General features: G+C 72.5%; 89 protein-coding genes and 1 tRNA gene (1 of these 90 only partly in view). 35 read left to right on the forward strand and 55 right to left on the reverse strand.

All coding sequences use genetic code 11. The annotated features are described in order from the left end of the window. The first annotated feature begins 10 nt into the window (after window positions 1-10). The 4 genes from mxcG to WMF42_RS19615 are packed head-to-tail and all read left to right on the forward strand — an operon-like array spanning window position 11 to window position 9,091. Complete coding sequence (gene mxcG, locus WMF42_RS19600; RefSeq protein ID WP_437693485.1) at window positions 11-4,420, forward strand: myxochelin non-ribosomal peptide synthetase MxcG; 4,410 nt, start codon at window positions 11-13, stop codon at window positions 4,418-4,420. Window positions 4,421-4,464: 44 nt separating this feature from the next. Further along, window positions 4,465-5,787 carry an aspartate aminotransferase family protein gene (locus tag WMF42_RS19605; RefSeq protein ID WP_434048264.1) on the forward strand — a complete coding sequence of 441 codons (1,323 nt, stop codon included), beginning with the start codon at window positions 4,465-4,467 and terminating at the stop codon, window positions 5,785-5,787. 10 nt (window positions 5,788-5,797) lie between these two features. Next, window positions 5,798-7,045 (forward strand): MFS transporter, encoded by a 1,248-nt coding sequence (locus WMF42_RS19610; protein ID WP_437693487.1) that lies wholly within the window; start codon window positions 5,798-5,800, stop codon window positions 7,043-7,045. A gap of 51 nt (window positions 7,046-7,096) precedes the next feature. After that, window positions 7,097-9,091: an SUMF1/EgtB/PvdO family nonheme iron enzyme gene (locus WMF42_RS19615; RefSeq protein ID WP_437693489.1), complete on the forward strand. Its 1,995-nt coding sequence runs from the start codon at window positions 7,097-7,099 to the stop codon at window positions 9,089-9,091. A gap of 173 nt (window positions 9,092-9,264) precedes the next feature. Here WMF42_RS19615 and WMF42_RS19620 read toward each other — a convergent pair whose 3' ends face one another. The 8 genes from WMF42_RS19620 to WMF42_RS19655 form a co-directional block, all read right to left on the reverse strand. Then, the gene (locus WMF42_RS19620) at window positions 9,265-10,359 is read right to left on the reverse strand and encodes a hypothetical protein (protein ID WP_437693491.1); all 1,095 of its coding nucleotides are present in this window, start codon (window positions 10,357-10,359) and stop codon (window positions 9,265-9,267) included. A gap of 87 nt (window positions 10,360-10,446) precedes the next feature. Further along, a complete protein-coding gene (locus tag WMF42_RS19625) occupies window positions 10,447-10,590 on the reverse strand; it encodes a hypothetical protein (RefSeq protein ID WP_437693493.1) in 144 nt (47 codons plus the stop codon). A 14-nt stretch (window positions 10,591-10,604) separates the two neighbouring features. Then, the gene (locus WMF42_RS19630; RefSeq protein WP_437693495.1) at window positions 10,605-12,005 is read right to left on the reverse strand and encodes a family 2B encapsulin nanocompartment shell protein; all 1,401 of its coding nucleotides are present in this window, start codon (window positions 12,003-12,005) and stop codon (window positions 10,605-10,607) included. 96 nt (window positions 12,006-12,101) lie between these two features. Then, window positions 12,102-13,508 carry a family 2B encapsulin nanocompartment shell protein gene (locus tag WMF42_RS19635; protein WP_061610910.1) on the reverse strand — a complete coding sequence of 469 codons (1,407 nt, stop codon included), beginning with the start codon at window positions 13,506-13,508 and terminating at the stop codon, window positions 12,102-12,104. A gap of 21 nt (window positions 13,509-13,529) precedes the next feature. Next, window positions 13,530-15,845, reverse strand: coding sequence for a family 2 encapsulin nanocompartment cargo protein terpene cyclase (locus tag WMF42_RS19640; protein ID WP_437693498.1), 2,316 nt, complete (start codon window positions 15,843-15,845; stop codon window positions 13,530-13,532). Between the two features lie 468 nt (window positions 15,846-16,313). Next, window positions 16,314-17,594: a sigma 54-interacting transcriptional regulator gene (locus WMF42_RS19645; RefSeq protein ID WP_437693500.1), complete on the reverse strand. Its 1,281-nt coding sequence runs from the start codon at window positions 17,592-17,594 to the stop codon at window positions 16,314-16,316. Window positions 17,595-17,692: 98 nt separating this feature from the next. After that, complete coding sequence (locus tag WMF42_RS19650) at window positions 17,693-18,700, reverse strand: hypothetical protein (protein WP_437693502.1); 1,008 nt, start codon at window positions 18,698-18,700, stop codon at window positions 17,693-17,695. Window positions 18,701-18,942: 242 nt separating this feature from the next. Then, a complete protein-coding gene (locus WMF42_RS19655; protein WP_437693504.1) occupies window positions 18,943-20,019 on the reverse strand; it encodes a hypothetical protein in 1,077 nt (358 codons plus the stop codon). 1,345 nt (window positions 20,020-21,364) lie between these two features. Here WMF42_RS19655 and WMF42_RS19660 point away from each other — a divergent pair. The 4 genes from WMF42_RS19660 to hflC all read left to right on the forward strand — a co-directional run bounded on the left by WMF42_RS19660 (window position 21,365) and on the right by hflC (window position 26,367). Next, the gene (locus WMF42_RS19660) at window positions 21,365-22,570 is read left to right on the forward strand and encodes a sterol desaturase family protein (RefSeq protein WP_233561168.1); all 1,206 of its coding nucleotides are present in this window, start codon (window positions 21,365-21,367) and stop codon (window positions 22,568-22,570) included. A gap of 187 nt (window positions 22,571-22,757) precedes the next feature. Further along, window positions 22,758-24,452 carry an MFS transporter gene (locus WMF42_RS19665; RefSeq protein WP_437693506.1) on the forward strand — a complete coding sequence of 565 codons (1,695 nt, stop codon included), beginning with the start codon at window positions 22,758-22,760 and terminating at the stop codon, window positions 24,450-24,452. Continuing rightward, window positions 24,449-25,417 carry an FtsH protease activity modulator HflK gene (gene hflK, locus WMF42_RS19670; protein ID WP_233561167.1) on the forward strand — a complete coding sequence of 323 codons (969 nt, stop codon included), beginning with the start codon at window positions 24,449-24,451 and terminating at the stop codon, window positions 25,415-25,417. The genes WMF42_RS19665 and hflK overlap by 4 nt, the downstream gene beginning before the upstream one ends. Next, window positions 25,417-26,367: a protease modulator HflC gene (hflC, locus tag WMF42_RS19675; RefSeq protein WP_061606503.1), complete on the forward strand. Its 951-nt coding sequence runs from the start codon at window positions 25,417-25,419 to the stop codon at window positions 26,365-26,367. The genes hflK and hflC overlap by 1 nt, the downstream gene beginning before the upstream one ends. On the opposite strand, the gene WMF42_RS19680 is transcribed toward hflC, so the two are convergent. The 4 genes from WMF42_RS19680 to WMF42_RS19695 form a co-directional block, all read right to left on the reverse strand. Next, window positions 26,368-27,162: an SDR family NAD(P)-dependent oxidoreductase gene (locus WMF42_RS19680; RefSeq protein ID WP_061606502.1), complete on the reverse strand. Its 795-nt coding sequence runs from the start codon at window positions 27,160-27,162 to the stop codon at window positions 26,368-26,370. An 87-nt stretch (window positions 27,163-27,249) separates the two neighbouring features. Next, the gene (locus WMF42_RS19685; protein WP_063815715.1) at window positions 27,250-28,080 is read right to left on the reverse strand and encodes a glycoside hydrolase family 16 protein; all 831 of its coding nucleotides are present in this window, start codon (window positions 28,078-28,080) and stop codon (window positions 27,250-27,252) included. Between the two features lie 125 nt (window positions 28,081-28,205). Beyond that, on the reverse strand, window positions 28,206-29,591 hold the full coding sequence (locus tag WMF42_RS19690; protein ID WP_437693509.1) for an OmpP1/FadL family transporter: 1,386 nt from the start codon (window positions 29,589-29,591) through the stop codon (window positions 28,206-28,208). Further along, window positions 29,591-30,907 (reverse strand): OmpP1/FadL family transporter, encoded by a 1,317-nt coding sequence (locus WMF42_RS19695; RefSeq protein ID WP_437693511.1) that lies wholly within the window; start codon window positions 30,905-30,907, stop codon window positions 29,591-29,593. Before WMF42_RS19695 ends, WMF42_RS19690 begins: the two co-directional genes overlap by 1 nt. A gap of 105 nt (window positions 30,908-31,012) precedes the next feature. Here WMF42_RS19695 and rlmN point away from each other — a divergent pair, with 105 nt between their 5' ends. From rlmN to tatC, 3 genes are read left to right on the forward strand one after another with little or no spacing between them, the layout of a single operon-like run. Continuing rightward, window positions 31,013-32,272 carry a 23S rRNA (adenine(2503)-C(2))-methyltransferase RlmN gene (rlmN, locus tag WMF42_RS19700; protein ID WP_437693513.1) on the forward strand — a complete coding sequence of 420 codons (1,260 nt, stop codon included), beginning with the start codon at window positions 31,013-31,015 and terminating at the stop codon, window positions 32,270-32,272. Window positions 32,273-32,316: 44 nt separating this feature from the next. Then, window positions 32,317-32,961 (forward strand): Sec-independent protein translocase protein TatB, encoded by a 645-nt coding sequence (tatB, locus tag WMF42_RS19705; protein ID WP_437693515.1) that lies wholly within the window; start codon window positions 32,317-32,319, stop codon window positions 32,959-32,961. Then, window positions 32,958-33,845, forward strand: coding sequence for a twin-arginine translocase subunit TatC (gene tatC / locus WMF42_RS19710; protein WP_061606498.1), 888 nt, complete (start codon window positions 32,958-32,960; stop codon window positions 33,843-33,845). The genes tatB and tatC overlap by 4 nt, the downstream gene beginning before the upstream one ends. A gap of 204 nt (window positions 33,846-34,049) precedes the next feature. On the opposite strand, the gene WMF42_RS19715 is transcribed toward tatC, so the two are convergent. The 5 genes from WMF42_RS19715 to WMF42_RS19735 form a co-directional block, all read right to left on the reverse strand. Beyond that, window positions 34,050-34,988 carry a prolipoprotein diacylglyceryl transferase gene (locus tag WMF42_RS19715; RefSeq protein ID WP_061606497.1) on the reverse strand — a complete coding sequence of 313 codons (939 nt, stop codon included), beginning with the start codon at window positions 34,986-34,988 and terminating at the stop codon, window positions 34,050-34,052. Between the two features lie 2 nt (window positions 34,989-34,990). Continuing rightward, window positions 34,991-35,755, reverse strand: coding sequence for a signal peptidase II (gene lspA, locus WMF42_RS19720; protein ID WP_061606496.1), 765 nt, complete (start codon window positions 35,753-35,755; stop codon window positions 34,991-34,993). A gap of 205 nt (window positions 35,756-35,960) precedes the next feature. After that, window positions 35,961-36,632 carry a signal peptidase II gene (gene lspA / locus WMF42_RS19725; RefSeq protein WP_233561165.1) on the reverse strand — a complete coding sequence of 224 codons (672 nt, stop codon included), beginning with the start codon at window positions 36,630-36,632 and terminating at the stop codon, window positions 35,961-35,963. A gap of 188 nt (window positions 36,633-36,820) precedes the next feature. Continuing rightward, a complete protein-coding gene (locus WMF42_RS19730; RefSeq protein WP_061606494.1) occupies window positions 36,821-37,297 on the reverse strand; it encodes a DUF4398 domain-containing protein in 477 nt (158 codons plus the stop codon). Window positions 37,298-37,321: 24 nt separating this feature from the next. Further along, window positions 37,322-37,675 (reverse strand): DUF4398 domain-containing protein, encoded by a 354-nt coding sequence (locus WMF42_RS19735; protein WP_061606493.1) that lies wholly within the window; start codon window positions 37,673-37,675, stop codon window positions 37,322-37,324. Between the two features lie 602 nt (window positions 37,676-38,277). Between WMF42_RS19735 and WMF42_RS19740 the strand changes: the two genes are divergently transcribed. Next, window positions 38,278-40,686: a DEAD/DEAH box helicase gene (locus WMF42_RS19740; protein WP_437693518.1), complete on the forward strand. Its 2,409-nt coding sequence runs from the start codon at window positions 38,278-38,280 to the stop codon at window positions 40,684-40,686. A gap of 181 nt (window positions 40,687-40,867) precedes the next feature. Here WMF42_RS19740 and WMF42_RS19745 read toward each other — a convergent pair whose 3' ends face one another. Continuing rightward, window positions 40,868-41,683, reverse strand: a complete 816-nt coding sequence (locus tag WMF42_RS19745) for an SDR family oxidoreductase (RefSeq protein WP_437693520.1) — start codon at window positions 41,681-41,683, stop codon at window positions 40,868-40,870. Between the two features lie 320 nt (window positions 41,684-42,003). Between WMF42_RS19745 and WMF42_RS19750 the strand changes: the two genes are divergently transcribed. Together WMF42_RS19750 and WMF42_RS19755 are read left to right on the forward strand one after the other, a co-directional pair. After that, the gene (locus tag WMF42_RS19750; RefSeq protein ID WP_437693522.1) at window positions 42,004-43,725 is read left to right on the forward strand and encodes a serine/threonine protein kinase; all 1,722 of its coding nucleotides are present in this window, start codon (window positions 42,004-42,006) and stop codon (window positions 43,723-43,725) included. 68 nt (window positions 43,726-43,793) lie between these two features. Continuing rightward, on the forward strand, window positions 43,794-44,666 hold the full coding sequence (locus WMF42_RS19755) for a class I SAM-dependent methyltransferase (protein WP_437693523.1): 873 nt from the start codon (window positions 43,794-43,796) through the stop codon (window positions 44,664-44,666). A gap of 117 nt (window positions 44,667-44,783) precedes the next feature. On the opposite strand, the gene WMF42_RS19760 is transcribed toward WMF42_RS19755, so the two are convergent. Continuing rightward, window positions 44,784-45,932, reverse strand: a complete 1,149-nt coding sequence (locus WMF42_RS19760) for a DUF1566 domain-containing protein (protein WP_437693525.1) — start codon at window positions 45,930-45,932, stop codon at window positions 44,784-44,786. Window positions 45,933-46,214: 282 nt separating this feature from the next. On the opposite strand from WMF42_RS19760, the gene WMF42_RS19765 reads away from it, so the two are divergent. Beyond that, entirely contained in the window at window positions 46,215-47,000 is a 786-nt protein-coding gene (locus WMF42_RS19765) for a hypothetical protein (RefSeq protein WP_155798423.1), read from the forward strand. Window positions 47,001-47,174: 174 nt separating this feature from the next. Here the strand turns inward: WMF42_RS19765 and WMF42_RS19770 are convergent, their stop codons facing one another. Then, window positions 47,175-48,743, reverse strand: coding sequence for a pre-peptidase C-terminal domain-containing protein (locus WMF42_RS19770; RefSeq protein ID WP_437693527.1), 1,569 nt, complete (start codon window positions 48,741-48,743; stop codon window positions 47,175-47,177). Between the two features lie 110 nt (window positions 48,744-48,853). After that, entirely contained in the window at window positions 48,854-49,252 is a 399-nt protein-coding gene (locus tag WMF42_RS19775) for a hypothetical protein (RefSeq protein WP_437693529.1), read from the reverse strand. 318 nt (window positions 49,253-49,570) lie between these two features. Between WMF42_RS19775 and WMF42_RS19780 the strand changes: the two genes are divergently transcribed. Next, a complete protein-coding gene (locus WMF42_RS19780; protein ID WP_437693531.1) occupies window positions 49,571-49,885 on the forward strand; it encodes a hypothetical protein in 315 nt (104 codons plus the stop codon). Here WMF42_RS19780 and WMF42_RS19785 read toward each other — a convergent pair. Continuing rightward, window positions 49,857-51,485 (reverse strand): hypothetical protein, encoded by a 1,629-nt coding sequence (locus WMF42_RS19785; RefSeq protein ID WP_437693533.1) that lies wholly within the window; start codon window positions 51,483-51,485, stop codon window positions 49,857-49,859. The genes WMF42_RS19780 and WMF42_RS19785 overlap by 29 nt on opposite strands. A 295-nt stretch (window positions 51,486-51,780) precedes the next feature. Then, complete coding sequence (locus WMF42_RS19790; protein ID WP_061608507.1) at window positions 51,781-52,080, reverse strand: FtsB family cell division protein; 300 nt, start codon at window positions 52,078-52,080, stop codon at window positions 51,781-51,783. Between the two features lie 322 nt (window positions 52,081-52,402). Between WMF42_RS19790 and WMF42_RS19795 the strand changes: the two genes are divergently transcribed. After that, entirely contained in the window at window positions 52,403-57,688 is a 5,286-nt protein-coding gene (locus WMF42_RS19795) for a protein kinase domain-containing protein (protein ID WP_437693535.1), read from the forward strand. Here the strand turns inward: WMF42_RS19795 and WMF42_RS19800 are convergent. Next, window positions 57,625-58,674 (reverse strand): hypothetical protein, encoded by a 1,050-nt coding sequence (locus tag WMF42_RS19800; protein WP_437693537.1) that lies wholly within the window; start codon window positions 58,672-58,674, stop codon window positions 57,625-57,627. The two genes, WMF42_RS19795 and WMF42_RS19800, sit on opposite strands and share 64 nt — an antisense overlap. Here WMF42_RS19800 and WMF42_RS19805 point away from each other — a divergent pair. The 3 genes from WMF42_RS19805 (at window position 58,634) to WMF42_RS19815 (ending at window position 61,263) form a co-directional block, all read left to right on the forward strand. Continuing rightward, complete coding sequence (locus tag WMF42_RS19805; protein WP_437693539.1) at window positions 58,634-59,950, forward strand: Fic family protein; 1,317 nt, start codon at window positions 58,634-58,636, stop codon at window positions 59,948-59,950. The genes WMF42_RS19800 and WMF42_RS19805 overlap by 41 nt on opposite strands. Further along, on the forward strand, window positions 59,913-60,815 hold the full coding sequence (gene nth / locus WMF42_RS19810; protein WP_437693541.1) for an endonuclease III: 903 nt from the start codon (window positions 59,913-59,915) through the stop codon (window positions 60,813-60,815). Before WMF42_RS19805 ends, nth begins: the two co-directional genes overlap by 38 nt. A 154-nt stretch (window positions 60,816-60,969) precedes the next feature. Then, window positions 60,970-61,263, forward strand: coding sequence for a hypothetical protein (locus tag WMF42_RS19815; RefSeq protein WP_061605427.1), 294 nt, complete (start codon window positions 60,970-60,972; stop codon window positions 61,261-61,263). A 166-nt stretch (window positions 61,264-61,429) separates the two neighbouring features. Here WMF42_RS19815 and meaB read toward each other — a convergent pair whose 3' ends face one another. The 3 genes from meaB to WMF42_RS19830 form a co-directional block, all read right to left on the reverse strand. Further along, window positions 61,430-62,485 (reverse strand): methylmalonyl Co-A mutase-associated GTPase MeaB, encoded by a 1,056-nt coding sequence (gene meaB, locus WMF42_RS19820; RefSeq protein WP_061605426.1) that lies wholly within the window; start codon window positions 62,483-62,485, stop codon window positions 61,430-61,432. 60 nt (window positions 62,486-62,545) lie between these two features. After that, the gene (locus WMF42_RS19825; protein ID WP_437693543.1) at window positions 62,546-62,746 is read right to left on the reverse strand and encodes a hypothetical protein; all 201 of its coding nucleotides are present in this window, start codon (window positions 62,744-62,746) and stop codon (window positions 62,546-62,548) included. 134 nt (window positions 62,747-62,880) lie between these two features. Beyond that, window positions 62,881-63,633, reverse strand: a complete 753-nt coding sequence (locus WMF42_RS19830) for an arginyltransferase (protein WP_233560960.1) — start codon at window positions 63,631-63,633, stop codon at window positions 62,881-62,883. Window positions 63,634-64,067: 434 nt separating this feature from the next. Here WMF42_RS19830 and yhbY point away from each other — a divergent pair, with 434 nt between their 5' ends. Beyond that, complete coding sequence (yhbY, locus tag WMF42_RS19835) at window positions 64,068-64,370, forward strand: ribosome assembly RNA-binding protein YhbY (RefSeq protein WP_061605424.1); 303 nt, start codon at window positions 64,068-64,070, stop codon at window positions 64,368-64,370. Between the two features lie 105 nt (window positions 64,371-64,475). Here yhbY and WMF42_RS19840 read toward each other — a convergent pair whose 3' ends face one another. The 5 genes from WMF42_RS19840 to WMF42_RS19860 form a co-directional block, all read right to left on the reverse strand. Continuing rightward, window positions 64,476-68,306, reverse strand: coding sequence for an FAD-dependent oxidoreductase (locus tag WMF42_RS19840; RefSeq protein WP_437693545.1), 3,831 nt, complete (start codon window positions 68,304-68,306; stop codon window positions 64,476-64,478). Between the two features lie 320 nt (window positions 68,307-68,626). After that, window positions 68,627-69,973, reverse strand: a complete 1,347-nt coding sequence (gene accC / locus WMF42_RS19845) for an acetyl-CoA carboxylase biotin carboxylase subunit (protein ID WP_061610758.1) — start codon at window positions 69,971-69,973, stop codon at window positions 68,627-68,629. Window positions 69,974-69,994: 21 nt separating this feature from the next. Beyond that, window positions 69,995-70,525 carry an acetyl-CoA carboxylase biotin carboxyl carrier protein gene (gene accB, locus WMF42_RS19850; protein WP_437693547.1) on the reverse strand — a complete coding sequence of 177 codons (531 nt, stop codon included), beginning with the start codon at window positions 70,523-70,525 and terminating at the stop codon, window positions 69,995-69,997. Between the two features lie 39 nt (window positions 70,526-70,564). Next, window positions 70,565-71,032 carry a type II 3-dehydroquinate dehydratase gene (locus WMF42_RS19855; RefSeq protein WP_061613075.1) on the reverse strand — a complete coding sequence of 156 codons (468 nt, stop codon included), beginning with the start codon at window positions 71,030-71,032 and terminating at the stop codon, window positions 70,565-70,567. Continuing rightward, window positions 71,029-71,388 (reverse strand): roadblock/LC7 domain-containing protein, encoded by a 360-nt coding sequence (locus tag WMF42_RS19860; RefSeq protein WP_061613073.1) that lies wholly within the window; start codon window positions 71,386-71,388, stop codon window positions 71,029-71,031. Before WMF42_RS19860 ends, WMF42_RS19855 begins: the two co-directional genes overlap by 4 nt. A gap of 461 nt (window positions 71,389-71,849) precedes the next feature. On the opposite strand from WMF42_RS19860, the gene WMF42_RS19865 reads away from it, so the two are divergent. After that, the gene (locus WMF42_RS19865) at window positions 71,850-73,733 is read left to right on the forward strand and encodes an aconitase family protein (RefSeq protein ID WP_061613074.1); all 1,884 of its coding nucleotides are present in this window, start codon (window positions 71,850-71,852) and stop codon (window positions 73,731-73,733) included. A gap of 98 nt (window positions 73,734-73,831) precedes the next feature. On the opposite strand, the gene WMF42_RS19870 is transcribed toward WMF42_RS19865, so the two are convergent. Together WMF42_RS19870 and WMF42_RS19875 are read right to left on the reverse strand one after the other, a co-directional pair. Next, a complete protein-coding gene (locus WMF42_RS19870) occupies window positions 73,832-75,901 on the reverse strand; it encodes a hypothetical protein (RefSeq protein ID WP_437693549.1) in 2,070 nt (689 codons plus the stop codon). A gap of 75 nt (window positions 75,902-75,976) precedes the next feature. Beyond that, window positions 75,977-77,014 carry a hypothetical protein gene (locus tag WMF42_RS19875; RefSeq protein ID WP_437693551.1) on the reverse strand — a complete coding sequence of 346 codons (1,038 nt, stop codon included), beginning with the start codon at window positions 77,012-77,014 and terminating at the stop codon, window positions 75,977-75,979. Window positions 77,015-77,162: 148 nt separating this feature from the next. On the opposite strand from WMF42_RS19875, the gene WMF42_RS19880 reads away from it, so the two are divergent. Further along, on the forward strand, window positions 77,163-78,653 hold the full coding sequence (locus WMF42_RS19880; protein ID WP_434048310.1) for a sulfatase: 1,491 nt from the start codon (window positions 77,163-77,165) through the stop codon (window positions 78,651-78,653). A 28-nt stretch (window positions 78,654-78,681) separates the two neighbouring features. Here WMF42_RS19880 and WMF42_RS19885 read toward each other — a convergent pair whose 3' ends face one another. The 3 genes from WMF42_RS19885 to WMF42_RS19895 are packed head-to-tail and all read right to left on the reverse strand — an operon-like array spanning window position 78,682 to window position 80,800. After that, entirely contained in the window at window positions 78,682-79,716 is a 1,035-nt protein-coding gene (locus WMF42_RS19885; RefSeq protein WP_437693553.1) for a hypothetical protein, read from the reverse strand. Beyond that, window positions 79,713-80,126, reverse strand: coding sequence for a hypothetical protein (locus WMF42_RS19890; protein ID WP_061609950.1), 414 nt, complete (start codon window positions 80,124-80,126; stop codon window positions 79,713-79,715). The genes WMF42_RS19885 and WMF42_RS19890 overlap by 4 nt, the downstream gene beginning before the upstream one ends. Continuing rightward, on the reverse strand, window positions 80,123-80,800 hold the full coding sequence (locus tag WMF42_RS19895) for a hypothetical protein (RefSeq protein WP_061609949.1): 678 nt from the start codon (window positions 80,798-80,800) through the stop codon (window positions 80,123-80,125). The genes WMF42_RS19890 and WMF42_RS19895 overlap by 4 nt, the downstream gene beginning before the upstream one ends. A 273-nt stretch (window positions 80,801-81,073) precedes the next feature. Between WMF42_RS19895 and WMF42_RS19900 the strand changes: the two genes are divergently transcribed. Then, complete coding sequence (locus tag WMF42_RS19900; protein ID WP_061609948.1) at window positions 81,074-81,646, forward strand: hypothetical protein; 573 nt, start codon at window positions 81,074-81,076, stop codon at window positions 81,644-81,646. An 89-nt stretch (window positions 81,647-81,735) separates the two neighbouring features. On the opposite strand, the gene WMF42_RS19905 is transcribed toward WMF42_RS19900, so the two are convergent. Then, the gene (locus WMF42_RS19905) at window positions 81,736-81,882 is read right to left on the reverse strand and encodes a hypothetical protein (protein ID WP_434048315.1); all 147 of its coding nucleotides are present in this window, start codon (window positions 81,880-81,882) and stop codon (window positions 81,736-81,738) included. A 393-nt stretch (window positions 81,883-82,275) separates the two neighbouring features. After that, entirely contained in the window at window positions 82,276-83,496 is a 1,221-nt protein-coding gene (gene mutY, locus WMF42_RS19910) for an A/G-specific adenine glycosylase (RefSeq protein WP_061609946.1), read from the reverse strand. 162 nt (window positions 83,497-83,658) lie between these two features. Between mutY and WMF42_RS19915 the strand changes: the two genes are divergently transcribed. From WMF42_RS19915 to WMF42_RS19930, 4 genes are all read left to right on the forward strand, one after another. Next, window positions 83,659-84,417, forward strand: coding sequence for a hypothetical protein (locus WMF42_RS19915; RefSeq protein WP_437693556.1), 759 nt, complete (start codon window positions 83,659-83,661; stop codon window positions 84,415-84,417). A gap of 242 nt (window positions 84,418-84,659) precedes the next feature. Beyond that, complete coding sequence (locus WMF42_RS19920) at window positions 84,660-85,166, forward strand: hypothetical protein (RefSeq protein WP_061609944.1); 507 nt, start codon at window positions 84,660-84,662, stop codon at window positions 85,164-85,166. Continuing rightward, window positions 85,163-85,651 carry a hypothetical protein gene (locus WMF42_RS19925; protein ID WP_061609943.1) on the forward strand — a complete coding sequence of 163 codons (489 nt, stop codon included), beginning with the start codon at window positions 85,163-85,165 and terminating at the stop codon, window positions 85,649-85,651. The genes WMF42_RS19920 and WMF42_RS19925 overlap by 4 nt, the downstream gene beginning before the upstream one ends. Before the next feature lie 89 nt (window positions 85,652-85,740). After that, complete coding sequence (locus WMF42_RS19930; RefSeq protein WP_233561951.1) at window positions 85,741-86,955, forward strand: phosphodiester glycosidase family protein; 1,215 nt, start codon at window positions 85,741-85,743, stop codon at window positions 86,953-86,955. 63 nt (window positions 86,956-87,018) lie between these two features. On the opposite strand, the gene WMF42_RS19935 is transcribed toward WMF42_RS19930, so the two are convergent. Both WMF42_RS19935 and WMF42_RS19940 read right to left on the reverse strand, forming a co-directional pair. Further along, complete coding sequence (locus tag WMF42_RS19935; RefSeq protein ID WP_437693559.1) at window positions 87,019-88,770, reverse strand: ATP-binding protein; 1,752 nt, start codon at window positions 88,768-88,770, stop codon at window positions 87,019-87,021. A gap of 4 nt (window positions 88,771-88,774) precedes the next feature. Then, entirely contained in the window at window positions 88,775-91,249 is a 2,475-nt protein-coding gene (locus WMF42_RS19940; protein WP_437693561.1) for a hypothetical protein, read from the reverse strand. Window positions 91,250-91,481: 232 nt separating this feature from the next. On the opposite strand from WMF42_RS19940, the gene WMF42_RS19945 reads away from it, so the two are divergent. Next, complete coding sequence (locus WMF42_RS19945) at window positions 91,482-93,026, forward strand: serine/threonine-protein kinase (RefSeq protein WP_437693563.1); 1,545 nt, start codon at window positions 91,482-91,484, stop codon at window positions 93,024-93,026. A gap of 78 nt (window positions 93,027-93,104) precedes the next feature. On the opposite strand, the gene WMF42_RS19950 is transcribed toward WMF42_RS19945, so the two are convergent. Beyond that, window positions 93,105-94,187, reverse strand: coding sequence for a tetratricopeptide repeat protein (locus WMF42_RS19950; RefSeq protein ID WP_061609952.1), 1,083 nt, complete (start codon window positions 94,185-94,187; stop codon window positions 93,105-93,107). A gap of 350 nt (window positions 94,188-94,537) precedes the next feature. Here WMF42_RS19950 and WMF42_RS19955 point away from each other — a divergent pair, with 350 nt between their 5' ends. Together WMF42_RS19955 and WMF42_RS19960 are read left to right on the forward strand one after the other, a co-directional pair. Beyond that, entirely contained in the window at window positions 94,538-96,349 is a 1,812-nt protein-coding gene (locus WMF42_RS19955) for a protein kinase domain-containing protein (RefSeq protein ID WP_437693565.1), read from the forward strand. Window positions 96,350-96,743: 394 nt separating this feature from the next. Then, a complete protein-coding gene (locus tag WMF42_RS19960) occupies window positions 96,744-97,004 on the forward strand; it encodes a GlsB/YeaQ/YmgE family stress response membrane protein (protein ID WP_061606774.1) in 261 nt (86 codons plus the stop codon). On the opposite strand, the gene WMF42_RS19965 is transcribed toward WMF42_RS19960, so the two are convergent. The 5 genes from WMF42_RS19965 to WMF42_RS19985 all read right to left on the reverse strand — a co-directional run bounded on the left by WMF42_RS19965 (window position 96,968) and on the right by WMF42_RS19985 (window position 102,185). After that, window positions 96,968-97,753, reverse strand: a complete 786-nt coding sequence (locus tag WMF42_RS19965) for a hypothetical protein (RefSeq protein ID WP_437693567.1) — start codon at window positions 97,751-97,753, stop codon at window positions 96,968-96,970. The genes WMF42_RS19960 and WMF42_RS19965 overlap by 37 nt on opposite strands. A gap of 69 nt (window positions 97,754-97,822) precedes the next feature. Beyond that, a complete protein-coding gene (locus WMF42_RS19970) occupies window positions 97,823-99,364 on the reverse strand; it encodes a protein kinase domain-containing protein (RefSeq protein WP_437693569.1) in 1,542 nt (513 codons plus the stop codon). A gap of 425 nt (window positions 99,365-99,789) precedes the next feature. Next, window positions 99,790-101,238: a flippase gene (locus tag WMF42_RS19975; protein WP_437693571.1), complete on the reverse strand. Its 1,449-nt coding sequence runs from the start codon at window positions 101,236-101,238 to the stop codon at window positions 99,790-99,792. Between the two features lie 247 nt (window positions 101,239-101,485). Beyond that, window positions 101,486-101,558, reverse strand: a tRNA-Gly gene (locus WMF42_RS19980). Window positions 101,559-101,648: 90 nt separating this feature from the next. After that, a complete protein-coding gene (locus tag WMF42_RS19985; protein WP_061606770.1) occupies window positions 101,649-102,185 on the reverse strand; it encodes a hypothetical protein in 537 nt (178 codons plus the stop codon). Between the two features lie 226 nt (window positions 102,186-102,411). Between WMF42_RS19985 and WMF42_RS19990 the strand changes: the two genes are divergently transcribed. Beyond that, window positions 102,412-102,723 (forward strand): hypothetical protein, encoded by a 312-nt coding sequence (locus WMF42_RS19990; RefSeq protein ID WP_061606769.1) that lies wholly within the window; start codon window positions 102,412-102,414, stop codon window positions 102,721-102,723. A gap of 346 nt (window positions 102,724-103,069) precedes the next feature. Here WMF42_RS19990 and WMF42_RS19995 read toward each other — a convergent pair whose 3' ends face one another. The 7 genes from WMF42_RS19995 to WMF42_RS20025 form a co-directional block, all read right to left on the reverse strand. Continuing rightward, complete coding sequence (locus WMF42_RS19995; RefSeq protein ID WP_061605304.1) at window positions 103,070-103,708, reverse strand: sterol desaturase family protein; 639 nt, start codon at window positions 103,706-103,708, stop codon at window positions 103,070-103,072. Between the two features lie 246 nt (window positions 103,709-103,954). Beyond that, window positions 103,955-105,109 carry an iron-containing alcohol dehydrogenase gene (locus WMF42_RS20000; protein WP_199693987.1) on the reverse strand — a complete coding sequence of 385 codons (1,155 nt, stop codon included), beginning with the start codon at window positions 105,107-105,109 and terminating at the stop codon, window positions 103,955-103,957. Beyond that, complete coding sequence (locus WMF42_RS20005) at window positions 105,106-106,467, reverse strand: glutamine synthetase family protein (protein ID WP_437693574.1); 1,362 nt, start codon at window positions 106,465-106,467, stop codon at window positions 105,106-105,108. Before WMF42_RS20005 ends, WMF42_RS20000 begins: the two co-directional genes overlap by 4 nt. Window positions 106,468-106,570: 103 nt before the next feature. Next, window positions 106,571-107,185 (reverse strand): hypothetical protein, encoded by a 615-nt coding sequence (locus tag WMF42_RS20010; protein ID WP_061610900.1) that lies wholly within the window; start codon window positions 107,183-107,185, stop codon window positions 106,571-106,573. After that, complete coding sequence (locus WMF42_RS20015; protein WP_061610890.1) at window positions 107,178-108,908, reverse strand: serine/threonine protein kinase; 1,731 nt, start codon at window positions 108,906-108,908, stop codon at window positions 107,178-107,180. The genes WMF42_RS20010 and WMF42_RS20015 overlap by 8 nt, the downstream gene beginning before the upstream one ends. 201 nt (window positions 108,909-109,109) lie before the next feature. Next, entirely contained in the window at window positions 109,110-109,337 is a 228-nt protein-coding gene (locus tag WMF42_RS20020; RefSeq protein WP_061610891.1) for a hypothetical protein, read from the reverse strand. A gap of 828 nt (window positions 109,338-110,165) precedes the next feature. Then, window positions 110,166-110,471 carry an addiction module protein gene (locus tag WMF42_RS20025; protein ID WP_437693578.1) on the reverse strand — a complete coding sequence of 102 codons (306 nt, stop codon included), beginning with the start codon at window positions 110,469-110,471 and terminating at the stop codon, window positions 110,166-110,168. A 119-nt stretch (window positions 110,472-110,590) separates the two neighbouring features. Here WMF42_RS20025 and WMF42_RS20030 point away from each other — a divergent pair, with 119 nt between their 5' ends. From WMF42_RS20030 to WMF42_RS20040, 3 genes are all read left to right on the forward strand, one after another. Continuing rightward, complete coding sequence (locus WMF42_RS20030; protein WP_061610892.1) at window positions 110,591-111,838, forward strand: alpha/beta fold hydrolase; 1,248 nt, start codon at window positions 110,591-110,593, stop codon at window positions 111,836-111,838. Window positions 111,839-112,002: 164 nt separating this feature from the next. Continuing rightward, a complete protein-coding gene (locus WMF42_RS20035) occupies window positions 112,003-113,601 on the forward strand; it encodes a hypothetical protein (protein ID WP_061610893.1) in 1,599 nt (532 codons plus the stop codon). 89 nt (window positions 113,602-113,690) lie between these two features. Beyond that, on the forward strand, window positions 113,691-114,467 hold the full coding sequence (locus WMF42_RS20040) for an ABC transporter ATP-binding protein (RefSeq protein WP_233562115.1): 777 nt from the start codon (window positions 113,691-113,693) through the stop codon (window positions 114,465-114,467). Window positions 114,468-114,484: 17 nt separating this feature from the next. Here WMF42_RS20040 and WMF42_RS20045 read toward each other — a convergent pair whose 3' ends face one another. Beyond that, on the reverse strand, window positions 114,485-115,343 hold the 3' portion of the coding sequence (locus WMF42_RS20045) for a lysophospholipid acyltransferase family protein (protein WP_081426818.1). Its footprint extends 62 nt past the window's final position; 859 of the gene's 921 nt are visible here — the last part of the coding sequence; its start codon lies off the right edge, out of view; the stop codon is at window positions 114,485-114,487.

The raw sequence follows: 115,343 nt of genomic DNA on the forward strand, positions 1-115,343 counted from the left end.
GCTTGTCGCAATGGTTGCTCGTCAGGATGATCGCTGGCCCCTGTCGGCCGCGCAGCACGGTATCTGGCTGGGCCAGCAGCTCGCGCCGGAGAGCCCGGTGTACAACGCGGGCGAGTGCATCGAGATCCCCGGGCGCCTCGATCTCGCGGTCTTCGAGGCCGCCGTGCGTCAGGCCGTCTCCGAGGCCGAGGCGCTGCACATGCGCTTCTCGAGCGAGGCGGACGGCCCGCGGCAGCGGCTCGACCCCTCCCCTGACTGGCCATTTCACCACGTCGACGTCAGCGCGGCGCAGGACCCGTGGTCCGCGGCCCAGGCGTGGATGCGCGAGGATCTCGGCAGCCCCGCGGACCTCGCCCGCGGGCCGCTCTTCACCGAGGCGCTGTTCACGGCGGCCGCCGACCGGTTCTTCTGGTACCAGCGCGCCCACCACATCGCGCTGGACGGCTTCGGCTTCTCGCTCGTCGCGCGGAGGGTGGCAGAGGTCTACACCGCCCGGATCGAGGGCCGCCCGAGCGCCGGCGGCGCCTTCGGCTCGCTGCGCCAGGTCGTCGAGGAAGATCTCGCCTACAGCGCCTCCCCGGAGCTCGAGCGCGATCGCGCCTTCTGGTCACGGCGCTTCGCCGACCGGCCCGAGCCGGTGAGCCTGAGCGACAGGCCGTCGCTCATGTCGCCCGACTCCCTGCGGCAGACGGCCTTCCTCGCGCCGTCCAGCGTCGAGCGGATGCAGGCGGCGGCGCGCGGCGCGAAGGCGACATGGCCCGACGTCGTCGTGGCCGCGACGGCGGCGTACATGCACCGGCTCACGGGCGCGCCGGAGGTCGTCCTCGGGCTGCCGGTGATGGGGCGCCTCGGCTCGGTGTCGCTGCGCGTCCCGGGCATGGTGATGAACATCGTGCCGCTGCGCGTGCCGGTCCGCCCGGGCGCGAGCCTCTCCGATCTCGCCCGGCAGGTAGCGGAGGAGCTGCGGACCCTCCGGCCCCACCTGCGCTACCGCTACGAGCAGCTCCGCCGGGATCTCAGGCTGATCGGCGGCGATCGGCGGCTGTTCGGCCCCGTGGTCAACATCATGCCGTTCGACTACGACCTGCGCTTCGCCGGGCAGCGCGCCGTCGCCCACAACATCTCCGCCGGCCCTGTCGAGGACCTGTCGATCGGCGTGTACGCCAGGTCCGACGGGCGCGGGCCGCGGCTCGACTTCGACGCCAACCCGGCCTGCTACGGCGCCGACGAGCTCGCGGCGCACCAGCGGCGCTTCCTCGGGTTCCTGGAGGCGCTCGCCGCCGCCCCCGAGCAGGCGATCGATCGCGCCGAGCTCGATCTCCCGCGAGCCACGGCCCGGCGCGCCGCGGCCCCGCGCGGCGAGCCGAGGCAGGGCGCGGTGCTCGACGGGGGGCCGCTGCCCGCGCCGGCGCGCCCCGTTGTCGCGCAGATCGTCGAGCACGCGCGCGAGCAGCCGGACGCGATCGCCCTGGAGCACGGCCCCGAGCGCGTGAGCTACGGCGCGCTGGAGGGCGCCGCCCGGCGGCTCGCGGCCCGGCTCGCGGCGCTCGGCGCGGGGCCGGACGCGCTCGTCGCGGTGCTCCTGCCGCGCGGCGTGCAGGCCGTCACAGCGATCCTGGGCGCGCTCTTCGCCGGCGCCGGCTACCTCCCGCTGGATCCGGGCGGGCCGAGCTCGAGGACGGCGGCGATCCTCGACGACGCCAGGCCGGCGCTCGTTGTCACGACGTCCGAGCACGCCGGGCTCCTGGCGGGCGATCGCGCGACGCGCGTCGTGCTCCTCGAGGAGGTGACCTCCGACGCCCCGGCGGCGGCGCCGGTCCCGACAGCGGACGAGCACCTAGCCTACGTGATCTACACGTCCGGCTCCACCGGCCGTCCGAACGGCGTCATGATCGACAGCGGCGCGCTGGCCCATTTCGTCGCCGCCGCGACGCATAGGTACGGCGTCGGCCGCGACGACCGGGTGATGCAGTTCGCGCCGCTCCACTTCGACGCGAGCGTCGAGGAGATCTTCGTGACCCTGTGCGCGGGCGCCACCCTGGTGCTGCGCACCGAGGAGATGCTCCAGTCCGTGCCGCGGCTGCTCGACGCGTGCGCCGAGCGCGGGATCACCGTCCTCGACCTGCCCACGGCGTTCTGGCACGAGCTCGCCTACAGCCTCTCGACCGGCGCGGCGTCCCTCCCGCCCGGCGTCCGCACGGTCATCATCGGCGGCGAGGCCGCCCTGCCGGAGCGCGTCGCGCGCTGGCGCCGCGCTGTCGGCCCGCGCGCGCGGCTGCTCAACACGTACGGCCCCACCGAGGCGACCGTCGTCGCGGCCGCCGCCACGCTGAGCGGCGACGGCGCGGCGGGCGGCGACGACGACGACGACGAGGTGCCGATCGGGGCGCCGCTGCCCGGCGTGCGCGCGGCCATCCTCGACGCGCAGGGCCGGCTCTCGCCGGTGGGCGACGTGGGCGAGCTGCACCTGATCGGCCCCGGGCTCGCGCGGGGGTACCTGGGGCGCCCGGAGCTCACCGCCGCGCGCTTCGTCGTCCTCGACTCGGTCGAGGGCCGCCCGCGCGCCTACCGCACCGGCGATCTCGTCCGCCAGCGCGACGACGGGCAGATGCTGTTCGTCGGCCGCGTCGACGACGAGCTCAAGATCAGCGGCCACCGCGTCGATCCGCTCGAGATCGAGGCAGCGCTCCTCCGCCACCCGTCCGTGCGCGAGGCGGCCGTCGTCGGGCACACCCAGGCGGACGGCGGAAAGCGCCTGTCCGCGTTCGTCGTCGCCGATGCCCCTGCCCCGACCGCGGCCGAGCTGCGCCGGCACGCGCAGTCGCTGCTCCCCGCGGCCGCGATCCCGTCGACCTTCGCGCTCACGGACCGGCTGCCGCGGACGAGCTCGGGGAAGATCGACCGCAAGGCGCTGCGCGAGGCGCGCGAGGCGACGATCGCCGCGGCGGTCGAGCCGCGCTCGGCCGCCGCGTCGGCGATCGAGCAGCGGGTGCTGCGGGTCTGGGAGCAGGTGCTCGGCGTGAGCGGCCTGTCGGCGGACGACGACTTCTTCGAGCGCGGCGGTCAATCGCTGCAGACGATCCAGGTCGCCAACCGGCTCGGCATCGACCTCGGGCGCGAGATCCCCGTCGCCATGGTGTTCCGCCACCCGACCGCCGCGGCGCTCGCGCGCGCGCTGGAGCAGGCGCAGGGCCCCGCGCAGGCGAGCGGCGGGCACCCCGCCGCCATGCTGGCCGACGCCGAGCTCCCCGACGACGTCGTGCCGCTGTCGCTCGCGTCGGCCGTCCCGCGCCGCCGCCCGCGGCAGGTCGTGCTCACCGGCGCCAGCGGGTTCGTCGGCGCGCACCTGCTGCACGAGCTCCTGACGCGGACGGAGGCGCAGGTTGTCTGCCTTGTGCGCGCCGAGAGCGCGGCGCACGCCGACGAGCGGCTCCGGCGCGCGCTGCTGAGCCAGCGGCTGCCCCTCGCGGGGTTCGACGCGCGGGTGCTCCCCGTGCCCGCGGACCTGGCGCAGCCTCGCCTCGGCCTGAGCGCCGATCGGTTCAACCAGCTCGCCGCGGAGTCCGACGCCATCTACCACAACGCCGCGGTGGTCAGCGTGATGCGCGACTACCGGAGCCTGCGCGCGGCCAACGCGCTCGGGACGCGCGAGATGCTCCGGCTGGCCGCGACGGCGCGCCCGAAGCCGCTGCACCACGTCTCGACGCTGGCCGTGGCCCCGCCCGTCTCCGCGAGCCCGGAGGTCCCCGAGGCGTTCGTGCCGCCGCACCCCGGCCTGCGCGACGGCTACCAGCAGAGCAAGTGGATCGCCGAGCGCCTGGTGCAGCAGGCCGGCGAGCGCGGTCTCCCGGTCGCCGTGTACAGGCTCGGCCGCGTCGTCGGCGCGCCCGGCACGGGCCTCGTCAACGAGCAGGACCTCGTCTTCCGGCTGCTGCGGGCCGGCATCCCGGCCGGCCTCCTGCCCGATCTCGACGTGCGGGAGGTGTGGACGCCTGTCGACTACGTTGCGCGCGCGATCGTGCGGCTCTCCCTCGGCGATCGGCCGCCGCTCGCCGTGTACAACGTCGCGCCCGCGCCCGAGGTCCGGCTGACCGAGCTCTTCGACTGGGCGCGCGACTACGGCTATGCGGTCGAGCGGTGCCCGGTCCCGGCGTGGCGCGCGCGGCTGAAGGGCGGCGCCGACGCCGCGGACAGCGCCACGCTGGCCTTCTTCGATCTGCAGCCGGGCGCCGAGGGCGAGGCGCCCTTCGGCCTCGGGCGCGTGCGCTGCGACAACGTGGCGCGCGGCCTCGCCGGCAGCGGGATCGAGTGCCCGCCGATCGATCGCGCCCTGCTCCACCGCTACCTCGATCGCTGCGTCGAGCAGGGCCTGCTGCCGCCCCCTTCGAACCGGGGGCACGCCCGGCCGCGCGCCCGGTGACAGCGGATCACGAACACGACCCCTGACCCAGGAGAACAACGACGATGGACACACAGACGCTCGACGCCACCGACCGCGCTTCCGGAGGAGAGCCGCCGCGGAGGGCGGCCGCGAACCTGCGGCTCGACCGCTCGAACGAGCTGCTCGAGGAGGCGCGCCGGCTCATCCCGGGCGTCACCCAGTCGCTCATGAAGCGGCCCGAGATGTTCGCGCTCGGCTCGTTCCCCGTGTACCTCGAGGGCGGCGAGGGCGCGCTGGTGCGCGACGTCGATGGCAACCAGTACATCGACTACATCTGCGGCCTCGGGGCGAACACGCTGGGGCACAACCACCCCGCTGTCGTCGACGCCATCCGCCGGCGGCTCGACCGCGGCATCCTGCACTCGTTGCCGACCGAGGTCGAGGTCAGCACCACGCGCGACCTCGTCGCGCTGATCCCGGGCGCGGAGATGGCGCGGTTCTTCAAGACCGGCGCCGACGCCACGTCCGCCGCCGTCCGGCTCGCGCGCCACGTGACCGGCCGGGAGAAGGTCGTCGCCATCGGCTACAACGGCTGGCACGACCACTTCATGTTCGACACCCCCGGCGTCCCGGCGGTGCTGCGCGAGTACACGATCCGCATGCCGCTCATGGCCGAGGCCGACGAGCAGCCGCTGCTCGATCTGATCGCGAGCAAGGGGAAGGAGCTCGCCCTGGTGCTGCTCTCGCTGCCCTACAAGCGGTGCGTCTCGGCGGAGTTCCTGCGCAAGGTGCGCGAGGCGTGCCGCGCGAGCGGCGTGCTCTTCGTCCTCGACGAGGTGGTCACCGGCTTCCGGCTCGCGCTCGGCGGCGCCCAGGAATACTACCAGATCGAGGCCGATTTCGTGTGCCTCTCCAAGGGCATCGCCGCGGGCATGCCGCTGTCGGCGATCGCCGGGCCGCGCGCGGTGATGAGCCGGCTGTCGGAGCTGCAGGTGTCGACGACGTTCGGCGGCGAGATGCTGTCGCTCGAGGTGTGCCGGGCGGCGCTGCGCGAGTACCGCGAGACCGACGCCATCGCGCGGATCGCCTCGCTCGGGAGGCGGCTCAAGGCGGGCATCAACGAGCGGGCCGAGCAGGCCGGCTCCCCGCTGCGCGTGGTCGGGTACGACGCGATCCCGTTCTTCCTCTTCGCCGAGGACCTGGCGGTCCACACGAAGCGCATGGAGCAGTTCGTCGGCGCGATGGCGAGGCGCGGCGTGCTGCTCCGCCGGGACGTCAACTTCATCAGCGGCGCGCACACAGAGGCGCAGATCGATCAAACGATCGACGCGGCGCGCGACGCGCTGCTGGAGCTGGCGAGCCGCGGCGTCGTCGAGCGCGGCGCGGGCGCGAAGGCCCAGAGCTGAGCCCGCGGCCGTGCTGAACGCTCGCTCCGAACGGCGCCTCCTGTTCCTCATCGCGGCGGTCCAGTTCGTCAACCTGCTCGACTTCATGGTGGTCATGCCGCTCGGGCCGGACTTCGCTGTGGCCCTCGGCATCCCGATGTCCGACATCGGCCTGATCGGCGGCAGCTACACCGCGGCGGCGGCTGTCTCGGGGCTCGCCGGCGCGTTCTTCCTCGACCGCTTCGACAGGCGCCGCGCGCTCGCGATCGCGATGCTCGGCCTCGTCCTCGGCACGGCCGCGGGCGGCCTCGCCACCGGGCTGCCGAGCCTCCTCGCGGCGCGCGTGCTCGCCGGCGCCTTCGGCGGGCCCGCGACCTCGATCGCGTTCTCCATCGTCGCGGACGCGATCCCGCCGGAGCGGCGCGGCAAGGCGATGGGCGTCGTGATGGGCGCCTACTCGCTCGCCGCGGTGCTCGGGGTGCCTGCGGGCCTGGAGCTCGCGCGCCGCGGCGGCTTCCAGCTCCCGTTCTTCGCCGTCGCGGCGCTCGGGCTGGCCGTCGCGGGGCTCGCGCTCCTGCTGCTCCCCTCGATGCGCGGCCACCTCGCCGGCGCGCGGGCGCCCGGGACCGCCCTGCGCGAGCTCCGGGCGCTCGTCGGCCGCCCGCTCGTGCTGCTCTCGTACTCGGCCACGGCGGCCATGACGATGGCGTCGTTCCTCGTCATCCCGAACATCTCGGCCTACGTGCAGCACAACCTCGGCTATCCGCGCGAGCGGCTCGGCCTGCTCTACCTCGTCGGCGGCGCGCTCACCTTCGTCGTGATGCGCACCGCGGGCGCGCTGATCGATCGCATCGGCGCGTTCCGCACGAGCACGGCCGGCGCGGCGGTGCTCGTGACCGTGCTCTACGCCGGGTTCCACTCGTACGTGCCGGGGCTCCCCGTGCTCGTCGTCTTCGTCGCGTTCATGACGGGGACCGCGATCCGCAACATCTCCTACAGCACGCTCGTGTCGAAGGTGCCGCTCCCCTCCGAGCGGGCGCGCTTCGGCTCCATGCAGTCGGCCCTGGAGCACCTCTCGTCGGCGCTCGCCGCGTTCCTGTCGGCCCGGCTGCTGCACGAGCTCCCCGACCAGCGCCTCGACGGCATGCGCGCCGTGGCGGCGCTGGCGATCGCCTTCACCCTGGCGTCGTCGTCGCTGCTCTTCTTGATCGAGCGCCGCGTGGCGCTCGGCCCGTCGAGCGGCGCCGGCGCCGCGCGCGTGGCGCACGGCCGGGGCTAGCACGCCGGGCCTCGGGCGCCGGCGCGCCGGTGGTACCATCGCCGGGTCGTCGTGGAGCTCCGACCTGAAGCCGTCATCGCCGACAAGCTGCATCTGCTGAGGCCTCTCGGGCAGGGCGGGATGGGGGTCGTGTGGGCGGCGCGGCACCTCGCCCTCGACACAGACGTCGCGGTGAAGTTCATCCGCCCCGAGCGGGCGGCCGAGAGTCCTGCCCTCGTCGCGCGTTTCCAGAGGGAGGCGAGGGCCACGGCGCGGATCGCGCACCCGCACGTGGTGCAGGTCATGGACTACGGCGTCGTCGACGGCGCCGTCCCGTACCTCGTGATGGAGCTCCTGCGCGGGTTCTCGCTCGCCGAGCTCCTCGAGCGCGGCGGCCGCCTCAGCTTCGCCACCGCGAGGTCGCTCGCGCAGCAGGTGGGGAGCGCGCTCGAGAGCGCCCACGAGCGCGGGATCGTGCACCGCGACATCAAGCCCCACAACGTCTTCATCACGGAGGGGAGCGAGGGCTACCCGCTCTTCGTCAAGGTGCTCGACTTCGGCGTCGCGAAGCTGGCGGGCGACGCGGCAGCGCCGGCGGCGAGCCCAGCGCTCACCGAGACAGGGGTGGTGATCGGATCGGCTCCCTACATGAGCCCCGAGCAGCTCGAGGGGAGCAAGGACGTCGATCTCCGCTCGGATCTCTGGTCGCTTGGCGTCGTCCTCTACGAGACGTTGACAGGCGCGCTGCCGTTCCAGGGCGGCTCGTTCGTCGCCGTGGGCGCGGCGGTCCTGAAGGGGAAGTTCCGCCCCGCCACCGAGCAGCGGCCGGGTCTGCCGCCGTCGATCGACGACTGGTTCGCCAAGGCGCTCTCCGTCGATCCGAGCTGCCGGTTCCAGTCGGCGCGCGAGATGGTCGAGGCCTTCCCGGGGCTGGAGGCCGGGATCGCGGAGGTCGACGCGCCCGCTGGCCGCCATCACCCTGCCGCGTTCGCCACGACCGTGGCCGCGCCTGGCGATCTCCGGGGCGCGCCCCAGGGCGCGGGCGAGCTCTCGAGAGAGCCGGTGACCCCGGGCGCGCCCGCGGACGCCCCCGCGACGGCAGGCTCCGTCGCTGACGCTGCGGCCGGCCACACCGCGCTCCACCCGCCCGCCGCGGAGCGGCCCGCGGCGCGGGGCCCCTCGGGCGCGCGCGCGCCCCGCCTCCGGCGCGCCGTGTCGCTCGCCGCCGCGTGCGCGGCGGGCGCGGGGGTGTACCTCTTCCTGCGCCCGCCGCCGGCCGCGTCGGGCGGCTGCCCGGGCGGCATGGTGCTCATCGAGGACGCCGAGCTCCAGATGGGCTCCGACGCCGACGCGGAGACGCCCAGCGACGAGACGCCGCGACACGGCGTGACCGTGAAGGCGTTCTGCCTCGACGTCACCGAGGTCACGGTGAAGGCCTACTCGGACTGCGAGGCCTGTGAGCGCCCGCGGCGAACCGTCGAGTCGGAGGGGCTCACGCCGAACGGCCGCGCCTTCTGGAGCCAGTTCTGCAACGGCCCCGAGGCGCCGGACCACCCCATCAACTGCGTCGACTGGTACCAGGCGAAGGCGTACTGCGCCGCCTCCGGCAAGCGGCTGCCCACCGAGGCGGAGTGGGAGCTCGCGGCGCGCGGCAACGACGCATGGACCTACCCCTGGGGCGACTCGCCTCCCTCGGGCGAGCGCCTCAACGCCTGCGGGCCGGAGTGCAGCGGGATGCTGACGGAGCGGCTAGAGAAGGTGGGCAAGGGCCCGTGGCCTCGCATGTACAACGACGGCGACGCGGCCCCGGCGACGGCCCCCGTCGGACGATCGCCGGCAGGGAGATCGCCCGCCGGCGTCCTGGACCTGGCCGGCAACGTCTGGGAGTGGACCGAGAGCCACTATTGCCCCTACGACAGGGATGATTGCGACGACTCCCGCCGCGTGCTCCGCGGCGGCGGGTGGGACACGGTCGAGAGCCAGTACGTGCGCTCCGCCCACCGCCGCCCGAGCGCTTCCACGGCGCGCGGCTGGAGCATCGGCTTCCGCTGCGCCAAGGCCCCTTAGTTCTGCGGGTCAGAGATCCTGCCAGGACATCTACGGCAGGCTGCACCCACCTGGCCAGCGCTACAAGGATTGAGCAGCTTGCGACAGCGGCCCTTGAATCAGGCCCGCAGGCTCGGCCGACGCAGCGAAGCCAATCGACAACCCCCCATTGCCTTCACCAAGAGCAGAGCACCCTACCGCACCCCTGGCTCAACACAAGAACGCAGAATTTCTTCCAGTGTTTCATCGACGATATGCGAACAGGTCCTCGTCGCGATTGATGTCCCATGGACTCCCGCTTCCATGGCCAGAATAGATTCCGGACGATAGTAAGCCCACGGATGCCGTCTGTTGTAGTCCGATGGAACGTCCGAGCCTCGCCCTTCCGAGCTTCGAGCCAATCGAACAAACGACGTCAAGTCAAGCTGAGCTATGAGCTCCTCGAGCGGATCGACCGTGTCGAGACCTAAGAATGGGGTACCGACACGGGTGTCCAAGCCCAACCCAGGGTTTCTCGGAACGATCGCATCGATCGCGTCCCGATCCAACACCCAATCGTATCTATATTCCGCTCCACCTTGCCCGGCGGCGCATTGCGCAAAAGACACCGGACGCGCGATCGGACACACTTTCAGCACAGCCTCAGCCGATAGGCCCGCAAGCTTGACTGCCCCGTGCAATTCAATATTTCCACCCTGGTCCACCCGGAAGCCTTTTATCCGGTTCGCCCGGAAAAATGCTCGGCCGTCTTCGATCTGAGCGACCGTCATGCCCATGACCCAGTTCGGCTCGAACTGGTCGCTGTACACACGCTCCCGGCTGTCGAACGAGTAGACATAGGTGGACGAACATTCAAGGGGAGATACTCCAAGCAATCGATCGCGCCGAAAATAAACGACCTGCTCCTCGCCGCCGCGCATGCAATCGAACATCTCGCCGGGAAATCTGGCCACCAGCTCGCTCGGCGACTCTGCGGCCATGTAATCCCGATCGCTTGAAGTGTGCACCCTCGTCGCGCCGCCAACAGCCGTAATGTACTCGATCGCGCCGAGGCGAATGTATCCACACACACGCATCGAGCTCTTCAAGAATGGAACTTCCACGAATGGCTCATCCTCTTGGATGACGCTCAACAAGGATTCGATCGGGCGACTCTCCAGGTAACGTCGTCCATGGAGGTCGTTGAGAAGCGTCCCCTTCTCATCCTGCAATAAAAATTCGATGGCGCGAGGCCGGATATAAAAAGGCGGACGGTCGCCCGATGAATATGGCAGCGTAATGAAGCTCATCAGTGATCCTCTTGAGATTTCAGGAGGTATCCGAACCCCGTCGCGAGGCGGCTCACGTAAAATGCGCCCCGCGTGTAGCTGGCGAGCCTACTCCAGCGTCGGCGAGCGCAAGACGAAGGCGTAGCCCCGATGGATCGGCCGGACCACGAGCTCCGAGAGGAGCAGGAGCATCACGATCGCGACGCACAGCGCGACGAGGTTGTGGAGGAGCAGGTCGAGATGCAGGGTCATCGAGGCCGCCGAGGCTACCGCCCGATCTGGACGTTCTCAAGCACGCCGAGAGCGTCGGGCACCAGCACCGCGGCGGAGTAATAGGTGCTCACGAGGTACGAGGTGATGGCCTTCCCGTCGGTCTCCATCCTGCGGGCCGAGACGCCGGGCTCGATCTCATCGGGGAGGCCCGTGCGGTGGAGGCCGATGACGCCCTGATGCTCCCGCCCGGTGCGCATGACGAGAATGGAGCTCGTCTCGTCCTCGTTGATCGGGATCTTGTCGCAGGGCAGGATCGGGACGCCGCGCCACGCCGCGACCTTCGCGCCGGAGAGCTCGACGATGGTCGGGTAGACGCCGCGGCGGCTGCACTCCCGGTGGAAGGCGGCGATCGTGCGCGGGTGCGCCAGGAAGAACTGCGACTTGCGGCGCCGACAGAGGATCTCGTCCATGTCGTCGGGCGTCGGCCGGCCGCTCCGGGGGTGGAGGCGCTGCTTCAGGTCGGCGTTGTGCAGGAGGCCGAAATCACGGTTGTTGATGAGCTCGTACTCCTGCCGCTCGCGCAGGGCCTCGACGGTCAGGCGGAGCTGCTCCTGGAGCTGATCCATCGGATCATTGAAGAGATCCGAGACGCGCGTGTGGAGCCGGAGGACCGTCTGCGCGACGCTGAGCTCGTATTCACGCGGCGCTGTCTCATAATCGACGAACGTCCCCGGGAGCGCGCGCTCGCCCTTGTGACCGGCGGCGATCGCGATCGCCGCCTGTCCGAGCTTGTCCTGCGGCTTCTTCAGCCGCTCCTTGAGCGACGCGACGTGCGCGTGGAGCGCCGGGGATCGCGAGATGAGCTCCTCGAAGACGCGCTGCGGGAGCTCGAGCACGATGCACGGCGTGACGGCCCTGACCGAGTACGTCCAGACGTCGTTCGAATCGATGACGGACTGATCCCCGAAATGGTCCCCGTCCGCGAGGACGTCGAGGATCGTGTCGGCGCCGTACTTGCCTGCGCCGAGCTTCTGGGCCTTTCCGTGCGCGAGCAGGAAGATCGTCTCCGCGGGCTTTCCGCGCTCGGCGATCAGCGCGCCGGGCTTGTACTCCCGCTGGATGAACCGGCTCGCCAGGGCGTCGAGCACGGCGTCGTCCGAGAAACCTTGCAGGAGCGGCAGCTCGCAGAGCTCCTGCGGGATCACGTGCACCTTCGCCCCGACGTTGCCGAAGCTCAACCGCCCGTCGCCGACGGCATAGCTCAGGCGGCGGTTCACGCGATACGTGCCGCCCGTGACCTCGACCCAGGGCAAGGCCCGCAAGAGCCACCGGGGCGTGATCCCCTGCATTTGCGGGTGCGACTTGGTCGTCGTCGCGAGCCTTCGCGCCCCCAGCGTCCCGAGGCTCGAACGCTCCGCCTCGTTCCCGATCCCAGCTTTATCGGCGTTTGCCATGACGTACCTTTCCTTCTGCGCGCTTCGGAGAGCAGAGCGCTCCGCGTGTCCCCCGCGCTCGCGCGGGGCACACGCGGAGCGGCTACCGCTCGCGGCTCATTCGTGGGCGCGCCCGATCTCGACGCTCTCCAGGACGCCGAGCGCGTCGGGGACCAGCACGGCTGCCGAGTAATAGAGGCTGACGAGGTACGAGATGATGGCCTTCTCGTTGATCCCCATGAAGCGCACGTTGAGGCTCGGCTCGACCTCGTCCGGAATGCCGGCGTGGTGCAGGCCGATGACGCCCTGGTTCTTCTCGCCCGCGCGCATGAGCAGGATCGAGGTCGTCCGCGTCTCGGAGACCGGGATCTTGTTGCACGGGAAGATCGGCACGCCGCGCCACGCCGGGACGTGATTGCCGTTCACCTCGGTGCTCTGCGGATAGATGCCGAGGCGGCTGCACTCCTGGCCGAACGCCGCAATGGCGCGCGGGTGCGCGAGGAAGAACGACGGCTCCCTCCAGACCGTGGCGAGGAGCTCGTCCATGTCGTCCGGCGTCGGGGGGCCGCTGCGCGTGTGGATGCGCTGCTTCAGGTCGGCGTTGTGCAGGAGGCCGAACTCGCGGTTGTTGATGAGCTCCTGCTCCTGGGTCTCCTTCAGGGCCTCGATGGTCAGGCGGAGCTGCTGCTCCGTCTGGTTCATCGGCTCGTTGAACAGATCCGCGACGCGCGTGTGGATCTGGAGCACTGTCTGCGCCACGCTGAGCTCGTACTCGCGGGGCGAGGTCTCGTAATCGACGAACGTGCCGGGGAGGACGGGCTCGCCGGAGTGGCCCGCCGAGATCTCGATCGCCGCCTCGCCCGTGTCGTCCTGCTTCTTCGCGGCGAGCGCCTTGAAGCTGTCGAGGTGCTTCTTCAGCGACGGGTACTGGGCGACAAGCTCCTCGAAGACGTTCTGCTGGAGCGTCAGCACCGTGACGGCCGTGACGGCCTTGGCCGTGAACGTCCAGTAATCCTGCGTCTCCAGGAGCGCCTGGTAGCTGTACTGGTCGCCGTCCGCGAGGATCGCGAGCACCGTCTCATCGCCGTACTTGCCCGTGCCGATCTTGTTGACCTTGCCGTGCGCGATGAGACAGATGTGATCGGCCTCCTTGCCCCGCTCGGTGATGATGTCGCCGGGCTTGTATTCACGCTGCACGAAGCGGCTCGCCAGCGCGGTGAGGACCTCGATGTCGTCGTAACCGCGGAGGAGCGGCAGCTCGCAGAGCTCCTGCGGGATGACCTGGATCTTCGCGCCGGTGTTCGTGAACGTCACGCGCCCGTCGCCCACCGCATAGCTCAGGCGGCGGTTCACGCGGTACACGCCGTTGACGTGCACCCACGGCAGGAGCTTGAGCAGCCACCGCGACGAGATGCCCTGCATCTGCGGCGCCGACTTGGTCGTCGTCGCGAGCTGCCTCGCGGCCGCCGTCGCGAGGCTGGTCGGCAGCTGATCGATCGAACCCAACTTCCCTGAGATAGACATGAGTCCCTCTTTCCCGGACGGCTAGGACCGCCCGTGCTTCACCGGCACGGACCGCGCCGTACCCATCGAAAGATCCACCTTCGCAGCAGGCGCCGCGGCACCGGCTCTTCCGGCGCCGAAGAAACTGCTGATACGCGCCGCAGAGGCGCCAAACCCACGCGCGCCCGCGATCGCCCGTTCGATCGGGTGGCGCTCCAGCTCCGCGTCCACGTACCGGCTCGTCGCGACGTGCCAGTTGAGGACGCCAGCCATGTACGATCGCTGATTCTCGACATATCCGAGCACGGCCTCGCGGGCCGCCTTGTCGAGGTCGAATTCGTCGAGGATGCGGGGCAGCTCTGTCGCGACGATGTGCTCGAACTCCAGCACGCGCGCCGTGATCAGATCATTGACGACCTCCTTGGCCCGCTGCGCGTCGCACTCGAGGAACCGCTCGACGACCAGCACGAGGTTGCTGAGCTCGCCCTCGAACTCGATCTCCTTGCGGTACGAATAGAGATCGTTGATCCACCCGCCCACGTCGGCCGTCGTGTTGTCGAGCCCTCGCATCGTCCGCGTGCGGAAGACAGCGGCCGGGACCACACCGCCGAGCGCGAGCTTGGGCAGGCCCATCGTGAGAGCGGCGCCGAACGTCTTGCGGCGCATCTCGACGTAATCGACAGGATCCGGGATCCGGTTCTGGGTCTGGTTCAGGAGCTCCCAGAGCCAGCTCTCGGTCATGGTCTCGATGCTGCGGCGGAGCGACTGCCGCGAGCTCATCGACATGGGGGAAGCCGTACGCATCCAGAGATCCAGGAGGCCGCTCTCCACCGGGTTCTCGGGCGCCGGGGCGCTCGCGCAGTCGAGGGGCATGAACATCGAGAGCCGGGCATTGAACCGTTTCGCGCCCACCATGTCGCGCGTCGCGCCGAACACGAGCGGGAAATAATCGTCGGCGTACGTCCCCCACGTCAGCCAGGCCGAGCTCATGTCGAGCTCGTGCGGGGACGCGTCCGGGTGAATGCCCGCGGCGCAGAGGGGGAGATCGAAGCCGATGAGCCTGCGCTCGTCCCAGATCCCGGAGCCGACGACGCCCGGCACGACGTCGAGCATCGCGAGCTTGCGGGCCCACGCGACGATGTTCCGGCGCGCCGCGGGCAGATGCGGGCTCAAGCGGAGCTTGAACGGCATGGTAATCTTCGGGAGCGGCGACCTGCCCACGGGCTGGAACGGGGCGTGGGTGAGGGTCTTGATCCGCTGCAGACCCAGGGCGCCGGGCGTGAGCTTGATCCGGAACGCCGAGGTGCCGAGCCCCGTCGGCGCCTCGAGGAGATCGGGGGCGCTCGCGGATCTGTCCGCGTTTTCGTTCATGTAGCGGCTCGACCGCATGTGCCATTCGTGGCCGCCGGACTGCCAGTCCTGCAGCCCCTTCACGTACCTGGCGACATCGAGGGCTTGCTCCGGCGTCAGCCCGTATTCCACGCAGAGCGCCGGCACCTCGACGAGCGCCGTGTTCTCGAATTGCTGGAGCCGCGACGTCAGGATCTCGTTCGTCAGATCGGCCGCTCTTTGCGTGGGGACGCTGAGGAAACGCTCGAGGACGAGCACGCAGTTGGCGTTCTCCCCTTCGTCCTCGACCTCCCGCTGGTACGAGAACAGGTCATTTCGCAGGTGAACGCCGTCCGAGAACGTGTCGCGCAGGACCTCGAGGGGGCGCGTCGCGGCGACGGCGGCCGGGACCTCGGCGCCCACGGCGATCTCGATGAGGCCCGCCGACCAGGGCGCGCCGCCGACCTTGCGGCGCATCTCGATGTATTCGACCGGGTTCGCGACGCGGTTCTCCTGGATATTGGCGAGCTCCCACATGCATTCGAGCAGCAGGTTCTTCGTCGCCTCGAGGAAGCGCCCGCGCCACTGGGCCGAGGTGAGCGGGACGGTTCGCGCCCAGAGGTCCGCGAGCGCGCGCTCGACGACGTTCGTCGGCTCCGGCGGCGTCCCCGTGCTCACGACGGGCATGAAGAGCGGCAGGCGGTCGAGGTACGCCTTCGCGCCGCGCATGTCCTTGGTGCGCTTGTAGATCTCGAGGAAATGGTCGTCGAAGAAGAACACCCAGACATACCAATCCGTGATCAGATCGAGCTTGGGCGCGGGCGCGTCGGGGTGGGTGTACGCGCAGAGCAGCGCGTAGTCGTGCGCGTCGAGGTCGCCCTCGGTCCAGATGGGTGTTCCCTGCGGGTTCTCCTCCAGGATACCCATCTCGTAGGACCAGGCCTTGGTGTGTACGCGCGCGCCTTCGAGGTGCGGATTGATGCGCGCCGGATGCGGCACGTAGAAGTCGGGCAGCTTGAAAGGTTGCATGTTCGCTGACTTCTCTCGCGCGACGTCGACAGGGGCGACGCGGGCGACCTGAATGTCTTCGCGGTGCGTGTTCCGGACGCTCGCACGCAGGCTTACGATGACGCGCTTGTGCGGTTCGTCCGTACAGGCTGATCGGGATCCTTCTGACAGGGCCGATCTAGTTCAGCCCAGCGGGTCCCACCAAGAATCCGGTGACCAAAACGTAGACCGCGGTAACTCCACGGCTTCTGCCTTGGGCGGAACCGTTCTGGCGCCACGTCCGCGGCGACCGCCTGTGCCGCGCGGGCGGTGGAGGCCTTGGCACGGTCATCTACCGGGCCAACCTGGCAGTTTCAGAGATGGGAACACCAAGGCTCCCGGAGCGCAAAGGCACAAGGATGCGCGAATCTGACTCTTTTTTTGCGGCCTTGCGTTGAAAGCTCTCCCCGGATCCCGGGCAGGAAGCCTCGTGGAGGGAACGAGGCGCGATCACTCCCCTTGCCCCGCGCGCTTTCGGAACCGCAGCAGCTTCCCGCGCGAGACGCCGAGCCGCTCCGCGGCCGACGTCACGTTGCCGCCGGCGGCCGCGAGGGCGGACTCGACGCGCTCCTGCGTGAGCGCGGTCTTCTGATCGTCCGGCGCCTTCCCCAGCGCCTCCTCGAGCGCCCACAGCCGCAGCCCGGGCTCGTGATCGAGGCGGCGCACCGCCGCGAGGGCCGCGTCGAGCCCGCGCACGTTGCTCGGCCAGGGATCGAGCAGCAGCCGCTCCATGGCCTCGACCTCGACCGCTTCGGCCGGGAGCGCGACGCCCGCGCGCCGCGCGAGCTCGCACGCCACGCTGAAGAGGTCCTCGCGCCGGTCGCGGAGCGCCGGCACGCGGATGCGCGCCATCGCGAGCCGCGCGAACAGGTCGCGCCGGAACGCGCCGCGCGCCACCATGTCCTCGAGGTCCCGGTTCGTCGCGGCGACGACGAGCACGTTCACGTGGACCGGCCGCTGCGCCCCGACCGGCAGCACCTCGCGGTTCTCCAGCAGCCGCAGGAGCTTCGCCTGGAGATCGAGGTCGAGCTCGCCGATCTCGTCGAGGAACAGCGTCCCGCCGTCGTGGGCCACGACGATCCCTGGCGCGGCGCTGCGCGCGTCCGAGAACGCGCCCGCCACGTGACCGAACATCTGGGACTCGAAGACGCCGCGGGCGACGCCGGCCACGTTCACCGCCGCGAACGGCGCCGCGCGCCCGAGCGCCGCCGCCGCGGCGCGCGCGACGAGCTCCTTGCCCACGCCGGTCTCCCCCTCGATGAGCACGTTGCCGGGGCGGCTCCGCGGCAGGCCCGCGAGGGGCTGCGCGACGGCGCGCAGCCCGTACGGGCCGACGAGCCCGCCCACGGGCGGCGCCGGATCGAGGGGGCCGTGGAGCTCCTGGCGGAAGACGAGGAGGATGCGCCCGAGCCTCAGCACCGCGCCGTCGTCGAGCGGCGTGATGTCGCGCGGCGCGAGCCTCGATCCGTTCACCCACGTGCCGTTGCGCGACCCGACGTCCGCGACGCGCAGCGCGCCGCCGGCGCGATCGATCCGCAGGTGCCTGCCGGACACCTCCTCGTCGGCGAGGCCGCGCTCGGCGAGCCAGGCGCGGCCGATGACGCTCCCGGAGTCGGGCAGCGCGAACGCCATGGGCCGCGGGAAGGCGCACACGAGCGCCGGCCGCCGCCGCCCGGCCTCGGGCCGCACCGGGCTCCGGTGCTCGCTGGTGCTCGGCACGTCCTTGGCCATTCTCCTCGCAGGGTGCCACGCGCATCCGGAGCGTGGAAGCGCCGCGCCGAGGGCGGCGGCGCCGTCGTTCGCCCGGAGAGAAGCGCGGCGCCGGCGCCTCAGAGACGCCGCCCGTCGAGCCCGCACATCGGGTCGCCCAGGTTCGTGCACTCGGGCCGCGAGGGCCGGACCTGCGGCTGCGCGCCCGGCGCCGCGGGCCGGGAGAGCGCCTCCCGCAGCCGGGTGAGCGCGCCCTCGTACGCGCGGAGCGCGCCCTCGTCGGCGCCCGCCGCCCTCGCGCGCGCCGCGGCGACCCGGGCCGCCGCCGTGGCCTCGCTCCGCCGCCCCTCGGCGGCCCAGGCGGCGAGATCGGCGTGCCGCTGATCGAGCGCCGCGGTCCTCTCGAGCGCGTCGAGCCGCGCCTCCAGCGCGTCGAGCGCGTCCCCGAACGCCCGCAGCCTGTCGTGGTCCGGCGCCCGCGGGTCGAGGGCGTTCCGCGCCGCCTCGGCTGTCGCGCGCGCCTCCTCGGCGTCGCGGGCGAGGGGCCGGCCGCGCAGCGCCGCGTGGCGCCGGTCGAGGGCCGCGAGCACGGCCGCCCTCGCGCTCTCGCGCTCCTCTGCGAGCGCCGCCTGTGCGTCGCGGAGCCGCCGGGCTTCCTGCTGGAGGCTCGCCACGTGCTGCGCGACCCCGTACGCGGCCGCCGCGCCGCCGCACAGCGCGAGGCCGAGCGCGGCGGCGAGCGCGTGCACCAGGCTGCGGCGCCGCCCCTCGGCGCGCGCGCGGGCGACGGCCAGCTCGTGCGCGCGCGCCGCGTTGTCGGCCTCCAGGCGCGCCTTCGCCTCGGCCTCGATGCGCGCGACCTCGAGCGCCGCCCGCGCCCGCGCTCCCGCGCGCGCCTCCGCTTCGGCCTGCTCCCGCTCGCGCCGCGCCCGCGCCTCTTCCTCGGCGGCGGCCCGCGCCGCCTCCGCCGCGCGCCGGCGCGCCTCCGCCTCGCGCTGCTCGCGGGCTTCCTGCTCCCGCGCTCGCGCGCGCTGGAGGTGCTCGTCCCGCACGCGTTCCTCCTCGATCTTCGCGAGCTCCGCGAGCGAGAACGTCACGGATGTGTCGGGGGCATTTCGGGTCATCATCGACATCGGGGCTCCTCTCCGAGCACCGCCTTTGCAGCCCGTGTGCCGACGATATCCTACGTGAATTCAGGCACTTACGGCCGCGCTTCGGCCCGGATGGGCGATCGCGATCGCGCCGGGCGGCGCCGGGCGCGATCGCGATCGCGCGGCGGGCTCGGGCCGATCGCGCGAGGCTCGCGCGCTTGAGATGGGTCAACCGATGCACGCCGCACATCCCTGCGCGCGGCGCTGGCCGAGCGCGCTCAGGGCGGCATGGGGGGCGGGAGCGCGGCGTCGGCGGGCGCGACGCCGGCGGCGACGACGGGATAGCCCTGGCCGTCGCGCGTCCCGGCCGCCTGCGTGACGAACAGCAGCGAGAACCCCGGGTAGACCGCCACCGAGGGCGCGCGCGGCGAGAGCGCCGACGACGCGCCGAACACCGGCGCGACAGCGCGCTGGAGCGGGCCGTCGTGACCCAGGCGGGCCGCCAGGCCGATGGCCGAGCGCCCATCGCTGTCCCTGGCGGCGTAGTAGACGCGCAGGAGCGGGCGGCCCGTCGCCGAGACGGCGAGCACCGGGGCGGGATCGGAGACCGCGGCGCCGTCGAACGGCGCGCCCTCCTCCGGCGCGTCGGCGCCGGCGAGAGGCGCCGGCGCGAGCGCGGGGCCGCTCCCGACGCGCTCCCACAGGAGGCCGTCGTCACTGCGCGCCTCGCCGACGAAGGACGCGTCGCCGTCGCCGGGCACGGCGTAGAACATCCGGAACGAGCCGTCGGGCAGGCGGATCACGCCGGGGCTCCCCGGGACGGCGCCGCCGTCCCAGCCCTCGCCGGGCGCGAGCGGCGCGAGCACCGGCGCCGGCTCGCGCGCGAAGTCCATCCCGTCGGCGCTGCGCGCGAGGCCGACGCCGCCCTCGGCCGCGTAGTAGAGCCAGACGTCGCTGCCCACGAGCAGCGCCGACGGGGCAGCCACCACGCCGCCCTCCCAGGGAAGCTCGGGCGTGAGGACCGTCGTGGATGCGCGCGCGAACGAGCGGCCGTCCGCGGCGTCGTGGCGGACGATCGCATTCGGCGGGGCGAGCGGGTCCGGCGCGGCGTCGTCGGCGCGGAGGGTCGCGGCGAAGAAGCCCGCGGCCGCGAGCGTCGAGGGGTCCCCGTCGAGATCGACAACGGAGGCGTCGCGCGCGAAGCGCTCGTCGTCGTCCATCGCGCGCGGGGCCGTCCTGGCGCCGCCCAGCTCCGCCTGAGCAATTTCCCGGAACGGGCCGGCGCCGGCGTTCGGCAGGCTGCCCTCGCCGCCTCCCTCCGGGGGGAGCGTCGCGCAGGAGGACAGCGGCCACAAGGGCGCGCAGAGGGCGAGCGGCCGCACGAGCAACAGCGGCAGGCGCTGACCGGGCCGCCCTGGCGCCTGCCTGCGTGTACCTCGACGTTCACGGGACGGCATGTGGGTTGATCGATCCTACAGTCTCTGGTGCGGGGGAGGTCTGGCCGAGCTGCCCGGCCCCAGGCGAGGGTGCCCGTGGCGCAGGGTCGGGGCGGGGCCGGACTCGCCTGACCCCTCTCTCCTTCCGAGGAGAGAGGCCTGTCGCGCCAGGACATCGGTCCGTCCCCTACCCCGACCCCGCGCCACGGACATCCGCGCGAGGGACCTACACGACGCCGTTCCTACACGGACAGGACATCGGCACCGCCTTTGCTACCGCGCCCACATCGTGCCCGCAAAAACCACATGAGACATCGCATTCCTCACGGATGCAGCCCCTCCAAATTCACACTTTTTAACAAGCCATCAATCATCACGTTACTTTCGGAGACTACGACACGGCCGCGATAGACCCGCCTCGCGCCCAGTCGGGATCCCGCGAGCGAGGAGCGGAGACCGAAGCAGGCATTCACCTGATTCGATCACCGGATCGGCAGACCTCGGACGCGGTTGATCCAGCCATGCAAGCGCTCGATGAAGCATCGCCCCGCCCTCTCGCCGGCCTCTCGCCGGGGGTCGCGGCACGCTTATTTCAGGCACGGCCCTCGTCCTCGAATGCAGGAAGACACCGGCGCGCACCGGAGCCGCATGTCGGACTCATGCATGCCAGCTGCCGACCGTGGGCCAGCGCACTATCGACTTGACAACTCGACCCGGCAATAGAAGATATCGACGCGATGCGCCACCCGTCACCAGCGACGGATCGGCGGGTCCGCATCGGCAGCCCCGCCCGAGCTGACATAGCAGCAGGCGTGCAGGGAGACATCGTCCTGGGCCCGCGGGCTCCGGCGCGGGGGCGGTAGCTTCGAGCTACGGGGGACGAGCAGCTGAAATAACATTGCGTTCCAGGAGGGTGAACGGAACGCACAGCCCCGTATCCGACGACCACGCGCGCAGCACCGCTGCGCGATGGCACGGCGCGCGTTCGTGCGCGAATCACCGCTTCGAGCAGCCTTCGCGTCTGACGCCTCGTCGGCCCTACCCTGGCCAGACGATCGTCGAACCCGGCCTCGGCCGGCCGCGCGAGGAGCGACAAATAGGGTCGAGATGGTTTCAAGCCCGTTTCCCGGTGCGCTCCGGTCGATGCCTGCATGAAGTGGTTAACCAAAACAGGCTGTGCCCTTGACAGAGGTGTCCACAGCAAGAATGCTCTCCCGGCCTGAAAGGGTCGCAGTCTCCGAATCAAGCACGAATGGATCTTCGCATGAGGATAACAATCGCAAACCAAGCCAGCGAGGAGACCGACAGTCTTCGGTGGTTGAAGCGGCTGAAGCACTGGCTCTGGGACAAGGACATACACCTCGAGAGGACCGGGCCTCAGCTCATCGTCCTCGGCGTCCTGTCCGCCGCGGCGATCGTCACGGAGCTCGCCTACCACCACAACACGGCAGCGCTCCTCGAGACCCTGCGCGCGAAGAGCATGGTGGTCTTCTACAACGTGCGAGAGGTCGCGCTCTCCGACGTGGAGGCGCCGATCGCCGCCTGGATCGTCGTCGCCGCGGTGACGCGCATCGTGTTCGGGGCCATCGTCGGGATCGCCGACATCGCGTTCTACCGGAAGATCACGGGCAAGCCGTACGACTGGGAGGCGATGATCAACGTCTCCGTGGTCAACGTCGTGTTCCTCCTGACCACGCTGCTCACCTTCAGCAATCCATCGGTCGACAGGCTGCTGGAGCACTACGCGAGCATGCTGAGCGCCGTCCCCACGATCGTGGATCTGAACGGCCCGCTCGCGCTCATCGTCGCATGCTACCTCGCCGACTTTTGTTATTACTGGTCACACCGGTGGAGCCACAAGATTCGCTTCTTCTGGAACCTCGGCCACGTGAACCACCATCGCTCGCGCAACCTGTCGCAGCTCACGCAGGCGGTCGACCCCCAGTCGTACCTCCTGGACGTGGCCGGGGGCAAGGTGTTCGTCCTCCTCCTGCTGCCCGTGCTGACGAAGCTCTTCTCGCTCGACTTCCGCGACGGCGGATGGGCCCTCGTCGTGCTGGTGCTGATCGACGCCTGGACCAACCCGTCCCACTCCGTTGTCCTGAGCTACGCCGAGATCAAGTCCCCGTTCCTGAGGATGTTCCGATCGGTGCTCGTGACGCCCGGGGTGCACTTCACGCACCACTCGAGGGAGGACGACCACAACATCACGGACGGCTGCAACTTCGGCGCGAGGTTCACGCTCTGGGACAGGGTGTTCGGGACCTATGTCGAGCCGCCGCAGTACATCCCTGAGACAGGGCTCTACGGCGACGACTCGGACTATTGCCGCACCCCGCTGCGGTTCATCTTTTACCCCTACATGAGGATGTTCAAGGAGCTTCAGCAGAACCACCCGCGGTACTGGCCGGCGATCCTGTTCGGCTCGACGTCCTATCACCCGCCGGTGCCCGTGAAGTCCAAGTACTGACCGGACCGCCGGGCTCCTCGCGCGCCTGCGCTCGTCAGGGGTGGCGGTCGGCCGGCCGAGCGCCGGGCCTGGGCGTCCTGGATGCAAGGTCGAGCGGCCCGCGCGCAAGGTCCACCCTGACGCTCACCCGGGTCGCCCTGCAGCGCCCGCGCGTCGGTTCGTCATGAAGCTTTCGCAAGGAGCCTCCATGTTGCAGCTCAGGGATCGCAAGAGCGGCATTCTCATCCTGTGCATCGGTTTCTTCGTCTTTGGCCTCCTGAGCACGGTCATCGGCGTCACGATACCGAACATCAAGCAGGAGTTCGACATATCGAACGAGCAGGCCGGCCTGATCTTCGTCTACTGGTCGGTCGGCACGTTGCTCGGGTCCTACATCGGAGGGAGGGTCTACCACGCCGCGAGGACGAAGACGTTGTTCACGGCGACCGCGGTCACGTCGATCGTCTGCCTCGTCCTGCTCTACGGCGAGCAGGACCTGCTCCGCTACAAGCTGTACATCTTCCTCGTGTCGCTGTCGGGGAGCATCTTCTTCACCGCGGGGCACGCGACAGCCGCCCATGTGAGCATCAGCAACAGGGCGTCGACCCTGAGCTTCATGGATTTCGCGGTCAGCCTGGGCAACCTGTCGACGCCGTTCCTGGTGAACTACTTCGTATCGTCGGACGGCTGGGTGAGGGACGACTGGCGCATGGTCTTCGTCGTCGCCACGGGCCTCCTCGTCGTGGTCGTCGGGCTGACGCTCACCACGAACCTCGACGCGCTGGACGCGGTGAGGAGCACCGCCGCCGGCAAGATCGACCATCTCTCGGCGCTGGCCCACCCGATGGTCCTCGTTCTCATGATGGCGAGCCTGTTCCTGCACGCCACCGAGTGGGGCCACAGCGTGTGGTTCGTCACGTATGCCCATGAGGTCGTGGGGCTCTCCCCCGAGGAGGCGCGAGAGACCTTCAGCCTGTTCCTGATCGGCATGGCCTCGTCGCGCCTCCTGGCCAGCTGGCTCACGTGGCTCTTCCGGCCGATGACCCTGATGGCGGCGCTCATCGCGATCGCGACCGTCGCCGCCGTGTCGATATCCAACTACCAGGACTACTACGCCCTGCGCGTCCTGAACTTCATGTTCGGCTTCGGCATCGGGGCGCTGTTCCCGCTGCTCCTCGGGCTGTCGATGGATCGTGCCCCCGCTCAGGCCCAGCTCCTGTCGAGCGTCGGCCTGATGGCGGGCACCCTGGGCGCGAAGGGCGCGTCGTACACCATAGGCCTCTTCGCGGACCAATCATCGCTCGGCGAGTCGTACAGGTACGTGTCCTGGGCGACGATCGCGCTGCTGGGCAGCGTGCTGACGTTCCTGTCGTTCTACTCGAGCTTCCCGAAGATCAAGGCCGCCGCCGCCGCGGCGCTCGTCCCCGCGAGCGGCGACGCGCCCCTCGGCGTGGCGCAGGGCCAGCCCGCGGCACCGCAGGGCGAGGGTGGCGCTGCGCCGGTCCAGTTCGAGTTCGATTTTCGTCCGCCGACGCGCGCCCTCGGGCACGTCGCATGGGGCCCCCTCGGCAGGCTCAGGGGAGCGATCGGCTACCTCGTCGGGAACGAGCCCCCGCGACCGGAAGCGCCCCATCGCGGCGACCCGCGATACGGCCTGCTGGAGGTGGAGCTGAAGAGAGACTTCGAGGAGCAGTTCAGGGACAGGCGGCGGCTCACGCGGGAGGAGGCGCTCCAGTTCCTGAACGACGTGTGGAGCAGGTACCCCACGATGAAGGAGCTCTACCCGAGCCCCGCGGAGATGGTGAACGCAGGATGGCAGGACCCGGCCCCGAAGACGACGCAATTTCCCGAGACCAGGACGCTCAACGCACATCACTCCAGACCGGGGGTTCTTCGCTCGTGAAAGACGAATCCACAAACAGGAACGTTCTTGCCATCAACATCCTGGTCGTCGCGCTCATCGTCGGCGGCATCGCGATCCAGAGCCTGTTCTACTCCGTCCAGCCCGAGGAGCAGGCCGTGATCACCCGCCTCGGCACGGTCATCGGCCAGACAGGGCCTGGGCTCCACTTCAAGGTGCCCTTCGGCATCGACAGGGTGCAGAAGGTCCCCACCGAGCGCGTCCTCAAGCAGGAGTTCGGGTTCCGCACCGCGGTCGGCAAGGAAGGCGGCCCGAGCAGCTACGTCACCGAGGGGTACGAGGAGGAGCGCCAGATGCTCACGGGGGATCTCAACATGATCGAGGTCTCCTGGGTGGTGCAATACAACATCCAGGGCCCCGTGAAGTACCTCTACCAGATCGAGGATCCGGAGCGCGTCCTGCGGGAGGTCTCCGAGTCGGTGATGCGGCGCATCGTCGGCAACCGCATGAGCAGCGAGGTGCTCACCACCGCGCGCGTCGACATCTCGGACGAGGCGCAGGCCGAGATCCAGCAGGCGATGGACCGCTACGACGCCGGCATCCGCATCAAGCGGGTCGAGCTCCAGGACGTGCTGCCCCCCGAGCGGGTGCGCCCGGCGTTCAACGAGGTCAACGAGGCTCGCCAGGAGCGCGAGCGGATGAGCAACGAGGCGATGAAGCAGAAGAACCAGTCGATCCCCAAGGCCCGCGGCGAGGCGAAGCGCGTCGTCGCGGAGGCCGAGGCGTACGCCGTCGAGCGCGTCAACCGCGCCAAGGGCGAGGTGGCGCGGTTCGACGCCATCCTCAAGGAGTACCGCCTCGCGCCGGAGGTGACCCGCAAGCGGCTCTACCTGGAGGCCATCCAGGAGGTCGCGCCCAAGGCGGGCAAGATCATCGTCGTGCAGGAAGGATACGCCAAGCCGCAGTCCTTCTATCACATGAACGACCAGTCGGGAGGCACCCAGTGATGAGCTCGAAAGTCGCAGGCCTGGGCGCCTTGATCGCCCTCCTCTTGATCACCGTCTATTCCGCGGCCTTCACGGTGGGTGAGGCCGAGCAAGCCTTCATCATCCAGTTCGGGCAGCTCAAGGACGAGGCGATCACCACGCCCGGCCTCCACTGGAAATGGCCGTTCGTGCAGGAGCTCCGCCGCCTGGACAGGCGCCTCCTGACCTGGGAGGGCGACGTCGAGCAGATCCCGACCCTCGGCCGCGAGTTCATCCTGATGGACGCCACGGTTCACTATCGCATCGCCAACCCGCGCCTGTTCCTGGAGAGCGTGCGCGACGAGCGCGGCGCCCGGAGCCGCATCGACGACATCCTCAACGCCGTGGTGCGCGACAAGGTCTCCGGCGCGAAGCTCGAGGAGATCATCCGCTCCTCCGACTGGCAGGTCCACGCCCATGCGATGGAGGATGGGATCGTCACCGAGCGCGACGCGGCCATGGATCTCGCGCCCCGCAGGGGTCGCCAGGAGCTGGAGCGGGAGATCCTCGAGGCCGCCCAGGCGCATGTGCCCAGCTACGGCATCGAGCTGCAGGACGTCCACATCAAGCGCGTCAATTACATCGACAGCGTGCGCCAGCAGGTGGAGAGCCGGATCATCGCCGAGCGCCAGAGCATCGCCGAGAGGTTCCGCTCCGAGGGCCGCGGCCGCAGCGAGGAGATCCTCGGTGAGATGCAGAAGGAGCTCCAGGCCATCCGCTCCGAGGCCGCGCGAAGGGCCGAGGAGATCCGCGGCGCAGCCGACGCCCAGGTCACCCAGATCTACGGCCGGGCTTACAGCCAGGACGCCGAGTTCTACGGATTTCTCAAGACCCTGGAGGCTTATCGGCAGACAGTGGGCGCCAACACCTCTCTGATGTTCAGCGCCGATTCCGACTTCTACCGCCACCTGGCGTCGGTCCGAGGGAAATAGTCACCGGGCCGTGAAGCCCCCATCGACGAGGAGGGTGGTGCCGGTGATGAGCGAGGCGGCGGGCGACGCGAGGAAGACAACCGCGCCCGCCACATCGACGGGCTCGCCGACGCGTCCGAGGGGGATCTTCGACAGGAGATCGTCTCGAAAGGCCTCGTCCTTCAGCCATTTGACGGTGCCCGGCGTCCGGATGAACGTCGGGGCGACCGCGTTGACGTTGATGCCGTACCTGGCCCACTCGACAGCGAGGCATTTGGTCAGGTGCGCGATCCCCGCCTTGGTCATGCAGTAGACCGACTCCGTCGGTAGACCGACGAACCCCGCCTGCGAGCTCAGGTTCACGATCTTGCCGCTGCGGTTCTCGATCATCGTCCGCCCGACCTCCTGGCTCACGAAGAACGTGCCCCTGAGGTTGACCGAGACGGTGAGGTCGAAATCCTCTTCGGTCACGTCTTCCGCGGGGTTCGGCGGGCCGATCCCTGCGTTGTTGACCAGGACGTCGATGCGGCCGAAATGGCGGATCGCTTCGGCCACCGCGCTCTTGATCTCCGACGTGCGCGTCACGTCCATTTGCAGCGGGAGCGCGCGCCGGCCGAGGGCGCGTATGGCCTCGGCGAGCTCCCCGGCCGAGCCGGCGTCGCGCAGGCCGAGCGCGACGTCGGCGCCGGCGTGCGCGAGGGCGAGCGCACATGCGTTCCCGAGGCCGCGGGCGGCCCCGGTGACGAGCGCTACTTGCCCCTTCAGATCGAAGCGGGGGGCTCCGCCTGCTGATGAAGACGCTTCATCCGTTGGCATACGGTCGTCTCGCAAGAACTCGAGCTCGCGTCAAGCGCTCGGCGACGGGATCGCTGCGCCGGCGGTGTGGCCTATTGACCAGCCCGCTCAGCGATAGCCGCCGATCGGCCGATAGGCGCGAAAATAGTCGACGACGAACCTCTTCGGGTACTGCGGGGCGCCTGGCGGGGCAGGCACTGTCTCCTGCGGCCGCTCGTAGATCCCCAGCATGAATTGCATGGGGTAGCCTGGCGACTGCTGGACGGCGCCGATCTTCTGGTTGTCGACGTAGAAGTCGATGTGCGTCGGCGTCCACTCGGCCGCGTAGACGTGGAAGTCGGCGATGTCGATCGGGAGCTCGACCTCCCTGAAATCGTCGACGATGTGAGGGTCGGCCCACGGGTGCACGCCGAAGCCGATCTTCGATGACGCCGGCGTCGCGTTCTTCCCGAAGACCTCGCAGACGCAGATCTCCGACGACCGCTCCGGCGCGTCCTCGTAGCCGATCATCCACAGCGCCACATGGTTGCCGGGCACCCTGACGCCCCTGGCCCTGAGCTCGAAGTAGCCGTACGTCGGCGTGTACGTGGCGCGGCTGACCTGGGCCTCGCGCACGACGCTGGCGCGGTTGAACCGATGCTGCCCCTGGGTGCTCCCCAGCGGCCCGGAGAACACGCCGGTTTGCAGCGACGAGCACAGCACGTCACCGTCGTACTCCGGACACCAGGGCCTCTGACCTGCGTCGATCCTCAGCTCGAGATGGCCCTGCTCGAGGCGGAAGTTGGCCGCCGCCTCGCGCGCCGAGCACCACTGCGGCAGATGGCACGGAATCCATTTGTTCTCGTCCAGCGAAGCGCCGGAGAACTCGTCGTGGAACTCGAGCAGATAGCCGGGCTTTTCAATCGGATTGGCAGGGAAGTCCGCTTGCATGAAAACCATGAAAAGCAAATCAATCCGGATGTCAAGCCTGCAAGACCCAGGAGGCCGTGAATGGGTATTCCGACGAGGACCCACGAAGTATCCCGGCGCCGGCGACTTCCGCGCGATTCACCGCGTTCACGAGGTCAGAACGCGGCTGTCACCGTCGCGCCAAGGTTCACCATCGTCCCGCCCGCGCTGTAATCGCCCACGAAATCGGCCGGGTTGTCCTTCTGCACCACCACCTCGGGCAGCACGGAGATCTGCCCGTGGAGGTCGAACCGCAGCGACCCCGGCAGCTCCTCCAGCGGCCGGTTCAGGACGACGCCGGCGCCCAGCGACATCGTGTGCCGGTCCGCATCGACGTAATTCGTCACGCCCGTCTGCGGCGGGACCGGCGAGCGCTCGTAGACGTAGCCGGCGCGGAGCGGCACCTCGATCGCGCGGCGCTCGCCCTCCTGTCCGGCGACCTCGCGCAAGCTCCCCGCCTCGACGGCGAGCACCTCGACGCCGAGCCTCGGCACGAGCCGATCCGCGAACCGGAGCGGCGCCACCGACGTGGGCCGCGGGTCGTCGGGCAGATCGATCGGCAGCTCCGGGGGCGGCGCTGCCTCGAGGTGCGCGCGCGTCCTCGCCACCGGGCTCTCGTACGCCGACCAGTCCACCCACGTGACGTCCACGTTCACGCGCAGGCCCTCGATCCGCTGGAAGCTCGCCCCCACGACGACCTGCCGCGGCAGGAACGCGTCGACGGTGCGCGACTCGAGCTCGTACAGCAGCGGCACCTCGATGCCCGCGAAGTCGACGACCCCTTGCAGCCGCGCGTCGATCGACAGCGGCAGCTTCGCCTCCCCGCGGTAGGCGATCCCGACGAACCCGAGGTCTCCGGCGCGCACCCGGGCGCCGAGCTGCGGGGTGCGGATCGACGTGAGATCCGCGTCGACCTCGTGGCGGAGCGCCGAGTCGTAGGGCGACAGCGCGTCCGCGCGGCCGGTGACCGAGAAGCGGCCCCGCGTCGAGGCGAGGAAGGCGACGCCGCCGCCGATCTCCAGGAACGGGAGCGGCCGCACCGCGACGTTCGCGGCCAGGAACAGGATCGAGAGCCTGTCGTCGTGGAGCTCCCAGCGCGGCGTCTCCTGGCGGATCGCCTTGATCCGCGACAGCCCGTCGTCCGGCAGGAACATCGCCAGGCCGAACGCGAACGGCACGCCGAGCACCTCGCCGGGCGCGACAAGGCCGCCCGAGAGCCCGTGGACGTCGCGCACGCCGCTGTCGCGGCCGTTCGTGCGCAGGTGGTTCGACGCGTACGCGTAGCCGATCGAGAGGCCGAGCCCCGTCGCGCCGCAGAGGCCCGCCGGGTTGTAGTAGCCCGCCGAGAAGTCGGTCGCGTCCGCGACCAGCGCGCCGCCCATCGAGGCGCCCCGCGAGCCGAGACCGTACGTGTCCGGCGCGTGCGCGCGCGCGCGACCGGGGGCGAGGACGCCGGCGAGCAAGGCCGGCAGCAGGCCCGCGGCGCACGAGAGCCGGCGCATCAGAACGCCACCCCGACGGTCGCCCCGCCCGCGACGAGCACGCCCCGCGCGCGCACGACGCCGTCCTCCCCGGCGCCCGCGCCCGGCTCGCCGCGCTTGCGGTGCGCGCGCGGCAGGAGGAGCTGGACCTGGGTGAACAGGTCGAGCGTCAGCCGCGGCAGCGGCGCGGCGAGCGCCAGCCCGTAGCCGAGCGAGAGCCCGAGGCGCGCGTTGTCGTAGAGGTTCGACGCGCCCGTCTGCTCGGGCGCGGGCGACGCCTCGAAGAAGGCGCCGCCGCGCGCGTGCGCCGTGGCCCCCGGCCGCAGCGCGACGCTTCGCTCGACGCCGACGCGCGGCGCCACCGTGTCCGAGTACCCCGGATCCCCGGGCGAAGGCGCCGCGCACGAGCCGGTGAGCGGCTCGCCCGTGTCGGGGTCGACGTCCGGGCAGCGCACCGTCGCCTCGAGCGCGCCGGGGTAGTCCGACCAGCGCTTGTACGTCGCGCCGATCGCCACCTTCCAGGGGCCGTTCACGCGCGCCACCTCGAGCGCGATCTGCGCCGGATCGTACTGCGCGATCCCCGCGATGTTCAGCGGCGGCACGGCGATCCCCCCGAGATCCTCGGCGCGGATCACGACGTTGAACCGCCCGACCAGCTCCCCACGGAACGTCGCCCCGAGGCGGTAATCACCGAGGTCGTAGCTCGCGCCGAGGATCGGCGCGTAGCTCGCGACGAGCGTGTCCTCGACCAGGGTGCCCACGCGGCCGGTGCTGTCGGTCGCCACGGTCACCGAGCCGGACAGCGCGGCCAGCGCGGCGAAGCCGCCCCCCACCCGGACGCCGCGCCCGATCGCGGCGCCGAGCGCCGCCTGCACGGCGACCGACTGGGTGCGGTCCGCGAGCGGGAACTGCGGCGTCTCCGGGTAGAGGATGCGCCCGCGGACCACGACGTCGAGCGGCGCGAAGAAGCCGAGGCCGATCGTCACGCGGTCCGCGAGCGCGCCGCCGAACGGGATCGGCACCGCGGCGCCGATCAGGCTGCCGCGCAGCGGCGCGTACGGGAGCCGCTGGTTGCCGGCGCGCAGGTCGAAGATCGCGCCCTCCATCCCCAGCGTCAGCCGGCGCTCGCGCGACAGCGACAGCAGCGCCGGGTTCGCGTGGACGGCCTCGTACCCCTCCGCGACCGCGGCGCCTGTCGCGCCCATGGCGCTCGCGCGCGCACCGAAGCCGAGCACGTCCTCGGGCGACGCCAGGGCCGCGCCCGGCGGCGCGAGGGCGAGCCCTGCCGCGAGGAGCGGCGCGATACCGCGCCACATCCAGCGGATCGGGCGAAGCATGCGCGGCCGACCGTAGACTGGGCCGCCCTGGCGCGCTAGTCGGTACCGGCCGTGGAACTCCGCCCCCAGAGCAGCTCGCCCTCGAGTAGCTCGCCCCAGAGCAGCATGGACGAACGCCGCCCCCGCCTCGCGCTCCAGGCCGTGCTCCCGGCGGACCTCGCCGCCGCGTGCGGCATCGATCTCACCGACGCGCGCCGCATCGTCTCGCTGGCGCACCGCCTCGGGGAGCTGCCCGCGCGCGCCCCCGCGACCGTCCGGCGCGCCGCGCTCGACGCTGCGCGCGCGGTCGGCGAGGTCAGGACGCTCGCGCTCGTGGAGCGGCGCGCGAGCGCCGAGGACCCGTTCGTGAAGTACGCCTTCCGCCTCGAGGACGGCGCGATGGTCGAGTCGGTGCGCATCCCGCTCGAGCGGCCGGGCCGGTACTCGGCGTGCGTGAGCTCGCAGGTCGGCTGCGCGCTCGCGTGCGCCTTCTGCGCCACGGGGCGCATGGGCCTCACGCGCAACCTGGAGGCCTGGGAGATCGTCGAGCAGGTGCGGCTCATCCGCCGGGATCTCGGCGCGACAGTCGGCGGCGGCGCGCGCGTCCACGGCGTGCTGTTCCAGGGCATGGGCGAGCCGCTCGCGAACGCCGACCGGGTCATCCAGGCGATCCGGGTGCTCTCGGAGCCGAGCGCGCAGGCGATCGACATGCGCAACATCACTGTCTGCACCGCGGGGCTGCCGTCGGGCATCCGGCGGCTCGCGGCCGAGGTCCCCGCGGTCCGCCTCGGCCTCTCGCTCGGCTCGGTGCGCCCGGGCAGGCGGCGCCAGCTCATGCCGATCGACGGCGCGCACCCGCTCGAGGAGGTGCTCGCCGCCGCGGGCGAGCACGCGCGCGCGACGGGGCACGCGCCGATGTGGGCGTACACGCTGCTCGCGGACCAGAACGACACGGACGAGGACGCCGCGAGCCTCGCCGCGCTCGCCCGCGGCTTCGCGGCGCAGCACGGGATCTCGCCGCGGATCAGCCTCATCCCGTACAACGCCATCGCCGCGTCCGACGCCCCCCTGCCCTCGCCCGACGGCGCCGAGGACCAGCGCGCCGCCGAGGACCAGCGCGCCGCCGAGGAGCGGCGCGCCGCGGCCGATCCGTTCGTGCGCTCGCCGCGGCTCGCCGCGTTCCGCGCGGTCCTCACCGCGGCCGGCGTCGGGTCGATCGTGCGTTACTCGGGCGGCGGCGACGTCGGCGCGGCCTGCGGGCAGCTCGCGCGATCGCAGGCGCAGGTCGAAGCGCAGCGCTCGGGCGGCCGAGGGGCGTCGTCCCGGCCCAGAGCGGCGCCGGACGCCGCTGTCGGAGCGCCGAGCACGCCGCCGCGGCCTGTGTGAGGGTCGCTATGGATCCCCGCCCCCGCGCGCGCTAGCTTGCGCCGGTGTTCGGCTTCAGCTTCGGCGAGATCGTGGTGCTCATCATCGTGGGCCTCGTGGTGATCGGCCCCCGGCGGTTACCTGCCATGATGCGGACGGCGGGGAGCTGGATCTCGAAGATTCGTCGCATGACGACCGAGCTCCGGACGCAGAGCGGCATCGACGACCTGATCCGCCAGGAGGGGCTGGAGCGCGAGATCCGCGAGCTCCGCTCCCTGTCGCGCGTCAACGTCATCGAGACGCTGGTGACGCCGCTCCGCGACGCCGCCGCGTCCGTCGGCACGGTCGTCGCAGCCACGCCGCGCGTGAGGCCGCCGGAGCCCGAGCCCGAGCCCGAGCCCCCGCCGAACGTGAAGCCGCTCCGGGAGCGCGAGTACCCCGTCCTCGGCTGCGACGCGTACGGCGCCGAGCTCGACGCCGCGCCGGCCGACACGACCAGCCCCGCGGCGACGGCCGACAGCGCAACGACGGCGGAGACGGCGGCGGCAGCGGCGCCGGCGGCCATCGAGACGGCAGCAGCGCCGGCGGCCATCGAGACGCCGGCGACCATCGAGACGCCGGCGACCATCGAGACGCCGGCGGCCATCGAGACGGCAGCGGCGACGGAGATGGCGGCGCAGGGCGCGACGGGGAGCGGAGCAGCGTCATGAGCCAGGAGCAGGTGGCGGCGAAGAGCGAAACCCCGGAGGCGACCGGCGCGGCGGGCAACGCCGAAGAGGACAACTCCGAGGACAAGCCGATGTCGTTCTGGGAGCACCTCGACGAGCTGCGCAAGCGGCTCGTCCGGAGCATCCTCGTCTTCTTCCTGGCCTGCATCGTGGGGTGGGAGGTGCGCGAGAAGCTCCTGCACTTCCTGACCATCCCATTCGTGCAGGCGTGGCGGGAGCAGAACCTGCCGGGCAACCCGTCGCTCCACTTCGGCGCGCCTGCGGCCGCGTTCGTCGCGTACTTCAAGCTGTCGATGATCGGCGGCGCCGCGCTCGCCTCGCCGTTCATCTTCTACCAGCTCTGGTCCTTCGTCGCGCCCGGCCTCTACGCGCGCGAGAAGCGCTACGTCATCCCGTTCGTCCTCTTCTCGACGCTCCTGTTCGTCGGCGGCGGCCTCTTCGGCTGGCGCGCGGCGTTCCCGATCTCGTTCGGCTACTTCCTCAGCATGGCCGGCACGGTCGGCGATCAGGGGATCACGATCACGCCGACCGTGATGATGGGCGACTACCTCGACTTCGTCGCCCAGCTCCTGCTCGGCTTCGGGATCATCTTCGAGATCCCGCTCATCGTGCTGTTCCTCTCCATCGCCGGCGTCATCAACTACCTCCAGCTCATCATGTTCGGCCGCTGGTTCGTGTTCGCCGCCTTCATCCTGGCGGCGATCCTGACGCCGCCCGACATCACCAGCCAGCTCGTCATGGCGGTGCCGATGTGCTTGCTCTACGTGGCCTCGATCGGCCTCGCGTACGTCTTCGGCAAGCCGCCGACGGACGCCCAGCGCGCGGCCTACAAGAAGCGCAAGGAGAAGGAAGTCACCAAGGGCTGACGGACCGGCGGCGCGCGCAGCCGCTGACGGACCGGCGGCGCGCACAGCCGCCGGGATCGCCCCGGAGAGGCTTCCGCAACGCGGTACGTCGGGAAGGGCGCTCGTCTTCTTCCCGCCTGTCGCGCTCGCGCGGACGTCGGCCCCCCGGAGCGCGGCCCCGCTCCTATCGCGGGCCCCGGCCTGCCGGCGCGACGCGCCCGGAGCTCAGGCCGCGGGCGCCGCTGCCGCGAGCGCCGCCTTGCGGCTGCGCCTCACGTGGATCGCGACCGCGACGGCGGCCATCGCGACGCCGATGAGCTGCGACGTGGACAGGCCGAGGAGGCCGCCGCGGTCGTCGGCGCGCGCGAACTCGAGCGTGAAGCGCCCGAGCGCGTACAGCCCGAGGAACGTCGCGAAGACCTGCCCGTCGTACCGCTTCCGCCCGTGCACGTAGAGCAGGCAGATCGCCGCGATCGCGAACGACATGGCCGACTCGTAGATCTGCGTCGGGTGCACCGGGTGCGACGGCACGCGCGGGCTCGCGAGCTCGTGCAGCTTGAACTGCGCCTCGCTGGCGGGGCTGTTCGGCGGGAACGAGAGGCCGAGCGACCCGTCGGTGCGCAGGCCGAAGCAGCAGCCGGCGAGCAGGCACCCCATGCGGCCGAACCCGAGGCCCAGCGGGACCGCGAAGCCCGCCATGTCCGCCGCCTTCCAGAACGGGAACCGGTCGCGCTTGAGCAGCCAGTACGCCGCCGCCGACGCGCCGAGGAAGCCGCCGTAGTACGTGAGGCCGCCGGCCCAGAACTTCGCCCACGCGAAGCAATCGCGCTCGGTCGGGTGGCAGACCCCCTTCGCGGCGTCCCAGACGCCGTGGTACCGCGGCTCGCAGAGCGCCTGCTCGACCTTCCAGTCGACCTGCGACGGGTCGGTGCACAGGTGCACGTAATCCCAGAAGTATCCGTCGGCGACGACGTGGAGCAGCCGGCTGCCGACGATGCCCGCGAGCAGGCAGGCGAGCCCCAGGTCGACGACGACGTCCGGGTCCTGGCCGATCCGGCGCGCCCACAGCGCGCCGATCGCGGTCGCGAAGAGGAAGCCGGTCAGCAGCAGGAGAAAATAGGCCGGAAACGAGACGTCGAGCAGGCGGAACAGCTCGGGGCGCATGGTCAGCCCGCGGACGCCTTGGCCCTGGGCGCGCCGGAGGGCTTCTCCGCGAGCTCGGGGCGGCGCGGAGAGAACATGTCGATCGCCATCAGCCCGACGCCCACGACGATCGCGATGTCGGCCACGTTGAACGTCGGCCACACGAACGTCGGGGTGAAGCGGACCTGGATGAAGTCGATGACATATCCGTAGCGGACCCTGTCGACGAGGTTCCCGAGCGCGCCGCCCAGCACGAGCGGCAGCCCCCACTTGAGCGCGATCTGCGACGGGTGGAGCTTCCGGTACAGCGAGACGATGAAGACGATCGCGGCGAGCGAGATCAGCAGGAAGAACGGGCGTCGGATCGCCTCGCTCTCGTCGCCGAGGATGCCCCACGCCCCGCCGTGGTTCTTCGCGAGGATCAGGTTCAGGTGGTCCTTGATCACCTCGATCTTCCGGAACGCGAGCGGCCGCGGCGCGTCGGCGAGCTCCGCGAGGACCCGCGGCTCCAGGCGGTCCTTGGCCCACCACTTCGTGCCGAGATCGGCGGCGAGCGTGATCAACGAGACGCCGAGCAGGAATGGATAGGACGGGCGGTAGACGGGCGCCGCTGGCGCGACAACGTCGTCGGCGTCTCCGTCCGGGGAGGAGACGCGCTCCTCATCGTCGCGCCCGGCGTGAGCCGGCAGCTCGCCCCCCGGCGCGTCCAGGCGCGCGGAGCGCTCCGGCTCCGCGTCGGCACCCTTGGTCTCCACGGCGGCATCTCGCGGCGTCGCGTCTTCGGTCATGCGGAACGCGTTCCTCTACGACAAACGGAGCGCTCCGGCAAAGGCTTCCCTCCGCGGGCGAGCAGTCTCGTGCGTCTCGCACGTCGGTCGCCCTCCGCGCGCCGCTTGCTCCGGGCGCGGCGCCGGTCCGGACGCGCTGCCGCCACTTCCCCGTTCCCCGCGCTGCCTGCTCCGGGCGCGCTGGCTGCTCCGGGGATTCCGCGTTTCAGCCCGCCGGCGGGGCGGGCGGAGGCGCCTCGGTCGAGAGCGGAGCGCCGGCGTCGCCGCCTGCGGGGCGCGCGGCCCCGCCGCCGGCGTCCGGCGCGGGCGCGCTGCGGGCGGAGGCGATCATGTCGGAGGACATCAGGATGACCCCGGCGACGATCGCGATGTCGGCGACGTTGAACGTCGGCCAGTGAAACTCCTGGCCGCCGCGCGACACGTACACGTCGATGAAGTCGATGACCCAGCCGTAGCGGATCCGGTCGACAAGGTTCCCCATCGCGCCGCCGAGCGCCAGCGAGAGGCCCCACTTCATCGCTGTCTGGTCCCTGTGGACGCGCCGGTAGATCGAGACGATGAAGACGGTCGCCGCGGCGGAGACGAACAGGAAGAACGGCCGCCGCAGCCCGTCCGGGAGGCTGCGCAGGAAGCTCCAGGCGCCGCCCGGGTTCTGCGCGAAGATGAAGTCCAGGTGGTCCGGGATGACCGTGAAGACCTTCGCGCCCGCTCGCTTCGCGTCGAACCCCGCGAGCCGCGCGTGCGCCCACGCCTTCGTCGCCAGATCGGCGGCGCACGAGACGAGCGCCACGATCGCCATGAAAGTGAGCGAGGCCCGCTCGCCCGGGGGGACCTCGTCCGGCAGGTGGGCGGCGGTCGACGCTCGCGGTGCTTGCACACCGTGCGGCGCGTGCGGTCCGTCGGAGGACATCGTCCTCGCTTCTACGCGATGCCGTAGCGCGGAGCAAACCGCCTGGAGCGGAGCGACGCCGGCCGGCGGCCGTCCTCGTCCGTGCGCCTCCGCGACCGCCGCGACCGCCGCGGCCGCCGCACGGCATCCGCGGCGTCACGCCGCTCCGTGCCCGTTCACCGCCCCTTCATGATCACCACCGGGCGCTCCCCGCCGGACGCGCGCGCCCGCGCCGCCGGCACCTCCGGCTGCGCGGGCGGCTCGGCCGGCTTGACCGGATCGGCCGGCGGCGCCCGCCTCCTGCGCAGCGCGAGGTGCACCTCGCCGTACGCCTGGAGGGCCGCGCCGCGCTGCCGCTCCGCGGCCGCCATGCGCCCGAGCGCCTCGGCGAGCTGCGCGCGGCGATCCGCGAGGTAGGCGAGGTCCCTCGCCTCCGTGAGCTCATCGTCGTCGGCGAACGCGCGCTCCGCGCGCTCCAGCGCCTCGCGGGCGTCGTGCAGGTCCGTGGGCGCGAGCTCCGCGGCCGCGCTCGCCCGGGCGCGCTCGTAGCTCTTCCTCGCGCTGATGAGCTCCTTCGGCGGCAGCGGGGTGCTCGCGCACCCCAAGAGCCCGCCGAGGAGCAGCATGACCACCGTCCCCTGGTTGCATCGCATGGTTCCGCGCCTCCTCCTGCGCCCCTAGCGGAGCTGCTCCTGGATGGATCCGACCTCCCCGAGCGCCTCGCGCGCCAGGGCCTGGGCCCGCGCCTCGCGCGCGCAGGCGATCGCGAGCTCCGCGTCCGCCTGCGCCCGCAGGAGCATGCGCCGCGCCCGATCGGACGTCCCCTCCGCCGCCAGCCGCTGCGCTCTCTGCACCTGCTCCCGCGCGAGGCGGAGGTGGAGGTCCGCCCGCGGGACCTCCTCGACGCCGACCTCCTCGGCGGTCCGGATCAGCGCCTGCGACGCGAAGAGCCGCTCGTCGAACGGGGCCGTGCGCGCGGCGCACCCCGCCGCCGACGCGCCGAGGAGCGTCAAGAACACTGCCTTTCTCATGGTCAACACCTCGTGGCCGGTCGTGGACGACCGCACGACCGCGCGCGCGGTCGCGCGGTCGCGCGGTCGTGCGGTCGTGCGGTCGTGCGGTCGTGCGGTCGTCCACGACCGGCGGGTCAAACAGCGGATGTGGGACTCGACTCCGGGTCTCCGTCGCCGGTCGGCTCAATCCTCAGGCAACCAGCACACCAGGCCGGCAGGCCCTCGGGCCGCGCCCTAGCGCGCCCACGAGGCGCGCAGCGCGCTGTCCGTCGAGGCAGCAGGCGCGACGACGACACTGAGACATCGCATCACGCGCCGTATCCGCGCTTCCCATTTGTTGCGCGCAAACGGGTCATTCACCGGCGCCCCCGTGTGGGCGCGAGCATGACCTCGGCCACACCGGCGGGCGGCCAACACGCGATCTCGCCCGCGGACAGGAGAGCTCCTCGCTCGGCCGTACGCGCGCCTGCCGCGCCGATCCCGATCTCCCTCGCGCCGGATCCGCGCCGCGCGCCGCGTGGCGCGTCCCAGCCAGGTGGATCATGAAAGATCCATCCACCGCGCCCGCCGCGCCTGATCCGGTTGAGTGACACGGCGCATCTGTTTAGTATGCCCGCGTCATGCCGTCGCCCCCCTGGAAGATCGAGACCGGCGTCGAGACGGTCATCTCGTCGTGGCTGGCCTCGGGCTACGTTCGCCCTTGTTTCACGGCGGATCGCGAGCTGCCGCCCGCCGAGGCGCGCACCGCCCCGATGCCCGAGGCGCTGTCGCCGGCGCTCCGCGGCGCGCTGGAGCGGCGCGGCATCAGCCGGCTCTACGACCACCAGGCCCGGGCCTTCACTGCCGCGCGCGGGGCGCGCCTCGACAGCGGCGGCGCGGCGGACCCCGCCCGGGCGGGGCGGCACGTGGTCGTCGCGACGCCCACCGCGAGCGGCAAGAGCCTCTGCTTCCATCTTCCGGTGCTCGACGCGCTCGCCGAGGGCGCCGCGTCGGGCCAGGGCGGCAGCGCGATCTACCTCTACCCGACCAAGGCGCTCGCCCGCGACCAGGAGGCCGGCCTGCACGCCCTCATCCGCGAGGCGGGGCTCACGATCCCGGCGATCGTCTATGACGGGGACACGCCGGGCGACGCGCGGCGGGCGGCGCGCGAGCGCAGCCCCATCTTGATGACCAACCCCGACATGCTCCACGCGGGGATCCTGCCGCACCACGCGCACTGGGCGCGGACGTTCCAGCGCCTGCGCTACGTCGTGCTGGACGAGCTCCACACCTACCGCGGCGTGTTCGGATCGCACGTCGCCCACGTCATCGCCCGGCTGCGCCGCGTCGCGGCCTTCCACGGATCGAGCCCGACGTTCCTCTGCGCGACGGCGACCATCGGCAACCCGCGGGCGCACGCCGCGCGCCTGCTCGGCGTCGCCGAGGACGAGATGGAGCTCATCGACGAGTCCGGCGCCCCGCGCGGCCCGCGGCGCTTCTTCCTGTACAACCCGCCCGTTGTCAACGCCGAGCTCGGCATGCGCGCCAGCACCCTGAAGAGCGCTGTGCGCCTCGCCGGGGATCTCGCGCGCGCCCGCGTGCCCACGCTGGTGTTCGGCCAGTCGCGCAACTCGGTCGAGATCATGTTGAAGTACCTGCGCGAGGGCGTCGGCAAGGAGATCGGGGCCGAGGACGCGATCATGGCGTACCGCGGCGGCTACCTCCCGGAGACGCGCCGCCGGGTCGAGCGGGGGCTGCGCGAGGGCGAGATCCTGTGCGTCGTGGCCACGAACGCGCTCGAGCTCGGCATCGACATCGGCGAGCTCGACGCGGTGATCTGCGCCGGCTACCCCGGGTCGGTCGCCGAGACGTGGCAGCGCTTCGGCCGCGCGGGCCGGCGCGGCAAGACGAGCATCGCCGTCCTGTGCGCGACCAGCGCGGCGCTCGACCAGTACCTCGCGAGGAACCCGGGTTACCTGCTCGAGCGAGGGGCCGAGTCGGCGCGGATCGATCCGCACAACACCGAGATCCTGGTCCAGCACCTCAAGTGCGCGGCGTTCGAGCTGCCGTTCCTCAAGGGGGAGCCGTACGCGGCGATGCCGCCGGACGACACAGTCGCCGCGCTCCGCTTCCTCCAGGACAACGGGGTCGTCCACGAGTCGAACGATCGCTTTCACTGGGCCACGGACGCCTACCCGGCGAACCACGTGAGCCTGCGCTCCGTGGGCTGGGACAACTTCGTCATCATCGACAAGGCGCACGGCAAGACGCTCGCGGAGCTCGACTGGCGCGCCGCGCCGACGATGCTCCACGAACAGGCCATCTACCAGCACGACGGCGAGCAGTACCAGGTGGAGCGGCTCGACTACGAGAACCACAAGGCCTTCGTGACGAAGGTCGTGCCCGACTATTTCACGACGGCGCTCACCCACCGCAAGGTGAGCATCCTCGACGAGAGCGCGACGTCCTCGCTCGGCCGGGCGGCGGCGTCGTTCGGCGAGGTGAGCATCGTGGAGAAGGTGGTGGGGTACAAGAAGATCAAGTTCTACACCCACGAGAACACGGGTTACGGCGACGTGCGGTTGCCTGACATCCAGATGCACACGACGTCATTCTGGCTCACGGTGCCTGAGCCGCTGTGCGAGGAGCTCGGCCTCGGCCGCGCGACGGCCATCGACGGGCTGCGCGGGATCGCGCGGGCGCTGGAGACTGTCGCGACGCTCTCGCTCATGTGCGATCCGCGCGACATCGGCCAGACGCTCGAGGACGGCAGCGAGGCGCGGGCGCCGGAGCCCCCGCCCGGCGGCGAGGTGGCCGGCGTCTTCGATCCGACGCTGTTCCTGTTCGACAACGTGCCCGGCGGCGTCGGCCTCGCCGAGCGCATCTACGAGCAGCGCGACGAGCTGCTCGCGCGCACGCGGCAGCTCATCGCCGGTTGCCGCTGCGACCAGGCCGGCTGTCCTCTCTGCGTCGGCGCGACCGAATCCGTCGAGGGCCTCCGCAAGCGCGCCGCGCTCAGCCTCCTGGAGCTCCTGCTCCACCAGGCGTGAGCTCCGTGAGGGGGAGAAGAATGAACCACAGAGGCGCAGAGGGCACAGAGGTAAGAAGGAGAGACAGAGGGGATCAATAGACGGCGTATCTCTGTCCCTCTCTCGTTCTCTCCTCTGTGCCCTCTGCGCCTCTGTGGTTTTCTCTCTCATGAACCCAGGGGTGCGCCTGGGCGGCGTGGAGCTAGCTTCGCTTCACCGCGAAGCCGGCGAACGCCTGCATGACGGGCATCAGCTCGAGCCGGTTCACGTTGACGTGCTCCGGGAGCGTCGCGCACCAGACGACGGACTCGGCGATGTCCTCGGCCGAGAGCGGCTTCACGCCCTGGTAGACGGCGGCGGCGCGGTCGCTGTCGCCCTTGAAGCGCACAAGCGAGAACTCGGTCTCGGCCAGGCCGGGCTCGATGTCGGTGACGCGCACCCGGCTGCCGAGGAGATCCGCGCGCAGGTTCAGCGAGAACTGCGCCACGAACGCCTTGCACGCCCCGTAGACGTTGCTCCCGGGATACGGCGTGCCGGCGGCCACCGAGCCGATGTTGATCACGTGCCCGCGATCGCGCGCCACCATGCCGGGCAGCAGCGCCCGGGTGCAGTGGAGCAGCCCCTTGATGTTCGTGTCGACCATCTGCTCCCAGTCGTCGGGATCCGCCGTGTGCGCCGGCGAGAGGCCGATCGCCCCTCCCGCGTTGTTGACCAGCACCGACACCTCCGAGAACTCCGGCGGGAGCTCCGCCACCGCCCGGTCCACCGCGGCCCGATCGCGGACGTCCAGCCGCACGATGTGCACCGCGGCCCCCGCCCGCCCGCCGTCGCTCGACGGGCCCACTCCCCTGCCCGTGAGCTCGTCGGCGAGCGCCTCCAGGCGCTCGTGACGGCGCGCCGCGAGGATCAAGCGGGCCCCCAGGCCAGCGAAGCGGCGGGCGATCGCAGCGCCGAATCCAGCGGAGGCGCCGGTGATGAAGACAACGGGAGTCGGCTCGGTCGAGGCAGAGTGCGTCATGTCCTGAGCGGACTTGTATCAGACCCACGTAGATCGAGCGACATCCGCCGCGCGCTGCGCCGCACGTCGGCGCAACCCGCACCACCGCCGCGTGTGCGCCCCCGACGGGTCGCGGCCGCGCGTGGCGGCGGCCAGGACAGCGCAATTCCGTCGACGACAGCAACGCCACGCCTCGATTTGTGCAATCGACCGCAGGGATCTCCGGTGGTCGAGCGCGGTCGCCCCTTTACCCCGCCCCTCGGTGCCATCTAGAGTCGGGCATCGTGGAGAGCGCGCCACCGAGGGGGGTTGTTCTGGGGCACTACGCCATCGGACCGCGGATGGCGCGCGGCGGGATGGGCGAGGTGTTTCGCGCGGTCGCGCTCGGGCCGGACGGCGCGGAGGTCCCGGTCGCCATCAAGCGAATCGTCCCGATGCACGCCGGCAACGACGACCTCAGGCAGCTGTTCATCGCCGAGGCGAGCATGATGACCCGCTTCGAGCACCCCAACATCGACGCGGTGCTCGACTTCGGCATCGATGAAGCGGGCGACTTCTATCTCGTGCTCGAGCTCGTGTCCGGGACGGACCTCGGGCGGCTCTGCAAATGGCTCTGGGCGCGCGGGGAGGCGGTTCCGGTGCCGGTGGCGCTCTTCGTGGTGTCCGAGGTTCTCAAGGGGCTGGGCTACGCGCACGAGCGCTCGGCCGCCGAGGGGCGGCTCATGGTGCACCGGGACGTGAGCCCGGGAAACGTGCTGATCTCGCTGAGCGGCGCGGTGAAGATCGCGGACTTCGGCGTGGCGATCGCCACGCGGGGCGGGGCTGGCGACGCTGCCCGGCGCGATCTGGTCGGGAAGCCGACCTACATGCCGCCGGAGCAGTTCGACGGCGAGCAGGTCGACGCCCGCGCCGACCTGTTCGCGCTCGGCGTTGTCCTCTTCCAGATGCTCACCGGCGAGCGTCCGTTCCCCGGGACCAGCGCCACCACGCGGATGGCGGCGGCGCGCGAGGGGCAGATGGCGCGGGCGAGCGAGCTCCGTCCCGAGGTGAGCCCGGCGCTCGACGCGCTCCTCGCGCGCGCGCTCGCGCCCCGCCGGGAAGACCGCTTCCCCGATGCCCGCGCGATGCTGGAGGCGATCGAGGCGCTGCGCGAGGCCGGCCACGAGATCGGCGCGCCCGAGGACCTCGCGGCCCTCGTGAACGCGGCGCTGAGGGAGCCGCCCGAGTCGCGCCCTGCGGGTCCCTCCACCTCCGCCCCCCCTGCGCCCGACCCTCTCGGCGACGACGATCTGGAAGGCGGCGAGCTGACGCGCGCCGGCGAGGGCGCCCCCTTCGCCCTGCGCGTGACGCGTCGCCCTGGCGCGCCGCCGCAGGCGCCCTCCGGCGGGATCGACCCGATCGAGGGCGCCGACGCGGCGCTCTCGGAGCCGTCGAGCGCCCCCCTGAGCGGCGGATTCCACGCCGTGGCCCCGGTCTCGGGCGACGAGGGCTCGCTCGATCCGCTCCTGGCCCCGGCGGTGAAGGCGGCGCTCGGCCCGGCGCAGCGGACGCGGGACGACCTCCGGCCGCCGCCCTCGGCGCCCGGCGTGTCCATCCCGGCGGCGGGGGCCAAGCGGCAGCGCCTTCTCGCGGCGGCGATCGCGTGCGCCGCGCTGGCCGGCATCGCGCTCGCCGGCGTGCGCGTCAGCCAGGGCCGGCTGAGCGCGGCGCACCCCGCGGCAGCGCAGCGCGCCGCTGCCGTGGCGCGGCCGCAGATCGCCGCCGCGGCGCGGGCGGCGATCGTGCCGCTGCAACGACCGGCTCCAGCGGCGAGCGCCCCGGACGCCGCCGCCGCCGCGCCCACCCCTCCGGGCGCCGCGACGTGCCAGGGCGCGCTGCGCATCGACGCGGGCGAGGCGTGGCGCGTCTCGGGCGGCCCCGCCGAGGTGCAGGCGCCGGGCGAGTACCGCTGGCCTTGCGGCAGCTTCGACCTGCGCGCGACCTCGGGGGTCGACCCGGCCCGCACGCAGCAGATCTCCGTTACCGTGTCGGGCGCCGGCACCGCCGTCGTCCACCTGCGCTGACCCGCTCCGAGGCGCCGCGCGGCGTCGACCCGCTTGCGTCGCTCAGCCCGCTCGGCTAGCAGCGCGGCGTGCGACGCCATCACGCCCTCCTCGCCCTCGCCCTCGCCGCGCTCACCGGCTGCGGCTCCGCGCCTCCCGCGGCGCCGTCCGCTCCGGCCGCCGCCCCTGCCGGCACGCCCGACGCGGCGCCCGCCGCGCCCGCCCCGAGCGACGCGGCCGCCCCGGCGCCGTCTCAGGTCACCTCGGTCGAGGTGCCCGCGTCCGTGCGCGCCGTCGTGGAGGCCGCCGACCGGGCCGACGCCGACAAGGCGCTCGACGCCGGCCGGAAGCCTGCGGAAACGCTCGCGTTTTTCGGCATTCAGCCGGGCATGAAGGTCGCGGAGCTCATGGCCGGGGGCGGCTACACGGCCGAGCTCCTGGCGCGGGCGGTGGGCCCGGGAGGGATCGTTTACGGGCAGAACAACCGGTTCGTCCTCGAGCGCTTCGCGGAGAAGCCGTGGAGCGAGCGGCTCAAGAAGCCCTTGATGAAGACGGTTGTCCGGGTCGACCGCGAGCTCGACGACCCGTTGCCGCCCGAGGCGCGGGATCTCGACGCCGTGTTCCTCATCCTCTTCTATCACGACGCCGTGTGGCTCGAGGTGGACCGGCCCGCGATGAACCGCGCCATCTTCCGCGCGCTCAAGCCGGGCGGCGTGTTCGCGATCATCGATCACAGCGGCCGCGACGGGACGGGCGTCGCCGAGGTGAAGACGCTCCACCGCATCGAGCAGAAGGTCGTGCGCGAGGAGATCGAGCGGGCCGGCTTCCGGCTCGAGGCCGAGGCGGCCTTCCTCCGGAGCCCCACGGACACGCGCGACTGGAACGCCTCGCCCATGGTGGCCGGCGACAAGCGGGGCACGAGCGACCGCTTCGTCCTGAAGTTCGTCAAGCCCGCGGGCTGAGCCGCTCCGGCGAGCTCCGGCTGCGCCGCCGCGGCGAGCTCCGGCTGGGCTCGACGCGCTCGGCAGCGGTCCTCGATCGGGCGGGCGCCGCGCTGGCGCGGGCGGCGCGGGGCGCGCTCACCCGTCGGAGCGAACGCAGCGCGTGAGCCGCCGATCGCGGACCGAGTTGTCCTGCGACGCGCCGTTGTTGAAGTTGACGACGATGGCCCTGTCGGCGCTGACGAGGGCAGGCGTCGACGACCAGAAGATGCTCGACGGTGTCCCCGAGAAGATCTGCGGATCGATCGCCGGCCCCAGCAGCCGATCATCGACGATCGAGAGCAGCTCCTTCGCGCTCGGCAGCCGCCAGTCGCTCTTGCCGGCGAGGGTGAGGTCCTCGCAGTGCGCGAGCGCGTCGCTCCAGTCGAACGTCCCGGTGGCGTGCTGGCGCTGCCAGACGAGCCCCGTCGAGCGATCGAGCGCCCATTCCTCGCCGAACGACGACAGATCGGCCGGCGGGATCGCCTGCCCGCCCCCGACGCACAGCGCCCGCGCGTTCGTCATGCCCGCCTTCGGGTGGTACCCGATGGATGCGTCACTGGCGAGCACGCCCCACGCGAACGAGCCGTCCGTGCCGGCGACGTCGGTCGCGGACCAGTAGATGCTGTCCGGGGTCGTCACGAAGATGCCCTGGAACGCTGTCGTGTTGCCGAAATCGATGATCGAGACGAGCTCGCGCAGGGTCGGCAAGCGCCACCCTGTCAGGCCGCCGTGGTTCTCGACGGCGAGGGCGTCGCAGTGCTCCTTCGCGGCGGCGAACGTGAACGTCACGTCCTCCAGCCCTTTTTCCCAGGCGAGCCCGGTCACCGAGTCCCTCACGGTGTCCTCGCGATCCGTGTAGGAGGGAACGGCGATCTCGTAGCTGCCGTCCTGTCCGAAGAAGGGCTCGGACGGTCCCGGGCACTGCTCCACCACGATCGTCCCGTCCGAGCAGCGTTTCGTCGGCGAGTCCGGCCACGTCACCGGAATCGAGGGCAGTCCCCCGCCGGTGTCTCCTCCAGCGCCGCCGCCGCCGACAGGCTCGCCGCCGCCGCCGCCGCCGCCGCCGGTCCCTCCCCCGGCGCCGCCGCCGCCGATCGGCTCACCACCACCGCCGCCGGTCCCTCCCCCGGCGCCGCCACCTACATGAAACGGGTCTCCAACGCATCCGGCGAACGCCACCGACTCCACGAGCAGCGCGGCCAACAGCCAGGTGAAGCGATGAGCGGGAGGGGTCTCGTTCGACATGGGCAAGCAAGGGCGTCCGCGGATGGAGCGCGCGTGCAGCCTATCATTCACCGCGGCGCCGGGGTCGATTTCCTCGCGCGCGCGCCGCCCACGTCCATCGCGCCCCGCGCGTCGCCCACGTCCATCGCCCCCCGCGCCGCCCTCGCTCCCCTGCGCGCGCTGCCCCGCGGTGCCCGGAACGCGCCCGCCGCGCCGTCCGCCCTGCCTGGGCGGGACCGGCAGGCAGCCTCGTCAAAAAAGACCGGGCATGAAATAAACAGGAGGTGCGGGCGAAGAGTGGGTATGAGCACACGCACCTCACGGTTCGCTGTCGCGCTCACGGGCAGCCTGCTCGTGGGTTGTGGCGACAGCGCGACACGTCCGGCCGCGGATCCTGTCGCTCGAGGGGCGGCCGCCTGCCTCCCGGGGGACACGAGCGCGAGGGCCGAGATGAAGGTTTACACGTTCTTCGGCGCCGCCGGGGCGCAGAGCCGGGTCGAGCGACGGATCCGGCCGGATGGGTCGGAGACCCTCTCCAGCGAGACCCGCCCGTCGTCTCGCGCGGAGCCCAGCAGGGGCCCTGCAGCGGGCGGCGCGCTCCCGCCCGGCGGCGTCCTGCGCGAGTACGCCGAGCTCGACGCCTCGGGCCGCCTCGTCTACGCGGACGTCTCGCTCAGCGACGCCGCCGGCGTCGTGAAGCGGATGATCCTCGATCCGCAGCACGGCGCCGCGCTGCTCCGCCGCGCCGGCCTCGCGTCGGGCTTCGTCCGGATCCCGACAGGCGAGGCCACCATCTACGCGCCGGTGAGCTCGACGGTGACCCCCGTCGCGGCGTGGGTCGCTCGGCGGGCGGCGCAGGCAGCGCCGAGCATCCACCTGTTCGACCACGTCGCCGCCGCCAGCCACGAAATACTGAGCGACCAGCTCGTCGTCGAGGACGGCCGCGACACGTTCGTTGTTCTCGGCGACGCGGCGCTGTCGGTGGATGACGAGTTCATCACCTCCCTCCCCCTCGGCGAGGTGGCCGCGGAGCCGACGGCCTGCGAGGTGGGTGGGAATCGAGCTGCCGCGTCCTGGCGCTCCGGATGAGCCCCCCCGCGGACGGGCTGGCGCTCCGTGAGAGCCTTCACGGCCGACACCGAGGAGCGGCGATCGCCGTCCTCGGTGTCCTCCGCGGCGCGCATCTTCCACGCGCCTGGCGATCTTCTCGCCCGTCGCGCCTCTCGCGCGCCTCGACCGTCTGCGGTCCGCGCGTCCGGCGGTTCAGCGCGTCGTGTAGTTGACGTCGACCTTGTACGTGCTGGCCACGTACGCGTTCACGAGCAGGAAGGCCTGGGACTGCCCTTCCGGGACGGTCAGCTCGCAGAGCTCGTCCGCGCCGTCGAGGTAAGGACGGCAGTCGAACGTGCTCAGCGTGGGCTCCTCGCCGAACCGCACGTAGAGATCGGGGTCGCCGGTGCCGCTCAACACGGCCTGGAACGACGTGCCCGGGACGACGGCGATCGGCCCGTGGGGCGCTGTCTGCCGGCGCGCGAGGGATCCCTCGAAGCTCGTCGACGTCGGGGTGCCGTCGCCGGCCGCGGGCTCCCCCGGGGCGGAGTAGCTCACCTCGATGTCGTAGGTCGAGCCCGTGTAGCCGTGCACCTTGATGAAGGCCCTCGTCTCGCCTTCGGGGACCTCGAGCGTGCAGGTCTCGTTGGCGTCGCTGAGGTAAGGCCGGCAATCGAACGACCTCGCCGTCGGCGCAGAGCCGAACTTCACGAAGAGATCGGGATCTCCGGTCCCGGTCATGACGACGGTGAAGGTCGTCCCGGGCACGACCTCGATCCCGTCGGCCGGCCCGACCGGATCGAACGCCCCTCGCGCGACACGGCCGCTGAACGTCTCGGTGACCGGCGTCCCGCCGCCGCCGCCGCCATCGCCGCCGCCGCCATCGCCGCCGCCGCCATCGCCGCCGCCGCCATCGCCGCCGCCGCCATCGCCGCCGCCGATGGGACCGCCGTAGAGCGACTGAACGCCTTCGATGTCCTTCGACGTGAGGTTGAGCGTCCTGTCGCCGGTGCCGTTGCACTGGGGATAGTGCATGACCGACGCTCCGTCGTACTCCGTGAGGGCGCGCCAGTTGTTGTCCTCGAAGCAGGTGCCGGCCTCAGGACGGGTGTGCTCGTGCCGGAAACCGAGGACGTGCCCCAGCTCGTGGCGGAGAATGCCGGTCAGCGTGGGCTGCGTGCTGCCGAAAGCTGTCCTGTCGATGAGCACGTTCCGCGTCGACCTCGACTGGCCGGGGAAGAAGGCGCGCGCCAGGTACTGGCCGCCCGCGTTCACGGGGTTCACGTCGAACAGGACGCTGCTGGAGCTCGACGTGCAGCTCGAGTCGGCCGACACCACGTGAAGGAAGTCGACGTCGGCGATCTCCTCCCACGCCCGGACAGCCTCCTCCATCGCCGCCACGACCGTCTCGTACCTGCTCCCGAAATTCGTGCTCACGCAGTAGGTGAGATCGCGCCGCTGCTCCGTCGTCCAGATAGCGTCTCTCCGGCCTGACTGGTTGACGAGCAGCGCACCATCGCGCACATGCGCCTCCCAGAACTCGCGCAGATGCTTGATATCGACGACAGGCGTGTCCCCGTTAACAATGTAGACGCCGCTGTCAGCCTCGCGGAAGACGCTCCGCTCGAAGTCGTCAAATCCCAGCTGATTGGTGCCGACTGCCTCGGTGTTGGCGTCGCCGACGTCTGCCGAGCAACCAGCCACAACGGCGGTCAAACCAGCGACCACCACTGCGAACTTACGGATGACCACATTGCTCTGGTGCGGCTTTGCAGGATGCATTGGAGGCTCCTTTCGGGGGCGGCGAATCACGCTGTCCACGCGAACTCGGTGAGACCCAAATGCCTTAACTCAAATTGACCCTCAGTCGGATAGCCAAATCTGACCGGCGTTCATAAAAAGGGTTCCGGATTGTAAAAAATTTCGAACGGAGCGTACTCGGTTCTCCCTTCACGAGAAAATTCCTGCGTCACGAGATGCGAGCGGGTCGACTCGAACAGACACACTGGAAAATCACACCTCTTGAGTTCGAGCAACGCGCACTTGCACGGCGACAAGCATCGGGATTTTCCTGCCTGGGTTGCGTAGATGAAAGCCGCGGCGCGCATGTCTGCAACGCGGCGGCGGCGGCGGCGCTGCGCGCGGCGCGAAGAAACGCGGCCGCGCGCGCGGAAACCGCGGCAAGCGAAGGCGCAGCGTCGCGCCGTCAACCGGCGCTGTCGCGCCGCAGATGCAACCGCGATGCGACAGCCGAGGCGCCGCGCGCTGGCGACCACCGGCTTGATGACCAACGTTCATCTCAGAGCATTGGCGCGTCCAGCGCTCGTCCACGACCGCGCGCGGCACGTCGCAGATCGCGGCGACTGTCGCGCCGTGATCGCGGCGTCGAGGAGGCGCCGATCGAGCTGGTCTCAGCCGGCCGTGACGTCGATGCGCGCACGCGTCGCCGGCGTCGGGCGCGTCCGGCGCTCGAGGTGCGCGCGCGTGCTCGCGATCCACATCGCCCCGACGTGCCTGCGAGCGCCGCCGATGTGCTCGAGGGGATCGTCCTGATGCGCTCCACCAGCGCGCCTCGACGGGCTTCGGGAGATCGTCCCGACGCGCTCTGCATGCTCCACCCGACGCGCGCCGCGCCGCGGCCGCTGCTCGCGAGCGCGATCCGCGCCTGCAGCTCACGCTCGGCGAGCGAGCACGCCGCAGAGGGGCGCGAGCGAGCGCGCAGCGCGAGCGAGCGACGCTCCGCGCGCGATGTGCTCCGCAACCGCGTCGTCCTCGGCGGCGTCGCCGAGGACGACGCGCGCGGCGCGCTCCGCACCGTCGCGGCGGTGCGGAGCGCGCGCCGGATCGCCGCGACCGCGCGAGGGTGGCGAGGTCGAGACCCCGTCGCGCGGCAGCTCAGCCGCGCGCGGACAGGATCCGGCTGAACGCCTCGCCGACCGCGCGCGCGAGCTCGACCATCCGGCGCGAGCCGCTCGAGGCGTCGATGACCCGATCGGCGACAAGGATCATCGCGGGCCGGCCGACGACCTGGACCGAGACGGCGGCGACGTCGAGGCTCGGGTTGACCATGACGTCGAGCAGCGGGGCGTGGGTGGGCGTGCCGGGGATAGGACCCACGTAGAGGTGGGTCGCCACCGCCGTGGCGAGGACGCTCGGCTGGTCCATCGGAAGGGTGAGCTTCCGCAGCGCCTCCTGGTCGCCGAACTCCGCGTTGCAGGCGAAGCCCCGGAACACCCCGCGGTGCGCGGCGAAGATGGCGACGCGCACCGCGAGCAGGCGCAGCCCCCGCAGCGCGAGCCGGACGACGTCGTCGCGCGTGCGCGCGAGGTAGAGCGCGTCGATGACGTCGCTCAGATCGACGAAGGGCTGCGGCGGCGGATCGTCGTCGAGCGCCTCGGAGAGCTCCGGCTCGGGCGCGGGGGGCAGCGCCGGGAGCCGCCCGGAGCGCCTGTTCGACGGCAACGCGGCGCTCTCCGGACGGCCATCGCCGCGCGCCGAGAGGCCCTCCGCGTCGGCGGAGCCCCGGCGCGCCGACGACGGCGCGAGCCCGGAGGCCGCGTCGAGCGGCAACCGGCCGAGGCGCCGCGTCGAGGGCGCCGGCTCCCGCCCGGCGCCTTCCGACCCGCTGCTGGGGCCGGGCGAGCTCTGGGGCAGGATCGAGGCGAGCAGCTTGAACGGAGGGGAGATCTCGACCGGCGGGGGCGGCGGGAACGAGACGGCAGGCGGCTCTGTCGCCCGGGCGCGCATCGCGGCCCCGCCCGCGCCGGGCTCGGCGTCCAGCGGGCGGCGGGCGGCGGACGAGAAGGAGGACGAGGCGCGCGCGACGGGCGCGGCCTTGGCGTGGCGGAGCGGCAGGATGGGGTCCTCCTGCGCCGGGGGCGCGTCGGCCAGCAAGGCGTGACCGTTGTGCGCCCGGCCACGGCGACCCGCGGGGGTGACCTCCGGCTCGGCCAGGATCGGCTCGTCGAAGGACGGCACCGAGGCGCGCCGGATGAGCGGGATCGGCACCTCGGACGACGGCGGCGGCGGGATGGTCGACTGCGGCGCGCCGTGCGGGAATGCCGGGGTTGCCCGGCGCGAGCGGACCGGGACCTGCTCGCGCTCGTCGAGCTCCAGGGCGCGGATCGCCTCCTCGATCGCCGTGATCGGCGCGCGGACGATCCGCACCGGCGCGCCCAGGTGGAAGCTGAACTCGTCGGCGATGTGGCGATCGAGCGGATCGGCGGCGGCGACGTCGACGGTGCCGACGCCGGGGTCGACGCGGATCGGGACGGCGCCGAGGCGGCGGCACATGGCGCGCGGCAGGCGCGCGACGAGCTCGCGGGCGCCGACGACCTGCCGCAACGCGAGGCCGCCGCGGCGATCGAGCTCCTCCTCCAGGGCGCGCTCGCTGATCGCCGCGCGATCGATGAGGGCGCGAGGGAACGAGATGCCCCGCAGGACCGCCACAAAGAGGGCGGCTTCGACCTCAGCCTTGGAGACGGCGCCGGCGGAGATGAGGAGGCGGCCCAGGTCTAGCGACACTCGCGCCACGATACCAGAAAGGACGCTGCCAGCGCGCGGCGCGCTGTCGCGAGCGGCGCCGGGGCCTCGGGACGCCGGTCGGCAGATCCTTCTATAAGGAGCGCGCGCGGGATGAACGGGCAGGTCGCGTGCGCGAGCGCGCCTCACGCATCGCGCCGCGCCAGGGAAGCCCGGCGGCCGGCGGCGCGAGGGTGCCCGCCGGGCGAGCTCACGTGATCACGCCGGGCGCCCCCGGAGGAGCCGTGGTGATCGATCCGACAACAGCCCTCGGAGAGGGCGGCGAAGCCTCGAGTCCTCAGCGGGAGAACTGAAAGACAACCTCGCTCTGCCTCACGAGACCCAGGTTGTCGCGGGCGATCCGCTCCACCGCGGTCGGGTCGTCGCGGAGGCGCGCCACCCTGCCGCGGAGCGCCTCGATCTGCCTCCCGAGCTCGGCGTTCTCCTCCTCGACGTCGGCGAGCTCTCTCTCGAGCTCCCGCAGGCGCGGCAGGCCGTGAGGCGAGAAGATCATGATCGGAGCGCCCACCACCGCCACGATCAGCACCGCGATGGGGAGGGTCCGCTCCAGGAACTGCGCTATTCGACGCACAGACATCCGCTCGCACGTCACCGGCAATCTTGTCAACTTTCCTCCAACGTTCCTGCAACTCCGCGTTGACTCCCACCGGCGCTCGCCCGGTCAGCCAGCCGGCGCTGCGCGCGCAGCGCCGCGCGCCCTGCTGAAGGTGTCCCGGTCGACCGCAGCGGGCACGTCGCGCGCGTCCGCGCCGCGACCACCACCTGCGCCGCCAGCGACACCGGACGTCGTCGAAGGTCGCATGGCGCCGCAAGCTTCGCTAGCATGACGCACGCCCGCCGTCCGGCAGGTCCGCAGCGCCGCGCGCACGCCGGCACGAGGGCTCGGCCCGAGGAGACCCATGTCCATTGATATCGTCCGAGGCGAGCTCGAGCGCCTCTTCTCGCTTGATGAAATGATGGCCCTGTCGTCCGACCTCCTCGGCTTCAACCCGGCCGACATCGGCGGCGGCGCCTCCAAGGCCTCCTTCGCACGCGCGCTCACGGACCATTGCGTCGAGGTCGATGCCATCGAGGCGTTGATCGACGCCGTCATCGCCTCGCGCGCCGAGGTCGACGCCCGCGTCCGCGCCCTCGGCGCCCAGGGGCTCAGCCTGCCCGAGGAGATCGCGGCCGGCGAGACGTTCGGGGATTTCGTCATCACGAGAAAAATCGGCGAGGGACCGCGGGGCCTCGTCTACGCGGCGACCCGGGGCACCGAGCCGCGGACGCTCAAGGTGCTCCGGCGCGAGGCGACGCGCGATAGCCGGGCGGTGCGCAGGTTCCTCACCCACGTCCGCCTGGCCGGGCAGGTGCGCCACGAGAACCTGGCGAGCGGCGTCGAGGCCGGGCTCGTGGGCGGCCGCGCGTTCGTGGCGTACACGCACATCGACGGGCTGCCGCTCTCGGCGCGCCTCGCGCGGTCGGGGCCGCTCCACATCAACGAGGCCAGGCCGCTGCTCCTCGGGATCCTGAGCGGGCTCGCCGCGCTGCACGCCCAGCGCCTCGTCCACGGCGCGCTCAAGCTGGAGAACGTCATCGTCGCCCGCGACGAGGACGGGCAGCCGCTGCCCGTCCTCGTCGACGTGGGCGGCGACCGGCTCGGCGCCGGGTGGTCGAGCCCTGAGCTCGTCAGGACCGCGAACCCCGAGCAGCTGCGCGGCGAGGCCGCGGGCCCGCCGAGCGATCTTTACGCCTTCGGCGTGCTGCTCTTCGAGCTCCTCACGGGCAAGCCCGTGTTCTCCGGCGCGGCCGCGGTCGACGTCGCCGTCGCGCACCTCACCGAGCCGCCTCCCGCGCCGAGCGCGGCCGCGCCGCGCGGGTGGGTCGGCAAGGACGTCGACGAGCTCTCGGCGCGCCTGCTCGCCAAGACGGCCGACGCCCGGCCGAGGGAGGCGCGCGCGGCGCTCGACGCGGTCGAGCTGCTCGGCAGGCCGCCGCAGAAGGGGGCGACGATCAGCGAGGCGCAGCTCGACGAGCTCATCGATCGGCTGGTCGCGAGCCCGACCGACGCGGATCTCGCGCTCGCGGTCGAGGCGACAGTCGACCAGGGGGCCCCCCCGGGGCGCGTGGCGGAGGCGCTCGCGATGGCCGCCGATCAGGCCGACGCGGGCGAGGCCGGCGCCGAGGCGGCCGCGGCGAAGAAGCTCCTGCGCTTCCGGGCGGCCCGGATCTACGAGAAGGGCGAGCTCCACGACAAGGCGGAGGCCATCTACGCGGGCCTGCTCGAGCGCGATCCCGGCGACGACATCGCGTTCAGCGCGCTCGAGGAGCTCCGCAAGGCGCTGGGCAAGCACGAGGAGCTCGTGGAGATGCTCCTCCAGCGCAGCGAGAAGGCCGAGAGCGCGGGCGAGCGCGCCCGGGCGATGAACGCGATCGGGCACCTCTACGTGCGGGAGCTCGACGACAAGGACCAGGGGGTGTTCGCGTTCGCCCAGGCGCTCGCCCAGGACCCCGAGCAGGACGCGTACGCCGTCGACCTCGAGCGCGCGGCCGGCAGCGACATGAAGATATGGGCCGAGGCGCTCCAGATCCTGAGCCAGGCGAGCACCGACGAGGCGATGGCCCCGGAGCCGAAGATCGCGCTCTTCAACCGGCTCGGGCCCTGGTACGCGGAGAAGGTCGCGCGGGCGGACCTCGGGATCCCGTGCTTCCAGTTCGTGCTCGGGCTCGACCCGGCGAACGAGAAGGCGCTGGAGGGGCTCGCGCAGGTCTACCGCCGCGCCCAGCAGTGGCAGGAGCTCGTCCAGGTGCTGCTCTCGCGGGCCGACCGCGCCGCGACCCCCGGCGAGGCGCGCGACCTCCGCGCCGCGGCCGCCGAGCTCCTCGAGACGAAGCTGAGCGACGCGGGCCGCGCGCGCGACCTGTACGAGCAGATCTTCGCCGAGGACCCCGGGCACGCGAGGACGTGCGACGCGCTGCTCAGGATCTACCGGCGCGCCGAGGACCACGCCGGCTACGCGAAGATCCTCGAGCGGCGCGCGGAGGCGCTGCGGGGCGAGGAGCGCGTCGAGGCGATGTGCAAGCTCGCCGAGCTCTACGAGGACCGGCTCGGCGATCTGAGCGAGGCGACGCGCCGCTACGAGGCGGCGCTCGAGCTCGATCCGACAAGCCTCACCGCCCTGCGCGGGCTCGACCGTATCTACAGCCGCGCCGGGCGCTACAAGGAGCTCCTCCGGAACCTGGAGCGGCAGATCGACGTCAGCGCCACGCCGCGCCAGAAGATCAACCTCCACGAGCGGATCGCGGGCCTCTACGACGAGGAGTTCCTCGACCACGCGAAGGCGGCCGAGGCCCTCGAGGCGATCCTCCGGATCGACGGCGCGCACGAGGGCTCGCTCGCCGCGCTCGGGCGGCACTACCGCGCCCTCGAGCGGTGGGAGGACGTGGTGGCGCTCTACGAGCGGCAGCTCGGCATCGTCGCCGACGACAAGCGCCGCGAGGAGATCCTGCTCGCGATGGGGCGCGTGCTGCTCGAGCAGATCGGCTCGCCCGAGCGCGCCCGCAAGGCGTACGAGCGGGTGCTCGCGATCGACCCGCACCACGCCGGCGCGCTCGAGTCGCTGGCGCACGTCCGGGCCGCGACAGGCGACGCGGCGGCGGCGCTCAGCGCCATCGAGTCGCTCGCGACGACGGCCAAGACCGCGGAGAGCCGGGCCGATCTCTGGATCCGGGCGGCGAAGATGCTCGAGGAGAAGGGCGACCGGGACGGGGCGATCGAGCGCTACAAGATGGCCCTCGACGCGCAGCCGCACAGCGCGGGCGCGAGCTCGGCGCTCCGCGCTGCCTACCTCGCCCGGGGCGACGCGACGAGCGCCGTCGAGCTCATCGCGCGCGAGGCCGAGGCCGCCGAGGGCAACCTCGCGAAGGCCCGGCTCTACGGCGAGATGGCGCTCCTGCTCCGGGAGCGCCTGAAGGACGACGCGCGCGCCGCGGAGTCGGCCACGCGGGCGGTCGACCTCGACCCGACCAGCGTGCTGGGGCTCATGATCTCGGGCGACCTCGCGTTCGAGGCGGGCCGCTTCCTCGAGGCGGCGCGGCACTACGAGTCGCTGGCGAACCGGGTCGACGCGCTCCCGAGGGAGCAGGGGCTCAAGCTGCTCTTCCGCTACGTCGACGCGCTCAGCAAGAGCGGATCGAGCGGCAAGGCGATCGGCACCGTGCAGGCGCTGCTGGCGCTCGCGCCCGACGATCCGGCGGCGATCTCGCGCGCCGCGAAGGTCAACCTCGACGCGGGCCGGGCCAGGGAGGCCGCGGAGCTCTACGAGGGGCTCGTGGGGCGCTTCGGCGCCGGCCTCCCGGAGCAGGAGCGGGCGGACGCCCTGCTGCGGCTCGGCGAGGCGAGGCTCGCGGCCGGCGACCCGGGCGGCGCGGTCGAGCCGCTGAACGAGGCCGCCGATCTCCTCCCGGAGTCCCCTGCCCCGCTCGCCCTGCTCTCCAGGGTCTTCGAGGCCAAGGGGGACTGGGAAGAGGTCGTGCGCCTCAAGCACCGGCGGCTCGACGTGGTGGCCGGCGACGAGCGGAGCGCGCTCTTGCTCGAGATCGGCGACCTGCTGGCGACGCACCTGAGCGACCGGACGCGCGCCGCGAAGAGCTACGTGGCCGCGCTCGACGAGCGCCCGGACGACCGGAAGATCCTCACCAAGCTGATGCAGCTCTACAGCGAGGAGAAGGACTGGTCGAAGCTCATCGACATCGTCCTGAAGCTCGCGGCCAAGATCGACGACCGGCGGCAGAAGGCGAAGTACCTGCACACAGCGGCGATCGTGAGCGCGCGGCAGCTCGGCGATCTCGACCGGGCCGCCCGGTTCTACGACGAGGTGCTCGAGCTCGACCCGTCCCTGACCCGCGCGCTGGCGGAGGCGATCGAGCTCCGCGGCGAGAAGGGCGACCACGAGGACGTGGAGCGCCTGCTCAAGGTCGAGCTCGACCGGGCGACCGAGGAGAACGACACGGCGAAGATGCTCGAGACGTTCGACCGGCTGGGCGCCCTCTACAAGGACAAGCTCGGCTGGATGAGCGACGCGATCGACGCCTGCGAGGCGGCGCAGACGCTCGATCCGGACAACGACGAGCGGAACGAGCTCCTCGCGAGCCTCTACGCGAGCGACCCTGCGCAGTACCTGGACAAGGCGGTGGCGGCGCAGCTCCCGATCTTGCGGCGCAACCCGTACCGGCCGGACGCGTACCGGCTGCTGCGGAAGCTGTACACCGAGACGAAGCGGGCCGACGCCGCCTTCTGCCTTTGCCAGGCGCTCTGCTGCCTGAACGCGGCCGAGCCGGACGAGGAGCGCTTCTTCCGGCGCCTGCGCCCGGACAACGTCGCCGCCGCGCAGCAGCCGCTCGACGAGGAGGGGTGGACGACCGGGCTCACCCACCCGGACGCTGACCCGCTCCTGACCGCCATCTTCGGCGTCATCGAGCCGGCCGTGCTGAGGAAGAATGGGCAGCCCCTCGAGGAGCTCGGCTACCAGCTCGCCTACCAGATCGACCTCGCGCGCCACCCCTACCCGATGTCGCAGACGCTCAATTATGCCGCGGGCGTGCTCGGCCTGGAGCCCCCGCTGACGTTCCAGAACCCGAACGACGGCGGGGGCGTCTCGTTCCTCCACGCGCACGTGCCGGCGATCGTGCTCGGCGCGGCGGCGCTCCAGATGGAGCTGCCGACCCAGGCCGCGGCGTTCATCGCCGCCCGCCACCTCACCTACTACCGGCCGGGCATGTACCTCCGCCACCTGGTGCCGACGGGCACCGGCCTGCGCGCCTGGCTGTTCGCGGCGATCAAGCTGATCTCGCCCACGTTCCCGATCACGAAGGAGCTGGAGGGGCCGGTGATGGAGAACCTGTCGGTCCTCGACCCGATCATCGTCGGGCCGGCGCGCGATCAGCTCGCGAGCATCGTGACCAAGCTCCTCCAGGCCGGCGCCATCGACCTGAAGCGCTGGGTGTCCGGGATCGACCTGACCGCCGACCGCGCCGGGTTCCTCCTCGCCAACGATCTCGAGCTGGCGCAGGAAATGATCAAGGCGGCGGACGACGCGAGCGCCGCCGTGCCCCAGAAGGATCGGCTTAAGGAGCTCCTGCTCTACGCCGTCAGCGAGGAGTACTTCGCGGTCCGGCAGCGGCTCGGGATCAACGTCGACAGCTGAGCGCCGCGCGCTCGATCCCGGCCCGGAGCCCGCCCTCTCGCCCGCAGGGCTGCCCCGGCGGCGCGGCGCCGCCGCGGGCGCCGTCCGGCGGCGCGTGCTAGCTGGATCAGCCTCGATCCAGCCCCAGGGAAGTCGCTCTCGGCAGACTTCCGCACCGGACTGGTTGACGGATAAATCCCCAAATTGCTAGGCTGCGGGCCGGCATTAGGCCCCTTTGGATCGTATGTTAGCTCGCCGCAGCGTGGCAGCGGGCAGCCTGAGCGATTGTGTGAAAGCACGCCCATGGCGGCAAAGAAGACCCGAAAAACTTCGAAAAAAGACCGGAAGAGAGCGACCAAGGCGAGCGCGGCGAGCTCGAGGCGATCTGCCTCGACAGCGCGGACGCGGAAGGCGAAACCCGCCGCCCGATCGACCGCGCGCAAGCCGAAGCGGAAAGCCGTGGCCTCTCGTCCTGCTGCGCGACGTACCTCGGCCGTGAAGGCGGCAAAGCGCCGGAAAGCGACGACAAAACGGGCAACCACCCGCAAACCGGCGGCCCCGGCGCGGCGCAAGGCAACGCGCACACCGGCGCGGGCGACCCGCACGACCGCCAGGAAGAAATCGGCGGCCGCGAAGGCGAAGAAGTCGACGCGCGCCGCCGCGAAGCGGACCGGCGCGGCGAAGGCGAGGAAGACCGCCGCCAAGACGAAGGCGAGGTCGACGCGCGCCGCCGCCAAGCTGAGGACCACCAAGGCCAGGGCGAAGGCCAGGGCGACAAAGGTCAAGGCGAGGGCGGCGAAGGCCAGGGCGACGAAGGCCAAGGCGACGCGGGCGAAGACCGCGCGGGCCAGGGTCGCGAAGGCCAGGGTGACGCGGGCCAGGGCCGCGAAGCCGAAGCCGAGGGCGGCGAAGCCGAGGGCGGCCGCCGGGCGGGCGCGGAGCGCGAAGGCCGCGAAGAAGCGGGTCGTGCGGGCCAAGGTGACGAAGCCGAGGCTCGCGCGGGTCAAGGCGACGAAGCCGAGGCTCGCGCGGGTCAAGGCCGCGAAGCCGAGGCTTCTCCGGAGGAAGGTCGCCGCGCGCTCCGAGCGGGTGCTCGCGGCGCCGGCGGCCGAGCCCACGAAGCTCCGGAAGAAGAAGAAGCTGAGGTCCGTCGAGGAGCCGAAGCTCAAGGAACGGCTGAAGCTCAGGGACGGAAGGGAGCAGGCCGCGCCGGTCGAGGCGGAGCGCCCGCGCCGGACGAGCGACAAGCCGCAGCGCGCCAGCGACAAGCCGCAGCGCGCCAGCGACAGGCCGCAACGCGCCAGCGACAAGCCGCAGCGCGCCAGCGACAGGCCGCAGCGCGCCAGCGACAGGCCGCAGCGCGCCAGCGACAGGCCCGTTTCCGAGAGGAAGAGCGTGCGGCCGGGCGGGGCCAAGGGGAAGGGCGCGGCGGCGATCGAACGCCGGCCGGGTCGCGTCCCGCTCCGGGAGCCGCCGCGGGTCGTCACGCTACCGCTGCCGATGCTGCCGCCCCCGCGGCGGGCCACCATCGAGGAGCGCAGCGCGATCATCGAGCAGCGGCTGAACGCGCAAACGGAGGATTTCCGGAGGCGCTACATCGACAGCCTCGATATGTCGTGGATTTACCACGACAGCGCGCTCGAGGGCGTTGTCTACACGTTCGACGAGCTACGCGCGGCGCTCAGCGGTCCGGCGCCGCTCGTGACGGACTCGAGCCTTCAGCCGACGTACGATGACATCCGGCGCCACAAGGAGGCCATTGCCTATGTGCGCGAGCAGGGCGAGAACAAGCGGGCGCCGGTCACCATCGACTGCGTGAAGAAGCTGTACCTGATCCTCCATCCGGAGGAGGGGGACATCAAGACGGTGAAATACCGCAAGGATATCCCCCAGCACCGGCTCTACTTCCACGAGTACGCGCCGCCGGACAAGATCGCCTACAAGGTGCGGCAGATCATCGACTGGCTTAACGACCCCGAGACGCGGAAGACGCGGAACGGCATCCGGATCGCGGCGCGCGCGCACTACGATCTGCTCCGGGTCTATCCGTTCCCGAACGACAGCGGCAAGGTCGCGAGGCTGTTCATGAACATGCTGCTGCTCCGCACCGGCCTGCCCCCGTCGATCATCCACTCGACCGAGCGGCAGCGCTACTACGAGGCGCTGAAGGGCTCGGCGACGACGGTGCTGCAGATGGTGCAGGAGTCGGTGGAGAACGCCCTCGCGAGCGTCGAGAAGCTCCTCGATGAGCATGAGACGCGGAAGCGCGCCTTCGTCAGCTGAGACATCGCAGCGCGGCCCCGCGCAGGGCGCGGCTCCCGCAGGGCGGAGCGCGCGCCGCCCGCCCGGGGCCGCCGCGGCCCCGCGCAGGGCGGCCGCGCCGAGCGCCGCCGCGGCTCGGCCGGCGCCGGCGCGCGCGCGGCCGAGCACCGCCGCGGCTCCGCCGGCGCGCGCGCGGCCGAGCACGCCGCCCGAGGCCACGTTCGCGAAGCTGCGCGCGCTGCACCCGGACGCGCACTGCGAGCTCGATCACGGATCGGCGTTCGAGCTGCTCGTGGCGACCGTGCTGAGCGCCCAGACGACGGACGTGCTGGTCAACAAGGTGACGCCGCACCTGTTCGGCGCCTACCCCGACGCCCGCTCGCTCGCCGGCGCCGAGCCCGCCGAGATCGCCGCGCTCCTCCGGCGGCTCGGGATGGGCATGTTCAACCAGAAGGCCAGGAACATCGTGGGGCTCGCGCGGGGCCTCATCGAGCGTCACGGCGGCGAGGTGCCGAGGACGCTCGCCGAGCTCGTCAAGCTGCCTGGCGTCGGGCGCAAGACAGCGAATGTTGTGCTCGGCGTCGCCTTCGGAGCGCCGGAAGGCGTGGTGGTCGATACCCACGTGCAGCGCCTGGCGCAGCGGCTCGGCTGGACGAAGAGCGACAAGCCGGAGCAGATCGAGCGCGATCTCGGGGCGCTCTTCCCGCAGCGTGACCGGGATATGCTGTCCCACACACTGGTCTTCCACGGCCGCCGCATCTGCTTCGCCAGGAAGCCGGCGTGCGGAGGCTGCGGGATCAGCGACGCGTGCCCCAGCGCGTTTCGCGCGGAGAACGTGGGGCGCAAGCCGCCGCGCCCGCCTCGCCGCCGCGACGCGCAGCCGTGAGCGCCGCCACCCGCGCTGCGCAGGTGGCGAGTCGACCTCGTCGAGGCGAGGCGCGGAGAAGGCCAGCCCGGCTCATCGCTGCGCGGCGCGCCCCCCGCCGCGAGCTGGTTATTGTTATTGCCCTGGCGCCGAGGGCGCAGGGTAGACTCACGCGATGAAGGCTTTGCACCTGATCGTCGCTCTCACGTGCCTCTTCACCGCCGGGTGCGGCAGCCTGGAGAGCGATCTCTGCGACTACAAGTGCGACTGCGAGGGGTGCAGCGATCGCGAGTACGACGAGTGCCTCGATCGCTACGATTACAGGTACGAAGACGCGGATCGCCGCGGCTGTCTCGACAGGTACGACGAGCTCCTCGCGTGCGAGGACGACACCGGTATCTGTCGTGACTACAAGTGGGACATCGCCTGCAAGGGAGAGAGAGACGCGCTGGATCGGTGCCTCAGATAGGCTGTATCCGACGAACGTTCCCGAGCAGCCATGGCCCGGAGAGCACGAGCGCGGAGCGTGGCGGCGCTCCGGGCGAGGCGGGCCCGATCGACAGCGCTGTGCATGAGCTCGTCAGGCAGCGCCCGGCGCGGCCGCGCCCAGGCCCCGGTGCCCGCCCCGGCCGTGCTCAAGCTCCGGCGCCTGGGGTGATGGCGCCAGCGCGGAACGCCTCGACCAGCCGCTCCGACGCCGTGTAGGGGTCGATCTCGCGCCGCGCGACGGCATGCACCGCCGCCTCGAGCGCGGGCCCGAGAACGACGACGGCGGCGTCGGTGAGCGCGTCGCGGAGCTGCACGTGCATCGCCTCGCGCAGGCGCTCCTCCCGGCGCGCCGCGCCGGCCTCGGTCCCGAACAGCCAGGCCCGGTGCCCCTCCAGCTGCTCGACGAGCGACGCCACGCCCTCGTTGCGCGTGGCGACCGTCCGCACGATCGCTGGCACCCAGGGCCCTTCGGACGGCCCGCCGAGCGGAGCTGCCGCGCCCGCCGCGCGGGCGTGGAGCGCCGCGGCGCTGTGTCCGCGCGCCCGCCCCGAGGCCTTCGCCACCTCGCCGCCGAGCGCGATCATGAGCTCCAGGTCGCGCACCGCCGTGTCGGCCCCGTCCCGGTCGGCCTTGTTCACGGCGAAGACGTCGGCGCACTCCAGGATGCCCGCCTTGATGGCCTGCACCTCGTCGCCCATCCCGGGCGCCGCGACGACAAGGGTGGTGTGCGCCATGCGCGTGATCTCGAGCTCGTCCTGCCCGACCCCGACGGTCTCGACAAGGATCACGTCGGCGCCCCAGGCGTCGAGCACCCGCGCGACATCCATCGCCGAGCGCGACAGCCCGCCGAGCGCGCCCCGGGTCGCGAGCGAGCGGATGAACACGTCGGGATCGCCGAAGTGCGCCTGCATGCGGATGCGATCGCCGAGGATGGCGCCGCCGGTGAACGGGCTCGTGGGATCGACGGCCACCACGGCGACCCGGCGGTCCTGCTTCCGGAAGGCGCCGATCAGCCTGTCGGTGAGCGTGCTCTTGCCCGCCCCCGGGTTGCCCGTGACGCCGAGGATCCAGGCGCGGCCTGTGTGGGGGAAGAGATCCTTCAGGATCGCGGCATGATCGCCGGCGCGATCGTCGGCGAGCCTGCAGGCCCGCGCCGTCGCGCGCGTGTCGCGGGCGAGGACCTTCTCTGCGAGCGGATGCACGCGAGCGGTCTAGGCTCGGCGATGCGGGGACACAACCGGGCGCGGGCGATACGGCGCCCCCTACCCTGCCCCGCCACCGTCGCCGGCCGCACCGCCACCGCCGTCACCGGCCGGCCCACCGCCCGCTCCGCCTTCCCCGCTGGCCGACGAGCCGGCGCCCCCGGCGCCACGGTCGAAGATCGGCCTCGTCTGGCCGCACGCGACGGCGAGCAGGGCCGAGAGCACAGCGCAGGAAGTGAACGCCAGGGCGCGGTTCCACATGGGCACGTTCTTGACACGTTCTTGAAACGGAGCGCTCGCGAAATCCAGCGGCGCGCCGCGGTCACGGCGCCGCGGTCACGGCGCCGCGAGCGCAGGCCGGTCGAAGCGCTGCCCGGCGCCGCGGCGCGCTCGCGTCACGGCGCCGCGGGCGCGGGCCTGTCGAAGCGCTGCCAGCGGCCGTCGATGAGCCGCTCGTGCGGCAGGTACTGGGCCTTGTAGACCAGCCGCGAGCACTCCTCGACGTAGAGGCCGAGGTAGAGGTACCGGAGACCCCAGGAGCGGCACAGCTCGATCTGCTTCAGGATCGAGAAGACGCCGGGGCTCAGCGGCTCGAGCTCGGGATCGTAGAAGGAGTAGACAGCGGACAGCGAATCCAGCCCGCGATCCACGACGGCGACCCCGACGAGGCGCCCGCCGACGCGGTAGCGCATCTCGAACGTCTCGCAGCAGCTGTCCACGAGGAACGCCTCGTAGCCCGCCGCGCCGAGGGGGCCGTCGTCACGCATCAGCCCCCGGCCGTGCTTGTGCAGGTTGTACAGCGCGACCTTCTCCCGCGTGGTCACGGGCGGACCGATCTCGACGTCGACCACCTGCTCGCCCCGCCGGAGCACCCGGCGCTGCGTGCGCCCGGGGGCGAAGTCGCGCACGAGGATCCGGATCGGCTCGCACGCGCGGCACGACGGGCACTGGGTGCGGTAGAGCAGCTTGCCGTGACGACGGTTGCCCGCGGCCAGCCTCCGGTCGAACTCCGCGCGCGTGAGCGGCCGGATGGGCACCCGGAGCGGCATCCGCGCCTCGGCGTCCGGGAGGTACGGGCAGGGGCTCACCTCGTCGTGGACCGTGAGCTCGATCGGGTCCGCCGCCTCGTCCAGACGAGGGAGATCCACGTCCTGCGCCGGTACCGCCTCTCGCTCGCTCGATGAGCCCATGTTGCCGTCGATCCGAGCGTTCGAGCCCCCGTCGATACGCCGGCCACTAGATCCAGGGGATTCCTGTTGCGCGGCCACGTCAAGCAAAACCCCGCGCGACGCGCGACACCCGAGACAGCGCGCTCCGCTCCCTCGCCGACCACGCCGACCGCACCGACCGCACCGACGCGCGCCGGACGACAACGCCCCACCCGCTCGCGCCGAAGCCGAGAACCATCGCACATTCACCCCCATTCGCCCACCCATACGTCGCGCCGGCTGGCCTGCGGCGCCTGCGCGGCGCTCCCGCCCCTTTTCCTCTTGCCTGGGGGCCGGTATGACCCGGCGCGCCCGCGAGATGGCGGTCCAGGCACGGACCCGATCGGCGCGGCGCCCAAGAAAGGCCGAACGCTTTGGATCTCACAGGAAAGCAGCGCCGCCACCTCCGGGCGCTGGGGCATCACCTCGACCCGGTCGTGCAGCTCGGCAAGGCCGGCCTGACCGACGGCGTGGTCGCGGCCGTCGACACGGCGCTGGAGCGTCACGAGCTCGTGAAGGTACGCCTGGGCACCGAGTGCCCCGACGACATCGGAGAAGTCGCCGAGTCCCTGTCCGAGCGGCTCCGCGCCGAGCTCGCGCAGACCCTCGGCCGGACGATCCTGCTGTACCGGCGCCACCCCAAGGAGCCGAAGATCAAGCTGCCGACCGGTAGCTGACCTGACCGGCCGCGCGACCGGCGGCCGCCAGCGCGACGGCGCGTCGCGCGCGGCCGCACGGCGCCGGCCGTGCGCCCGCGGGCGACGGCGCCGACCGCGCCGCGATCACACGTGCCGCAGCTCGGGGCGCTCGGCGAGCAGGTGATCGAGCCAGGCGTTCGACAGCTTCTCCTGCACCGTGTTCGCCCGGAGACGCGCGGCGAGGTTCTTGAAGTCGACGTGGTCGATGGGCTGGTCCTGGTTGAAGCACGAGAAGACCAGCGTCTCCTTGCCCGTCTCCGGATCCACGTGCCGCTGGAGGCACTGCGCGCAGACCTCCTTCATCATGCACTGCATCGGCGAGTTGATGCTCGCGATGCCCACGTGCTTCGGATCGAGGTGCGGCGCCAGCACGCCGTGCCGCGCCTCGCGCACGGCGTTCATCATCTTGTCCGAGCCGATCGCGATGATGCGCCGGACCTCCGAGAGGCTCGCGAGCTCGCCGCCGAACTGCCGCTCGGCGTAGGCCCGCATCGCCTGGACGATGTTGCCGCGGAAATGGCGATCCGTCGGGCGCCGCGGGGGGACCTCCGCGCCGCCGTCCGTGCACCAGATGACCTGATCGGTCGCCACCTCGATCTCGTCCTGCTTGAAGAGGTCCTCGCCCCGCCGGTAGCCGGCGAAGTAGATGACGCGATCGCCGCGCGCCTTGAGCGCCTTCGCGATCGAGAACAGCACGGCGTTGCCGAGCCCGCCGCCCGCGAGCAGCACGGTCTCCCCCTCGGGGATGTCCGTCGGCGTCCCGGTCGGCCCCATCACGACGACCTCCTCGCCCGCGCGCAGCGCCGCGAGCAGCCGCGACGACGCGCCCATCTCGAGCGCGATCAGCGAGAGCAGCCCCTTCTCCTTGTCGACCCACGCGCCCGTCAGCGCGAGCCCCTCCATCGCGAGCCGCGTCCCGCGGATCACCGGCGAGCTCACCTCGTAGTTCTGCAGCCGGTAGAACTGCCCCGGCTCGAACTTCCGCGCCGCCGCGGGCGCGCGCACGACCACCTCGACGATCGTCGGCGTCAGCCGCTCGACGCGCTCGACCACCGCGACGAAGTCGTGATCGAGGCGGGCGAACAGGTCGCGCCGCCGCGCGTCGCGCGCCGGCTGCGGCTCCTCGCCGAGCCGCGCGATGTCGCGCTGGAACAGCGCGACGACCGACGGGTACGCGTCCTTCGCGCTCGCCATCGCCTTCACGACGCTCCCCGCGTAGTGCGGGTGGTTGTCGCCGTAGAAGCTCACCGCGTGCTCGCCGTCGTTGTAGCTCGTGAAGAAGCCCTCCCGCGCCGGGGCCGGCTCGACCTTGAGCTGGCCGTCCTCGCCGACGTAGGCGCGGTGCGGCTGGAAGAACTGCCGCCACTTGTCGAACGCGAACGACCCCGGGCGCTCCTTCTCGTACGTGACGTTGGGGCTCGTCCCCGCCGCGACGCACACGGTGCGGGCGGGGATCGTGACCACCTCGCCCGTGCTCCGCCACTTGCCGTCCACGATCGCCTGGCGATCGAACACGAGCGACGAGACGCACCCGCGCTCGTCGAGCACCGCCTCGACAGGGGCGAGGTTCTCGACGTAGCGGATGCCCTCCTCGAGCGACGCGGCGACCTCCTCGTGGTTCAGCCGGTAGGCCGGCGAGTCGATGAGCCGCTTGCGGTAGACCAGCGAGACGCCGCCCCACGCGTCGACGAGCCCCTGGAACCGCGGCGGCCGCCCCTCGCGCGCGGCGCGCGCGCGCTCGTCGCGGATCTCCTCGGCGTGGCGCCGCTGCTCGGTCAGGAAGTCCCGCTCCTCCTCGTCGAACATCGCGAGGACGGCCGCCTCGCCGCGCTCGGCGATGAGCGCGTCGAGCCGGTCCGCCGTCTTCTCGGCCTGCACGACGTAGTACGCAGCGAGCTCCGTCGCGGTGTCGATCGCTGTCAGGCCGCCGCCGATCACCACCGCGGGCAGGCGCACCTGCAGGTTCGCGAGCGCCGAGCGCTTGTAGGCGCCGGCGAGCTGCAGCGCCATCAGGAAGTCCGAGGCCTTGCGGATGCCGCGCGCGAGGTTGTTCTTGAGCGGGATGATCGTCGGCCGCCCCGCGCCCGCCGCGATCGCGACGTGGTGGAACCCGAGCCGGAAGGCGTCGTCGAGATCGACCGTCCCGCCGAACCGCACGCCGCCGTAGATGCGCAGCAGGCGCTGCCGCGCGAGCGTGACGTAGAGCACGGTGAGGAAATTCTTGTCCCACCGCACGGTGATCCCGTACTCGCTGACCCCGCCGAAGCCGAGGAGGACGCGCTCGTCGAGCTCGGTGTAGAGGCGCTTGAAATCGCGGACCGGCCGCGGCGGGCGCGCCTCGTCGCCCGTGAGCTCGACCGGCAGCGGCTCGATCTTGAGCCCGTCGATCGCCGCGACCGCGAAGCCCTGCCGCGTGAGGTGGTGCGCCAGCGTGTAGCCGGCCGGGCCGAGGCCGACGACGAGCACGTTCTTCCCGTTGTACGGGAGCGCGTGCGGCCTCAGCGCGTCGAGCGGGTTCCACCGCGTGAGGAAGCCGTAGATCTCGAGGCCCCACGGGAGCGACAGGACGTCGGTGAGCGCCGCGGTCTCGATCTGCGGGATGTCCACCGGATCCTGCTTCTGGAAGACGCACGCCTTCATGCAGTCGTTGCAGATGCGGTGGCCGGTGCCGGGGCACATCGGGTTGTCGAGGCAGACGAGCGCGAGCGCGGCGATCGACTCGCCCTTCCCGCGCATCGTGTGCATCTCGCTGATCTTCTCGTCGAGCGGGCAGCCGTGGAGCTCGACGCCGAGCGGGTTCGACTTGATCGCCCCGCTCTTGTTGTCGCGCAGGCCCTTGGAGCACGAGTCCTTGTCGCGATCGTGGCAGAGCAGGCAGTAGTCGACCTGGCTCTCGACCTCGCGGGGGCCGGCGCGCCGGTCGGTCAGCGCGAAGCCGTCGCGATCCCGCCGGTGGTGCTCCGGGCCGACGAGGAGCTCGGCCGAGCTGCCGCCGCTCGCGTCGTGCTTGCGATGGAGCTGCACGAGCGCCTGGTAGTCGAGCGTGCGCGGCGCCTTCAGCGTCGGCCAGCGCCGCGCCGGGTCGTGCTCGTCCGCGCGGCGCGCCGCGAGCCACGCCTCGAGGGCGTCGAGCGCGAACGCGACCACCGCCGCGTCCTCGGCCTCCGTGGGCTCGTCGCCCGCGATGGCGACCGCCTGCGCCACGCGCTCCGCGAGCGCCGGGTCCTCCCGCAGCGCGGCGCGCGCCTTCGCCGCGCGCCCGCGGAGCTCGTCCGTCCACCGCGCGCCGCCGGCCTTAGCCGCCTTGCGCGCGATCTCGTCGACCTCGATCAGCGCGAGCGTCGCGCGCGCGATCGCGAGCTCCTCCGCGGCGGAGCCGCTGTCGAGCACGCTCGCAGGCGCGCCCATGGCCGCGAGCGACCGCCGCGCCGCGTGCGCCGCCTCGACGGGCGTGCCCTGCCACGCCTTGCCGGGGCTCGGCTTGAACAGCCGCTTCTTCGAGAACTCGCGCTTGAAGTCCCAGAGGACGCTCCGCTCGAGGGTCGCGTCGATCTGCGCCTGCACCTCGCGCTCGACGCGGAACAGCCTGGCCACGAAGCGGCCGACGTACGGCGCCGCCGCGAGCAGCGCCTCGGAGACCTGCTCCGCCGTGAGCGAAGGCCGGGCCGCGTCGCCGACGCCGGCAGCCGGCTGATCGGACCGAAGGAACGCGCGGTACGCGTCGAAGCGCGCGTAGGCGCCCTCGTCCGACGAGCGGAAGTAGTCCTCGAAGCGCTCCGTCAGCTCGGCGAGCCTCGCCGGGTCGAAGAGGTCGGCGTATCCGAAGCCGGGGACTCCGAGCTCGAGCTCGGAAACCTCGGAGGTCGCCTGCACCCACGAAGAGAAGTCAGCCTGCACTCCAGCGTTCGCTTCCATACCCGCGACAAATGCTTTCTATTTCAAGGGGTTTGCTCACCCGATCTAGAGGGCGACGTAAACTAGCACCGGGGCGTACCTCCGACCTGTCTCCCGGGCAACATTCGTCGATCCCGCGCTGCGGGCGTCGCGCCGACGAGCGCGGGCGTCGCGCGCTGCGCGCGCTGGTCGACAGGCGGCGCGAGGGGGCGCCGCTCGCCCGCACGGCGACGCGCGCTCGCACCTGAGGCGCGCTCCGTCGCGGCCGTCGCCGAGGGGCGGCCGCGCGCGTCACGGCGGCGCGGGCCGACCCCGGCGGGGCAGGCGCCGGTGCGTCGCGGTCAGAAGCCCTGAGAGACCACGCGCTCGATCGTGTGCGTGGAGATGTTGCCCGCGATGACGTCCGGATCCCGCAGCAGCGCCTGGTGCAGCGGGATGTTCGTGCGGATGCCGCCGATGATGAACTCGTCGAGCGCGCACCGGAGCCTCGCGATCGCCTCGGCCCGGGTCGAGCCGTGCGCGATCACCTTGGCCACCAGCGAGTCGTACGAGCTCGGCACCCGGAAGCCGCCGTACACGCCGGAGTCGACGCGGATCCCGACGCCGCCCGGCGAGTGGTACTCGGTGATGAGCCCCGGCCACGGCGCGAACGAGCGCGGATCCTCGGCGTTGATCCGGCACTCGATCGCGTGGCCGCGGAAGCTCCACGGGCGCGTGTCCGGCAGCGTGAGGCGCTCGCCGGCGGCGGCGAGGATCTGCTGCGCGACCAGATCGACGCCGGTCACCATCTCGGTGACCGGGTGCTCGACCTGGACGCGGGTGTTCATCTCCATGAAGTAGAGCTCGCCGCGCTCGTCCATGAGGAACTCGAGCGTGCCGAGGCCCGTGTAGCCGGTCTCGAGGATCGCGGCCCGGATGATGTCGCCCATCCTGGCGCGCTTCTCGGGGTCCATCGCCGGGCTCGGCGACTCCTCCATCACCTTCTGGTGACGGCGCTGGAGCGAGCACTCGCGCTCGCCGAGCGTCCACACGCCCCCGTGCTGATCCGCCAGCACCTGGAACTCGATGTGGCGCGGCGCCTCGACGTAGCGCTCGAGGTACACGTCCGGGTTCTTGAAGCCGCTCAGGGCCTCCTGCGTCGCGATCTCGAACGAGCGCTGCACCTCGCCGGCGTGGCGGACGATGCGCATGCCCCTGCCGCCGCCGCCGCCGGAGGCCTTCAGGATCACCGGGTAGCCGACGCGCTCGGCCTGCTCGGCCGCGTCCTCCGGGCTCGTGAGCACGCCGGTGCCGCTGAGCATCGGGATGCCGAAGCGCTTGGCGACCGCGCGCGCGGAGACCTTGTCGCCCCACGTCCGCATCGCCTCCGCGGTCGGGCCGATGAACGTGAGGCGGCACTTCTTGCAGAGCTCGGCGAACTTCGCGTTCTCCGAGAGGAACCCATAGCCGGGGTGGATCGCGTCGGCGCCCGTGACCTCGGCGGCCGCGATGATCTGCGGGATGTTGAGGTAGCTCTTCGACGCGTCGGCCGGGCCGACGCACACGGCCTCGTCGGCGAACCGGACGTGCAGCGCCGCGGCGTCCACCTCGGAGTGGATGGCGACCGTGCGGATGCCGAGCAGGCGGCAGGCGCGGATGACACGCATCGCGATCTCGCCGCGATTGGCGATCAGGATCTTCTGGAACACGGCACCCTCGCCCGGGCAGCGCTAGCTGCTCCGCACCTTGAAGAGACGCTGGCCAAACTCGACCGGCTTGCCGTTGTCGACGAGGATCTCGACGATCGTGCCCGGGGAGTCCGCCTCGATCTCGTTCATCAGCTTCATCGCCTCGATGATGCAGAGCGCCTGGCCCACGCGGATCGTGCTGCCGACGTCGACGAAGGGCGGCGCGTCGGGCGACGGCGATCGGTAGAACGTGCCGACGAACGGAGAGGTGACGTAGGTGATCCCCTCGTCGCTCGCCGCGGCGGGCGCCGCCGCTGCAGCCGGCGCCGCGGCGGCGGGCGCCGGCGCGGGCGCGGGCGCCAGCGCCGGCGGCGCGACCGGCGCGCTCTGGATCTGGAACGCGGCGGGCGCGAGCTGCTGCGCCCCGCCCTGCGGCGCGAAGCCCCCGCGCGAGAGCCGGATGCGAACGTGTTCGTCCTCGAACTCGAAGTCGCTCACGTTGCGCTTCTCTAGGAGGCGCACCAGCGCCCGCAACTGCTTGAGGTTGATGTTCATGGAAGGACGTTCGGCCATCGATGTTTGCCGCCTTTCAACCAGAGTGACGGCTCATGTTCAACCTCTTTCGTCCGGTCGCGCCTTCTCCAGGTGCCCGAGCAGCCCGAGCAACCCGAGCACGTACGAGCTCGGACCGAAACCCGCCACGCGCGCCATGCAGGCCGGCGCGATGCGTGAGCGGCGGCGGAACGGCTCTCGGGCGTCGGGGTTGGAGATGTGCACCTCGACCGTCGGGAGCGCGCCCGCGCGGATCGCATCGTACAGCGCGATCGACGTGTGCGTGTAGGCGCCGGCGTTGAGGAGGATGCCGTGGAAGCCGCGATCGCCGGCGTGGCTGATCGCGGTCACGAGCTCTCCCTCGCAGTTCGACTGCATGCACGACACCGAGGCGCCGTGGGCCTTCGCGGCCTCCTCGACGGCGCGGTGGATGTCATCCAGCGTGGCCGTGCCGTAGATCGCTGGCTCGCGCTTGCCCAGTCGATCGAGGTTCGGCCCGGAGATGACCGAGATCCTGAAGCCGCTCAGGAGAGCTCCTTCAGCAGCACGGGCACCTTGGTGCGCAGCAGGTACCGGGCCTTTCCGATGTTCGCGTCGGGCGCCATCGAGAAGGCCACGAAGTACGAGCTGTTCACGACGCGGATCAGCGTCGTGACCTTCTCCGCCTGGATCGCGATCTCGGCGGCGTTGCCCGCGTCGAGCATCTCGGCGGCGCGCTGGATCGACTTCAACACGACGCTGAACTCCGCGCCGATGGTGGTGATGTCGAACGCGGCCCCGGGCTTGGAGTAGCTGTCGACCGCGATCCCCTCGAAATCCATGAGAAGGGTCGCGATGCCGCCCTCGGTGTTCTCTACGACTTCCTTCAGCACGGCCTGGAACATGCGCCGAGACTACCCAAGCGCGGCACGATCGGGAAAACAAACGAACCTGCCCCCTGCGTCCCGCGCCCGCCCACGCGTCGGCGCGCGCCCCGGCCGCCCGCGCCGGCCGGCCGCCAGCGGCGGCGACGGGGGAACAAGGGCAACGTTGGAAGAGTTGGACCCGCTGGACGGGGTCGAACGGCGAGGGCGCTTTGCCTCTTGCATCCTGGTCCCAGCCGGGCGATTCCCGCCCCAGGGGGCCCGCTCCAAAGCACGCCTTGACCCTTGTCCCGGCGAGCGGCTAACGTGCGGCCGTTCTTTCGCCCGCGGCGACGCCCGGGGCGAATCCCGCCGGCGCGTCTCGCCGACGGGGACGACGTCAAACGTGGTCGGGAACGGCGTGCGCCGTACCCTCCAGCTCAGCAAGAAATAAGGACGGCCCAACATCTATGCGTGCGCGAGCCGGGGATCCCCCCCGCACGATGCCCCAGAAGATCCTCGCCGGGCGGGCGACGGATCCTCAGCTCCGCGGTGATCTCGTCCAGGTCAAGGTCGACCAGGTAATCCTCTCCAGAACGCCCTCCCGCGCGCTGGCCGAGGCCATCGCCACGGGCATGAAGAAGACGCCCGTCGAGGTCGCCGTCGCCTACGACGGCACCTGCGTGGCCGACGCGAGCTCGCTCGCCGACGTCGACGAGGGGAGCCCGCACTCGGTGTCGCCCGAGTTCCCGACCTACAACATCCCGATCGCGCGGCCGGGCATCGGCTTCCCCGCGCCGGTGCACCTCGAGCGCTTCGCCGCGCCCGCGCGCCTCGCCCTCACCGACGATCCGCGGCTCGCGACGGTCGGCGGCATCGGCATGCTGTCGCTCGTCGTCTCGCCGAGCCAGCTCGGTCAGGCGCTCGCCACGGGCTCGGCCTGGCTCAGGCCGCCCCGGAGCGTGCAGATCCACCTCTCGGGGCGGGTGCGGCCGTTCGTTTGCGCGCGCGACGTCGCGCTCGAGCTGCTCCGCAGGAACCTCGACGAGGTGGTGCGGCGCATCGAGGGCGAGCACCACGCGCCGGTGATCCTCGAGTTCGCCGGGCCGAGCGCGCGGCTGCTCTCGGTCGGCGACCGCGCGGTGCTCTGCGGCATCGCGCCGCAGGTGGGCGCGGCGGCGGCGCTGTTCGTGAGCGACGAGAAGACCGAGGTCTTCCTCCGCGATCAGCGCAGGTCGAAGGCGCACCGCGCGCTCGTGCCGGACCCGGGCGCGCCGTGCGAGGAGGTCGTCTCGATCGATCTCGGCACGGTCGATCCGCTGCTCATGGACGAGGAGGGCGTCGTGCGGCCTGTCCGCGACCTCGCCGGCAAGCCGGTGGCGCAGGTCGTCCTCGGCGGCGACTCGGGCGTGACGTTGCGCGACATGCTCGCGGCGGCGCTGCTGCTCAAGTCGAAGCGCGTCCCCTCGCGGCTCGACCTGCTCGTCGCGCCGCCGTCGCGGCAGGTGCTCGAGGTGCTCGCGCAGTCGGGCGCGCTGGTCGACCTCGTCGCGACCGGCGCGCGCATCGTCGAGCCGGACCGGCGCGTCGTGACGTCGGAGATCTACCCGCCGCCGCCCGGCGGCCTGTCGCTGCGCACCGCCGATCCGGAGCCGCGCATCGCCGGGGCGCCGTCGTTCGTCGTGGCGTCGGCCGAGACGCTCGCCTACGCGGTGGCCACGGGCGCGGTCGGCGATCCGCGGTCGTTCAAGCGGCCGGTGCGGGTGACCGTGCCGCGCGCGCTGCCGACCGACGACGTGCTCATCCTCCGCGACAAGAAGGGCGAGCAGGTGAGCACGAAGAAGCCGCCGTCGGCGCCGCCGGCGGTGCCCTGGAAGGGGCCGCTGACGCTCGACGTGCTCGCCGGCGTGCCGAAGGGGAACGGGCGCGCGGCGGTCGGGGCGCGCGGTCGCAAGGCCCCTGCCCCGGTCGAGGCGGCGCCGCCGGCCGCGGAAGAGAAGGAGCAGGCAGCGCCGGCCGAGGGCAAGGCGGCCGGCGGCGTGGCGCTCGTGCTGTCGACGCTCGACGAGGTGCGGGCGGTCGCGGAGCGCGCGACCGATCTCTCCTCGGTGCGCGCGGTGGTCGCGCCGTTCGTCCCGAGCACCGCTGTGTCGGCGTTCGCGAGCGAGGGCATCGCCACGTTCCTCGTCGGCGCGGAGGCGCTCGGCAGCATCAAGGAGCAGAAGAGCGTGGATCTCCCCGCCCCCGCGCAGTGGGGCGATCGCGTCGCGGCCGTCTTCGGGAGCGAGCGCGTCGAGGTGGCGTGGCTCGCCACGGGCATGGAGCGGAGCTGGACGCACGCGGGCACCGTGCGGCAGCCGCCCGGCGCGAGCAAACCGGCGAGGTAGCGGCGTCGCCGCGGCGGGCGCCGTCGCGCTCCCGGCAGGCAGCGCCGAGCGCCCGGTGGGGATGACGCCATCCCCACCGGGGACCGAGGGCGCAGCGCTCAGGGCGCGGCGCGCACGGGCGAGAGCGGGGCGAGGAGCTTGATCTCGTTCGTGAGATCGCGGAAGCGGATCTGCTGCTCGTTGATCTGCATCTCGAGCACGATGACGCGCTTCGTGATCTCGTCGAGGCGCGCCGAGGACTTCGCGAGCCGATCCGTGAGGTCGCGGCGGAGCTCGTCGGCGGTCCGGTTCTTCTCGATGGCCCGGAGGTTCTGGCGGAGCTCGTGGCTCTGCTGCTCGAGGCGCTGCTGCTCCGCGATCAGCCTGTCGCGCTCGTCGATCGCGGGGCGCAGCTTCCCCCGGATCTCCCAGGCCTGGCCGAGCTGCTTCACCACGACAGCGTCGGCGCGCGGGTCCTTCAGGTAGGCCTGCACCGCGTCGTCGGCGAGCTGGCTGAGCCAGTCGATCTGCTGCCGGAAGATCCGCCGCTCGTCCACGTCGAGCACCGCCGTCCCCCGCCGCGGCACGTCGATCGGCACGAGCGCGCTGCCGGTGCCGACGTTGTCCTCCGTGCCCTTCGGCGGCGCGTGCAGGCGCGTCCCGTGCAGGCGGGGGTGCTTCACCAGCGTCCTCGCCGCGGCGTCGCCGCCGTTGCGGACCGCGTACTTCGTGTGCGTGACCCAGTCGCGCTCGATCTCGAGCGCGCCGCCCTCGATCTTCGCGAGGCGCGCGCCCTCCGCGCTCTCCTCGCGCGCCGTGTCGACCGCGAGGCCCCGCTCCAGCGCGAACGGCACCGTCGTCGTGGCGCCCGGCGGCAGCGGCTCGACCATGCCCTGGCCGAGGAACGCGCCGTTCTCGAAGACCGCGATCGGGCCGCGCTCCAGGAGCCCCTTCGTGTCGTTCGTGAAGCGCGCCACCCGGAACGGGTGCGAGCTCGACGCGGGCACGCCGCCGTCGGGCGCGAACAGGAAGATCGACTCGCCGGGCACCTGCTTCGCCAGGAGCAGGACCATCGTCGCGCTCCGGTCGGGGATGTCGACGGGGAACGGGATGTCGTAGCGCGTCGTGCCCGCCTCCATCGCGACCGCGGCGAGGGCGCTCACGTTGCGCGGCGGCGACGGATTCATCGGCCTGGACTCCATGGCCTTCGGCGGTGGGGCCGCAGCCTCCCCCTTCCACTGCGGCACCACCGCCGGCGCGGCGCTGCCCGGAGCCGACGTGGCGCGCCGCTTCGGCCTGGCAGCGTCGGCCCGGGTCGCGACGCCGAGCCTGCCGGCGGCCTGGGCCTCCTCGACCTCGCGCGCGTACTCGTCGGCCGCGCCCGCCTCGGCCGCCGGCGCGCCCGCCGGCATCGGCGCGGGCGGCGGCGGCGGCGCGGCCTCGGCGGCCAGGGTCGTCTCGCTCGTCGGCACGGACGCGATCACCTCGCCCTGGTCGCTGACGATGGGGCGCGGCGGGATCGCCGCCTTGTCGAGCGTCGCCTTGAAGGCGAGCGGCGCGCCCGCCACGAGCGACAGCTTCACCCCCTTCCAGTCCTCGCCCGAGAGGTTCTGCACGATGCCCCACGCCTGGAGGTGCGCCTGCTTCGACGCGGCGCGCGGGTCGACGCCCGCGGCGCCCGGCGACCCGGCCGCGCCCATCACGAGCCGGTACGAGGGCCGCCACACGGGCGTCTCGGCCACGTAGCCGACCACGAGATCGTGCTCCCGCCCGTCGAGCGTGAGCTTCACCTCCTCGAGCTCGTTCCGCTTCTTCTCGCCGGCCTTGCCGCCCCTGTCGTCCGGCGGCCGCGGCGCGGTCGTCACCTCCGGGCCGGGCTGCGCGGGCGCGTCGTCGCCGTCGTCGACCTCGACCGGGAACGACGCGCTCCGGACGCTGCTGCCGCCGGCCTCGATGACCGCGAGCGTCGCGAGGAAGTCGCCGACCTTCTCCTTGCGCACCCGGAAGGTCACCTGATCGGCGTCGATGAGCCCCCGTCGCTCGAAGTACGCGACCCCGTTCCTGTAGATGACCACGCGCCGCAGCGCGAGGCCCGAGGCGTCTATATCGGGGCCGCGCGCGCAGCCGGCGAGCAGCGTGAGAGCGAGGAGCAGGCCGGAGCCCGCTCGGGCGACGTCGTGGCGTCTCATGATTTCCCTGGATCTCCTGGATCAGCGTTCGGTGAACGGTCGACGGCGGGCGGTCAGCCGCCGATCAGCCGTCGATCAGCCGTCAGAGGGCGCGGTCGAGGCGCGGCGCCAGTCGGGCGGCAGGTCGAGGAAGCCCTCGTTGCAGAGGAACTCGTACAGGCCCTCGCAGACCTCACCGCAGATCATGCTGAAGAGGTGCGGATCGGTGATGAAGAGGATGGTCTCGTCGCGCTCGGCGCCCGCCGTGTCCGCGAGCTGGGCGACGAGCTCGTCCTCGGCGAAGCCGACGAGCATCACCATGAGGTGCCGCTCGAACGCGGCGCGGAAGCGAGGGAACGCGTCGCTCGTCACCTTGTACGCGTACGCCCTGCCCTCGAACGTGCGGGCGTCCCGCACGACCCGCGCGGCGACCTCGGCGAGGTCATGGGTGAGCCGCGCGCTGAAGAAGTCGACGAGCACGACGTGCACCACCGAGACGATGCGCCGGAGCTCGCTCGATCGCCGCGACAGGAAGGCGTCCTGCATGTCCTTCGTGAGCTTCGCGAGCAGCTCGAACGACTGCTCCCGCGCCTCCTCGGACGCGAACTCGAAGCCGTCGAGCTCGGCCTCGATCCGGTTCTTGTAGCGGGTGAGCACGTAGAAGAGCGCCTGCTCGCCGTGGTGGATCACCTTGGGCGCGCCGTCGCGGCCGCGCGTCTTCTCGTGGAGCTCGGACTGGAAGAACAGGCGGGCGAGGTTCTTGTGGATCTTCTTGAGCCGCCGCTCGACGAGCAGCGAGATGCCGTCCTCGGGGATGACCCGCTCGAGCAGGGCGCAGAGGGTCTTCTCGTGCGCCTCGCGGATGGCGTCGTGGTTCTTCGCCCCGCCCGCGCCCGCGGAGGCCTGGATCACCTTGAGCTGGGCGACGACCTGCGCGGTGACAGCGTCGAGCTCGGGGTTTGTCTCGAGGTCGGCGCGGTAGTGGACGATGCGGGCCTGCATCTGCTCCTCGAGCAGGCCGAGCGCCATCTCGGTGATGTGATCCTTGAGCGCCTGGCTGACGTGCTCGCCGACGCGCCGCGGCGCGTTGGGCGGGAGCGACCTCGGCTGCTCGGTCGCCGCGCGCTCCCCCATTCCCGTCCTCGCCGCGGTTTGCGAGCGGCCCTGAGGCGGCAGCGGGGGAGGTTTCCGAGGGGCCGGGGCCATGACCCGGGAGCATACCGGAACTCGCCCTCTGTGTGCGGCTTTGGCGGAGCGGCGCGAGTCGGAGTAAGACGGCCACATGCACACGGTCGCTTCACGTACGAGCGCCTGGGAGCCTGGAGGACCGCGGGCGTCCTCCTCCGCCTCGAGGCCATCACGCCCGGCCCTCCGGCGCCTCGCGGCGACGCTCGCGCTCGCGCTCGCGGGCGCCGGGCCGGGCTGCTCCCGCGAGGGCGACGGCCAGCCGCCGCCCGCGCGTACACCCGAGCCCTCGGCGCGGCAGGAGCCCGCCGCGACAGGGCCGCAGGCCGCCGCCGGTGGCAGCGCCGCGCCGGCTGCCGCGGGCGCCGGCGCCGGCGCGGAGGGCGGCGCCGCGGGGGCGCCGGCGGCGCAGCGCGGGAAGATGAACGTGCTCGTCGTCTCGATCGACAGCCTGCGCGCGGACATGCCGTGGAACGGCTACGAGCGCGACATCGCGCCCACGCTGACGGCCTTCGAGAAGAAGGCGGTCAGCTACACGCGCCACTACGCGATCTCGTCGTACACATCGATGAGCGTCGGCGGCTTCCTCGCCGGCCGCTACCCGAGCGAGGTCGACCGCAGCGGCTACTTCTTCGGCAACTACCCCGACAGCGCGCTCATGTTCCCGGAGCTCCTGCAGAAGGCCGGCGTGCGGACGATGAGCGCGCACGCGCATTTCTACTTCGACCAGAAGGCGGGCTTCCGGCAGGGCTTCGACGTGTACGAGATCGTGCCGGGGCTCTCGGCCGACAACACGACCGATCGGAACGTCACGAGCCCGGGGCACCTCGAGCTCGCGCTGAAGATGCTCTCCGACAAGGCGAACACCTCGGGCACCTTCTTCGCGTACTTCCATTTCCTCGATCCGCACGACGTGTACATGACGCACGCGGGGATCGAGCCGTTCGGCAAGCGCGCCCGCGACAAGTACGACGGCGAGGTCAAGTTCACCGACATGCACGTCGGCAAGCTGCTCGAGTTCGTCGCGCAGCAGCCGTGGGGGAAGGACACGGCGATCATCGTGACCGCGGATCACGGCGAGGCGTTCGGCGAGCACAAGATGTTCCGCCACGGCTTCGAGGTGTGGGACGTGCTCACCCACGTGCCGCTGATGATCCAGGCGCCCGGGATCACGCCGCGCCGGATCGACGAGCCGCGCAGCTCGATCGACCTCGCGCCGACGATCCTGGAGCTGACCGGCGCCCCGCCCGAGCCGTCCTTCACGGGCAAGAGCCTCGTGCCCGAGCTGTACGGCGCGAAGCCCGAGCCGCGCGACGTCATCGTCGACCTGCCGCGCACGAGCGACAACGACCGCCGCCGCGCGCTGATCCACGGGCAGTACAAGCTCATCGCCTACGGCGACGACGACGCCTTCGACCTCTTCGACGTCGTCGCGGATCCGGGGGAGACGAAGGATCTCAAGCGAGAGAAGGCGTCGGTCTTCGAGGAGATGAAGGCGCTCTACAAGGAGCGCTCCGCGGCCATCAAGGACGTCTGCCCGAAGAACACGGCGAAGCTCAAGGGGAAGAAGAAGAACAAGCGGTGCTAGCGCGCCGGGCGCGCGCTCGCGCGGCGGCCTAGCGCGCCGGCGGGGCGACGGCGATCGTCACGCTGTCGTCCTCGCCCGTGTCGACCGCGGCGCGCGCCACGAGGCGGACCCCGTCGCACTCCAGGTGGACAACGACGGGCGCCTGCGCCTCGCGCCTGCACGACGCGTCGGCCGAGACGCGCGCCGCGAAGGCGCCGCGCGAGAGCTCCACCGCCAGCGCGATCCCGCCGATGCGGCCCTCGGGATCGTCCGGGGTGACCTCGCGCGCCGAGCGCGCCTCCTCGAGGCGCGTGAAGAGGTCGGGCCCGCGGAGCGCGACCTCGATCGGGCGGCCCGCCGCGTCCTCCAGGACGGCGACCTCGAGCTCCGCCTGCCGCGGCGCGCTCTCGCCGCCGGAGCTCACGACGAACGGGAGCTCGATCCGCTTCGCGCAGACGACCGCGCCCGGGCCCGCGCGCTCGTCGGCGGGCGCGCACCGGGGCGCCGGCAGCGTCAGGCCGAACGGAACGACCACCTCGACGGGCGCCTCCGCGAGGGGCCGTCCCCAGGCGTCCTTGCTCAGGAAGCGGTTCAGCCATGCGGCGAGCTCCTGGCGCACCCGGGCGCGCGCCGCCCGCTGCCTCGAGAGCTGCGCCTCGGCGTCGCGGGCGGCGCGCGAGAGCAGATCGCCAGCGCTGCGGTCGCGGACGAGCGCGCGCAGCCGGTGCGTCGCCTCGTCGCGGAAGGCGCCCCTCGGCAGCGTCGCGAGGTACGCCGTGAGCCCCGCGGCGGTCCCGCGCTTCGCTGCGTAGTAGATCGGCTCGGCCCGCGCGAGGTACGCGCGCACCTCGCCGGCGAAGGCGCCGTCCGGGTAGCGCTCCAGGTAGGTCGACGCCGCGGCGAGCCGCCCCTCGAAGGTCCGCGACACGCGGGTCGCCCTGTACGCCGCGTAGTCGTCGTGGGGCGCGAGGATCGCCGGCCGCGAGGCGCATCCGGACAGCGCCGCGACGAGCGCCGCGCGCGAGAGCACGCGCGCGGCGGCCGCGAGGCGTCGGCGGGGCGCGGCTGCGCGGCGCGCGCTCACGGCGCCTCCCCTGACAATGGGCAGAAGTTGCACTCTGTCGGGATCGAGGGGCGCTCGTCCGCCGCGTACGCGCGGTACTCGTCGCAGCTCGCCAGCTTGAGCTTGTGCAGGCACACCTCGCCGTCGTGCACCAGCGGGTAGCAGCCGGGCGGAAACCCCGGCGCGGTCTCGAAGCCGCACGCGGCGGCGCAGGCGCGGGTGCGCAGGCCGCACGCTTCGCACTGGGCGCAATCGATCTGCGCCTTCAGCGCGAAGAACTTGTACGGATCGAGCTCCTCCGGCGCCTGCCCGCAGCTCCCGATGTCGCCAACGACCGGCGCGACGCCGCCGAGGAGCAGCAGCGCCACCACGCCTGCGACTTCCTTCGCCCGGAGGCGCCCGCGGCGCCGCGCGCGTCCCGGCGGGCTCATGGCAAGAGCTCGTGGTCGATCAGGAGCCCGAGCTGCGCCGAGACGACGGGGTAGACGGTGTAGGCCGCGTCGTAGGTCGCCGCGCCGTAGAAGAGGTCCCCGACGATCTCGCCCGAGAGCGCGACGCCCGCGAGGAGGAAGTACCCGAGCCCGACGGCGAGCTCGCCGCCGACGTTCACGTCGGGCTCGATCAGGATCGCCGCCCCGAGCCGGCCGTAGCCGAGCACGCGCGGGACGCCCCGGTAGGCGACGAAGTAGCTCGGCGTGAGCGACTCCTGCGGGACGCCGCCCACCGCGAGCGAGAGGCGCAGCGCGCCGCCGTGCTGAACGCCGTCGGCGGGCCCCAGCGCGAACGCTGCGCCGAGATCGAGGTACCCGGCGGTGAGCGAGAGCGACTCCGCCGTCTCGCCGAGCTGCGTCTGCAGGCGGTAGGGGTTGTTGAACCGGATCCCCCGCCCCATCGCGACAGTCGACACGACGCGCGCCGCCGTCCCCGGCGGCCGCGCGAGCTCGCGGTACGCCTCGAGATCGGCGCTCCCGCGCTCCTCGCCAGCCTGCGCCTCCTCGGCCGCCCCGGCTTCGCGGCCGGCAGCAGGCTGGGCCGCGGCGGTGCGCCCCCAGGACGCCCCCAGCAGAACGGCCACGAGCGAGAGCCCGGTCCGGAGTTCCAGCATCGCTACGCGCCTTCTACCCCGAGGCGGCGCCCGCTGGCACGCTCAATTGCGTCCCGCCCGCCCAGCGCGTGCGGCGCGCCGGCGCGCCGCGCGCTCGACGACGCCAGCACCTCGATGATGCGTCGGCGACCCGCTGCCAGCGACGGCCTCGCTGCCGTCGGCGCCTCGCTGCCGCGGGCGCGGGCGGCGTGCGTCCCCTTCGGCACGGTCCTCGCCCCTCCGGCGTATCCGCCCGCTTCACCTGCGGACCGGACCCTGCATGCGGAGACCACCGTGAGCAATTCAAGCACCCGAGGCAGGCAGAGCACCGCCCCGCATTCGTCGACCCTACGCGCGCCGCGCACGAGCCCGACGCAGCGTCGTGAACGAGAAGAGCGCGGCGACCCGGGAGGGCCGCGCAGGCAGGCCGAGGCGCCCCGGAGCGCCCTACGGGGGATCGGCACGAGCGAGCTGGACGAGCCGTTCGCCGACATGATGGACGCCGAGACGGCGCCCCCGCTGCGCGGCAAGGTGAACCCGCGCAGCGAGCTCAGCGACGTCATCCCGACGCTCGACGACGAGGTGCGCGGCTACCACCACCACCCGAACGACGCCGGGACCACCGAGTTCGAGGTGAACCCCGACGCCGCCGACGCCGCCGCCGATCTGGCGAGCGATCTCGGGGCGGAGTTCCTCGAAGGGGCCACGAAGGGCCAGGACATGAGCGACGTGGCGATGTCGCACGACGACGATGACGGCGACCTGCCCTATCTGCTGGAGGACGAGGAGGTCGAGTCCGTGGAGCCGGACGACGAGGGAGAGGACGAGCTGCCCGTGACCCAGCGGATGCGACGGCACGTGGGCTGAGCGGCGGCGCGGCGCGCTCGGGGCCGCTGCGGCGCGCGTCGAGGAGGTGGGGCGCTCCGCCGCGCACGGCGCGCGGGCGTGCCGTGCGGTCACGCCTGACCGAGCACGGGCAGCTCCGCCACCACCTCGCCGTCGATGCGGATGAAGGCCAGCAGGCCCTCGTCCTCGTAGGCCAGCACGTCGAGCACGATCCGCTCGCACAGCGGCAGCACGTACAGCGCGCCGTCGTCCGCCATCACGGTCATCGACCGCACAGGTGCGCTCGGCGTGGGCAGCGTCTCTGTGGTCCGTCGTCGCGCATCCATGTTGCTGAGCTCCCAGGCTTCAATCGAGCTCCGGCCACCGCCGGGGGTCACGAGGCTAGAGGGCCTGCCCGCCATCCCACCAAGCGCCTTCCGTGCCACGGCGCCCGCGCCGCGGCGCCTGTGTCGGGAGCGTTCCACGGCGACATATGGCTTTCGCCCTGACCCGCGCCGCTGCGTCGCGGCGGCCCGGCCGCAGGCGGCGCAGCGCCACGCCCGCAGCGGAGCGCGGAGACCCCGGAGCGCCGCGAGACGGCGGCCCCGAGGGCCGTCGCCGGCCTCTCCGCAGGCCGGATCGCGCGCGATCCGGCGTGCGAGGGCGCGGTCCTACCGCGATCGGCGCGCGGCTCCGCCGTCCGGCGCCGACGCCGCGGACAGGACCTTTCGCGCGAGCTTGGAAACGCCGATATCCAGCACGTCCGGATCGAGCCAGGCCGCCTTCTCGTAGGGGGAGGCAAGCTTTGCCCGGCAACGCCAGGGGGCCGCCACCTCGGCGCGCGCCACCGTCACGTCGAGGCGGCGGTGCGTGAGGATGTGGCGCACGCGGCCTGCCTCGCGGAGCGGCGCGTCAGGCTCGACGCCGACCTGCTCGAGGAGCGCGCGGGCGTCCGCGAGCGCGCGCGCCTCGACCATGGGCGGCTCCCAGAGGCCGCCGAAGAGCCCTCCCTCGGCGCGCCGGACGAAGAGCACGCGGTCGCCCGACCGCACCACCGCGGCGACCATCGAGACCGCGGGGACGTCGCGCTTCGGGGCGATCACCGGCAGCTCTGCCTGCCTCCCGAGGGCGCGCGCGGCGCATGCGCCGTCGACGGGGCAGGCGTCGCAGCGGGGATTGCGGGGCGCGCAGACGGTCGCGCCGAGCTCCATGAGCGCCTGGTTGAATCGTCCGGGATGGACGGTGCCCGCCGCGCCCCGCACGAGGCGCTCCGCGGCCGACCAGAGCTTGCGCGTGCCCGAGGCGCTGCGGATGTCGTCGTCGATGCCCTCGATGCGGGAGAGCACCCGGGCGACGTTGCCGTCGACGAGCGGCACCGGCTGTTCGTACGCGATGCTCGCGATCGCGCCCGCGGTGTACGCGCCGACGCCGGGCAGCTCGCGGAGCGCGGCGACGTCGCGGGGGAGCGCGCCGTCGTGGCGCGCGGTGACCTCGCGCGCCGCGAGGTGGAGCACGCGCGCGCGGCGGTAGTAGCCGAGGCCGCTCCACAGCGAGAGCACGTCGTCGATCTCGGCGGAGGCGAGCGCGAAGACGGTCGGGTAGCGGGCGAGGAACCGCTCGTAGTACGGGATGACCGTCTCGACGCGCGTCTGCTGGAGCATCACCTCGCTCAGCCAGATCGCGTACGGGTCGCGCGTCCGCCGCCACGGCAGGTCGCGCGCGACGCGGTCGAACCACGCGGCGAGGGCGGCCACGATCTCCCTGTCGCGCTCGCTGGCGTCCGTCGGCGCCGGCGGGGGCGCCCCCTGCTGCTCACCGGGCGGGTTGCGGCGGCGCGGGGCGCGCTTCTGAGCCTGGCCGGCGCCCGCGCGCGATCGGGGCGTCGTGCTCACGCGCGAAGGGCCCGCCCGCTGCCCCCGGGCCGCGCTCCTCCGCGCGATCGTGCGCGCGGCACCTCGCGCGCCCCGCGCGCCTGGCACGGATTACCCGGCTGCCGCTCGCTGCGCTCAGAAAACGCTTCCATCGCGCGGGACTCTAGCGCAGAGCCGACCGCGGTGTCGTCCCGGCGCGCCAGCCTCTCCCACCCGATCCCTCGGGCCGCGCGCCTCGGCGCCGCCCTGCTCCTCGGGCTCGCCGCGCCGGGGTGCCGCGAGGAGCCGCGCCCCTGGGAGGGCAAGCCCGGGCCGCCGGTCGTGCTCTCGGCAGCGCCGCCGCGCCCCGTGATCACGGCCGTGTCCGACGGCCCGACGGACGCCGACGCAGGCCAGGGTGACGCCGGAGCCTCCGGCGATCCGGATCTGCCTGTGCTCCCGGTGCGCGTCGGCGGCCCCTGGGTCCGCTGCTATGGAAACTTCAAGATCAGCGGCGAGCCGGCGAAGGACGTGACCCGCCTGTCGCTGCTCTGCGGCCCCGAGAACGGCATGCGGCGGCTCTCGACCAAGACGATCGAGGGGCACGTCGCCGAGGGCGGCGCGATCGTCTCGGAGCCGCTGCAGGCCCTCCGGGGCGCGTGTTACAGGGTGTTCGCCGTGGGCGGGCCGGGGATCCTCAACCTGGACGTCGCCGTGCGGAGCAGCCGCGGGGCCATGATCGCGAGCGACGGCACCGAGGACGCCTGGCCGATCGTCCAGCCGGATCGGCCCTTCTGCCCGCTCGAGGACGACGACGCCACCGTCGAGATCAGCGCCCGGCGCGGCGCGGGCCGGTTCGCGGCCGAAGTGTGGGTCCTGAGATCGTACAAACGCTCGGCGTCGGAGGACGGCGGCGTGGACCCGTACGAGATGGACGAGACGGACGCCTACGGCGAGCTCTGAGCCGGCGTCGCAAGGCCCCGCCGACGGCCAGCCGGCCTCCGCGCGTTCCGCCCTGGGCGCGGCGACCTCCTGTGGCGCGGGGGCGGACCAAAGGGAGAGCTCTCTCGGCTGTCGGAAGCGCGCGAAAGGCTCCCCATCGTCATCGAAATCCGGCAGATCCAAGGACCATGGCGCGACGCCGGCACCCCGCACGCACCCCCGCATTGACGTGGCCGCCCCGTCCCGCTAGGGGAGCCCGAGCCATGGCCGACGACACCGACCCGCTCCGCGATGACGAAGGGGACAAGGTGGAAGGCGAAGGCGACAAGAAGCGCCTCTTCGAACGCGCCATCCCGGAGATCTTCAAGCGCGTGGTCGAGCGCGCCGTCGAGAGCGGCATCGACAGGCTCAGCGAGGGGCCCGAGAGCATCCGCCACTTCGTGGGCGACCTCAAGCTGCCCAAAGAGGTCCTCCACTACCTCTACACCCAGATCGACGAGACCAAGAACGGTCTCTACCGGGTCGTCGCGAAGGAGATCCGCGACGTGCTCGAGCACACCCAGTTCGCGGACGAGATCACGAAGGTGCTGACGAAGCTCTCCTTCGAGATCAAGACCGAGATCCGCTTCGTGCCGAACGACGCGGCCAAGAGAGACGACAGCCAGGACGAGCCGAGGACCGGCTTGCCCAAACCGGAAGTCACCGCCCAAGTGAACGTCAAGGACCGAAGCAAAGAGACCGGGCGAGACCGGCGCCGCGAGGAGAAGTGACGACGAAGAAGCTTAGGACCGGCGGCGAGGTCGATGCCTGGTGCACCAAGTGCCGCCTCGATCTCACCCATCGAATCATCGCCATGGTCGGCGACGTGGTGAAGAAGGTCGAGTGCAAGACCTGCATGTCGCACCACCTCTACCGGGCGCCGAAGAGCGAGCGCGAGAGCCGCGCGGCCGCGCGCGCCGCGGCGCGGAGCACCGGCGAGCCGAGGGCGGCCTCGGCGTCGCCGCGCGGCGGCGTGGAGCGGCTCACGGCCGCCCAGCGCGCCGAGCGCGATCAGACGCTCGCCTGGGAGCGCGCCATCGCGGGGCAGCCCTCGGGGGCGTTCAAGCCGTACCGCATCACCCTCACCTTCGGCGAGGGGGAGCTCATCCACCACAGCAAGTTCGGCGACGGCGTGGTCGCCAAGGTCATCGATCGGGGCAAGATCGAGATCCTGTTCAAGGATGGTCCCCGGACGATGGCGCACGGACAGCCGTAGCGAGCCCGGCGGCGCGCGCTGCACGGCCGCGGCCGCCCGATGCCCGGAACTTGGGGCTGCCCGCGCGATGGGGTAGCCTCTGCTTCGCCGTGGACAAGCCTTCGCCCCCCTTTGCCAGCGGGTCCCCGCGCAGGCGACGCCGCCCTCGCCTGCCCGAGCGCGCGCTGCGCGGCGCGGCGATCTGCGCGATCGCCGTCGAGGCCCTCTGGTACGGAATCCACGAGGTCCGCGGCTTCGGCCCGGCGCTCGCCGACGGCGCGCGGGCCGTTGTCGGCCCGGCGCCTGTCGCGTGGGCCGAGGACGTGGCCTACGGCATCGCCGACCGCCTGAACCGGGCCCTCTACCGGCACGCGGCCCCGAAGACCTTCTGGGAGCCGCCGCCCGCCGCCGCGGCGGAGGCCGAGCGGCGCGGCGAGCGCCGCGCGGCAGAGCCGGCGTCGCCGCCCTCCTCGTTCGAGCCGCCCTTCCCGCAGGTCGCGGCCACGGGCGACGGCGTCTGGACGCCGATCGCCGACCCCGCGCGGCCGGACGACGCCCCGGTGCTCTGGAAGAGCGTCGTGCACCCCGACAAGCGGCGCGTGTTCGCGGCGGTCGCCGTGGTGGCCATCGACCTCGAGCGCGTCGACCTCCAGCTCGTCGCCGGCACGAAGGAGCCGTTCTCTCCGGACATCCCGATCGAGCGTCGCCCGGGGGTCGTGCCCGAGGACCACGCCGGCGATCTCATCGCCGCCTTCAACGGCGGCTTCAAGGCGATGCACGGCCACTACGGGATGATGCTCGACGGCGACACGTTCCTGCCGCCGCGCGACAAGGCCTGCACGATCGCGCTCTACCGCAACGGCGCGGTGCGGATCCGCACCTGGCCCGAGCTGCGCGCCGACGAGGCGCGCATGGCCGCCTACCGGCAGACGCCGCCGTGCCTGGTCGAGCAGGGCGAGCCCCACCAGGCGCTCTACGACTCGAACCGCGACTGGGGCGCGACGGTGAGCGGCGAGACGGTGATCCGGCGGTCGGCGCTCGGCGTCGACGCGACCGGCAAGCGCCTCTTCTACGGGCTCGGCGAGGCGGTCACGGCGCGCACCCTCGCCCACGGGATGAAGGCAGCGGGCGCGCACGACGTGGCGGAGCTCGACGTCAACCACGCCTACCCGCGCTTCCTCCTGTACGACCGCGCCGCCGACGGCGCTGCGCCGCGCGCGACGTCCGCGATCATCCCGGACGTGGAGTACAAGCCGGAGGAGTACGTGGCCGAGCCGTCCCCGCGCGACTTCTTCTACCTGCGGCGGCGGCGGCCGGACTCCTGAGCACGCGGTCGCTGCCGCCGGCGCTACCGGCGGGCGCGCGGCCGGGCTCCTTGCGCGCGCTGGCTAGCCGTCGAGCAGGTCGCGCACGCGCTGCGCGAGCGCGTCGGGGGTGAACGGCTTCTGCAGCAGCGTGAGCTCGCCGTCGTGCTCCGCGCCCGCGAGGACATCTTCGGCGTAGCCGGACATGTAGAGCACGCGGGCGCGCGGGTGGATCGCGAGCGCGCGCTCCGCGAGCTCGCGGCCGTTCATCCCTGGCATCACGAGGTCGGTGAGCAGGAGGTCCATCGCGTCGACCCCCTCGTGCCCGAGCGCGTCCAGCGCTTCCTCGGCGTTCGCCGCCGAGATCACGCCGTAGCCTCGCCGCTCGAGCACCTCGACGATGAGCTTGCGGACGGCGTCGTCGTCCTCCACGACGAGCACCGTCTCGTCGCCGCCCGCCGGCGACGGCCGCGCGCGGGGCGGCGCCGCCTCGGCGCGGTCCTCGACGCGCGGGAAGTAGACGCGGAACGTCGCGCCGCGCGCGACCTCGCTCTCTACCTCGATGAGCCCGCCGCTCTGGCTCACGATCCCGTAGACGGTGGCGAGGCCCAGGCCGGTGCCCTTGCCGCGCGCCTTCGTCGTGAAGAACGGCTCGAACAGGTGCGAGAGCGTGTCCTGGTCCATCCCGTGGCCGCTGTCGCTCACCGAGAGCACCACGTAGGGAGGGCCGCCCGCGACGGGCGCAGCGTCCTCGTCCCGCTCCGCCGGCGCGAACGACTTCGCCGTGGGGCTCGCGCCGGGCTCGCCCAGCGAGGTCTCGACGACGAGCTTGCCGCCCCTCGGCATCGCGTCGCGCGCGTTCACGACCAGGTTGAGGAGCACCTGCTCGAGCTGGCTCTTGTCGACCTTGATCGAGCCGAGATCCTGGCCGACGTTCGTCCGCAGATCGATGTTCTCGCCGATGAGGCGCTGGAGCATCGTCTGCATGTCGAGCACCACCGCGTTGATGTCGAGCACCTCGCGCTGCAGCACCTTGCGCCGGCTCATCGCGAGGAGCTGCCGCGTGAGCGCCGCGGCGCGCTCGCCGGCCTTCGTGATCTGCAGGGCGTCGCGCCGGAGCGCGCTGTCGGGCCCGAGCCGGCGCAGCAGGAGCTCGCCGTAGCCGAGCATCACCATGAGCATGTTGTTGAAGTCGTGCGCGATGCCGCCGGCGAGCCGGCCGAGCGCCTCCATCTTCTGCGACTCGCGCGAGCGCTCCTCGCGCTGCCGGAGCGCCTCCTCGGTGCGCCGCCGCTCGGTGATGTCGCGGAGCAGGACGAGGACGTCGGCGTCGAGGAACGGCACCACCCGCGCCTCCACGTGGCGCTCGCCGCCCGCGGCCGCGAGGGCGTGCTCGAGCGCGACAACGCCGCCCGCCTCGCGGGCCTCCTGGATCGCGCGCTCCATCTGCTCTCCGAGCTCGCCGGGGAGCACCTCCGTCATGCGCTTGCCGAGGAGCGCCTCCGGCTCGACGCGGAGCTCCGAGAGGCGCGGCTCGTTGCAGTCGACGATCCGGGCCTGGGCGTCGAGGCGGAAGCAGAGGTCGGGGATGGCGCGGAAGAGCGCGCGGAGCTCGACCGCGGCGCGCTCGCGCTCGCGCTCGGCGCACGCGAGCTGCGCGACGAGCCCGGCCTCGGTCTGCCGGGCGTCCGCGTCGCCGCGCCCCTCCGCGTCGCCGCGCCCGTCCGCGTCGCCCTGCATGGCCTCCAGGGGCCCGCCGCCCGGCGTGACCCCGGCGTGGGCCGCGGCCTCGGGATCGAGGCCGCCGTGTGGCGCGTGAAGCCGCGGAGCCCCCATACGCTCAGCCGCCGGTCTTGTCCGCGGCGCCGGTCTGGAGGTTGACCGTCCAGCACACGGCGCCGGCCGCCGGATCGCCTCCGGGCGGCCCCACGCTCACCTCGGCACGCGCCGGCCCGACGGCCCGGATGTAGAGCCGCTGCCCGACGGCCCCGCGCCCGAGCGCGCAGACAGCGCGGCGCACGCGCGGATCGTCGGCGGCGACCTCCCCCTCGTCCTCGGCCGCCATGAACAGGATCTCGACGTCCGGCTTCAGGCAAGCGCCCATCTCGCGCCAGACGTCGTAGTCGACGGACGGATCGAGCACGTCGGCGAGCTGCCCGTGGCGCGCCCGCCCGACGCGGTAGCGGAACGCGTCGCGCTTCTCGGCGCGCAGCGTGGCCCCGATCCGATCGAACCGCAGCGACAGCGCGCCGAGCGCGGTCGCCATCTTGACGGTCGGCGCGCCGAGGTTCGCCTTGTCCGGCTCCTTGAAGCGGTGCACCTGCACGCCCGCGGGCAGCGCGCCGGCGAGCAGCTCCGCGAAGCGCTGGTTCATCCCGAGGCGCCCGCCGAGCAGGATCCGGAGCCCCTGGTACGGATCCGGCTCGCGCCCGATCTTGGCAATCGCGCCCGCGAGGTGCTGCCGGAACACGTCGATCCCGTCCTGGAACCACGCCTCGATCGCGGCGGCGAGCGCGCCGCGATCGATCGAGAGCGGCACAACGGACGCCGCCCCGTCGAGCCCGACCAGCGCGAGCCGCTCCTCGACGGGCGCGCTCGGCCCCCGCTCGAGGAGCGGCCGCAGGAGCTCCTTCAGCGTCCAGGTGTTGGCGCGCGCGTCGGGCGACGGCGCGAAGAGCTCCTCGGCTCCGTCGAGCGCGCCCTCCTCGGACGGGCGCTCGAACGGGACGCGGCGCTCGCGCATGGCGGCCTGGCTCGCGACGTACACCCGGTAGGCCAGCCGGTGGAGGAGCCGCTCGCCGCCGAGCCAGGGGATCGCCGCCGGATCGAGGTACTCGACCATCCGCTCCAGCCCCTGCGCCTCCTCGTGCGCCTTGGCGCTGCGCAGGATGCCGAAGGCGATCCCCGTCTCGCTGGCGCCGGCGTCGATCGCGCAGAACGGGACGGCGCTGTCCCGCGGCTGGATGCCGAACATGCGGAACGCCTGGACGGCGTAGGCGATCGCCGAAGGACCCGCGTCGACGACCTGGAGGCCGTCGACGTCGTGGTACTCGCAGAGGCCCGCGGGCAGGCTCCGGAACAGGCCGCGGCGGAAGGCGATGAGCACGCTGGCGCGGCGCTCGGGCGACCAGCCCGTCGGCATCGTGATCGCGTAGCGCGTGTGGAGCCCCCGCGCGCGCTGGTTCACGTGAAGCCCGACGTAGTACGCGTAGAGCTCGATCGGGTCGAACGGGTCGTGCGCGCCGATCCCCTCCTCGTCGATGATGGGCGGCGCCGGCTTCTTCAGCGACTCGGCCGTGTCGGGGTCGCTCCTGCCGCGGAGCCGGAACGGCTCGCCGCGCTCTGTCCGCTCGCGCAGCAGCGCGAGCGCCGGGACGGACGCCGCGGCGCGCTCGTGCGCGTCGGCGCCCTGCCGCAGGCGCATGTCGCGCGCGGCGTGCCCGACGAGCACGTCGCCCCAGCGCGTCAGCGGCAGGATCACCCGATCGCGCCAGGCCTTCGTCGTCCTGGCGAGCGCCTCGAAGGCGACCTCGCTCGGGTTCTCGTTGTCGGCCGACACCCGGAGCGGCGCGTCGGCCCCGATCCGCAGGAACTCCGCGCCGCCGCGCGCTCCCCGGACGGCGACGGCTGTCGACGCCGCGCCGACGTCCACGGCGACCCAGTCGCCGCGCACGTCGAGCCGGGGGTCGCGCCGCTTCACCTCGGGCGGGATCGGGTCCTTGTCGGCCTTGCCGGCGCGGCGGTGCATCCCGACCACGCGGCCCTGCCGGACGATGGCGATCGCCGTGGCGCCGAGGAAGCGCGCGCCCGTCCAGAAGCCCTGCGCGGGATCGACAAGCGTCGTCCCCTTCACCGGGTCGAGGTTCGCCACGATCCTGGGGAAGAAGTCCGCGATGAGGTCCGGCGAGGCCACCCCGTCGTAGCGCTCGACCTTGATCGGCGGCGAGTAGTAGTTCTGGAGTCCTTCCCCGTAGATGCGCGGACTGACCTGGATCAGCTTCAGATAGGGGATAGGGCACGTCTGCTCGTCCAGACGGAACTCCTGGTACAGCGCCGCCGGCGCGATCGCGTTCTCCATCTCGGGCGCGATGCGGGGCACGCTCGCGCTCATCTCGGTGCCGAAGTACATGAACTTCGTGCCGGCGCGCCCCGTGAAGGCGGCAATCCTGACCTCGTTGAACGTCGCCTGCCCGACGATGAGCGGCGGCAGCGCGATCACGTAGTCGAGCACCAGCGTGGTGAGCCAGGGCTGGTCGAACAGGCGTGATTCCCAGCGCATGATGAGCGTCGGGTACTCGCGAGCCGTGAGAGACACGACTTTCTCCGCTTCGCGAACCAGGGCGCCATCGACAGACAGCTCGTAAACCGCCATACGTGGGCGACGTTATCACGAAGCGCCGCCGCGACAGCCCCGGGGATGCGGCGGGGCAGCGAGGACGGGGGCGGGCGTCGGGGCGCGGCGCCCGCGCCGCGAGGGCGTAGGCCGCGCTCGGGCGGCCGTGCTAGCCTGCCGACGTGATCTGCTTCTCCGCACCGGGAATGCTGTCATGGGCCCGCTGATCGGCGAGATCATCGACGGCAAGTACCGGATCGTCCGGTTGCTGGGCCAGGGGGGCATGGGCGCGGTCTTCGAGGGCGAGAACGTGCGCATCCGGCGCCGCGTCGCCATCAAGCTGCTGCACGCGAACATCTCGAGCCAGGCCGAGTCTGTCGCGCGCTTCGAGCGCGAGGCCCAGGCCGCGGCGCGGATCGGCTCCGATCACATCTGCGAGGTGCTCGACCTCGGCGTGCTGCCGGACGGCACGCGGTACATGGTCATGGAGTACCTCGAGGGGGAGACCCTCGGGGCCAGGATCCAGCGGATGGGGCGGCTCGGGCCCGAGGCGACCGTGCCGATCATGGCCCAGGTGCTCGAGGCGCTCGGCGCGGCGCACGCGGCGGGGATCATCCACCGCGATCTCAAGCCGGACAACATCTTCATCGTCCCGACGAAGGCCGGCCTCAGCAACTTCGTGAAGGTGCTGGACTTCGGCGTCTCGAAGTTCTCGCAGCTCGCCGGCGCGGAGATGAGCATGACGCGCACGGGCGCGGTCGTGGGCACGCCTTACTACATGTCGCCCGAGCAGGCGCGGGGCTCCAACCCCGTCGATCAGCGGACCGACATCTACGCCATGGGCGTGGTGCTCTATCAGGCGACAACCGGCCAGGTGCCGTTCGACGCGGAGACGTTCAACGAGCTGCTCTTCAAGATCGTCCTCGAGAACGCGCCGCTGCCCCAGCAGCTCGTGCCCGACCTCGACGTCGAGTTCTCCGGCATCATCCAGAGGGCGATGGCGCGCGATCCGGGGGCTCGCTTCCAGAGCTGCGCGGAGTTCAAGAGCGCCCTCTTCGCCTGGGCTGCGGCGCGGCCCAGCCTGGCCTTGCTGAGCACGGGGCGGACGTCCTTCCCCCGGCTGTCGGTGCCGGCCCTGCCCGAGACGACAACGCCGCCGGCCGTCGTCCGGGCCGACGGCTCGTGGGGGGGCCAGAACGGACCGGCGGCGCCCAACATGGGCCACACGCCGGCGGTGCCCAACATGGGCCACACACCGCAGCTCACCGCCAACTCGTGGGGCGCGTCGTCCGGCGTCACGGGCCGCGCTACCCGCCCCCCGTCCAGGGCGCCGCTCTTCCTCGCGATCGCCGCGGCGGCCACCCTGCTCGGCGCGGGCGCGGCCGTCTGGCTCACCTTCGGCCGCAGCGGGACGACGGGCGCGGCGACCGCCGATCCGAGCGCCGTCAGCGCGGCGGTCACCCCGCCGCCGCTGCCGCCGACGACGGAGCCGCCGCCGCGGTCCGAGCCGCTCGTGACCGCGAGCGCCCCGGTCGGGGAGCCTGCTCCGTCCGCCTCCGCCGAGCCCAGCGCGAGCGCGACCCCGACCGCCTCCGAGGCGGCCGTGAGGCCGCTGCCCCCGCGGACGCCGCCCACCCCGACGAAGCCCCCGCCGGTCGTGAAGCCGCCGCAGACGAAGCCGACCGCGCCGGCGCAGAAGCCGACCACCCCGCCGCAGAAGCCGCAGAAGCCGGGTGTCCCGGGCGATTTCGGCTACTGAGCGCGCGGCGCGCGGCACGAGAAGCGCCCCACCGGGCAAGCGCGTCCGAGCGCCTGGTCGCGCGCCGGAGCGCGCCGATCAGAACGCGCCGCGCACGCCGATCCCTGTCGGCGTCACGTAGGGCGCGATCCACGCCGAGCTCGGCGGCTCCGGCCTGGACGTCAGCTCCAGCACGATCAGCGTCGCGCCGCCGGCGAGGAGCACGCCGCCGGTGATGAGGTTGATCGTGCCGGTCGTCTTCTGCGACGCCGCGTCGGCGTCGAGCGTCTCGATCTTGCGCTGGATCAGCGGTCCGCACTCCAGGACGCCGGCACCCCCTTGCGCCTCGCAGCCGTGCTTCGCGCTCAGATCGTTCGCCTCCTGCTGCGTCGACCCACCTTTCGCGAGGAACACCGAGCCGACAACCACGCCGCCGACCCCGAGCGCCGCGGCCGCGATGCCCCCGCCAAGCAGCAGCACGTTCGTCTTCCGCTCCGGGGTGCCCGGCGGGGCGTCCGGCGAACCCCCTGTGTCACCGCCGCCCCACGTGCCCTGCCCCGCGCCCGCGCCGTCCGGCGGGGGAGCCGCGACCGGGCTCTCCGGGACGGGGATCTTGAGCTCCTTCCGCTCGCCGTCGGCGAGCGTGATCGCCTGCTCGATCGGCGCGAGGCCCGGCGGCGCCACGACGACAACATGGTTGCCGGGGTCGATCGGGCGGTGAACGCCGAGCAGCGCGTCCGCGACCGGCTGGCCGTCCAGCTTCACGCCGATCTTCCGGCCGGCGGCGCCCTCGAGCGCGATGCGCAGCGTGGCGATCCTGGGCTCGACAGCGGCGAGCTCCTCGCGCGCGTCCTGCTGGGCTCTCTTGAAGGGAGACGGCGCCGTGGGCGGAAGCTCCTCGCGCACGATCCTCAGGTACGTCTCCTTGGCGGCGACGAGCCGGCCGAGGCGCATCTGCGCGCGCGCGATGAGGAGGAGGTGCGTCGGCGCATGCACGAGCGCCTCGGCGCGGCCGAGCAGATCGATCGCCTCATCGAAGCGGCCGGACGTGAACGCCTCGGCCCCCTGCGTGGCCAGCGATCGGGCCGCCGCTCTGTCCTGGTCCGATTGCGCGCGGACCTCGCCTGTCGGGAGCAACAGGAACAGCGCCGCAGCGAACGGAATGGATCGTCTCAAGAGCACCCGGGCCTCCTCGCGCGCCACGCTATCACAGGCCGTCGACAACAGAACAATTCAGCCCCCGCGCGCGGCCGTCCCCGCGCGCACGGGGCGCTGCCCGCGCGATTTCCCGCGGAGGGCGCGGTCTCCCTCGCGGCCCGCTCGGCCAGCGCCCCGGGGAGCTCCGCGCCGGCGCGGCGGCCGTGAGCGCGTGGCGCGGCGGCGCCCGCCGCTCCGTCGTCGGGGCGCTGTGAACCGTCCGCACAGCGCGATGGCACCCATTCTGCTGCGTGGGGAGCGCCATGGATTGCCTCCGCTCCTCCGCGCCCCTCGACGCGGGACTCCCGTCCTCGGAGCGATTCCTCAGGGGACGCTTGCTCGGGGGGCGATACCTCGTCGAGCAGATGATCGGCGCCGGCGCGATGGGGCGCGTCTACCGCGCGCGGCACGTGGGGCTCGGGCGCGCGTGCGCGGTGAAGATCATCCGCGAGCGCGCCGCGCCGCCGCGCGCGTGCGCCGAGGCGAGCGATCGCGCCTGCGCGACGCGCCCCTCCGCGCCGCCGCGCGGGATGGACATCGGCCCTCGAGGGTCGAGCGGCGTGAGCGAGCGGCCGCGCAGCGACGCGAGGTCGCGCTCCGGCGGGGTCCTCGCCGGGGACGCGGTCCGGCGGTTCCATGTCGAGGCGCTGGCGGCGAGCCGGCTCGATCACCCGAACATCGTGCGGATCCTCGACTTCGGCTGCGAGCCGTCGTGTCTCCACGGCGCGCCCGGCGCGGGCGACGTCGGGCGCGAGGCGGCGACGCCGAGCCTCTGGTACCTCGTCACGGAGCACCTCGACGGCGAGGACCTCATCGATCTCCTGAACGCCACGCCGATCCTGCCGGCGGAGCGCATCGTCGCGATCATGCGCCCGCTGTGCTCCGCGCTGCAGCACGCGCACGACGCGGGCGTCATCCACCGCGACGTCAAGCCCGAGAACATCCGCCTGGTGCCGCGCGTCGACGACGACGGGGAGCCGTTCGAGCAGGTGAAGCTCCTCGACTTCGGCACGGCGAAGCTGCTCCGCGACGACGGGCCCGACGCGCTCCCCGGCGCGCCCCTGCTCGCGGTGCCCAACGAGGACAGCGGGAGGCTCGTCATCGGGACCCCCGCCTACATGAGCCCGGAGCAGGCTGCAGGGCAGCCCGTGGACGCGCGGAGCGACATCTACGCGTGCGGCGTGCTGCTCTTCGAGATGGCGACGGGGCGGCTGCCGTTCGAGCGCCCGACGGCCGTCGCGCTCGCCGCGGCGCACGTCGAGTCCCCGCCGCCCCTGCCGAGCGCGCTCCATCCGGCGATCGATCCGGATCTGGAGGCGCTGATTCTACAGTGCCTGCGCAAGAATCCAGACGACCGCCCGCAGAGCGCGCGCGCGCTGCGCGAGGCGCTCGCGCACATCGGGCTCGCTCATCGCAGGGCGCGCGCCGCCGCGGCGCCCTCGTCGCGCTGGGCGCTGGCCGCGGAGGAGGCCGCGACGGGGCGCGCCGCCGCCACCGCGCGCCCCGCGGGCACGACGACGTGGGTGGGGTACCGCGCCTCGTCGCGCCCGGGGGGCGCGCCGCTGGATCAGCCCTGCTCGTCGCCGAGCGCGCGCCGCGGCGCCTCGTCCGCGCCGACATGGGTCGGCCACCGCGCCGCGCCGAGCCTGCCGGCCGCGCTCGTCGAGCTCGCCGCGCCCCCTGCGCCCGCCGGCGCGCCGACGACGGGCGAGCCGCCTGCGTCGGCCGCGGCCTCGCCTCCCCCTGCCGCGGCCTCGCCTCCCCCTCTTCCCTCGCTCGCCGCGCCACCTGCCCCGGCCGCGGTCGCCCTTCCCTCCCCCGAGCCAGCCCACGCGCATCGCAGCCCCGAGCTCGACGCCGCGCTCGCCCCGCTCATCCTCCTCCGGGCGCGCCTGTCCGGCGGGCTGCGGAGCCAGAGCGGGCTGCGCCGGCGCCGCCGACGGCGGCTCGCGCCTGTCGTGATCGGCACCGTCGCGGCCACGGTGCTCGGCGGATCGCTGTGCCTGCTCTTCAGCGCGGCCGGCGCCGCGCTCGCCCCGCTCACCTCGCCCTCGCCGGGGCGCGACGGCGACGCGACCCCGACAGGCGACGCGCGCGAGAGGGCGCTCGGCGCGCCGGAGCACGCCTGCCCCATCGAGCCGCCGTGAGCGCCCCCGCCGGGCATCCACGGGCCGCCCGGGCGACGCTACAGCGCCCGCTCGCCCGGCGCCGAAGGCGCGGCGCTGCGAATGCGGCGAGGAGCCGGGCGACGGCGAGCGCCGAGGCGCAGGTGCGGTGCGAACGAAGCGCTCACTCCGCGACGTGGAGCGCGCGCCTGCAGCACGGCGATCCTCGACCTCGTCCGGGCCGCGCGGCGCGCCGCGTACAGCCGATGCCCACCCGCTCGACGGCATCACCGCCGCGCGCGCTGGCCACGGGGCGCCGCCTCACCGCGGTGCGAACGAAGCGCACCGCGCCCGGCACGTCGTCTGCAAACGCTGGCCTCCGCGTTGACACGGGAAGACGCCCCTCGGCGTGACCCGGTGTCGAGAGGAGCAAGCCATGTCTGTGCTGTTGTGGATCCTGTTTGGGCTCATCGTCGGCGTCATCGCCAAGCTGCTGACCCCCGGGCGCGACCCGGCTGGCTTCGTTGTGACAGCGCTGCTCGGCATGGCCGGCGCCCTGCTCGGCGGCTTCATCGGACGGGCCCTGGGGATCTACCCCTCGTACCAGTCGAGCGGGGGCTTCTTCATGTCGATCCTGGGCGCCGTCATCCTCCTCGCGATCTACAACGCGACGCTCGGCCGGAGAGCGAGGTCCTGATCGCCCTGCCGAGGCACCGCGGGCTGCCCGAGCAGCGCCGCCGCGGGCACCACGCGCGCCGGTCCGGCGCGCCGGTCCAGGCGGAAATCGAGCGCGACGTCCGGGGGCAGCGGCCGGATGGCGCCCGCGCCATAGCAGCGGCGGGTCACGAGATCGTCCGGCGCCGCGCCCTGCCCGCCGAGCTGGTGGCTCCACCACCGCGAGTAGACTGTCGGCCGCGCGGGATCGACCGAGAGCAGATCGGCGCGATCGAGCTGCACCTCGCTGTGATCGCCGCGGTCGGCGACCCCGTGCTCGACGGCGAGCCGCCCGTCCTCGCCCACGCTGTAGGTGATCCTGAACCCCTCGACGTCGCCCTTGCCGTAAGCGACGCGCTGGATCCCCGGACCGAAGAACAGCCCGTGCGTGTAGACGAGGTCCACCGCGAGCGCGGGCAGCACGGTCCAGGTGAGCCAGTTGTTGCCCCAGGGCCGCTCCTCCGAGAAGAAGGCGTAGTAGCCGACGGAGACCTCGCCGCGCTCGCCCGGCGCGCTGCGGTAATAGAGGACATCGCCGAGCTCACCCGCGCTCGCCACCGTCGAGCCGACGCAGATGGACTGCCCCTCGATGGCGGCGCCGAGCGAACTCGGCTCCTCCGGCTCGCCGGGGGTGGGGCGAGGCAGCGCGCTCCCGCTCGTGGAGCTCGCGAGGAGAGGTACGGTCAGCGCGGCGATGGCGAAGGAACGGCTCAGGAGATTCCGGACGAACATCAGGGCCGGCTAGGCTAGCGAGCCCGGCGCTGCCTGTGCCACCGCAAAGGGCCGTTCGCGTTCGACGCATCACCGTCGCGGTGCCGAATGGGTCTCTGCCCTGGATCGCGCTGTCTCCGCGCTGTCGCCGCGCGGGCGCTGCGCGCTGGAGGAGCCGGCGCTCGTCGCGCCGATCGCCCTGCCCGCGAGCGCCCCGGCGGCGAACGTGACGGCCGCGATCACGAGCCAGGACAGAAGCCGAAAGCGCCGCGGCGGGCGCGCGTCCCTCCAGTGCGGCGTGGCGGCGTCCATGGCGTCGCTGAGGTCGCCTCGCTCGCTCCTGTCCTCCGGCGGGCTCGCGACCCCCTCCAGCCCGCGCAGCCGCGGCGTCGCCTCGTCGCGCTCATCCCCGGGGCGCCGCTCGGCCGTCCGACGCGACGCCTCTCCGGAGCGGATCGCGGGCGCCGCCCTCGATCCCTCTCCAGACCGGCTCGCGGGCGCCGCCCTCGAGCCCCCGCCAGACCGGCTCGCGCCCCGTGGCCGCGAGCCTTGTCGACAGCGGAGCCCGGCGGATCTCCGGCAGCCCCGCGCGAGCATCGATCGGTGCCGATCGCGCCCGCTCGTGACCTCGCGCACGAGCGCCGCGAGCTCCTGGCCAGCGAGGAGGCCGCGCTCGCTCGAGCTCGGCTCGTCGCGCCCGCTCGGCGCGCTGCGCAGCGACACGAGCACCTCGGCGAGCACCTCTTCCATGTCCGCGGCGGTCTCGAAGCGGCCCTCGGGATCGCGGGCGAGCGCGCGCCGCACGGCCTCCTCGAGCAGCGCAGGGCACGCCGGGCGGAGCGGCGCGATCGCCGGCACCTCGCCGGAGAGCACCGCGCGCATCGTCGCGCCGTCGTCCTTCCGGTGGAACAGGCGCCTGCCCGTCAGCAGCTCGAACAGGATCACCCCGACCGCGAAGAGATCCGCCCGCGCGTCGATCCGCTGCCCGCGGAGCTGCTCGGGCGCCACGTAGCCGAGCTTGCCCTTCACCGTGCCGGCGCCGCTCGACGGCGCCGCCCCCCCTGCCGGCCACGCCGGGCCGAGGGGGCCTGCGTCCTCCATCCCGCTCGTCGCCGTCATCTTCGCGACGCCGAAGTCGATGAGCTTGATCTCGCCCTCCAGCGAGAGGAGCACGTTCTGCGGGCTCACGTCGCGGTGCACGAGGCCGACGAGGCTCCCCGCGTCGTCGCGGAGCCCGTGCGCGTGCCCGAGCGCCCGCAGCACGCCCAGGCCGATCTCGAGCGCCGCCTCGAGCGGAAACGGCCGCCCCTCGGCGAAGTGCGCGCGCGCGGCAGCGGCGAGATCGCAGCCCGGGACGTACTCGACCACGAGGTGATGGCGCCCTTCGTGAAAGACGAAGTCGTGGAACCGGATCACGTTCGGATGCTGGAGCCGGGCGCTGATCCAGGCTTCCCGGAGGAACATCCGCACGATCGATGGATCGCGCCGCGCCTCGGGGCGAAGGCGCTTCACGACGACGGGGTGGGCGATCCCTGCCGGCCCGCGCCGGCACGCGAGGAACAGCTCCGCCATGCCGCCGGCCGACAGGCGCGCGAGGAGCGCGTAGCCGCCGTCGCCCATGGGCAGGTCCATCTCCCTCGACCTCCACGGTTGCTCCGCCGCGCTCACGTCGTCTCGCCCCGGCGCGCCGAGGGCGCGGAGCGAGGACGGCCGCCGCGCCATCCATTGCCGGAGTCGCCCCACCCCGGCCAGCCCCCGCACCTGCCCGCGCCGCCACATCGGCCCTCCGCTATTCACGCTGCATGCCACGAGGAGGGCCGCGGCACCGTCACCTCCGGGCCCCAGGCGTCGTGCTCCTCCTGCGTGAATCCCGCCGGATGAGAGCGCATGTCGGCAACCACAGAGACCCGTGGCGAGCGGCATCCCCCGCGAAAAATGCGGAATCTGGATCGCCCCTCGTTCCGCACACGCGCACAGGAGGGCGCGTTCGCCGGGCCCGCCCGCGGCGGACGTCGATCGCACCGCGAGGCCGGCGAGGCGGACGCGGCGCGCGCGGGTCACGCCACGGCGGCCGGCGAGGCGCGGACGCGGCGCGCGAGCAGCGCGCGCAGCTCGCGGAAGGAGACGGCGCGCAGGGCGACGAGGAGGACGACGTACACGGCGACGCCCACCGCCATCGACGCCCACATCCCGGCGAGGACGCGCGTAGCGTAGGCGGCGCTGGCCATCACCGCCGTCGCGACGAGGATCGCGGCGATGCGGCCGAGCTCGACGAAGTGGGCCCAGCGCGCGGTCATGCCCCACGACGCGACCAGCGCCCCGGCGCTGACGGCCAGCGTCGCGCACGCGGCGCCCAGGGCGCGGTAGCGCGGCAGGAGGAGCAGGTTCAGCGCGATCTTGGCGACGAGCGTCACCGCGAGCATCTGCACCATCGCGACCTCGCGCTTCGCGGCGAGCAGCGGCAGCGTCACGACCTGGAACGCGAAGGTCACGGGGACGCCGCAGGCGAGGATCCGGAGGACCTCCGCCGACGGGGCGTAGTCGCCCGTCGCCCCGTAGACGAGCCGGATGATGTCCGGCGCGAGCAGCGCGACGCCGGCGGCGACAGGCAGCCCGAAGAGCGCGGCGACGAGCATGCAGCCGCTGTAGAGGCGCCCGAACGCGTCGCCATCCTGGGCGTAGAGGCGCATGCCCGCGGCGAAGGCGGCGCCGAGCAGGACCTCGGGGAGCATGCGGAAGTTCTCGCTGAGCACCCAGGCGGCGCTGTAGACGCCCACGGCCTGCTCGTCGCAGAGGGCGCGGAGCATGACGCGGTCGGCCTGGAGGAGCGCGCTCGCGAGCGCGCCGAGCGCGCCGATCGGCAGGCTGCGCTTCGCGATCTGCCAGAGCTCGGCGGGGGGCGTCGCGAACTCCGGCCGGTAGAGCCGGGAGCGGAGGTAGTGCGCGGTGATCCCGAGCTCCAGCACGTTGCCGAGCAGGAACGCCGCGGCCGCCGCGACGACGCCGAAGCCGAGCGCGAGCAGGGCCGCCGAGAGCGCGATGACGAACAGCCTGGCGCCGAGCTCCGCGTAGAGGATGTACTGGAAGCGCTCGTGGGCCTCGAACGAGAGCCACATGGTCGAGTAGAGCAGCGTCGCGAGCTGGGACACCGCGGCGAGCACGACGAGCTGCGCGCCGACGCCCGAGCGGGTCGCGAGCACGACGGCCACCGTCGCGCCGAGCACCAGCGTGCCGGTGACGCCGCGGATGGCGAGCGCCGCGCCGAGGTGACGCGGTCCGAGCTCCGGCCGCACGGCGACCTCACGGGCCAGGTATCCCCTCACGCCAACGCCGGCGGCGATCGTGACGATGCTCGCGATCGCGAGCGAGGCCTGGAACTCGCCCCACGCGGCGACCCCCACCTTCCGCGCGAGGTAGCCGACGAACACGACGCCGAGGACGGCCATGATCGCCTGCTTGAGGAGCATCAGCGCCGCGTTCAGCGCGATGCGCCGGCCATCCTGCATGAGCACCTCCGAGTGTCCCAATGTGGTGGGGCACCGCTGCCCACGCAGCGGGAGGTACCCGGATTCAGGCGTCGTGCGCCCCCAGAGGATGTCCGTCTCGCGCAGCGCGCGGCGAGCGCTCGTCGTCCGCTCCCGAGCTCAGCTCAGGGAGACGTCTCGAAGGCGTCGGAGCGCGAGACGCTCCTCGGCCTCACGGCATCCAACGGCAGGAGGACCGTCAGCGCAAGAGGGGGCCGGCGATCCTCGGAGCGGGACACGGGATTCGAACCCGCGACCCTCAGCTTGGGAAGCTGATGCTCTACCAACTGAGCTAGTCCCGCTTGAGGTGGAGGAAGCTTCTATCGAATCTCGAGCCGCAGAGCAACCCCCTTCCTCTGGTTTTTCGATCCCGCGCGCGGCGCGCGCCGCGCTCACCGCCGCGCGCGGAAGGCGGGCGCGTCGAGCAGCTCGCCGGGCAGCGGCGCGCGCCTGCGGATCACGCTGTCGCACTCGCTGGTCGCCTCCGTGATCGCCCTGGTGATCTCGGCCGTGCCCGCGTCGGGCGGGATCCAGGGCAGGCTCTGCAGCGCGGGCCTGTCGGGCGGCAGCCAGCGCTGGCTCCTCGTCACGAGCACGACCGGGTGGTTCGTGCCCACGAGCTCGGCCGCGAGGCGCGCGCCGCCGAGCGGGGCCGGCGGCAGATCCAGGCAGACCAGGCACGCGTCGAACCGCTCGGTCGCCGACGCGAGCAGGGCATCGTCGATCGACGAGGCGTCCACGATCTCGACGTTCTCCAGCGCGGCCTCGATCGCGCGGGCCAGCGGATCGCAGGTCGCCGCGCGCGGGTCGTGCGCGAGCAGGATCTTGAAGCTGCGCACCGAGCGCGGTCCAGGCCGCCGCGTCTCGACGACCTGCAACCTCCCGGACGCCAGCGTCGCGCGCTCACGAGCGGCACGTCGAGCGGTCATGGACTCCCCTTCCTCGGCCACAGCAAGGCGACCGTACTCCAGGCTAACACCCCTTGAGCTCAAACTGACCAACCTTTATATGGGGACGCGTCTCTTTCGGGGCATGGCTCCGGGACATGGATCCCGAGAAAAGCTCCCGGGCGCCGCCCGAGCACGCTTCCCGGGCACGCCGCGTCGCGGCATGCCGACATGGTTTTACGGAAACATCTACGAAGGACGGTTACGCATGAGTCGGTTCCTCATCTCCACTCCTTGCGAGTGCCAGGCAAGCCTCTCAGCCACCCTGGACGAGCGCCGGCACGTCATCGCCGGGTGGGCCGCAGCCCCCCGCGGTCGGTCGGCCTCCGGTGAGGCCGATCGGGAGCTCGCGCCGGCGCACAGCATCAACGCCCACCTCGACCGGTTCGACGTGGCGTGGCTGTGCCCTTACTGCGGGCGCAACACGCTGCGGACCTTCTATGCCGGCGCGATGCGGCGGCTGCCCGACGCGCCGACCGGTCAGCCCGCCGCTCCTGCCGGCACGACGCCCTCGCTGTGAGGCGCCCGCTGAACCTCGATCTCCTCGCGACGCACGTCAAGCAGGCCCGTCCGCCGCGCGCGTGAGCCTCGGCGGCCGCCGCGCCGCCGACGGCGCTGCGCCGCGCGCCTGCCTCCCGGCCGCGCGCGCTGCGACGGCGCGGCGCGGCGATCCGCCCCGCCGCCCCCTCCTCTCGTCGACGCGCGATCGGCTCAGCGCGACGCCGTCGCGCCGCATCGTCCACGTACGCACAGGCGTCCAGGCGCGACCGACTCACGGCCTCTCAACCCACGGCGCCTCTGGCCGATTCCCACGTTCCCGACGATCACCACACCGGCGCTCTGGAGCCCGCGCCGCGGTCTCCCGGTCAGCTCCCTTTTCCCGGCTGCGAGGTGCCCATCGTCCCGAAGACCCAGTCCCAGAGCGGCGACGACACGCCCCACCGCGCGTGCTCCCCCGTGTGGTGATGCACCATGTGATGGCGCTTGATCCACTTCCCCCAGCGAGAGCTCATGCGGAAGTGGTGAATGGCATAGTGCGTGCCGTCGTACGCGAGGTAGCCGAGGCCGAACCCGGCGAACAGCAGATCCGCTGGAACAGGGCCAAAAACGACGCGGAACAGCGTGTAGAACACGACGCCGAGCGGGATGCTGGCGCCGAGCGGCATGACGAGCCTGTCGGCGTCCTGCGGGAAATCATGGTGCACCCCGTGGAGGACGAAGTGCATCCGGCGCTGCCACAGGCGCGGCCCGACGTAGTGAAACACGTATCGATGCAGGACGTACTCGGCGAATGTCCACAGGAACAGGCCGAGCAGCACCAGCCCGATCCCCTCCAGCAGGCCGACGCCGTTGCGCGCGCCGCGGACGCACAGATACCCGTAGACCGGGAGCCAGAAGGCGAACGGCGTGATCGGATGAATCCGCGAAAACCGCTCGATGAGCGGCGTCTCGAACATCTGGCATGTCGCTGGACGCGCGGTGCGCTCGGTGGTGGTCACGGTCATCGTGCCCCCCTGCTACCTCATTTATCCATTGTCGGCCAGAGGTAGGCCGGCCTCCAGCGACCCGCTGGATGCCGGCAAATGGCCGAGATCCCGTCGAGGTCAGCGCTGCATGCGTCGACGGCGCGGGGCCGTCACCGGAGCGTCGCGGGCGCGGCGCACGCGCGTCGGACGCGCGCTCGCCGCGCGGCGCGGCGCGGCGAGCGCCCGGCCGCGCGGGGTGCTGCGCGACGCGGCGCAGCGCGCGCGTCAACCCGCGAAGGAGGCCTCGTAGAGCTTGCGGAGATCCTCGCGCGAGCAGGGGCGCGGGTTGCACGAGTGGCATGCGTCCTGAGCGGCGAGGTCGGCCAGCGCGTCGAGCTTGTCGCGCCGGACGCCGGCCTTCTCGAGGCCGGCCGCCAGACCGATGCGGGTGCGCAGGGCGCGGATGGCGTCCGCGCAGGCGGCAGCGTCCTCGGGGCCGCCGAGGAGGGCCGCGACGCGGGCGAGGCGCGGCCCCGCCGCGGCGACGTTGAACTCGACGACAGGCGGCAGGCAGAGGGCGTTGGCCAGGCCGTGGTGCAGCCCGCACTCGCTCGAGAGCGGGTGGGCGAGCGAGTGGCACGCGCCGAGCCCCTTCTGGAACGCGACGGCGCCCATCATCGCCGCCTTCATCATGCCGCCGCGCGCGTCGAGATCGTTGCCGTGCGAGACAGCGCGCTCGAGGTGCGCGGCGGCGAGGCGGATCCCCTCGAGCGCGATGCCGTCGGCCATCGGGTGATCGCCCTTCGCGACGTACGCCTCGACGCAGTGGGTGAGCGCGTCGAAGCCCGTCGCCGCCGTGAGGAAGGCCGGCATCGACCGCGTCAGCTCCGGGTCGAGCAGCGCGGCGTTCGCGAGCAGGTACGGCGAGAAGATCACCGTCTTGCGGTGGTTCACGTCGAGCGTCACGACGCCCGAGCGGCCGACCTCGCTGCCGGTCCCCGCGGTGGTCGGGATGGCGAGCATCGGCGGCACGTCGGGCGTGATGAAGCGATCGCCGCCCGTGGCGTCGTCGTAGTCGACGAGCGGCCGGGTGTGGTTTACGCCGAGGCGGACGAGCTTGCCGACGTCGAGCGGCGAGCCCCCGCCGAGCGCGACGACGAGATCGGCGCGCGCCTCGCGGAACGCGGCGACGCCGTCGTGCACGTTCTTCTCGATCGGATTGCCGAGCACGTCGTCGAAGACGGCGACCTCGACGCCCTCGTTCCGCAGCGACGCGGCGACGGGCTCGAGCAGCCCCGAGCGGACGACGCCCTTGTCCGTGACGATCAGCGCCCGCGACGCCCCGAGCCGGCGCGCCTCGGCGCCCGTCTGCCCGACGACCCCGACGCCGAAGAGGATGCGTGTAGGAAAGCTCCAAACCGTGAACTGGCTCATGATCACACCGCCTCGAAGTAGCGCTTCAGCTCCCAATCCGTGACCGCGCGATCGTACTGCCGCACTTCCCATTCGCGCGTCCTGACATAGTGATCGACGAACCTCTCGCCGAGGATCTCCCGGGCCCCCTGGCTGTCCGCGAGCATCCGCGTCGCCTCGGCGAGCGTGCGCGGCAGCGACAGGCGCGAGGACTCGGCGGACGACGCGTCCCCGGAGGCCTGCGGCGGCGGCTCGACGCCGTGCTCGATGCCGTAGAGCCCCGCGCCGAGGCACGCGGCCATGGCGACGTACGGGTTGATGTCCGCGGCCGTCTGGCGGTACTCGACGCGCGCGCCGGGCGTGCCGAGGCCGATGAGGCGGATCGCCGCCGTGCGGTTCTCGACGCCCCAGCTCGCGGTGAGCGGCGCCCAGACGCCGGGCACGTACCGCTTGTAGGCGTTGATCGTGGGCGAGTAGAGCGCCGTGAGCTCGGGCATGAGCGCGATCTGCCCGCCGACGTAGTGGCGCAGCGCGGCCGGGAGCCTGTCGGGCGCCGACGCGTCCTCGAAGACGTTGCGGCCGTCCTTCCACAGGCTCTGGTGCAGGTGGCCGCTCGAGCCGGGGAGCTCGGCGTTCCACTTCGCCATGAACGTCACCGAGAGGCCGTGCTCGTGGGCGATCTGCTTCATCGCGACCTTGAAGAGCGCGGCCTTGTCCGCGGCGCGGAGCACGTCGTCGTAGCGGATCGCCGCCTCGTACACGCCCGGTCCCGTCTCGGTGTGCAGGCCCTCGATCTCGACGTCGAAGGCGCGCATCTGGTCGAGGATGGCCGCCATGAGCTGCTTGTTCTGGCCCTCGCGGACCCACGAGTAGCCGAACATGCCGGGGCTGAGCGGCGTCAGGCCGGCGAAGCGCTTCTCGTGCAGCGAGCGGGGCGTCTCCTCGAAGAGGAAGAACTCGAACTCGCACGAGAACTTCGCCGAGTAGCCCATGCGCTCGCCCTTCGCGATGACGCTCCGGAGCAGCGAGCGCGGGCACGCCGGGTGCGGGCCGCCGCGCTCGTCGCGGAAGTCGGCGAGCATCGCGACGGTGTCCGGCTCCCACGGCAGGTCGCGCGTCGTGCTCGGGTCGAGGACCGCGTGCGCGTCCGGGTAGCCCGTGTGCCAGCCGGTGACCTTGGCGTTGTCGTAGAGGACGTCGGCGATGTCCCAGCCGAAGATGACGTCGCAGAAGCCGAAGCCGCTCCCGAGCGCGCTCTTCAGCTTCTCGAGGGAGACGTACTTGCCGCGGAGGATGCCGTCGATGTCAAAGCCGCCGATCTTGGCGCGGGTGATGCCCCGCGCTTCCAGATCGGAGAGGAGCTTCTCGGAGGTCGAGGCGGTCATGGGCCGCGACGATAGCAGGGGTACCGGGCGGGGTGGCAAGCCGCGCGCGGCTCGCCGCGTCGGCTCGCCGCGTCGGATTACGTCGGCTCGCGTCGGGTTACGTCTACTTCACCCGGACGCTCTGGATCGGGTAGCGCTCCGCGATCGGCACGAGCACGCGCTCGACGATCTCGCGGACGCGGACGTAGCGCTGGTGGTTCGTGACGGCCGGGTTTCGCTTCGAGTCGACGACGCCGATGCGGATGTCCAGCGAGCGCGCGTCCTCCACGCCGCCCGTCACGAACGCATCCGGGTGCACCTTGTCGAGCTCGGCGTTGACCTCCGTCGTCTCCGGGACCGCGCCGGCGAAGGTGACCTCGAGCGCCTCGCCCAGCCCGTTCAGCACGGCGTTCAGGTTCTCCACCGGGAACGGCTGGCGCGCGAGCCACGCGACGACAGCGCGCCGCGCGCCGCGCAGCGCCACGCTGACGACGAGCGCGATCGCGAGCGGCGCGAGCACGAGGCCGCCGAGCGCGCGCGCGACCGAGGGGCCCGCGTCGCGGCCGAGCGCCCCGAGGAACGCGAGCAGGAAGACGCCCGACGCGAGCGACACGAGCGGGGGATCGGTGAGCACGCCCCACCGCGAGGTCGACGCGTTCATCAGCCGCGTGAAGCGGGCCGACACGCTCTGGTCCGCGCGCTGCTCCGCGAGCGCGGCGCCGGGGGTCACGTCAGGCATCTCCGGCATCTCCGAGCATGCGCCAGAAGAACAGGCCGACGCCGACGAGGAGCAGCACGCCGGCGACCCAGAACGCGCGCACAGGGCCGAAGCTCAGCGCCTCGCCCGAACGCTTGATGATGAGGTCGGCCACCGTGAGCACGCACGCGAACACGATGCAGGCCACGGGCAGGGCGAGCTGCTGGAGGAGGGTCGGCCCGGCGAGCGGCTTCGGATCCGGGGGGCGCGGCCGCAGGTCCGCCGGCGGGCGCCCCGTCGGCCGGTAGCGGGCCGACGGCATGTCCGACAGCGGGCGCAGCGCCGCGGGCGCCATCGTGGTCGCGCGCGGCGCCACGCTGAGCGCCACCTCCAGCGTCGGCGCTGTCTCCATCCCGAGGGCGCGGGGGAGCACGCCGACGGGCGTCGACTCCGCGTAGCCCGCGCGATCGTCGCGCACCACGCGGCCGCGCGCGCTCGCGGGCACGCCCTCGGGGGCGAGCACGCCCACGCCGCGACCCATCGCGCTCGGCGTCGGCCCCTCGGGCAGATCCATCTCGAGGCCGGACGAGTCCGGGGGCGGCGCCGGGCGCACGCTGCTCGCCGGGCCGTCGCGGCGGCCGCCCTTCGGCGGGCGCATCGAGGCGGGGGCCATGTCGAGGTCGATCTCGAGCGACCCGCCGTCCGCGGGCGTGTCGAGCCAGACGTGCGCGGCGCGCTTGACCTGCGGGGCCGCGCGCATCGACGACGACGGCGGCGGCACGGAGTACCCGTCGTCCGCGGAGGCCCGCCCGAACGTCGGCGCGACCCCCATCGCCGCCTCCAGCTCCGACCAGAACGTCTCGATGTCCCGCGTGCGGTCGCGCGGGCTCACCGCGAGCGCGCGCTCGAACACAGCGTCGACCTCCGGCGGGAGGTTGGCGCCCTCGGTCCGGGGCGTGGGCCGGCGCTTCACGTCGAGCGCCGTCCCCATCATCGCCTGCGCCTCGCCCTCGATCACCTGCCGCCCGACCAGCGCCTCGACCATGGTGAGCGCAAGACCCCAGACGTCGGTCCAGGTTCCCGCCTGCCCGAACCGCTTCGGCGCCCACTGCTCCGGGGCGCCGTACGCCGGGGAGAACGCGTTCAGCGGGTCGCCGTTCGTCACGCGGCCGACGGCCTGCTCGGCGAGCGTCTTCGCCTGGGCGATGCCGTAGTCGAGGATCTTGAGGCGCTCGGTCCCCTCCTGCGTCGTGATGAAGATGTTCTCGGGCTTGAGGTCGCGGTGGATGATCGACACCGTGCCGTTCGGGCTCGGGAAGCGGTGCGCGCGCGCGATCGCCTGGGCGATGGGGCGCATCATCTTCATCAGCCGGTGGAGCGGGATCGGCGGCTCGCGGTTGAGCCTGCGCCGATCGATGACCTTGTCGAGCGACTCGCCCTCCAGCCACTCGAGGGCGAGGAACGGGACGAACTCCCCGCGCTTCAGGTGCAGCACGTCGACGTGGAGGGGGCGGACGACCTCCGGGATGGAAGCGGAGAGCCGGAAGAGGAGCTGGGCCTCCTCACGGAATTTCTCCAGGAAGAGCTGGCGCTCGCGCGGGGTCTTCGCCTCGGAGACCTTGAGGCACTTCAAGGCGACGGGCGCGCGGAAGCCGGCATGGATGGCGCGGTACACCACGCCGAATCCCCCCTCTGCGACCACCTGCTCGACGTGGAAATTACCCGCCTGCGTGGTCCCGACGATGCCGAAGACGTCGTCCGCCATGCTCCCTGAGCCATAGCGCACGGCGCCGCTGGACCGAAGGGCGAAACCGAAACTTCCTGTTCGATTGTGCCCCCCTCGCATCGCGCGCGGGATGCGCCGAGGTGACCAGATGAGCGTGGAGGACGGAGGGTGGTGAGGCGGGCGGCTGGACGTGGCGGGGACGGGTTCGCCGGCGTTGCCGGGCGGCCCCCGCGCGCGGGCTCAGCTCCCGAGGTGCGAGGAGGCGTCGCGGCGGGACTTGTCCTCCTCCTGGAGGATCGAGAAGACCAGCCCGGCGCCGATGATCGGGAGGAGCCAGACGAGCTGCGCCTGGTAGACCTTCTGCTTGGGCTCGTAGACGCGGCTCCGGAAGACGCGCACGGTGACGTAGACCTGAAAAGCAAGGACGGCCGCGAGCGCGGTGCCGATGAGGATATCGAAGGACGTCATGGCTGGGTGCGCACCAGCCTAGCCACGGCGGGCTCCCTCGCAAGCGACCGGAGGTTGCCGCTGTACGTTCGTCCGGGTCGCGCCGGACGGGCGCGGGGGTGAGGTCGCCCGACGGACCTCGGGAGCAAGACAACTCGAGCGCCGCCCGGCAGTCCCTCGCCGCATTCCAGCCTGCGCCGAGCGCCCCTCGGCGGCAGGACCATGTAAGACAACTTACATCGATCGCCACCACGCGGCCGTTCGACGCATGCCAGCTTGCGCCGAGCGCCTCTCGGTGGCCCCATGACGTAAGGCAACTTACGTCGACACGCCGCCCGGTGGGTCCTCGCTGCATCCAGACGCGCGCCGATCGCCTGCCGGCGGCATGCCTGTGCAAGACAGCTTACGCAAGCTGCCTCCGGGGCGCCTCTGGCGGCATTCCAACTCGCGCTGACCCCCTCGCGGCAGGCCCTTCGAGCAAGACAACTTACATCGATGCGCCGACAGGCGACCTCTCGCCGCACGCCAACGCGCGCCGGGCGCGGCGACGGTTCGTTCTCCTTCCTCGCCCGGCGCCGGGAGGCGGGTAGTCGACGCGCTGGCCATTGGAAGACACCATCGCTGAGGATTGTTGGAGGGGTTGCCAGAAGACAACGCCGGGGCCTGATACCGTCGCAGGAGGGAGCATGGCCAACGAGCGCGAGCGCAGGTTGCGCGTCCTGCACATCTCGGATCTCCACCTGCGCCGGTCGGCCCGGGCATTCCGGAAGCCAACCAGATCCGCCGCATTCATCAATACGACGGTCTCCCACGCTGAGCCCATTGCCAAGCCCAAACGCTCCCGCGGAGTCAGCCCGCGACTCTTGCCCATTTCTGGGGAGCTCTCGAATGGCCGCCTTGCCGCAGCCGGACAACCGAGGATACGGCTACGGACGGGTGGAGACCGGGAGACGTCTCACTGGCCCGAGCGTCGCACGCAGTACCCCGGTCGCGCACCGCCTGCTCCCGGCGCTCGAGCTCCTCGAGCCACGCAGCATTCCAGGCGTCGTCGTACGGCTCCTCGACGCTGGCGATGAGCTCGGACGCGAGCCTCAGGCGTTCTCCTTCAGGAAGGGACAGGGCGGCAGCGAGGATGTCCCGGGTGGGATGAGCCATGGGTGTCCAGCGTACGTCGGCTCGCGCCGCAGAGCGGCCCGTCGAGCCGACCCGGGCCAGGTCAGCACGGGGCGAGAAATCCCGGCTGAGCTCCGGAGCCCTCGTACTACAGTTCGCCCGTGCCTCGCTCCCGACCCGGCCTCCGCGCCCGGCGCACCTCGACGCCGGCCCCCCCTGGCCTCCGGCGCGGCCGCGTCCTCTTCGCGGGCGCCGCGCTCGCGGGCGCCGCCGCGTGGATCGCCGCGGCGTGCTCCACGCCGTCGTCCGGGGTCGACGGCGGCGACCTGCTCGGCGTCTTCGAGCGGGACGCAGGCGCCGGCACCGCCGCGGCCGACGGCGGACAGCCCCGGACGGCCGCGGCCCAGAAGGACGCGGGCGCCCGCGCGGCCGGCTCGACAGGCGCCGGCGCCGCGAAGCCGCCGAAGCCGCCCGAGGCGAGGCCCCCCAGCGAGGGGAGCTGCGTCGCCGAGCAGGGACAACCAGGGCGCGAGCTCCGCAAGACGCTGGGCAGGCCGCCGTGCCGCGGCGCCCAGGTGCTCGAGACACGCGACGCCGAGGGGTCGCCCCGCTACGCCTGCGTGATCGCGCCGAGCGGCGTCGAGACGCGCGCGCCGCTGCCGCTCCTCGTCTTCTTCCACGCCGAGCACGACAACCCGACCGCCGTCGACAAGGAGACGGGGCTCCGCAAGCTCGGCGCCACATGGAACCTCACCGGCGACCCCGCCCACGCGGGCTTCATCGTGCTCGCACCCCAGGGCCGCGCCTTCAAGAACCCGACCCAGGGCGAGCGCGAGCGCGGCTCGAAGACGTACACGCCGCTCTCGCCGTTCGACGCCGAGTTCACCGGCGACGGCAACGTCGACGTCGCGACCGTCGACGCCTTCGTCGATCAGCTCATCGAGAAGAAGCTCGTCGACCGGCGGCGCATCTACGCGGTCGGCGCCTCGTACGGCGGCCACATGGCGGCGACCTACGCGATGATGCGCGCCGACCGCGTCGCGGCGTTCGCGACCTTCGGCAGCAACGCCCCGCCGGCCCCGTGGGCGTGCCCGGGCCCTCCCCCGCCCGCGATGGCGATCTACCGCGCGTGCGACGACATGTTCCCGTGTGAGTCGGTCGAGCGGTGGCTGCGCGCGCGCGACGCGCAATCCGCGCAGACCTCGTTCCTGCGCCTCGACGAGGGCGACAGGGACGAGCCCCACTGCGCCCTGCGCAACCGCTGCACCGCGAAGAAGGGCGCCATCAACCACGCGCGCTGGCCGAAATCGCGCGAGGCCGATCTCCTCCGCTTCTTCGCAGGCCACACCCTCGCCGTCAGCGCAGACGCCACCACCTCGGCCGAGACCGCCGCCGGGCGCGCCCGCTGAGCGACGAACACACACCCGACGCACGCCGAAGAACGCTGACGTCAGAAGCGCACGCTCTCGCTGCTCAACACACGTCGGCGCCGGGCGTCTTCGCACGTCCACACCGCAAGCATCGCGTCGCAGCGTTGAGCGGAGCCGGCGTGTTGTCGTAGTGTTGCTCCCCGATGTCTGCTCAGGCCCAGGTCATCCTCACCCCCTTGCCGGTCGGCATGTCCATCCCTGCCGGCACGCTCCGCGCCGAGATGGATTCGCGCCGCGCGGCCGGTCGTCGCTTCGATATCCGCGAGGCCATCGGCCTCGTCGTGCCGCTCTGCACGCAGCTCCACGAGCTGCACGCGCAGGGGCGGACCCTGTTCGTGCACCCCTCGTCGCTCGCCTACGGCGCCGGCGGCGCGCTCCGGCTCGTCGAGGAGCTCGCGCACGCCGCGCCGCTCCTCCCCCGCGACCGCGCCTGCCTCGCGCCCGAGGAGCGCAAGGGCAACGAGGGCGACGCGCGGGCGAGCGTCTTCGCTGTCGGCGCCATCCTCTACGAGCTGCTCACCAGCAGCAGCGTCGGCCCGGGGATGCGCCGGCCCGCGGACGTGATCCCCGACATCCCGCCCACGCTGGAAACGGTGCTCGGCAAGTCGCTCGTCGCCGATCCGAAGCACCGCCCGGCGGACCTCGCCGCCCTGGCGCAGGCGCTCTACCAGATCGTCCCGAGCGCCTCGTCGATGCCGCCGAGCGCCGACACGTCGCACCTCGACGGCGACGGCGACTTCGAGGTCGACATCAACCTCTCGATGATGCCGCCGGGCGGGCACGGAGAGGAGGCGCGCGTCCCGTCGGCCCCGTCCCTGCCGAAGATCCAGGCGGTGTCCGGCGACGGGCCGTTCGCTGTCGCCATCCCTGTCGCGCAGCCGCAGCGCCTGCACGGCAACGACCCGACCCGCAAGCTCGCGGACCTCAAGGCCGCGCTCGAGTCCGATCCGCGGCCGCGCTACGTCGTCATCAAGGACGGCATGGACCACGGGCCGTTCTCGAGCGTGGAGCTGCTCCAGCAGATCGCGTCCGGATCCTTCACGGGTGAGCAGGTGCTGCGCGACACGTTCTCCTCGGAGGAGCGCGCGATCCAGGACTGGGAGGAGTTCGCGCCGTTCGCCGAGCAGGCGAAGCTGAACCGCGACATCGTGCAGGAGAAGCGCGCGCTCGACGCCGTCGTGTCGGCCGAGAAGCAGGGCACGCAGTACAAGGCGCTGCTCGGGATGGCGCTGATGGGCGTCATCCTCGCCGCGGGCGCGGGCTGGTGGTACCGCGAGCGCAGCCACAAGAAGGAGCGCGAGCTCGCTGTGCAGGGCGCGACCGACCGCGTCGCGATCGAGGTCGACGCCGGCCTCGTCAGCGCCAAGGCGGCGCGCGCCGGCGGGGGGGCGCGGCCGAGCGGCGGCGGCAGCTACCCGACGCTCGGCGGTGGCCTGAGCTGTGAGGCGGCGCAGGCGCGCTACGTCGAGGAGTACAAGCTCGGCAACAACGGCCCGCCCGATCTCACGGCCGGCGCCTACGGCAACGTGCTGAACCGCGGCAGCTACCTGAACGCTTGCGGCGTGCCGTCGAACATGGAGGTGAACGTCTGCGCGGCCGTGCAGAACGGCCGCGCCGTGGGCGTCACCGTCACGACGAGCCCGTCGAACCCGGGCATCGCCTCGTGCATCTCCGGGCAGATCCGCGGGATCTCGTTCCCGTCCCACCCGCGGCTCGACGTGGCGCGGACGACGTTCAAGTAGCGAGGCCATCGCACGGGCGCGCGCCCTCCCCGTCAGCGGGGCCCTGGCAGCGCGCGCCCCCTCCCCGCGAACGGGGCTATGGTACGGGCGTGAGCGCCCCTCCCCCGGCGACAGTGGCCACGCGACCGATGATCCAGATCGAGCAGCTGACGAAGAGCTTCGGGGGCATGCCCGTCCTCCGGGGCGTCGACCTCGACGTGCCCGCTGGCTGCCTCTACGGGCTGATCGGGCCGGGCGCCTCGGGCAAGAGCGTGCTGCTCAAGATGATCACCGGGCTCCTGCGGCCGGACCGGGGGCGCGTGCTCGTCGACGGCAAGGACGTGCACGCGCTCAGCGAGCTCGAGCTCCAGACGTTCCGGCTCAGGTTCGGGATGCTGTTCCAGAACAACGCGCTGTTCGACTACATGACCGTGGGAGAGAACATCGCGTTCCCGCTGCGGCGGCTCTACGACCTGAGCGAGGAGGAGATCGAGGAGCGCGTCGCCGAGCGGCTCCGCGTCGTGTCGCTGGCGGGCTTCGAGGACCGGACGCCGGCCGGCCTGTCCGGCGGCCAGAAGAAGCGCGTCGGCGTCGCCCGGGCCACGATCGCGCGCGGCGAGATCGTCCTCTACGACGAGCCCGCGGCCGGCCTCGACCCGGTGACGTCGCAGCGCATCTTCGACCTGCTCCGCGCCGAGCAGCGGGCGATGAACGCGACCGTGGTGATGGTCTCGAGCGACCTCGACCGGCTGCTCACTGTCACGGACCGGGTGGGGATGCTCTACCGCGGCCGGCTCATCTTCGACGGCACCACCGAGGAGGCGAAGGCGAGCGACGACCCGCGCGTCCGGCAGTTCGTCCACGGCCTCACGGAAGGGCCGCTCTAGCCGCCAGCCGCTGTCGCTCAGCCCGCCGCCGCCGGCGCGACGGGGCCGTCGGCGGCGAAGTGGAACCACTGCGTCGGGTGGGCGCGGAGGAAGCGCTCCAGGGCGCCCATCATCGTCGCGGCCGCGCTGTCCCGCTCGTCCTCGGTGGCGCGACGGGCGAGCCAGATCGGGGGCGCCACGACGGCCTCGTACTCGAGGAAGCCCAGGCGGTGGGTGAACACCGGCAGGATGGGCGCGCCGCTCATCGCGGCGAGCGCGATCGGGCCCTCGGGCGCGCGCCAGCGGGCGCCGAGGAACGGGACCTCGCGGCTGCGCATCCCGGGCGGCACGCGATCGATCTGCATGGCGACGACGCCGCCGCGCCGCAGGTGGCCGAGCAGCGGCAGCGCGTCGAGCGGCCCGTCGCCGATGTGCGCCACCTGCACGCCGGCGCGCCGCCGCGCCGCGTCCTGGATGGCGCGCGCCTCGGCGTCGCGCTCGCGCTGCATCGCCAGCATGACGCCCTCGGGGTGCACAACGCCGAGGATCTGCCCGGCGATGTCCCAGCCGCCTGTGTGCGCCGTGACCATGAGGATCCCCCGGCCGGCCGCCGCGCACGCGTGGTAGTGCTCGACGCCCCGCGAGCGCCGCTGCACCGCGTAGCCGCGGCCGCTCGTGAGCAGGAGCGCCTCGGTGATGCAGCTCCCGTAGGTGGCGAACACAGCGGCGGTGTCCAGCACGTCGGCCACGCGCGACCGCGGCCCGCGCACGCGGCGGAGGTTCTGCGCGACGCGCCGGCGCAGCTCGGGGAGCGCGGCCGCGAAGAGCACGCCGAACACCGGCGGGCTGTGGCGCACCCAGGGCTCCGGCCCGCGCGTGACGCCCGCGGTGAGCGCC

Origin of the sequence: Sorangium sp. So ce176 (assembly GCF_051519835.1) — a bacterium.
In the GTDB taxonomy this organism is placed as follows: Bacteria; Myxococcota_A; Polyangia; order Polyangiales; family Polyangiaceae; genus Sorangium; species Sorangium cellulosum_G.

Coding starts and splice junctions, on each gene's coding strand:
- mxcG (WP_437693485.1), top strand. CDS start 11: ATGGTTGCTCGTCAGGATGATCGCTGGCCCCTGTCGGCCGCGCAGCAC.
- WMF42_RS19605 (WP_434048264.1), top strand. CDS start 4,465: ATGGACACACAGACGCTCGACGCCACCGACCGCGCTTCCGGAGGAGAG.
- WMF42_RS19620 (WP_437693491.1), bottom strand. CDS start 10,359: ATGAGCTTCATTACGCTGCCATATTCATCGGGCGACCGTCCGCCTTTT.
- WMF42_RS19625 (WP_437693493.1), bottom strand. CDS start 10,590: ATGACCCTGCATCTCGACCTGCTCCTCCACAACCTCGTCGCGCTGTGC.
- WMF42_RS19630 (WP_437693495.1), bottom strand. CDS start 12,005: ATGGCAAACGCCGATAAAGCTGGGATCGGGAACGAGGCGGAGCGTTCG.
- WMF42_RS19635 (WP_061610910.1), bottom strand. CDS start 13,508: ATGTCTATCTCAGGGAAGTTGGGTTCGATCGATCAGCTGCCGACCAGC.
- WMF42_RS19640 (WP_437693498.1), bottom strand. CDS start 15,845: ATGCAACCTTTCAAGCTGCCCGACTTCTACGTGCCGCATCCGGCGCGC.
- WMF42_RS19645 (WP_437693500.1), bottom strand. CDS start 17,594: ATGGCCAAGGACGTGCCGAGCACCAGCGAGCACCGGAGCCCGGTGCGG.
- WMF42_RS19650 (WP_437693502.1), bottom strand. CDS start 18,700: ATGATGACCCGAAATGCCCCCGACACATCCGTGACGTTCTCGCTCGCG.
- WMF42_RS19660 (WP_233561168.1), top strand. CDS start 21,365: ATGAGGATAACAATCGCAAACCAAGCCAGCGAGGAGACCGACAGTCTT.
- WMF42_RS19665 (WP_437693506.1), top strand. CDS start 22,758: ATGTTGCAGCTCAGGGATCGCAAGAGCGGCATTCTCATCCTGTGCATC.
- hflC (WP_061606503.1), top strand. CDS start 25,417: ATGAGCTCGAAAGTCGCAGGCCTGGGCGCCTTGATCGCCCTCCTCTTG.
- WMF42_RS19680 (WP_061606502.1), bottom strand. CDS start 27,162: ATGCCAACGGATGAAGCGTCTTCATCAGCAGGCGGAGCCCCCCGCTTC.
- WMF42_RS19685 (WP_063815715.1), bottom strand. CDS start 28,080: ATGGTTTTCATGCAAGCGGACTTCCCTGCCAATCCGATTGAAAAGCCC.
- WMF42_RS19690 (WP_437693509.1), bottom strand. CDS start 29,591: ATGCGCCGGCTCTCGTGCGCCGCGGGCCTGCTGCCGGCCTTGCTCGCC.
- WMF42_RS19695 (WP_437693511.1), bottom strand. CDS start 30,907: ATGCTTCGCCCGATCCGCTGGATGTGGCGCGGTATCGCGCCGCTCCTC.
- rlmN (WP_437693513.1), top strand. CDS start 31,013: ATGGACGAACGCCGCCCCCGCCTCGCGCTCCAGGCCGTGCTCCCGGCG.
- tatC (WP_061606498.1), top strand. CDS start 32,958: ATGAGCCAGGAGCAGGTGGCGGCGAAGAGCGAAACCCCGGAGGCGACC.
- WMF42_RS19715 (WP_061606497.1), bottom strand. CDS start 34,988: ATGCGCCCCGAGCTGTTCCGCCTGCTCGACGTCTCGTTTCCGGCCTAT.
- lspA (WP_061606496.1), bottom strand. CDS start 35,755: ATGACCGAAGACGCGACGCCGCGAGATGCCGCCGTGGAGACCAAGGGT.
- WMF42_RS19730 (WP_061606494.1), bottom strand. CDS start 37,297: ATGCGATGCAACCAGGGGACGGTGGTCATGCTGCTCCTCGGCGGGCTC.
- WMF42_RS19735 (WP_061606493.1), bottom strand. CDS start 37,675: ATGAGAAAGGCAGTGTTCTTGACGCTCCTCGGCGCGTCGGCGGCGGGG.
- WMF42_RS19740 (WP_437693518.1), top strand. CDS start 38,278: ATGCCGTCGCCCCCCTGGAAGATCGAGACCGGCGTCGAGACGGTCATC.
- WMF42_RS19745 (WP_437693520.1), bottom strand. CDS start 41,683: ATGACGCACTCTGCCTCGACCGAGCCGACTCCCGTTGTCTTCATCACC.
- WMF42_RS19750 (WP_437693522.1), top strand. CDS start 42,004: ATGGCGCGCGGCGGGATGGGCGAGGTGTTTCGCGCGGTCGCGCTCGGG.
- WMF42_RS19760 (WP_437693525.1), bottom strand. CDS start 45,932: ATGTCGAACGAGACCCCTCCCGCTCATCGCTTCACCTGGCTGTTGGCC.
- WMF42_RS19765 (WP_155798423.1), top strand. CDS start 46,215: ATGAGCACACGCACCTCACGGTTCGCTGTCGCGCTCACGGGCAGCCTG.
- WMF42_RS19770 (WP_437693527.1), bottom strand. CDS start 48,743: ATGCATCCTGCAAAGCCGCACCAGAGCAATGTGGTCATCCGTAAGTTC.
- WMF42_RS19780 (WP_437693531.1), top strand. CDS start 49,571: ATGCTCCACCCGACGCGCGCCGCGCCGCGGCCGCTGCTCGCGAGCGCG.
- WMF42_RS19790 (WP_061608507.1), bottom strand. CDS start 52,080: ATGTCTGTGCGTCGAATAGCGCAGTTCCTGGAGCGGACCCTCCCCATC.
- WMF42_RS19795 (WP_437693535.1), top strand. CDS start 52,403: ATGTCCATTGATATCGTCCGAGGCGAGCTCGAGCGCCTCTTCTCGCTT.
- nth (WP_437693541.1), top strand. CDS start 59,913: ATGAGCATGAGACGCGGAAGCGCGCCTTCGTCAGCTGAGACATCGCAG.
- WMF42_RS19815 (WP_061605427.1), top strand. CDS start 60,970: ATGAAGGCTTTGCACCTGATCGTCGCTCTCACGTGCCTCTTCACCGCC.
- WMF42_RS19825 (WP_437693543.1), bottom strand. CDS start 62,746: ATGTGGAACCGCGCCCTGGCGTTCACTTCCTGCGCTGTGCTCTCGGCC.
- WMF42_RS19840 (WP_437693545.1), bottom strand. CDS start 68,306: ATGGAAGCGAACGCTGGAGTGCAGGCTGACTTCTCTTCGTGGGTGCAG.
- accB (WP_437693547.1), bottom strand. CDS start 70,525: ATGGCCGAACGTCCTTCCATGAACATCAACCTCAAGCAGTTGCGGGCG.
- WMF42_RS19860 (WP_061613073.1), bottom strand. CDS start 71,388: ATGTTCCAGGCCGTGCTGAAGGAAGTCGTAGAGAACACCGAGGGCGGC.
- WMF42_RS19865 (WP_061613074.1), top strand. CDS start 71,850: ATGCCCCAGAAGATCCTCGCCGGGCGGGCGACGGATCCTCAGCTCCGC.
- WMF42_RS19870 (WP_437693549.1), bottom strand. CDS start 75,901: ATGAGACGCCACGACGTCGCCCGAGCGGGCTCCGGCCTGCTCCTCGCT.
- WMF42_RS19875 (WP_437693551.1), bottom strand. CDS start 77,014: ATGGGGGAGCGCGCGGCGACCGAGCAGCCGAGGTCGCTCCCGCCCAAC.
- WMF42_RS19880 (WP_434048310.1), top strand. CDS start 77,163: ATGCACACGGTCGCTTCACGTACGAGCGCCTGGGAGCCTGGAGGACCG.
- WMF42_RS19890 (WP_061609950.1), bottom strand. CDS start 80,126: ATGAGCCCGCCGGGACGCGCGCGGCGCCGCGGGCGCCTCCGGGCGAAG.
- WMF42_RS19895 (WP_061609949.1), bottom strand. CDS start 80,800: ATGCTGGAACTCCGGACCGGGCTCTCGCTCGTGGCCGTTCTGCTGGGG.
- WMF42_RS19905 (WP_434048315.1), bottom strand. CDS start 81,882: ATGGCGGACGACGGCGCGCTGTACGTGCTGCCGCTGTGCGAGCGGATC.
- WMF42_RS19920 (WP_061609944.1), top strand. CDS start 84,660: ATGGCCGACGACACCGACCCGCTCCGCGATGACGAAGGGGACAAGGTG.
- WMF42_RS19935 (WP_437693559.1), bottom strand. CDS start 88,770: ATGGGGGCTCCGCGGCTTCACGCGCCACACGGCGGCCTCGATCCCGAG.
- WMF42_RS19945 (WP_437693563.1), top strand. CDS start 91,482: ATGGGCCCGCTGATCGGCGAGATCATCGACGGCAAGTACCGGATCGTC.
- WMF42_RS19960 (WP_061606774.1), top strand. CDS start 96,744: ATGTCTGTGCTGTTGTGGATCCTGTTTGGGCTCATCGTCGGCGTCATC.
- WMF42_RS19965 (WP_437693567.1), bottom strand. CDS start 97,753: ATGTTCGTCCGGAATCTCCTGAGCCGTTCCTTCGCCATCGCCGCGCTG.
- WMF42_RS19970 (WP_437693569.1), bottom strand. CDS start 99,364: ATGGACCTGCCCATGGGCGACGGCGGCTACGCGCTCCTCGCGCGCCTG.
- WMF42_RS19975 (WP_437693571.1), bottom strand. CDS start 101,238: ATGCAGGATGGCCGGCGCATCGCGCTGAACGCGGCGCTGATGCTCCTC.
- WMF42_RS19985 (WP_061606770.1), bottom strand. CDS start 102,185: ATGACCGCTCGACGTGCCGCTCGTGAGCGCGCGACGCTGGCGTCCGGG.
- WMF42_RS19990 (WP_061606769.1), top strand. CDS start 102,412: ATGAGTCGGTTCCTCATCTCCACTCCTTGCGAGTGCCAGGCAAGCCTC.
- WMF42_RS19995 (WP_061605304.1), bottom strand. CDS start 103,708: ATGACCGTGACCACCACCGAGCGCACCGCGCGTCCAGCGACATGCCAG.
- WMF42_RS20005 (WP_437693574.1), bottom strand. CDS start 106,467: ATGACCGCCTCGACCTCCGAGAAGCTCCTCTCCGATCTGGAAGCGCGG.
- WMF42_RS20010 (WP_061610900.1), bottom strand. CDS start 107,185: ATGCCTGACGTGACCCCCGGCGCCGCGCTCGCGGAGCAGCGCGCGGAC.
- WMF42_RS20015 (WP_061610890.1), bottom strand. CDS start 108,908: ATGGCGGACGACGTCTTCGGCATCGTCGGGACCACGCAGGCGGGTAAT.
- WMF42_RS20020 (WP_061610891.1), bottom strand. CDS start 109,337: ATGACGTCCTTCGATATCCTCATCGGCACCGCGCTCGCGGCCGTCCTT.
- WMF42_RS20025 (WP_437693578.1), bottom strand. CDS start 110,471: ATGGCTCATCCCACCCGGGACATCCTCGCTGCCGCCCTGTCCCTTCCT.
- WMF42_RS20035 (WP_061610893.1), top strand. CDS start 112,003: ATGTCTGCTCAGGCCCAGGTCATCCTCACCCCCTTGCCGGTCGGCATG.